This is a genomic window from Limosilactobacillus sp. (assembly GCF_041859915.1).
Taxonomy (GTDB): Bacteria; Bacillota; Bacilli; order Lactobacillales; family Lactobacillaceae; genus Limosilactobacillus.
Map to the genome: position 1 here is coordinate 1 of NZ_JBFLGB010000002.1, position 83,497 is coordinate 83,497.

Consider the following 83,497-nt stretch of genomic DNA (forward strand, 5'->3'; position numbering starts at 1 on the left):
ATGGTTCAACGTAGTTGAACCTATTCCCGACAAATAGGCTTTAACTGCATTTGCTTTAGTGTCAAAGTCAAAACTATACATAAAAAATGACCTCACTTTATTGAACAAATTTAATTGTCCAATAAAATGGGGTCACTACATTTCCAATATGGTCTAAAAAATCATATTTTTTCATTACCATTTATTACTCACTCTTTTATCTAGCACTTGGGATTCAACCCATTTACTTAAATTTTATCTTGCGTTAATTACTCAAATTAAAAAACTTATTCTTCTATTAATAATAGTAGTAATAATAACCATTAAATGTATGATTTGTTACATGATTCATGATGGCACCTAAAATATGGGCATGGACCTTCTTTAATTGCTTAATCTCTGACTGAACATGAAATTTAACAGCAACGTTTTGCGGAATTACGATCACGACGCCATCAACTTTCGAAGCTAGAATTGATGTGTCAGAAACTGAATTTACCGGTGGAGTATCAAAGATTACGATATCATACTTCTTCTTTAACATCTGAATTAACTTATTCATTTGATTACTAGCTAACAATTCAGATGGATCTGGTGGAATCGGCCCACTAGTGACAACATCTAAATTTTTGATGTGGGTCTTCTGAATTAACGATTGGTTTTGCTTTGATAAGAATGTTGATAAACCGTATTGATTATCAAGACTAAAAATTTTAGCAACGGATGGTTGCCGCATATCACAATCAACTAAACAAACGTGTTTCCCCTCTTGGGCACAAACGATTGCTAAATTAGAACTAACGGTTGATTTTCCCTCATTCTGTGAATCAGACGTAATCAAGATCGTATGTGCCGAAGAAAAGGCCAGATTAATTCGAACCGTGCGGAACTGTTCAGCAACAGTTGAATTAGGATAATCATGAGTCACCAAATATGTACCATATCGATTAGTACGATCATTCAATTGACGTTGATGATGTCCAAAAATATGGAATCGATTCCAACTCTTTTTTGTTCATCCTCTCTCTGATTGCCGTTATCTACGTGTCTTGAATGCTTCTTAATGATTTGAGCATTTCTCCGGATCTTTTTTAAGTTAATGTCGTTCACTTCACCTAAATTGGTTAATTCTAAATTATTGGTTACGTAATCCATACTGGTGATATATTTAGCACCGAATTCTTCAAATAGTGCTAGGGCAATTCCTAACATTACTCCAACGACAAGTCCTAACAATAATCCAATCGATCGTTTTGGAAAGACTGGTGCTGGATTGGGAGCAGCTTTTGCGATTACGCTAGCGGTATTAGCTCCCATAAAATGCTTTAAACGGCTTTTAAAAACTTTTGCCGTTTCGTTACTAACTTGGGCTGCTACAAACGGGTTAGACGATTTAACGCTAATGTTAAATACCTGTGAATTGGGTTGGGTATCTACACTAACTTGAGCACTCTTTACTAATTTACCATTTCCCAAACGTTTTTGAACCCGAGAACTAACGGTTGGACTCGTAATAATACTTTTATAAGTATTGACTAACTGAGAATCTGCCTGTTGCAAGGCCTGAATCTGATTTTCTCGAATACTTTTGCTTACTTTCTGATCAACAATCATTTGAGTAGATGCTTGGTATTGAGGTTTGATCACAAAAAAGAGTGCAATTGAAAATACAGCCACCGTTAAGATTGTCGTGAGAATAATCGTTTTGATATGATTTTTAAGGATTCCAAGAAATTTACGGACTTCCTGGAATACATCACTTAAGTCAAAATTATTATTCAAATAGGTTCACCATCGATTCAAAATTAAATTATCATTATTGTTAATTTACCGTGAATTATGCGAAATCACACTCTACTTATCGTAACCATTCGGGTGCTTTCGAGCCCAACGCCAGGCACTACCGATAATTTTATGAACGTCATCATATTTCGGTGACCATCCTAAGACCTTTCGAGCCTTAGTTGAGTCGGCAATCAATGTACTTGGATCACCAGGACGACGGGGTGCCATTTCTGCTGGAATCGGTTTACCAGTCACGTCACGGGCAGCTTTTAACATCTGGAGATTTGAAAAGCCGGTTGATGAACCTAAATTAAAGAAATCTGAATGACCACCGTTTAGTAATCGCTTCATAGCCAAGATATGGGCATCCGCTAAATCGAGAACGTGAACGTAATCTCGAACGTTAGTTCCGTCTTTCGTTGGGTAATCATCTCCAAAGATCTGGAGCTTCGATCGTTTACCCAAAGCAACTTGCAAGATAATTGGAATCAAATGGGTCTCTGGGCTATGGTCTTCACCAATACTACCATCGAGCTTGGCACCACCCACGTTAAAGTAACGGAGCGCGATGAAATGAATCCCGTAAGCCTGATCGGACCACTGCATAATCTTTTCCATCATTAACTTGGTTTCACCATACGGATTAGTAGGAATTTGCGGATCCGTTTCTTTAATCGGAATTCGTTTCGGTTCACCATAAGTCGCAGCTGATGATGAGAAGACAATCCGTTTAACATGATGCTTATGCATTACTTCCAATAAAGTAATGGTACCTTTGACATTATCATCAAAATACTTCAAGGGATTTTTCATTGATTCAGGAACGATCGACACGGAAGCAAAATGAATTACACCGGCAATTGATTCCCTATCAAAGACTTGATTTAAGAAATCCTGATCACGGATATCACCCTGATAAAAACGGGCTTTTGAATTAATAGCTTGACGATGCCCCGTCATTAAATTATCCACCACGACGACGTCAAAGCCATGATGAATTAAACGATCAACAGTATGGGAACCAATGTACCCGGCTCCTCCGGTAACTAAAATAGTTGTCATCAACATTTCTCCTAAATCCGTTTTAATTATTGACTTAAATCCTTAATAATAATTGTAATATATTTTACTAAAAATGTTTACCGTCCAGCTTATAACTATTAGTAATACTTAGTATTCAAAAGAAACAAAAAAGGCCACTTTACATATAAAAGCGACCTTAATAATCATAATTTAGGATGATTTACTAATTACTTGTAGCAATTGATTAATCTGCTTCGCTTGTTGATCAATTTCATGATTAGATAAGACTTGGTAATCCTGACCACTAATCTGTTTACTGTAACCTTGATAATGCGTCGAGATTTCATGATCACGAGTCCCACGATAACGCAGAGCTAAATTGGCTAAATCTTGTAAAGATAAATTCGTCTTTACATACTTAGTAAGTTTTTTAGCTAACGTTGGGTGAAAAATTAAATTGTGAACGGTAGTAACCTGATGGATTAACTGAAATAAGACTTGGCGTTGACGTAATTGACGACCATAATCGCCTTTTGGATCATCATAACGCATCTGGCAGTATTCCCTGACTTTACTACCTTTTATTCGAACTGGGTGATTCTTTTTCACGTGAAGTGATCCATACTTAAATGATAGCGGAGGATTCACACGAACCCCACCGACATCGGTCGTTAGATGTTCAAGGCCACCTAGATTAATCAACATGTAACCATTTATCGGCACATTCAACCATAAATGAATGTAATTCTGGGTAAACGGTGCGCCCTTAAATTCATATGCCGAATTAATCTTAGCATCATGGCCATCGAGCCAAACTAATGAATCACGAGGTACGCTAGTTACTCGCATCGTTCGTCTTTCAGGACTCAAGGTATTCATCATAATTTCATCCGTCCGACCATACCGTTCGGTTCGATGAATTGCTCCAGTATCAGTTCCCATAATGAGAATATTAACAGGTTGTGAAAAACGAAGCCGGGTTGCCGTATTTCTGGTTACTCCCTGACTGGAATAGCTATTATGTTGAAAGGAATAACCGTTAATTAAAGCAATCGCAACATAAAAAAGAATCACTAAACCAATCACGCTAAAGATCAATTTAGTAAATATATGGCGGTGTCGACGATGACGAATCCTTTTCTTATGAATTCCCATAACGTGTTGAGAATTACGATGCTTTGACATAGTGCTGATTTCTCCTTAAATATCTTATTTTTAATCTCGATAGTTAGTTTAAATATAAATAAATTTCCTCTCAATATTAGTAGTTTATCACACTTGAAAGCATTTCAAGGATTATTGTTATCGCAGAATCATAATCAGCAACGGAATCACCGACAAAAAGTTATTCAAGGCGTGCATCAGCATCGATGCTCGGATATTGTTACTACGTTTATAAACATATCCTAGGAACATCCCTAACGAAACGTACACGGCAAAGCTAATCCAGGTCGACGTCAAATGACCACTGGCAAAGACCAACCCACTAACGATCATCGGCCACCACAATCGTTTTGGACCGAAGAACGCATCCATGATGTAACCACGGAAAACGAATTCCTCTAGGATTGGTGACAGGCAGACCATACTGATGGTCATAATAATCAGAACGGTTCGATTACGTTCCAATAACTGCATAATCACATCGTTATTTTTACTTGAAAGTTGACCGTTCAACTTGTAATTAAGGTAATTTAAAATAAATTCAACTACTAGGGCTAAAGCATAGACTTTAATGATTAGCCACAAATCCTGCTTAGTGACTTTACGGATCGGGTGATGGGTGTGATCTAAATAGACTTTCCGAGCAATTAAGATGGCAACGATGAATGAGACAAAGTAAATGATGACGTAGACGGTGTTGTGTAAAACGCTGGCGTTATCATTTATAAAACGAATCGGTAACTGGACAAAACCGACCATTAGATATAGTAGTAGTAAAACGATAATTTTAGGTACGTAATTATGAATCCACTCTAAAACATTGGTTGATACGTGCTTCATGTATAGACCCTCTCAAATTATATAAAATAAAAGCGCTGAAATAACTTCAACGCTTTTAATTCTAACTTATTTTTATTTTCAGCACCAAACGCGAATTTATTTTAATGCGTTAACGATGGCTGGATTAAACTTATCTAAGTCAGCAGGTGTTCGGCTAGTGTATAAATTATGCTTCTTATCAACCACTAATGCCTGATCCTTAACACGAGCACCAGCATAGAATAAGTCAGTTCGAATCGTGGTATAAGCAGTCAGAGTTAACTGATTAGCTAAACCTGTCTGCATAAAGAACTGTGGACCATGGCAGATAGCAAAGACTGGTTTGTTAGACATTAAGAATGCCTTAACGAAGTTAACGAAACGATCGTCGACCCTTAATTGATCAGGTGAAAAGCCACCTGGTAAGAGTAAGGCATCATAATCGCTTGGTTTAACATCATCGATGGACTTATCGACCTTGGCTTTAGTACCGTGTTCACCAACGATGGTGGCACCAGCTTTCTTTTCGATAACGTCAACACTGTTACCGGCATCTTCCAATGCCTTGCGTGGTGACGTTAATTCTGAATCTTCAAACTGATTAGTTACGAGTGCAGCAACTTTACTCATATCAATCACTCCTTAATAATGTCTACTTTCATTCTACAGGAGACCATGATTTTTACGCAACCAAAAAGGCTTACTTTTAATAAGCCCGTTCACATCTCGATTCGACTGTTAAAGATAACAAAATCATATATAATAATGGTAAAAGACGATTGGGAAGGCTAAAAATTCGACATGAAAAAACTAATCATTAACCACTGGTACGACCTAAACGCATTAATTGCCGTTCTAATGGTTATCCTTATTATTACCCAGAAAGGTAGTTTTGATTTTCAGCAACGGGTAATCCTCTTTGAGTTTGCCTTTATGAACGCACATCTATTTGAAGAATACGGTCATTCAGGAACGATGCCTGGAACCTTAAACGTTGCGTTGTATCATAACCGGCAAGCACCGTTGGTATACCCATTCAATCAATTATCGGCGATCATCTGTAACTACCTATTTATGATTATTCTATGGTTGTTACCAGCATTCGAACCTGAATGGAACTGGGCAATCTTGGGTGCGATCTTTTGGGGCTTCATCGAATTTCTGCTCCATTTGGTTTACTACCCACACAAGACTCACTCTACAATGAGTGGTGGCATCCTAACCGCTTTAATGGGCTTCCTACCGTGTGGCATAATCTACATGGCGTTTGCTATTAACGCTGGTAAGATCAGCATTATTAGTGCAACAGTTGGCTTAATCTACCCGATTATCTTATACATGATTATCTTTAGGTGGCTCGGTGCCAAGGTTTTAGCTACACCTGCACCTAAGTATCCATTTACCGTTAACCAAATTGCACGTTACGTTAAAAACATTAAAGAACACCCAACTACTCATCATAAGGTTGGGACGTTATAACTGTTAAAACTGTTAGGACTGATTAACATTAACAAAGAAAAATTAGGCTTTTGGAGCATTGTATTACTAGGAATTAATGCCATCATTGGTTCTGGGATCTTCCTGTTACCAAATTTCGGCATGAAGTCGTTTGGTCCGGCCAGCATTCTAGTCTTGTTTGTCGATGCATTTCTGGCTTGCACGATTGGAATGTGCTTTGCTGAATGTTCCGGATTATTTAGTGAAACTGGTGGCGCTTATATTTACGCTCGCCAGGCATTCGGTAACTTTTTCGGTTACGAAGTTGGGATCGCAGCTTGGGTAATCAGGATTATCGCTGAAGCTACTATGTATATGGCTTTTGCCACGGCACTAGGCGGTTTCTTTCCTGCTTTAAATTCGCCGTTTGCGCATGACGTCATCGTTACAATTATGGGTGTCTTCTTGATGGCCATTAATATTGCTGGAATCAGGGTTTCGTCCGTCCTTAATAACGTCGTTACGGTTGGTAAGCTGGTACCCATCCTGTTAGTAATTGTGGTTGGTCTAGCTTTCTTGCATCCCGCTAACTTCCACCCGTTCTTCATCACCAAATTAACGACCATGCATAACTTCTCCAACACGGCCATTACGCTCTTCTACATCTTTACCGGTGTTGAAGGACTAGTCGTATCAGCTGGTGAAATGAACAACGTTAAGAAAAACTTACCTCGTGCAATCTTGATCGTTCTAGGTGTCGTTACGTTAATTTACGTCCTAGTGATGGTTGCCTGTGTTGGTGTTATGGGCACTAAGTTAGCTAACACTTCCGTCCCGTTACAATCCACCATGGACACCGCAATTGGTCACTGGGGCGGTGCCATCATCGCCATTGGATCGATTCTATCAATTGGTGGAATCGGGGTCGCAGCCACGTTTATTACACCCCGTTCAATGATTGCGTTATCTGATCACGGCATTATGCCGAAGTCGTTCGCCAAACGAAACCGTTGGAACGCACCATACGTTTCAATCATTGTTTGCACGGTTCTAACGTTACTGTTAGCTTACTCCGGGACTTTTACCAAGTTAGCTCAGATTAGTGCTGTTTCAAGATTTGCTCAATACATCCCAACCTGTATCGCTGTGATGGTCTTCCGGAAAACGATGCCAAAAGCAAAACGAGCCTTTAAGTTACCACTGGGCTACACAATTCCAATCATTGCGTTAGCCGTGTCCGCATGGTTATTGGTTGAAACCAACGTTGAAGAACTACTGTGGGGCCTTGGTGCATTAGTAATTGCTGTTCCGTTCTACTTCATTACCCGCGAATATCGTCATAAAATATAGTTAATTAATCTTAATTAGTTTGGTCTCGTGATTTGTAAATCACGAGGCCTTTCTTTTTACAATCTTTTCACTTGGCGATACGTTAAAGCTGGATAACATCTTGAAGGTGAGAATAATGAAGACAATTTCTGTAAAACAAGCTCAGCAGGCTGATTTAAAGACTCAAAAAGAAGTCGGCATCCCCGGTTTAGTATTAATGGAACGTGCCGCTTTGAAAGCTGCCGATAATTTATGGCACACGAACTGGAACTTGAATCACGTCTTAGTTGTCGCCGGTTCTGGCAACAATGGTGGTGATGGTTTAGCCGTTGCTCGATTGTTAGCTGTTAAGGGCGTTCACGTTGATATCCTATTATTAGGTAATCCTAAGCATTACTCTGATGAACACCAGACTCAGTTACATACTTGTAAGTACTACCATGTTCCAGTCGTCGACCCAAAGAACGTTGACTGGAAGAAGTACACCGTAATTATTGACGCTATTTTCGGAACGGGACTTTCTCGTCCGGTTGCCGGTAATTACGTTGACTTCATCAAGAAGGTCAACCAGGCTCCAGCCAGAGTTCAAGCGATTGACATCCCATCTGGCTTAAACGGTAGTACCGGTAAAGTCATGGGTGTTAGTGTTAAAGCTGACTTAACATCTACCTTTGCCTACGCTAAGAATGGCATGGTGAAGCCCGAAGCTAAGCCATACATTGGTAAATTAATCGTTAATGATATTGGTATCTACTGTTAATGAGTAGTCATCCCAAAATAAAAAGAGTCCCGATATTAATTATTCAATATCGGGACTCTTTTTAATTTATTATAATTAATTATTCTTTTTTCAAAGTCAGTTCACCCCAGTGAAGAATATCGAACTTGCTGGTGGTGTGGGATCGTTTAACCTGAATCCCATCTAAGGTATCAAGATAGTTGTAGATTCGGTTAACGTTCTTCTGGTTACTTACCAGAACGAAACTACCGTATTGTTTAAGAACTCGAATAATTTCGTGATAGATTTGATGAACATCTTCGGTATCACGGTCGTCCATAAAGCTGTCCTTGGTGTCCATCGCGGTAATTAAATTGAACGAATCGTTTGGAAACGGTAAATGTCGAACGTCCCCGTGAATGACGTTGATTCGATTATTAACGTGTTCCTTCTTGGCGTTCTTACGAGCCTTGTTAATTACGTACTGATTCTTGCTTTCGATCCCAGTCACAAAAGCAACCGGTCCAGCAGCCTTAGTAACATGCGTTAGGAAGAAATCTTTACCAGTACCGACATCTAAGATTTTCGAAGCCGTCCGTAGATCCAAGTGACGAATAATGTTTTGAACCCAGGTGTACTTACGGATCGTATAGGCCATGATGATAACAGCTAACAGTAACAGTAAGATCCCTAACAGCCAGGAAAAATCATAATCAAATAAAATCAAAATAATTCCTAAGATAACGGATGTCCAGGTAATAACTGGAGCGTCGACACCGTACCGCAACAATTTTTTCATATTTCAATTACCTTCCAAATCTTCAATAATTACAATTTAATTATAAGTCAGAAGCAACCCCGGTGCCATTGCGATTTAACAGGAACCAAAATGACCTCGTTCAGCCGGAGTGTTTCTCGCCGAACGAGGTCATTTAAGATTAGGTTTAACTCTTAAATCAACGATTAATACTTAACTAATCGTTTAGACTTACCCGTTTTAATTAAGGTCTTGTTGGAATCCATTGAGAAACCAACCATGTTCTTAACGGCATTGCGGGTGTAGAAGGCAATATGTGGAGTGACAACTACATTATCACGTTTCATTAAGTTCTTTAAACGCTTATCTGGAATGGCGTTAAAGCTACCGAAGTCTTTATTAAAGACGCCGACTTCATTTTCATAGACATCCAACGCGGCTCCCTGAACCTTACCGCTGTCCAAAGCTCTGATTAACGCATCGGTATCCAGTAATGAACCACGGGCTTCATTAATAAAGTAAACGCCCTTTTTCATTTCTGAGAACTGCTTATCACCAATCATGTGGTAGTTAGATTTCATAGCTGGAGCATGAATCGTGATCGCATCAGCTTGTTTGCAAAGGTCATCAAGGGACTTAACATAAAGGCCTTCCTTTTGTAACTGTGGGTTAGGATATGGATCATACGCAATGACGTGGGCATGAAAGCCATCACGTAAGATTCGCACGACGATGCGGCCGATGTGGCCGGTACCGATGACACCAACCGTCATCTTATCTAATTCATCAGCGATGTTTGGAGCCCAGTGTAAGTTACCATGGGCTTCTTGACGTTCAAAGATCTTAATGTGACGAATTAAACGCAGAAGATCAGTCATGGCTAATTCAGCGATGGCTTGCGGTGAGTATGCCGGAACGTTAGTTAACTTAATCCCGTTCTTCTTAAGAGCCTTGAAATCAACGTTGTCGACACCAACGTTTCGAATCGACAATGACTTAATCCCATAGCTGCCCAACTTATCTAAAATTGAAGTCGTGTATGGTTTCTGCTGATAAGCATCGACACCATCGAAGCCTTTGGCCATTTTTACGGTTTCATCGGTCAAAAGCTTAGGCGTCAACTTAACCTGAACATCTGGGTTATTGTTAACCCATTTTTTGAAATAGGGCATTTCATCCTGACGGACGGCATACGCGATAATCTTTGTCATAATAAAGCCTCCAGTACTTCTGATGGAGTGTTAATGGCGCTATTAACATTTATTATCTACTATTCTCCGACATGTCACTTTATATCATATCCATGTTGGACACGATATTTCTATCCATAAATCGTATCTGATATGTCGATATTCTGTGGGTGGCTAAAATCCTTATAATTATACGAAAAGAGACCTACTAGTAATTAGCAGGCCTCGAAAATGTTATGAATTTTCAGCTTAATCATTTCGGTTTATTTGTAGAATATCGTATTAGACAAATTTAGTCAATAATATTATCTTTTATTTTTATAATTGTTAGCTCTTGCCCAATAATTAGTAAATTTCTTTCGCAACCTGATAACGCCTATTAAATCAACAAGTATTTACTAAATGTCACTAATAATTACCGTAAATAAACGTTCCATTCCACAAATAGTTGCTTGAATTGTAGCTATAAGTGAGTGATATTGAGAATTGTAAAAATTAATTCATGAGGAGAAAATACAATGATTGAATTTCCAAAACAATTAAAATCATATCGACAACAACGTGGTTTATCCCAGGAAGGCTTGGCACAACAAGTCCACGTCACTAGACAAGCTGTATCTAAATGGGAAGCCGGAGAAGCCTCTCCTGATATCAAAAGCTTAGTAAGATTAGCTAGTATCTTTAACATTACCTTAGACAACCTTGTTTTAGGTCAATCGATGTCTACTAACACGAAGATCGACAGCTCCAAATTCATTTATGATCCAATTAAAAATCGATACGTGAGAAACGCTAAGAACATGAATATTTATGAGTTCTTAATTCATTACTGGTGGATTGCAGTTATTCTATTAATCGTCTTCGGTAGTGTTATTCATAGCTTTTTCTAATTAGAATCGGTGATTAATAGTGTTAGATAAACTACTAACGTGGTGCGAAATTCATTGGATCGCACTCATTTCTTTAGCTTTAGCTGTAATTAATAACGTGGCTAGTCATACTAGCCATATATCACTCGACATAAATAAAACCCATTTAACCCTCAAATCATTCGGGCCTACGGCTTATTACAGTGATAGAATTGCCGTTATTTTAGTGTCCTGGCTATTTTTCTGGGCTCTATTTCACGGAATTAAAGCAATTGCGAAACATACTAATTAAGGAGATTAATTCCATATGTTAATCCTGATTGTATTAGTTATTTGTGGATTTATGATGTCATTATAAAACTAGGCTTTACATATTAATTAGGACTTTGCTACCATAATACCTAAATTGGAAATTAAGGAAGTAGTTTTATGAATTTAAAGAAAGTTAATCCAACTGGACAGGGCTGGTGTTCAATGACCCACGCCTTTAAATTATTCTGGACCCACTATGCTGATTTTACACATAGTAGTACTCGTTCAGAATACTGGTGGTGGCAATTGTGGAATTTGATTATTAACTTGTGTTTTCTGATATTAACTATCGCTCTTACTGGCAGTACTTTCTTGAAAGTTATTGAACATGCCGACACAGTATCAAGCCCTAAATTATTCATTCGTTTTGGAATTGCCGGTGGCTTATGGTTAATTTGGCGCTTAGCTTCATTATTGCCCCGATGGAGTTTAGAAGTTCGTCGCTTTAACGATTTAGGCTTACCAATCTGGGTCAGTATTGTACTATTAGCTGCCAGCATTGTCATTTGGTTCAGTAATAGTTCTTTCTTAGAAAGTGTTGCGTTTATTGTTGATATTGTCGCTTTCATATTTGAATTATTACCGTCAAATGCATTAGCAAAATTTACTCATAAGTAATTCAACAATTTTATATTTTTGTATGGTGTATTAGAATAACATATGTTGACGTATCGGTTGTATAATCAATCATACAACGATGTTTCTTACGCTTTAATGCTTCAATCAAATCACGAAGAGCCTTTAATAAGGCAGTTACGGCACTCCTGAATGCTGTAACTGTAAATAGCGTTTCAAATACTAGTAACAAATATTTATGAGGTGTCGCGGGACGATAACCTGAGACAAAAAGATGGACGCTTCAAAATTTTGAAGCGCCTTTATTTTTGTATCCTCGATAGTATTACGACTGATAGAACCCCTTGCGCATGTTAAACTTAAAACGCTGTAGATCTTAGCCACCCTACTCAGGAGGACACGCGTATTTTTCAATTACTTAAATGGTTCATCGGCTTCATTATTGGATTAGTGATACTAACTTACATTTGGGATTTTTTAGCAGCTATTCAATGGTATGTATTCGGAATCCTTGTGATTGTTGCGATTGTGTTGGGGTATCGAGTATACAAACAAAATAAATGATGTTGATGTGATAATATGTATTTAGGGATAATATCAGAAGTATTGCTTCGTCAATAAAGGCGCTGAAGTAAGCGCCTTTATTTTTTCTTAAATTTATTACTGATGTTGGTATATCCATGATATTATGTAGGTACAAACGCGAGTAGCAAATATTTATGAGGTGTTGCGGGACGATAACCCGAAACGTAAAAGATGGACGCTTCAAAAATTGAAGCGTCTTTCTTTTTATTATTTTCTTAATAAAAAGCCGTAGATAATTAAGTCTACGGCTAATGCGATCATAAGGGATTATTCTAAAAACGTAACTAAATTATGTTTATATGATGTGAATAATCAATAACAACACACAAATAGCAAGTAATAAACAGGTTATGTCGATTATCATGTTGCGTCACCACCTTTAATAGTGGATTTAACCGCACCATTAGTAATAATATCACTTGACTAATTTACTTAATAGTTATACTTTAAAGATGCAAGTAATAGACAGGTTGCTATATCATGTTGCATCTAACGTGACTAAGTTACCTAAAAAGAATGGCGCTACTTGAAATAGCGTCTTTCTTTTTACCCAAATTCGCGTTATTTTAGTAACCAGTAATCAAATCAGAAAGCGAGATTAATTATGGAAAAATCAGAACAAAAAAACTATTTAAACGAAATGAACGACGCCATGGACGATTTAAACTTCTACTTAGCTAACCAGAAGTTCTTATCCGACTTAGACCAAAAAGAAGTTGCCAAGTTAGGCAAACGATTTGTTAAGACTGGTAAGCTAATTCAGGCTGTCGCCAAGAAACAGGCCAAATAATTTAAATCTTTAAACCAAATTAAAAACCAGTTCGATTATTCAATCGAACTGGTTTTTTTTGTTAAATGTTAACTGTTAATTATTTAGCAGAATTCTTGCATAATTGATCGATACGGTCGTAGAAGCCTTTAGCGTCAACATCGGTAATTAAGGTAACCGGACGGCCGTTCTTAGTTTCGTAAGTACGTCCAGCAGCAGCACCCGTCGTGATGACGTCAGCTTTGATCTGCTTGGACTTCGCAATTTCTGGGAAATAACTGATGATCATCGTTAAGACATCCCATAGGTAGTAACCCGTGCCAAACGGATGCATCATGGCATAGCCTAGACCAATCAAGTTTTCGGCTGGATACTTACACAAGCTAGCCCAGTGATCACGGACCTTCTGTGATAACGGAACCTGTTTAGTACTGTTAAGACCAACCTGGACTAACGGTAACTTAGAATCATAAACGACCTTAACAGCTTCCGGATCCCAGTATGCGTTCCATTCCTGAGTGCCGTCAGCTTCGGGTTCAACGACGTTACCTTTGTTATCCATGGTACCGCCCATCCAGTAGACTTTTTCAATCTTATCCTGAATTGATGGTTCAACCTTTAAAGCTCGAGCTAAATCGGATAACGGACCGGTCATAACTAAGGTAACTTTCTTATCGGAAGCCTTAACTTTATCAATGATATCTAAATGAGCCGGCTTCTTAGCCAAAGGTGCTTTAGGCGTGTGACCATGTTCATTTAAGACTGGAAAGTCATTAAAAGTATAGGCGTTCATACGCCATAACTTTGGAAATTCGTGAGCCGGACGGGAGTTCGACTGAGCAACTGAGATCTTACGACCCTTACCTAAATAGTCAACTAACTTTCGGGAAGCAGCAACGGCCGGTGTTACGAACGAGTCGGCACCAATTGCACTGATCCCTAAGATGTTAATGTTAGGCATTTCTAGAAACAGGATTAATGAATCTAGATCGTCGACATTACCATCATGATTAAAATATACATTCCGCATTATGAAACCCTCTTTTGCAAATTATATGTTCAGTATATCAATTTTTAGCTTTTAGCACTACCGATTTACTTATTATATGGTGTTCCTGAATTAATCATAAAAGCTCGGTAAATCTGTTCCGCCAGGACTGTCCGCATCAATTCGTGCGGATAGGTAAATTTACCAAACGAGATTTGGGCATCAGAACGTTTCAACACTTTTGAAGCTAAACCTAACGAACCACCGATCACAAAAGTTATATCTGGGTGACCATAGGTAGCTAAACGTTGAATTTCATGAGCAAATTGCACTGATGTTAGTTGCTTACCCTTGATGGCTAAGGCAAACACGTACTCTTTCGGTTTGATCTTCTTAAGGATTCGGGTGCCTTCTTTATCCATGATCTGTTCAGCTTGACCCTTACTTAACGGTTCAGGTTCCGGCTCTGACTTAACGATCACGGTCTTGAAGTTACAGAAACGTGAACAACGTTTTTTGTATTCGGCAACACCCTGTTTAAACCACTTGAATTTAAGCTTGCCGACGGAAATCATTTTAATGTTCATTCTGTTAGTTATCCCCTAACAACTGTGAGTTATCCACAGGCCCTGTGGATAACTACAACATTTTGTGGTTAAGTGTTACGTCCTACCTACTAATGGGGCGTGTTACTCAACACTTTCAACAACTGACTGTTACGGTTATCCACAATTTAACAAAATAAAGAGGCTCTACAGATTGTTACCTGTAAAGTCTAACACATGACATATTTTAACGATGATCCGCAGAGATTGAAGTCTTACGGGTCTGTTTGAATTCCTTTAAATTATTCTCCATTTCAGCGATGGCTTCATCCGAAGCGGCTTTACCTAATGGCATATGTAAAGGTAAAGTATCCCAATGATTTGTAACCTGATCATAAATGATCTTAGCGGCACGCATTGGGTCACCAGGAGTATTATCTGAACCGTGTTCTTTCATATAATTAATGGCCTGTTCAACTGGTTTATAATCAGCGAATTTCGTAACCGTCTTTTCGGATGAACGGCCACCCCAATCGGTTCTGAAGCCACTTGGTTCGATTAATAAACATTTAATACCCAGATGTTTAACTTCTTTAGCAAGCGTCTTGGTAATGCCTTCTACAGCGTGTTTGGCACCGTCATAGTAAGCACATGACAAGAAGCCGGTCAACCCACAGATTGACGAAAAGTTAACGATGGTCCCATGCTTTTGGGCACGCATCATTGGTAAGACGTTCCGGGTCATATCACATAAGCCCCATACGTCAACGTCAAAGATATAGTGAGCTTCTTTCCAGTTACTTTCTTCGAAGGTTCCGAAGTAACCTAAACCAGCGTTGTTGACTAAGACATCAACGCCACCAAAAGCTTGTTTAACCAACTTAACGGTGCTGACAACTTGATCATGCTTAGTAACGTCTAATTTAGCTTTCTTAATTTGGCCATGATCGTATTGATCTAAAAAGTTTAATTGACTTTCCGGTTTACGAGCGGTCGCAACTAAATTAACGTCTTTATGTTGAGCCAGAAAAATGGCTAGATTTTTACCAAAGCCGGTGTGACAACCGGTAACTAACCACGTTTGCTTTTTCATAGAATCATCCCTTTATTATCTTATGATTCTATGGTAGCAAACTTACGCAGTAAATCGGTATCAGTAGTTTATCATGTTTATTTTTATGATAATTAATACTATTTCAACACATAGGTAGGTGAAAAGATAGCCTGATCAGGACCGGGCCTGATTAGGCTTGTAAAAGATCAAAACTGGTATAGCTCATACTTTTAACAACTATAGAGTAGCAAAATTGTCAACCCGTAAGATTGTCATAGTACAGGTAATGTGTGTTGATTTTTAAGATGAGCTGGATAAAAAGAAATCTTACTTTAAGTATTAATTAATATTATGCAACACTAATAGGTCTTAAAGAAAAAGTAACAATTCCATCTATGATGAGCTTTAGGCCGAAATGTATATGGATAATGATATTTATATTCAGTCTGATAAAGCTTACGAAACGAACTCTTATACGAATGATGGTGTCTCAATTCATAATAAGCATGACGATATAAACGAACAATTTGAGTACGATGTGATGCATGTTGATTCCGGTGAGCTGATACATCTACAGATATACCCATTAAAATTAAGATACTTATGACTACTACTAAGAATTTTTTCATCTCAATCATTACATTACTTTATATTATTTACTTATCTGCTTTAATCAATCTAATTTTACGTGTTAATACCTTAATCCGATGTTGATTATATAGAGCTTCGCAAGAAATCCCAACACCATAAATAATGAGCATAACAATAATCGAATTATCATAACTTAAAAAGTTATTTAGAATCGGACTAACTATAAACAACCCGATAAAGAATAAGAAAGTAATTATAAACTCCGGCAAATTCATTTTATGTTTCATATAATTATGAATTAGAAGATAAAAAAGAGCAACAACACATACAACACTTACAACAATTCTAAACGACATAGGCATATAGCCTCATCTCCACTTTCTAAATATTTAGTGATTTATACGTTCAATCCGTTCATCGGAATTTATCTTATTTTTTAAAACTTTGACTTGATGGATATGATAAATATCATCACCAATAAAGACGGCCATTACAACGAGATAATCAATAATAATACTAATCTTCTGATCCAAAAGATTATCAATCATAGGTGTCATGAATAGTAATAATATAATCAATCCATATCTAATGATGATTTCTCGATAACTCATTTTCTGTTTAATTCGGGCACTAATTCCAGCCCAGATTAAACAACTAATTCCAAAGATTAACAAAAAGGTTCTAAATGAAATTGGCATATCTCCATCTCCTCAAAATAAGTAATTTTAGAATACCTAAAGACGCTGTCTCTGCCAAGCTCTAATTCTGGGACATGACCTACAACGCTTAATTAATGGGGCTTAGTCTGATAATATATTCATTGAGAAGGCATAATAATCAATGAAATTATCCAAGACGTTATATAAATATCGAAAGGCTCATCACCTTACTCAGCAACAGTTAGCCCAAAAGCTCCACGTTTCTAGAAAGACGATCTCAAACTGGGAAAACGGTCGTAGTGAACCTAGTTTTGAGATTCTAAAAACGTTAAGTCACTTATATAACGTATCAACAGACGAGTTACTAGAAGTGTCAAATGTTAAGGTTAAAAGTGATAATGATAACATTACGTGTAAACAAGCCTGGATTAAGTTCTTCAAAAATATATTCAGACTAAAAGGCAAAGCTTCTCGTAAAGAATATATGTATATCATGGTACCGATGACCATCATTAGTTTCTTAGTTGTATTTATTTTAGACCCGTTCTTATTAGCTAAAGATTTTAAATTACAAGCTGAAAATACTGTTAATTATGACGAACTAATAATGACGTTGGTTGGATTCGCGATTGTATTTGTTATTATGACGTTGATCGAAATTGTTCTCTATTGTCTAGTTGCTCGACGTAATCACGATATTGGCCTAAGTAGTTGGGTCGCATTATTGTTATTTGTTCCGCAGTTAGGAACATTTTATCAGCTAATCATCATGTTTGTGCCAACAAATTACTTTAAATCAAAAAAGTAACTAAAATTATACGTGAAGGTCACTAAATTAAAGAAGGTTTCATAATGGCACAACTAAAAATCATCAAAGGCGACATCACCAAAGTTCACGTTGACGCAATCGTTAATGCGGCTAATGAACGACTTGCCGGCGGTGGCGGTGTCGATGGTGCAATTCATCGGGCTGCCGGAATGCAGCAGTTAAATGCTGCATGTAAGAAACTTCACGGTTGTCCAACGGGTAAAGCTAAGGTAACGTCTGGTTTCAACCTACCAGCGAAGTACATTATCCATACTGTTGGACCCATCTGGCACGGTGGTAATCATCGCGAACCCAAACTGTTAAGTAACTGTTACCGTAACAGTTTACAACAAGCCGTTAACTATCACTGTAAGACCATAGCTTTTCCATCCATAAGTACTGGAGTCTATGGCTATCCACTAGGTAAAGCTGCTAAAATTACTGTTAATGTTATCAAACAGTTCCCTATACAGTTAACGGTAACAATGGTCTGCTTTGATGACAATACCTACCGAGCATACGTTCATGCTGCCCAGCAACATTAATCCTTTACATCATATCTTGGCTTCGTTATACTCTAATCATTGTAAAAGCTTGATTTTAACGGGTGATTACTATGATGAAACTATTTAAATCATCTAAAGCAATGGAAGTTATGATGATCATTGAGATCATCGTCGGGATCTTCGGCATTTTCGCAATGGAGATTACCGTTCATCGTTAAATTAAATTGAATTTAGACAGCAAAAAGGCCTTACTTGAAAAAGTAAGGCCTTTTAATTTTATCCAATTATTGTATTTATGGAACTAATTTCACGGTTGTCTGGTGAACGTGACCACCTTGGTAATAGGTGATTGAGATTCGCTGGCCAATCTTATGAGCATACAGGATATCTCGCAACTGTGCTAAACCGTGGATCTGCTGACCAGCCATCTTAGTGATCACATCGTACTTCTTAAGGCCAGCTTTTTGAGCCGCTGAGCCAGGTTTAACATCCATGATCACTGATCCCTGATTAACGTTTTTCGGCAACTTAAGAACACTTTGCCGCTGTTTAGCAGAAATATTTGCAAGATCAGTGTACAGGATTCCAAGTCTGGGTCTGATTACTCGACCGTGCTTAACGATCTGATTAATAACTCTAGTAACTTCGTTACTTGGAATGGCAAAGCCCATCCCTTCAATCGAAGAACCCTGGTTATCAGAAGACAGTTTCATCGAGTTAATTCCAATGACCTGACCAGCCATATTAATCAATGGGCCACCGGAGTTACCAGAGTTGATTGCCGCATCGGTCTGGATAACCGACGTCAATGTTCCATCAGTCCCGGCTTTCAGAGTTCGGTTTTTAGCAGAAACAATTCCTTTAGTAACGGTATTCGCGTATTCACTGCCCATCGGTGAACCGATAGCCAGGACATCTTGACCGGCAGTAATTGAATTGGAGTTACCAAATCCAGCTACCGTAGTAACATTCGCCGAATTAATTTTCAACACAGCCAAATCAGTGGCAGCATCAGTACCGACCAATTGAGCATCGACCTTGCGACCATTACTCATGATTACTTGAAGAGCACTGGACCCTTTTACCACGTGGTTATTGGTAACAATGTAGGCCGCATTTCCACTCTTCTTGTAAATCACTCCGGAACCTTCACTGGCTGTTTCAAGTTTACCATTAGAACTCGAAGAAGAACTATTATCACCCTGGGTAGGGCCAAACATTCCCAGAATACCATTATCTTGCTGAACATTCTGTTTGTTGATTACGCTAACCACGGCTCCCTGAACAGAATTATAGGCTCTCGTGGCCTCACCATTTAGGTCTGCCTTGTTCTTGTTCACCTTAGTGCCACCAGCCCGGTTAGAACCACTTGGTACCCGGGTACTAACAACAGCCTCATGATGTTGAATAGCACCACCAATTCCAATGGCAATTCCCCCACCGATTAAACCTGCGATGAGTCCCACGCCAGCAACTTTAACCCAGAAACGGTTAGTTCGTCGTGGCGTTCCTTGATTCTCATTCCTCATTCCAATTCCCCCAGTTCTTTTTTCTTCACCATACGAGCTAATTATGAAGAAATATTGAATTTAAATTATCTTTATTTTTATTTTTATAGGGTGAGCAATTTGCTAGGCGTTGCTGGTTCTGCATCATCAAGCCGGAAATCATGACCGACACCAAAATCGTGTTGTTCCATCAGGCTTGCCACGGTTAAATGAGCTAACGATCGCATATTATTATGCTGACTTCGGTGACCAAGAAAGATCTCTTTGGTTCGTGGGCCAACCACATTCATTAAGGCATCGGCCCCTTCCTCATTGGACAGGTGCCCTTCGTCACTTAAAATCCGCTGCTTAAGAGGCCAAGAATAAGGGCCCATTCGTAACATTTCAGTATCATGGTTGCATTCCATCAGGTAGGCATCAGCATTCTTAATAGTCCCTGCTACCCGATCTGAGACATAACCGGTATCAGTCAGAATACAAAAAGTCTTGTTATCATGGTGGACTTGGTAAAATTGCGGTTCAGCGGCGTCATGGGAAACCGCAAAGCTTTCTACTTCCATGTCACCAAGGTCAGCAACGTGTCCTGGCGCCAGAAGATGTTTTTGCGCTACGGGAATCTTACCAACCCGCTTGGCCATGGCCTTCCAGGTACCAGCATTCGCATAGACATCCATCCCATAACGACGAGCTAAGACGCCCACTCCATGACTATGGTCACTATGTTCATGGGTAACGAAGACTGCCTCAACATCTTTCAGAGTTCGCCCAATCTTATTCATTAATTTTTCAATCCGCTTACCACTTAAACCTGCATCGATTAGGATGCGATGATGGGCAGTTTCTAAATAGGTAACATTTCCCGTGCTTCCACTAGCCAAAATACTATAACGTAAAAAATCATCTTTACTCACGTTAAACTACCTCTTATTTTTCGATTGAACTTATATTGACATTGTCTGGACTGCTCTTCATCAACGTACTATTAAAGGCATTTACCCGCAGACGTTGAACCGTGTCGGCGTTTTTAGCCTTTACCTCAACGACCCAGGTTGGAATATAGACGGCCTGGTCATGACTATTAGTGACTAATAATTTTGTGTAAGTCAGCTTTGCCCAACGAACTTGGGAGTTATTAGGAATTAGATTATGCTTATAAAGCCAAGTTACCGCGTGTTGCTGGCTAATAATTGGAGCTTGTGGTCGCAATATTCGTCGATTTTCCAAGTAAGTCTGCGTATAACCAGTTACTGCACCATTGTTATTAAGGTGAAATCGTAACTGACCATCCACTGATTCGAGTGGTCGATGAGCCAACTGTTGAGTGTAAACTATCGTCTCATGATCAGATAACTGAGCATCATAATGATATCTATTTCCTAAAGCAATCAGGTGGGAGTTATTAACCAAACGTGCTAGGCGCTTGGTTGGATGATGACGATCAACCTTTATCGGATCATCAAAGCTACTAACTAACTCATCAGAGTTAAAATGATAACTTTGGTCGCGTAACTTGGCAGCTTGTGAGTCTAGCTCTCCATTATCTCCAGAACGACTACCTGCAAAATAATATCCCAAATGTTGATGATTAGATAGAGGTTTGCAGCTAATAGCATCAGTCTTCATTTCCTTAATAACCATCGTTGTTTGGTGAGAACTACTGTTAGCAATCGTAAAACGGTTTTGAAAGAAGAGTGATCCCGCTACAATCAAGTCAAAAATCAAGAAAGCAAATAAAAAGATCCATTGAATACGTTTAAAGTTCATTATTTGCCTCCTCCCTACTTTAAGAGTGCGGTGTAATTAACCCACTTACCATGATACTTAGCAAAGTATGTTGGCTCCATCTTAACCGTTTGGTGGTTTGTCGGTTCGGTTTTCCATTCATAGCCAACCCGTAAATCAGTAATGTCTCTAAAATGACTACTATTATGCAATTGATTAAGGACACTGTTGGTTGATGGTAATCTAACGGTCGAACCGTCCAAAGGTAATGGTACTTGAACAGTGTAAAGACTCATTAAGTAACGTTCTACCCCATTAGCATCAGCTTGAAGCTTGGCTCCACCATAGTTATCATCATTAATAATCGGGAAGCCTTCCACATAACTACGATAGGTAATTGTCCGACCATGATTCGTAACCTCGTCAAACCGAACATTATTCAAAGGCATCCCTGTCTTTGTCAAAGCATGATAAAAATGTGAATACAGTTGATTAATATTATTTTCGTTAGACCGGCCAACTTCATTCTCATAGTTTACGGTTCCGCGAGCAGAGTCATAAACCAAATGACGGTTAGTACCGTCCGTGTAGACAACATGGTTACCATCCTGGTGAGTAGTGAAGTTAGCATGTTGGGTAGTACTCATCAGGTTAGCACTGAGACTACTAATTTTCTGGTCACTAATTTGGTATGCCAGCCTCGGCAAGGCAAAAGAATGAAGATAAACCATCACTGCATGGCCATTAACAATGCGGTGGTCAACATTGATCGGCGTCAGGCCATGCATATTCGTTACTATTTTTTGGGGATCACCTTTAGCAATCCGAACTCGATAAACACCATAGTGATAGTCACTGAGTAAATAAAGCTCCCGCGACCCATCTAGGGGAATCACAATATGGTTAATTCGTTTAACCCGGCTGATGTCAACCGATTGCTTAAAAGTTTCATTAAAAACCGTCCCCGGAATGTTATCTGGATAGCTTAACATTAATGAATCATGGTGACGCAGGTAGCTAAGATAAACATCGCTGTTGTTGGTCTTAACGGTGCTGGTCCGCCCCAGTTGCCAACTAGCTAATTTTTCTTTGGCTTGATAAATTAGATCCTTATGTTGGCTATAAAGAAGCTGTTGATCACCATCATTATTCGTCCTAACAATCATTGTTGGCAAATAAACATCACCAATCGACTGAGCAGCCAACTGCTGATTGTTTGTACCATTCTCCCGATGAAAATAATCGGATTGAAAGGGATTAGTCCAAACAATTCCCGACAAAAGGAGACTGACTAATACAACAATGGTCAGTGCAATTGATAACCAGTTAGCTCTTAGCTTCTTGATCATCATCCCAATCATCCTCCTCTTCATATGGCACGTATGGCAACGAGATATAGAAGGTTGAACCATGACCCTCAACACTGTCAACCCAAATTTGGCCACCGAGCATGTTAATAACTTCCTTAGAAATGGCAAGTCCTAATCCGGTACCGCCCTGCTTACGACTGCGTGCCTTATCTACTCGGAAGAACCGGTCAAAGATCCGTCCTAAGTCCTTACGAGGAATACCTAGGCCTTGGTCGGCAATACTCATAATGACATGATTATGAGTTTCTAATAGGCGAACGGTAATAATCCCGCCATCAGGTGAGTACTTGATTGCGTTATTCATAATATTATCAATTACCTGGGTAAACTTATCAGTATCAATTTCAACCCAAAGATCTTTCTTAGTAAAATGCCGTTCAATAGTGTACTTCTTCTTAGTCGTCTCACCATCGTCCTCTTCTTTTTTGATGATCATATCGAACCGGTTCAAAATATAATTCAGTAGCTCTTTAATGTTGACGTACTCAAGATTAAGCTTGGTCGTCCCGGCATCCATCCGTGATAGGCTAAGAAGGTCATTGATCATCCGGATCATCCGGTCGGTTTCTCCCTGAATAACTTTTAAGAACTTCGGTGCAACCTGCTTGTCTTTCCAGGCTCCGTCGCTCAGGGCTTCAACGTAAGAATGTACACTTGTTAGCGGTGTTCGCAACTCGTGCGAAACGTTAGAAACAAATTGCTTTCGTTCTCGCTCTTCCTTCTCTTGGCTGGTAACATCATGCAGAACACAGACCAAACCGGAAACAAAACCAGATTCACGCTGGATCGGTGAAAAGTAGGCCTTTAGGATCAAATTATTACCCTCATTGGACATATCAATGATCATTTCACGCTGCTCGGTATTAACCAATTGACGCACTGTATAGTCATGGCGAATATTGAGAACATCAATGATCGACTTGCCAATCAGGTCGTCCTCATGGTCCACTCCCAATAATTGAAGAGTCATATTATTGACGATTGTGACATTTCCCCGTCGATCGGTTGCTAAAACGCCATCAGACATATGGGAAAGGACACTGTCCAGCCGCCGTCGTTCAGAGTCGGTCGATTCTTGAGCTTCTTCCACCCGCACGGACAGATTGTTGACTGCCCCAGCAAGCTGGCCCAGCTCATCATTGCCTAAGACTCGCACTTGACCAGAAAAGTCACCACGGGCAATGCGTAAAGCCTGTTTACGCATTTCTTCAATTGGTCGGGTTATTTCCTGGGAAATAATAATTGCGAGGATTAACCCAATGACAATGGTAATCAAAGCCGCGGAGAGGTAAATCAACGTAATGCTATTGATGTTGGAATAGACCGTCTCTAGACTAGCCCGTAAGTATACCGCACCGATCACATTATTATTACTGTTGTCAACTAGTGGAACCACATTGATATAATAACGAGTATGGTTGGCACTGTCATAAATATTCTCTGAATGTGACCGGTTATTCATTAACGTCGCTTTGACGGCTTGATCAGTCGACTTTTGGCCAACCGTTCCTCGATTATTGGCATTGCTGGTTCCCCTGATCGTTCCCTTGTTGTCAATAACCCGAATCTCAGAAATATTATTGTTATTGACTTCCGAAAGGATTTGGCGAATCTGGTGGTTAGCTTTGCCGGTATTGGAACGAGTCAACTGAGTACTTAGTGAGTTGTCTACGTAGGATGGCAACTCAATTGATTGCTTAAAAGTATTTAAATTCTGATGTTCCAACTGACGTACAAAAGCCGCCCCAACACATTCCAGCGTTAACATCAACATTAACGCGAATACGAGGGCGATTTTAAAACGAATCGATTGATAAAATTTTAATTTGCTGTTCACAACTGCTCAGCCTCTAATTTTGATCTGGATTTGCTAAGTAGTAACCAACCCCACGCCGAGTAATTAACCATTGTGGGTGGCTCGGATTATCCTCAATTTTTTCTCGCAGTCGACGGACTGTAACATCAACAGTCCGCACATCACCAAAGTAATCATAACCCCAAACAGTTTGCAAAAGATGTTCACGATTGATGACTTGGCCAATATGCTGTGCCAAGTAATGAAGTAATTCGAATTCACGATGAGTTAGGTTAATGTTTTCGCCCCGTTTAGTAACTGTATAGGCTTCGGGGTGAATTGTTAAGTCACCGACTTGGATGTCAGTGTTTTTGTCTTTTTCGGCTGGTGCTTTAAGGGTTGCCTGCCGCCGTAAGTTAGCCTTAACCCGTGCTACTAATTCCCGATTAGAAAATGGCTTGGTAACATAATCATCGGCCCCGAGCTCTAAGCCAAGAACCTTATCTAATTCAGAGTCCTTGGCAGTTACCATAATAATTGGCATGGTGTGCTTAGCCCGGACCCGTTTGGCAACCTCTAATCCATCAATCTTCGGCAGCATCAGGTCCAAAATAATTAAGTCGGGATTATCGCTTTCAACCTTCTCGAGGGCTTCTTCACCATCATAGGCAGTTACAACCTCGTAGCCTTCTTTTTCGAGATTAAATTTAATAATATCCGAAATTGGTTTCTCGTCATCGACGACTAGTATTTTTTTTGCCATCTCAAAATCCCCTCCACTGGGTGATTGACTTAAACTTAAACTAAACTTAATAACCGTGTCCCTATTATAGCACAGCTAATTTCTTTTACATTTATCGTGATTTAGGGTTGACATCCATTGCCTTGAATGGTAAATTAATAAAGTACCTTGTTAAGAGGTTATATTAATGGGCAGTTAGCTCAGCTGGCAGAGCAACGGACTCTTAATCCGTGGGTCCAGGGTTCGAACCCCTGACTGCCCATCAGAGGTTTACAGAGATTGGGGTTTTCTCAATCTCTTTTTTTGTTACATTGACGAGGTAATTTAATGACAAAGACCGCACTTAGCGAAATCCAAGTTACCATGGACGTAATTGGTGGTAAGTGGAAGCCACTAATCCTTTGCTACTTGGAACACGCACCAAAAAGGCATTCACAAGTCGATGTCCCATTGACTAATCAGGAATGGTACGACCTTTACTTAGCGGCTGGTTATAAGCTACCATAAGTTTTTCTGGTCTTTTAATTCATAACTGGTAAGAAGGATAGCCTTTCTCACTAGTTTTTATTTTAAAAACTCTTGCCAAGCTAAACTAAATCTGTTATTATAATAATTGTTGTCAATGACATGGGCAGTTAGCTCAGCTGGCAGAGCAACGGACTCTTAATCCGTGGGTCCAGGGTTCGAACCCCTGACTGCCCATTATGTGCACCTGGATAGGTGCTTTTTTATTTTTAAATTTTAATAGGACCTGGTGAAAAGATGTCTCTTCATCAGGTCCTTCTTCATTTTAAAAACTAATATAACTTAATTTTCAGCTACTAATAAAGCTACTTTTTATTCTTATCTTCATCCAATAATTCCATGTGTGCCTTAGCCAGCTCACCTTCTTGATCTGGAGTCATCGTTGGATAAGCCAGTGGCAACTTTTCAATCCGCTTAGTAATGATATCTGATACGATTAGGCGTGAGTACCACTTATCATCAGCTGGAATCACGTACCAGGGGTTCTCTTTCGTAGCTGTCGCGTTGATTGCTCGGTTATAAGCCAGCTGGTATTTTTTCCAATACTGACGTTCTCGAATGTCGGCAGCAGAAAACTTCCAATTCTTTCGTAGTGTTTCAATCCGGGAAAGGAAACGGTTCTTTTGCTCATCCTTTGAAACATGAAGGAAGAACTTTAAAATCATATAACCATTACGACTTAAATATTTCTCATATTGGCGAATGTCCTCATAACGACCCTCCCAAAAGTCTTTGTTAACATCCAGAAGGGTAGTTATTCCAGGTAGGTTCGCATTTAGGATCAATTGGGGATGAACCTGAGAAACCAACACATCCTCATAATAAGAACGGTTAAAGACGCCGATTGAACCCCTCTCCGGAAGAGCGGCATTAATTCGCCACAGGTAGTCGTGCTGAAGCTCCCTGGTAGTCGGTTGCTTAAAGTTGGCCACTTTAAAGCCGACCGGGTTAACTCCAGAAAAAATATGACTAATCATACTATCTTTCCCGGCGGCATCCATCGCCTGAATCACCACGAGCACTCCATAGCGATGACGGGCATACATTTTCTTCTGAGCATTTTTAATTTTTTTAACATTAGAATTAATCGTCTGCTTGATCTTATCAAGTTGGTCGGAAGAATCTGCCACCCAAGTTGGCGCCTTCTTAATGTCAAAATTATCTTTTGTATAACGATACTGTTTGGTATCCATTCCCTTCACTTCCCTTTCAACTCCATTTTAGCATAGCATTTAATGATAACTTATTTTTTAGGAAATTAAGGAAAGGCTCAACTCATAAAAGTAATAAAATATCTAGACTATAATATTTTTTCTATAATTCATAATAGGCAAGCAACTGAGTTCATCCCCAGCTGCTTGCCTATTTTTAACAACTTTTTAAATCAATTGATTACTGGAAACCGAATGCTGACTACGCTTAAGTTTACTAATCTGACCTTCGTGACCATCATTGACAATAAATTGATCAACTGCACCACAATGTTCACAGGACACCATAATCTGATAACGTTGAGAATTGTCGTGGTTGGTTGCCATCCAATTACGTTCAGCAATGATTAAAGGAGAACGATGACATTTATAGCATGGCACCTTTAACAAACGATTTTCACGGAAGTCATCACCGGTCTTGCCAACCATTCCCCACCGATCTTCACTTCGGACACGATCAAAGTTATTATAAAACACTATATTACTTCCTTAGTATTTAATCGTATGAGCCCGCTGCATTCGTACAACCAATAAAACAACTACTTCCATGGCAAAGATAGAAAGAGCACAAATGATGAAAAGAACATGGTAAGAAGCAGCCCCGATGACTAGGCCTCCAAAGAGCGGGCCAAATGCCTTCCCTAATGAGGAAAAGGCATTAAGAATTCCTTGATACTTTCCCTTGACCTCGACTGGTGAAAGACTGTTGACAATCGCCGGCATCGTTGGAAACGCCGTTGCCTCGCCAATCGTCAAGATTATCATAGCAATCACAAACCAGAGATAGTTAGTCGCAAATAAGAGTAACACAAAGGATAGGCCAACGGTGAAAATTCCAATATAAACTTGCACATAGGGATTATTATAAAAGCGATTCAACCAGGTTAATAGCAACTGGATAATTACGATCAATACACCGTTTAATGTCCATAATAGGCTGTACTTAGTCATCGAAATTCCTTGCTCAGTCATGAAGACGGATAGGTTACTGGACCATTGCTCGTACATTGTCCAGACGATACATAAGGTGATGAAGAAGACCCAGCAGATCCATAGGTTAGCACGTGGAATTTTAGTAACTGCCGGTTCATCACTTTTAAAACGCGCCTCATCGACCGGCTGTGGATGTGGATCCTCGTGAAAGAAGAAAAATACTACTAAGGTAAAAAGAATGTACAGCACTGTCGTAATTAAGAAGAGCGGCCCAATATTTCCGTGAGCTCCCTGGTAGAGGGGACCCACAATCGTAGTTCCGATCACCATTCCCAGGTTATTAGCAAAATAGAGCATATTAAAGACGTAACGCCCATCCATCCGCAATTTCGTGCCGAAAGAATTGACCATCGTAATGATCCAGCCGTTAAAAAAACCGATTGCTGTCAAAAGAATGGCGTAAATGGGCCAGTCATTAAAGAAGATCATTGTGGCGATCACCAGGGTTGCAAGAACTGTGCCCCCCAGCATCAGGTATCGTGGATTTCGTTTATCGAATAACAAGCCACTAATGTAGCTACCAATCACATTTGCTCCCGAATAAAATAATAGGACAATTCCGGAAACGGTCAGTGACTCGTGCAGTTGATTATGCATATAAATAGTTGTTAATGGCCAGACAAAGCTGTTACCGATGCTACCAAAGAACATTCCTAATAACAGCCATTTTAATTCGATTCCCCTTGTTTGATGGCTCATTTTAGCGCCTCCTTAACTTATTTAATTGCAAGCGAACGAAAAGAGCCCTCCAGTTATAGCTGAAACGCTCCTTCTCATATTCCTTATTATATATTATTGGTGGTCTTCTGGCACGTAGGATACAGAAGCAAACTTGTTATAAGACTTAGCAAATAACAATTTAACCGTTCCCCGTGGACCACTCCGGTTCTTCTCAATAATGACCTCAACTTCACTAACGTTGGAATCATCATTGCCTTGACCCTCTTGCTGATTATCATTGTCATCATCGTCATGCTCATAGTAGTCATCACGGTAAAGGAAACTAACGATATCAGCATCCTGTTCGATTGACCCGGACTCACGAATATCAGATAAAACCGGTCGTTTGTCCTGACGTTGTTCAACACTCCGGGATAGCTGGGAGAGGGCGATTACCGGGACCTCCAACTCCTTGGCAAGACGTTTAAGTTGGCGGGAAATTTCCGAAACTTCTTGCTGACGATTATCAGGATTATTACCCTCAATCAACTGCAAGTAGTCGATTACGATCAAGCCCAAATTCTTATTTTCCTTTTTTAAGCGTCGACAACGAGCCCGAATTTCAGCAACCTTAATGCCAGCCGTATCATCAATATAAATCTGAGCATTTGATAGGGTTCCTGCCGCAAAAAAGAGACTTTCCCACTCATCAGTGGTTAGGTTCCCTGTTCGGAGGTGATTGGCATCAATATTCCCCTCCGCGCACAGCATTCGGTTAACCAGTGATTCGGCACCCATTTCCAAGCTGAAGATGGCTACGGCCGTGTTGGTCTTGGTTGCAACGTTTTGGGCAATATTAAGAGCAAAAGCCGTTTTCCCCACAGCCGGTCGGGCAGCAATAATAATCAGTTCATCCGGATGGAAGCCAGTCGTCATTTGGTCAAGCTGTGGATACCCTGTTTCCAAACCAGTAATTTCCGAGTCATTGCTCGACAACTTTTCAATATGGTTCATCGATTGGTTGAGAATGGTTTCAATATCTTGAAAGCCATTCTGGTCGTTGGTTTCCGAAACGTGAAGAATTGACTGCTCCGCCTGATCTAACAGTTCCGTAGTGTCATTATCGTCTGCATAGCCTTCATTAATAATCTTAGTGGCCGTGTCAATTAAATTGCGCCGGACCGCCTTATCATGAACAATCTTGGCATAGAAAGTGACGTTGGCCGCAGACGGTACTGCCGAAGCCAACTCGGCTAGATAAACCATCCCGCCAACATTTTCAGTCTGTTTATCCTTATCTAAGGCACTCTTAACCGTTACCACGTCAATGGGCTGGTCATCATCATTTAATTCCATCATCTTTTTAAAGATAATTTGATGGGCCCGCTTATAAAAATCGGCGGGTTGCAAATATTCCATTGCATCAGCCAACGCGTTCTTACTTAAAAAAGCAGCTCCAAGAACTGCCTTTTCAGCTTCAATATCGTGTGGTTCTTCTTGCACTGGTGCATTATCCATGACGATACCTCGCTTTTTGAAATTGAAATTTAATTATAACGGTAATCTTACTTTTCCGCAATGTGCACCCGAATCTCAGCCGTTACCTGTGGATGAAGCTTAATTGGTACATTCACATAACCGAGAGCCTTGATCGGTGCTGCCAGTTCAATCTTTCGCTTATCGATCTTAACCTGGTATTGCTTTTGTAGGGCCGTGGCAATCTGCTTAGTCGAAATTGAGCCAAACATCCGACCGTCAGTACCAGCCTTACCGCTTAATTCAACGACAGTCTTATCATCTTCCAAAATTTTCTTCAAGCGTTTTGCCTCAGCCAATTCTTCAGCAGCGTGCTTCTTTTCAGCCCGCTGTTGACCAGCCAGTTGGCTCATGGCCGCCTTCGTAGCTTGCTTGGCTAGGCCCCGTCTGATTAAGTAATTTTGAGCGTAACCATCTGGAACATCCTTTACCTGACCACGCTTACCGCGGCCACGAACATCTTGAACAAAAATAACTTTCATAGTCTTCACTCCTCTGTATCTTCCTGACTACTATTATCGACCGTCTGTTGCAGAAGTGCAATCAATTCTTGCTTAACCTGGTCAACGGTCTTACCACTAACCTGGGTGGCGGCATTAGCAAGGTGACCACCACCACCCATCTTTTCCATCAAGACTTGAACATTGACGTCACCTGCCGAACGGGCCGAAATCCCTACCTTACCATCCGCACGTAAAGTAATGACAAAGGAAGCGGCTACTCCTTCTACCTGAAGCAACATATCGGCCGCTTGTGCTGTTGTTACGGAGCCGTAAATTCGATCATTTTCACCAGCACAAATAGCATGGTGGCCTTGAATCGTAGCCCGAGAAATAAGGTGGTTACGATCCATAAAACTCTGCGGATCCTCCTTCATAAAGGATTGAATCATCATCCCATCGGCACCTGCAGACCGCAAGTAACTAGCAGCATCAAAGGTCCGTGTACCAGCACTCTTGGTAAATGATTTGGTATCAACCTGAATCCCCGTCAACATGGTCGTTGCCTCAATCTTGTTTAAGCCCTTGCCTTCTCGTGGTTGGTACTCAAACATTTCAGTGATCAATTCACAGGTCGAGGAAGCATAAGGTTCAATATAGACTAATAACGGATTCTCGGGGAACTCTTCGCCGCGCCGGTGGTGATCAATGATTACCAGCCGGTCCTTTAGTTTGTCATACAGTTCTGGTGAAATAGTGATACTACGCTTAGCATGATCAACCATCACCAAAAGGCTGCTGGCTGTGGCCTTATTAAGAGCTTGAGCGGGCGTAATGATATGATCCTTAATCGTCTGGTAATTATTGACCTCATTGATTAGGCGCTGAATATCAGCATGGGGACGCTGGTTACCAATAACAATCCAACACTCCTTACCATTCATTTCTGCAATTCGTCTAATCCCAAGACAGGCACCCAGCGAGTCCATATCAGGATTATTATGGCCCATGACGAAAAGTTGGTCGGCCTGGGCAATCAATTCCTGAAGAGCCTGGCTGATCATTCGTGCCCGTACCCGAGTCCGTTTCTCCATTGGGTTAGTCTTACCACCGTAAAAACGAGCAGGCTGATTCTTAGAGCGAACTACCACCTGATCACCACCACGACCAAGCGCCAAATCGAGGTTATCTTGCGCTGTATCGGCTAATTTAATTAAGTCGTCTTCCCCGTAAGCAATCCCAACGCTTAACGTCACTGGTGAATTTTGCTGAGAGGTACTCTGCCGAATGGTATCCAAAATCTTAAATTTCTTTTTCTCCATTTCCGTTAATGAGGACTGATGACCAATAATTAAGTAATTGTCATCGTCAAGGATCTTCATCAACAGGTGATTAGCAGTCGCCCACTTATTGATCTCGGAAGTAACGTAGTTGTGCAGGTTTGAAACGGCAGAATCGCTCATTCCCTGAATCAATTCATCATAATTATCTAGATAAATATTTCCCAGGAAAATTTGCGCTTGGTGATAACGTTGTTCTACCTGTTCATACTTCGTGATATCAAGTAAGTAGGCTACCCGGTACTGAGGCTGAAAGAGAAACTCGAACTGCCGATTTTGCCATTTAACTATATGGGTTCCCTGGCGTTCACGACCCTGATCAAGCAAATCGGCTAACTGAGCATCAACATCCCGTACCCGTTTGCCAACTATGTGCTCTAGTTTGAAATAACGAGCCATATAGGGATTAATCCATTCAATCTCATTATGAGTGTTTAACATAATCATCCCTACCGGCATCTCCAACAGGGCCTCCTGTTGACCATGTTGAACTTGGTAGGTCAATTTTTTCAAATACTCTTGGGTATCATCAACTAATTGTCGCAAGCGACGTAGACTAATTGTCATTCCTACTATTGCTAGAATTAGAACGACCAGTCCAATAGTCCAGTTAAACATGAAGGCGAGAACCAGACTAATAACCGTGACAACCAATAAGTAACAGACATTCCAGCGGACTGCTGGGTGTTTAAAGTAAAACAACCAGTTTGCACTACTGAAAAATTTACGCATAACAATCCTCCCAATAGACACCGCTCGTGCCCATTTTTAATTGGATAGTTCTATCATATCACACCAGCTTACTAAACCCCATCAACTTGGACAAGAGAAAATAAGACGGCTAGCCCGTTCGTTGGAGGTCAGCCGTCTAATAACTATTTAAAAAGCAAAAAGCTTGCTCCACTTGAAACAAGCTTTTTATTCTATTAGTCTTCAGCAACAAATGGCAGAAGACCCATAATCCGGGCACGCTTGATAGCGACCGTTAACTTTCGTTGGTTCTTAGCACTGGTACCAGTGACCCGCCGTGGTAAAATCTTACCACGTTCAGAAATAAACCGACGTAATAAATCAGTGTCTTTATAATCGATGTATTCGATATGATTTGCGGCGATGAAGTCGACCTTACGACGACGACGACCGCCCCGACGTTGTTGTGCCATGAAATTACCCTCCTATCTGGTAAAAATTTTTAGAATGGTAAATCGTCATCAGAAATGGAAGTATCCCCATTGTCATCACTTGAACCAGAAAATGGGTTACCTGCATTACTGTTCTGGCTATTGTCAAAACCACTGTTGGCATTAGCCGACGAATTAGGTTGAGGAGCATTGCTAGTTGTTTGCGGTTGTGGTTGATTGTTATTACCACGATTATTGTTAAACGGCTGCTGCTGACCCTGACCACCAAATGGGGCTTGGTTATTAAATGGCTGCTGGTTACCATTATTAAATGGTCGCTGGTTGCCACCCTGGTTCATGCCACCATTTTGTTGACGAGGTTCAAGCAAGGCAAAGTTATCAACAACAACTTCAGTAACGTAAACCCGGTTTCCCTGTTGATTTTCGTAGTTCCGCGTTTGAATGCGGCCATCGATTCCCACTAGGGAACCCTTATGAGTGAAATTACTGAAGTTTTCGGCTGATCGACGCCAGATAACACAGTTGATAAAGTCAGCATCCCGGTCACCATTCTGGTTCCGAAACTGCCGATCAACCGCTAGCGTAAACGACACCACCGCTGTTCCACTGGTGGTATAGCGCAATTCGGGATCTCGCGTTAAGCGTCCAGTTAAGACTGCACGATTAATCATTCGATCGGTCTCCTCTCTTTACATTGACGATCTTAATTAAGCATCAAGCTTAACGATCATGTGACGTAGGATATCGTCACTGAACTTAGCTAAACGATCAAATTCGTTTAAAGCCGTGTCAGAATCAGTCGTCAAAGTGATTACGTGGTAGGTACCTTCCGTGTACTTATCGATCGGGTAAGCAAACCGCCGCGTTGACCAATCCTTTGATTCAGCAACGTTTGCACCATTGTCCGTCAATACCTTATCAAAACGGGCTACTAAGTCGCTCTTAGCAGATTCTTCGATATCAGGACGAATGATGTAAGTAATTTCATATTTGCGTGTTTCCATGAATGTTACACCTCCTTATGGACTCTGGCTCTTCTAAAATCTAGAAGAACAAGGAGAGTAGACGTCTGTACGTATACTCACAGCTATAAAATATAGCATAGACTGGGATTTAAAACAAGAAACAAATAACAGAAATCCTGAGAATTGCGCTCTAATTATATAATACGCAACTTCTCAGGATTTTTGTCTTTCTTGCTCAATTACTTTTGATTGTCGGTAGCAGTTACTTCCTGTGAAGATTGTTTATCTTCTTGGTCGGCATCGTTATCACCATCACCGTTATCCTTGGCAACCTTTGCCATCGTGGCAACCCTGGTTCCTTTATCCATCTTAATCAAATGGACACCGACAGCTGAACGACCGGTCTGAGAAACCGTCTCAATACCAAAGCGAATAATAACTCCGTGGTCAGTAACCAACATGATATCTTCATCGCCTTGAACAGTCGTCAGGCCAACTAATGGACCGTTTTTAGCGGTGACATTAACGGTCTTGACTCCTAGGCCACCACGACCCTTAATTGGGTACTCACTAGCCGGTGTTTGCTTACCAAAGCCATTTTCACTGATAACTAAAACATTATCATCCGGATTCAATGGTGCTGCGCCAATGACATAATCATCGTCACGAAGACGAATTCCGCGGACTCCGGCAGCAGCCCGACCCATTGAACGAACGAGGTTGGACTTAAAGGTCAAGGCATAACCATGGTGAGTCCCGATAATCATCGGTTGACCATCCGAAATGATGTTAACGTTGATTAATTCGTCCCCATCATGAAGGTTGATTGCCTTCAAACCATTGCTACGAATATTCTTAAATTCTGATACTGGCGTCCGCTTAACGATTCCCCGCTTAGTAGTAAAGAAGAGGTACTTATCATCATCCTTAGAAGCATGGGAAACATTAATAACTGCGTTGATCTTTTCTTTGCTATTAATACCTAAGAGGTTAATGATTGGAATTCCTTGGGCAGCTCGACCATATTCGGGAATTTTATAGCCCTTCATCGAAAAGACTTTCCCGGAATTGGTGAAGAAGAGCAAGAGATCATGGGTTGAACTAGAAATTAATTGTTCGATGAAGTCATCCTTATGGACACCCATTCCCTTGACACCACGGCCACCACGGTGTTGAGACTTGAATTCATCTACCGGTAGACGCTTGATGTAGCCATTATGAGTCAAGGTTACGATGATATCCTGTTCCTCAATTAAGTCTTCATCCTCAATATTGGTAATATTGCCGACCTGTAATTCTGTCCGCCGCTTGTCACCAAATTTCCGTTGGATTTCCATCAATTCATCATAAATGATTTGGTGAATACGGTCATCATGGGCCAAGATATCCTTATAGTCGGCAATGGACTTCATCAACTTCTGGTACTCTGCCTCAATTTTTTCCTGTTCCAAGCCAGTCAGACGAACTAACCGCATATCCAGAATTGCCTGCGACTGCCGATCAGAAAGACCATAATTATCCATTAATTCATTCTTAGCAATCTCACTAGTTTGAGAATTTTGGATAATCTTGATGATCTCATCGATATGGTCAAGGGCAATCCGCAAACCAGCAACGATATGAGCCCGCTTTTGAGCCTTCTTCAATTCAAATTGGGTCCGCCGCCGTACAACGTTTTCCTGGTGCTCTAAGTAATATTGAAGGATTTCCTTAAGACTTAAGATCTTCGGCGATCCGTTGACGATTGCCAGCATATTAAAGTTAAAGGTTGTTTGCATTAAGGTCATCTTGTAAAGGTTGTTCAAAATGACCTCAGCACTGGCATCACGCCGAACATCAATTACAATTCGCATTCCGTCCCGGTCGGTTTCATCATTGATGTCGGTGATTCCCTCGATTTCTTTGTTCCGCGCTAACTCAGCGATTCGTTCAATCAGCTTGGCTTTATTGACCATGTACGGAATTTCGTGCACGATGATCTGCTGCTTGCCATTCTTCTTTTCTTCAATGTCAACCTTTGCCCGAACGATAATCGTACCCCGGCCGGTTTCATAAGCCTTTCGGATACCGGACTTACCGATGACGACCCCACCGGTTGGAAAGTCTGGACCAGGCAAAACTTTCATCAGGTCCTCGGTGGTCGCATCCGGGTTATCCATCAACATATGAATAGCAGAAATTACCTCACCCAAGTTGTGGGTTGGAATGTTAGTAGCCATCCCGACGGCAATCCCGGAAGCACCATTAACTAACAGGTTCGGAAAACGGGCTGGCAAAACGTCAGGTTCCTTTTCCGTCCCATCATAGTTTGGATGAAAATCAACGGTATCCTTGTTGATATCACGCAGCATTTCTACCGCAATCTTACTCATCCGGGCCTCGGTATAACGCATCGCGGCGGGACTGTCCCCATCGATTGAACCAAAGTTACCGTGGCCATCAACCAACATGTAACGGTACGAAAAATCTTGGGCCATCCGTACCAGACCTTCGTAAATTGAAGAGTCACCATGAGGGTGGAATTTCCCCATAACATCCCCCACAATCCGGGCCGACTTCTTATACGGCTTATCCGGAGTTACTCCTAATTCATTCATCCCGTACAGGATCCGTCGCTGAACCGGCTTTAAGCCATCACGCACATCGGGTAGGGCCCGGGCAACGATGACACTCATGGCGTAATCTAGAAACGAGTTCTTCATCTGGCTCGTCAATTTAACGTCCGTAATTCGGTTCGACATATTTTCTTCAGCCAATGTCGCTCCTCCTTTTTAATAAATTTTTACGTTAGCTAATTACAGGTCTAGGTTCTCAACAAATTTGGCGTTCTTTTCAATAAAGTCTCGCCGTGGGCCCACCTTAGTACCCATCAGCATTGGAAAGATCTTATCAGCCTGGGCGGCATCATCCAGCTGAACACGCAACAGGTGCCGGTGCGCCGGATCCATTGTTGTCTCCCAAAGCTGCTCAGCATCCATTTCACCAAGCCCCTTGTACCGTTGAATAACCGGCTTAGGACTCGGTTGCAAGGAGTTGACAACCCGTTCCAATTCCTCATCAGATTCGATGTATTTAACAAACTTACCTTGCCGAACCTGATAAAGCGGTGGCTGGGCAATATAAACATAGCCATGAGTAATCATTGGCTTCATGAACCGGTAAAACAGGGTCAGTAGTAAGGTCCGAATATGAGCCCCATCGACATCGGCATCGGTCATGATAATCAATTTGTGGTAATTAGCCTTTGTGATATCAAAATCATCCCCAAAACCGGTTCCTAGCGCTGTAAAGAGGGAACGAATTTCGTCATTAGCTAAAACCCGATCGAGGGATGCCTTTTCAACGTTCAAGATTTTCCCCCGAATTGGCAAAATCGCCTGGGTTAAACGAGAACGACCCTGCTTAGCAGAACCACCGGCAGAATCACCTTCGACGATAAATAGCTCGGAAATATTCGGGTCCTTACTAGTGTTATCAGCCAGCTTACCAGGTAAGTTAGAGATCTCCAGTCCACTCTTCTTCCGGGTAACTTCCCGGGCCCGCTTGGCAGCTACTCGGGCCTTGGAAGCTAGTTGCCCCTTCTCGACAATCTTCTTGGCCTCATCAGGGTGTTCAAGCAAGAAACGATTGAAAGTGGCTGCGAAGACATGGTCAGTTGCCGTCCGGGCATCAGAGTTTCCAAGCTTAGTCTTAGTCTGACCTTCAAACTGTGGATCAGGGTGTTTGATGGAAACCACTGCCACAAGGCCTTCACGAACATCATCCCCGGAAAGTGTCTCATTGTCCTTGAGGGCGCCAGATTTATGGCCATAATCATTGATCACCCGAGTCAAAGCCATCTTAAAGCCAGTCTCGTGAGTACCACCCTCATAGGTATGAATATTGTTGGTAAAGGTCAACAAGTCGCTGCGGTAGCCGTTGATGTACTGCAATGAAACTTCTACCGTAATACCGTTTTCCTTACCTTCCACATAAATCGGTGGGTCAAAGAGAACATCCCGACCCCGGTTAAGGTATTCAACATAATGACGAATCCCCCCTTCATAGAGGAATTCTTGACGCTGTGGCTTTTCGTCACGCTTATCTTCAATCGTGATCTTGAGGCCCTTGTTTAAGAAGGCGAGTTCTCGTAAACGGTTAGTTAGTGTTTTGATGTTATAAGTAGTAGTTTCACGAAAGATCTCCGGATCCGGTTTGAAATGAACGGTCGTTCCATGAACATCCTCAGGTAAACCAGTAGTAATAACCTTCATCTTGGTCTTAACATGACCCCGATCAAAGTCCATATAGTAGCGCTTACCTTGCCGGGCTACCTTAACATCCAATTCTTCGGACAATGCATTGACAACTGAAGCCCCGACACCATGGAGACCACCGGAAACCTTATAACCGCCACCGCCAAACTTACCACCAGCGTGTAGGACGGTATAAACCGTTTCGAGAGCCGGCTTACCAGTGTCCTTTTGAATGTCGACAGGGATCCCCCGTCCGTTATCACGAACGGTAACACTATTATCGGGTTCAACCTCAACGTTAATTTCTGTACAGAAACCAGCTAGGGCTTCATCGATTCCGTTATCAACAATTTCCCAAACCAGGTGGTGTAATCCTTGGGAAGATGTCGATCCGATATACATTCCTGGACGCTTACGAACAGCATCGAGCCCCTTGAGAACTTGAATCTGACTGGCATTATATTCACTAGCTAACTCTGCCTTTGTTTCTTTTTGTTCGTCGCTCACTATGCTTCCTCCTTACTCAAAGTACCATGCTTAATTTCAAAAACTGTCGGTTGCTTAATTAGTTGTCTAGCCACATCACTTAAACTGGTCGTCGTCAAAAAAGTTTGGACCTTATCTTGAATTGCTTGCAGTAAGTGAGTCTGGCGGACCGTATCTAGCTCTGATAAAACGTCGTCAAGTAAGAGCAGTGGATACTCACCCGTTTGTTCTTTCATTAAGTCAATCTCCGCCAGCTTTACCGACAAAGCGGTTGTCCGTTGCTGGCCCTGGGAGCCAAAGGCCTGCACGTTTTTTCCATTAACCATAAAATGAATGTCATCACGCTGCGGGCCATACATGGTCGTTCCCTGCTCAATTTCACGTGCTTGGTGATCTTGATAGATCTTTAATAATTCCTGGTAAGCTTGCTCAACCGTAGTGGAATCACTAATTTTTAACTGAGTGGCATAAGCCAAGTGCAGTTTTTCCTGATTAAGAGAAATTTGGTAATGCAAGTTAGCGGCCCACTTCTCTAAATGCCGGAGAAAATGATAACGTGCCACGATTACCTCAGCTCCATAAGCTGCCAGTTGGTCAGACAAAACCGCTAACAGCACCTGGTCATGCTGCTGACCAAACTTTAACTGCTTTAAGTATTTATTTCGTTGCCGCAATAATGTTCGGAATTGACTGGCATTGTATAAGTACTTACTACTCATCTGACTAAATTCTCTATCCATGAACCGTCGCCTGATTGCGGGAGCTCCCTTGACCAGAGATAAGTCTTCCGGCGCAAATAAGATCGTATTTAACTGACCAACGTATTGGCCGAGGCGGGCTTGCTCCAGGTGGTTAACCTTTGCTCGTTTACCGTTCTTCGTAAATTGCAATTCCAGCGGCACACGACCACTAGCTTTTTGGACAACTCCGCTGATAGTGGCGGACTGGGCCTGCCAATTAATTAACTCACGATCATTACTAGTTCGATGACTGCGAGTTAATGATAAAGCATAGATAGCCTCCAACAAATTGGTCTTACCTTGAGCATTACGACCAATTAGGACGTTAATTCCAGGGGCAAAATGAACCGTCACGTCCTGGTAATTTCTAAAATGATGTAGCCGCAGTTCCGTCAAAATCATTTTGCGCCTACTTAGATTTAATTACTATAACTGGATGTGCGGGAACTTGAACCTGGTCGTCAACATAAAGCTTACGACCCCGACGTGTATCAGGTGTACCGTTTACCAAGACTTGATTTTCCTTTAAATACCACTTAGCCGCACCACCGGTAGGAATAATTCCCTCTTCCTTCAGCAATTGGCCAAGAGTAATATACGGTCGATCAATTACAACTTCCTTATTTTTCACACTATTTCACCTACTTTACTATATTTATTATACCACAATTAAAGTCGTCAAATGTCTTATAAGGCCTTCTCAGCCATTTAAAGTTAAGCTAGTATCTTTTATCAAAATTAAGTTTGAAATAGTCTCTGCCCCTCAGAGGCCACTTTCTGTCACTTTTACTTTTTATTTTTCTCTATGGTGAGGATGATTTCACTTTATTTAATACCCAAAACAGCAAAAAAGCACCAGAACACTCTCAATCCAGTGTTTTGGTGCGATAATTTTCTTTAAATTTTTAATTAAAACGTCCGAACCGGCGTAATCAGGTGAACAAAGTTTTCTTGATTTTCAGTTGGTACAAGAGTAAATGGCCGTAGTGGCGAGGTAAATGAAATTTTAATCGTCGATTGGCCAAATGACCGTAGTGCATCCTTCATGTAATTAGGGTTGAAGGAAATCTCCAAGTCAGCTCCATCTAATGCTGTTGTGGCCACCTCTTCTTCAACCGTCCCAATATCAGGCGAATCACTACTAATTTGGACTCGGTTTTCGCTCGGTTTCAAGGTTAGTTTAACAACATCGTTTCGACTTTCGTGTGATAACAGTGAAGCCCGTTCAATCGAAGCCAAAAAGGTTCCAGCGTCCAACTCAACCGTTGTATCTGCTGTAGTTGGAATTAATTGACTTGTCTCAGGATAATTACCCTCCAGTAACCGGGAATAGAAATGAGTATTGCCAAAAATGAAGAGAATTTGGTTTTCAGTTACCTGGACTTTAACGTCGTCATCATTATCACTAATCATTCCGGAAAGCTCATTCATACTCTTACCAGGGATAATAACGTCAAAATCAATTCCGTTATCAACATCGGATAATTGAACCTTACGCTGAGCTAGGCGGTGACTATCAGTAGCAACCGCCGTTAACAGGCCATTGTGAAGCGTAATATGAATCCCAGCCAGAATTGGTCGACTTTCTTGTTTTGAAACTGCAATTACCGTTTGACGGATAACCTCTTTTAAGATGTCATTGGGTAATGACACTGTTTTATCAGTTTCAACTTCTGGCAAGTGAGGGAAGTTTTCAGCATCTTGACCATTAATTTGAAATTTAGCAGTCCCAGAAGTAATGTCAGCTCGGAAACCATCTGTAACTTCAATGGTTACTTGCTTATCAGGTAGCTTTTTGATTATTTCGCTGAAGAATCGTGCAGGTAACACAATGGCACCTGGCTCATTAATAGTTAAGCCATAGCTCGCATCGGACGCTTTAATTACACTTTCAATTGTAATGTCGGAATTACTACCGGTTAGTATAATTTGCTCCTTATCAATAACCATTTTTAATCCGGTTAAAATTGGGATAGTGGTTTTAGATGAAATTGCACGTAGAACATTATTTAATTGGCTAATAAAAGCTGAACGATTAATTGTGAATTTCATGGTAATGGCTCCTTTATATAAATATATTTTATAGTTTAAAAATAGTAGTCGTAGTAGTTTCTGTTGATATTGTGGATAACTGATGAAAAACCGCATTACTATAGTTTTTAAGCTGTTGATAACCTGTGGATAAAGCTGAGAAAAACTTCAACAGTTATGCACAGCCTAAGCGTGTAAGTGTTCTTTAAGCTTGCCAATATCTTTTTGAAGATCGGTATCCTTTTTTAAAGCTGCTTCAATTTTGTCGATGGCATGAAGTACAGTTGTATGATCTTTACCACCAAACTCATTACCAATTTTTGGTAGTGAATAATCCGTTAATTCACGGGAGAGGTACATGGCGATTTGTCGTGGGACGACGATTTGTTTTACCCGTTTCTTACCAAGAATGTCGCCTTGGGTGATGTTATAGAAACTGGCAACTTGCTTTTGAATTTCAGCAATCGAAATGGTCGTTTTTTGTTGCTGGCGAATCCCTTTTAATGCCTGAGAGGCGAGGTGTGGCGTAATTGGCTCACCGCTAAGATTAGCAAAAGCTTGGACTTGGTTTAATGCTCCTTCTAGTTCCCGAATGTTGGTATCAATTTGGCCAGCAATGTAGTTAAGGGTATCATTGCCGACATTAATATGATCCTCATTGACTTTGCTACGGAGAATCGCAATCCGGGTTTCTAGGTCTGGTGGGGTAATTTCAACTGGTAGGCCCCAACGAAATCGTGAAACTAGGCGATCTTGAAGTTCCGGAATTTCATTAGGCATCCGATCGGAAGTCATCACGATTTGTTTTTTACGGTCATGGAGAGCATTAAAGGTATAGAAAAATTCTAGTTGAGTACCCTCTTTAGTGGCCAGGAATTGAATATCGTCAATTAAAAGAAGGTCGAGATTACGGTATTCTTTACGGAATGCATCCATCGATTTGTTTTGAATGGAGTTAATGAAGTCGTTAGTGAATTCTTCACTGGTAATATATTTAACCTTTGCTTGAGGGTTGGTTTGTAACATATGGTTGCCAATGGCTTCCATTAGGTGAGTTTTTCCTAGACCAACGCCTCCATAAATGAAAAGTGGGTTGTAAAGACTACCGGGGCTTTCGGCTACTGCATAAGCTGCGGCATGGGCCATTTTGTTGCCTTCACCAACTACGAAGGTATTGAAATTGTAATGTGGGTTAAGGGGCGTATCCATTTCCTCAAAGTTAGGGTTGTTTGAGGATGATTGTTGGACGGAATGTGGTTGAATTTCACTCTCTAAAACATAACGTGGTTCGATTTCGTAACCTAATTCAGCTTGGGCGTATCCTCTTAATTTAGCATCAAGGTTTTGACGCCAAAAATCCTGGTGAACCTTAGTCGGCATCAGGATAGTAAGCTGATTCTGAGAGAGAGAAATTGCTTTTGCCGGAGCAATCAAAGTGTCAAAAGTAACCTGAGTGGTGTTTTGACGGAATGAATTTTGGATCGCTTCCCATAGAGAATCGAGCTCAGTCAAAATAATTCCTCCTAGGATATTGATAAATTCTACACGGTATTTTATCATCACATTAAAAAGTTTTCCACAGGGTGGATAAAGCTGAAAATATTTACACAACTCTGTGTGGTATTTGAGCGGTGGATTGTGAATTTTGTTCGTTAAAATCTTGAAAAAGAAGAAATTAACAGTACCTGTGGATAATTAAAGCCTGTCATAGCAATGATTAAAGCAGTTATTAACAGCTAAACAGCTACCTGTGGATAACTCTAATAACAGGGTGTGAATTGTGGACAACTACAAGATATTGTGGTGGATAGTTTTCCACAGCCATAAATATTGCACAGCTTCTGTGGATAGTTTTTATCATTCTGTGGATAAATGAAAAATTAAAATAAAATTTAGCCGTTTATTAATTGATAAAAGTATGGTACACTTCTAAAGTATGTTTGAAGAAAACGTCTTTTAAGACTGAAAAGCAAACCCATTCAATTGAATAGGAGGTGCAATTGTTATGAAGCGCACGTTTCAACCAAAGAAGCGTCACCGTGCACGTGTCCATGGCTTCCGTAAGCGTATGAGCACCAGTAACGGCCGTAAGGTATTAGCACGTCGGCGTCAAAAGGGCAGAAAAGTATTATCTGCATAACCACACGGCCACTGTTCCAGTGGCTTTTTTTATTGTGATCGGGCAGGGCAAACCGCGGATTCAATTCGGTAGTTGATTGCCCTGCCCCTTTTTCATATTTTAAGGTAAGGCAAGGATTATAACTATGAGAAAATCATACCGAGTAAAAAAGGAAAGCGAGTTTCAGCGTGTTTTTGAAACTCATAATTCTGTCGCCAACCGTAAGTTTATTATTTATCAAATGGCCAAACCGGGTCAGAAGCATTTTCGGGTTGGAATTTCGGTCGGTAAGAAAATTGGTAATGCAGTTCACCGGAATTGGGTAAAGCGACGGATTCGACAGACTCTGTTGGAATTGAAGCCTGACTTGAAGCCGGATGTTGACTTCTTGGTGATTGCTCGACCGGCTGCTGACGGCATGGAGATGGCTGAAACCAAAAAGAACTTAGTGCATGTTTTGAAAAAAGCACATTTATTAAACGAAAAGTGAGGAACACGGTTTGACAAAAAGAAGAAAAAAGGTCCTGAGTTTGTCGGCAGTGCTGAGCTTAACGGTCCTATTGGCCGCTTGCTCTAATGCCCCAGTAACTAAGAACAGTACCGGCCTTTGGGATCACTACATTGTATATAATTTCTCTCAGTTCATTATCTGGCTGTCTAACCACATTGGCGGTTACGGAATGGGGATCATCGTTTTCACCATTATTATCCGGGTATTGTTGTTACCGCTAATGTCCTATCAGACCAAGTCGATGCTTAAGACTCAGGAATTAACACCTAAATTAAAAGCTCTCCAAAAAAAGTATTCTTCACGGGATCGAGAATCCATGATGAAGATGCAAGAAGAAACCCGAAAGCTTTATAAGGAAGCTGGGGTTAATCCGATGGCTTCCATGTTGCCACTTTTAATCCAGCTGCCAATCATGTGGGCCCTTTACCAGGCTATTTGGCGAACTCCAGCACTGAAGCAAGGGACTTTTCTGTGGATGCAACTAGGACATCCGGATCCCTACTACGTTATGCCGATTTTAGCTGCTCTATTTACTTTTGTTAGTTCATGGTTGTCAATGGCTTCCATGCCCGAAAAAAATGGCATGACGACTGCGATGACCTGGTTTATGCCAATTATGGTCTTCTTCATGGCTCTTGGCTTTTCATCAGCTATTACCCTTTATTGGGTGATCTCTAACGCTTTCCAGGTTATTCAGACATTGCTTTTGCAGAATCCATTTAAGATTCGTCGTGAACGGGAAGCTAAGGAAAAAGCTGAGAAACGGCGAAAGCGTAAGTTGGCTAAGGCTAAGCGTCGTGCTTACCAAAGCCGGCGTAAGTAAGATAATTTATTATTTAAAAACGGCTGAGTTAATTCTTGGCCGTTTTTTGAATTGAGCAAGGAAACACGTCCTTTTGAGGACATGAAGAATTCTTGATGTTAGAATGACAAATGATTAAGTAAATAAAAAGTAAGGGGCGAGTAATGGTGGTTTATACCGGAAAAACAATCAAAGAAGCAGTTGAAAAAGCCAGTGCTGACTTGGGAGTTGCGAAGGCCCAGTTAAAAGTAACGGTGATTCAACGGCCACGGCACGGCTTTTTGGGTATTGGTCGACGAGACGCTAAGGTCACGGTTTCGGTTCCGGTAAAGCCAGCTAGTTCACCAAAGCAACCCAAGCCTAAACAATCATCAAATGTTAAAGCTCAATTGCATCGTCAGAATCATCAATCAACTAGGACAGGGAGTTCAGCTCAACCTAAGGTGCATTCTAAACGCGGTACTGAAGTTGATCCGGCTGTGATTAGGGCACGTCATGCAGCCAACCTAAAACGGGTGCGAACGGCTGGAAATCAGCTGGTTGATTATCTCCAGAATGTTTTTAAAGCACTCGGTATAAAAACAACACCGACGATTAAGCGAGTGGCAGCTCATGAAATTACCATTGATATTAAGACGGCTGCTTCTGGTCGGGTCATTGGTCACCATGGTCGGCGGATCAATGCATTAGAACAGCTTGCCAACGTCTTTATGAACTATCACGGTGCACCCAAGACAGTTGTTTTACTGGATACTTCTAATTACCGGGCGCGGCGTCAAAAAGCTCTCCATGAGCTAGCAGAACGCTCTGTAACTGAAGTTGTTGCTAGTGGTCAGGCAGTCTTCTTGGACCCAATGCCGGCCCGGGAACGTAAACAGTTACACCGAGAATTAGAAGACAACAAACATGTTCGGACCTATTCTCATGGTCGAGAACCCTACCGGAGTGTTGTGATTGCTCCACGTAATTAAGTACTCTTGGTTGACATTCTTTGAGGATGATCTTAGAATATTGACGGTTATAAAATTAAATTAGTTAAAGTAGTGAAAGTGCTTTGACCATGGTGACGACAGTGATGTCTTCAGACGTGGAATGGGCACTTTTTTTATTAGAAAGGAGCGAATATCGTGGCAAACAGCGAAGCAGATACAATTGCTGCTATCTCAACCCCCGTGGGTGAAGGGGGAATTTCAATTGTCCGGATTAGTGGGGATGATGCAATTAAGGTTGCCCAAAAGATTTACCGTGGCAAAGATTTGAGTAAAGTTGCTAGTCACACCATTAATTATGGGCATATCATTGATCCGGCGACGAAGGAAGAAGTCGACGAAGTGATGGTTTCCGTGATGCGGGCACCGCACACCTATACACGGGAAGATGTGATTGAAATTAACTGTCACGGTGGCTTGCTAGCAACCAATCGAATTCTTCAACTGGTTTTAAGCTATGGAGCACGGATGGCTGAACCGGGTGAGTTTACCAAGCGGGCCTTCTTGAATGGCCGGATCGACCTTTCACAATCCGAAGCGGTCATGGATCTGATTCGGGCGAAGACGGATAAGTCGATGAAGGTGGCTTTGAACCAACTAGATGGAAACTTATCACGCTTGATTAAGCACTTGCGTAAGGATATTTTGGATGTTTTGGCGCAGGTTGAGGTTAACATCGACTACCCTGAATATGACGACGTCGAAGAAATGACGACCAAGATGCTAAAGGAGAAGGCAATCGAGATCCAACAACGGATTCAAGCCCTGCTTAAAACCGCTAAACAGGGGAAAGTCCTACGGGATGGCCTGGCAACGGCAATCATTGGTCGGCCAAATGTTGGAAAGTCTAGCCTGTTGAATGCCCTGCTCCACGAAGACAAGGCAATCGTTACTGACGTTGCCGGAACTACCCGGGATGTCATTGAGGAATACGTCAACGTCAATGGAGTTCCGTTAAAGCTAATTGATACCGCCGGAATTCGTGATACTAAGAATAAGGTCGAAAAGATTGGGGTGGAACGCAGTCGGCAGGCTCTTGATGCTGCTGATTTGGTTTTGCTATTGATTGATAATTCAGCCCCACTGACGGATGAAGATCGAAAACTCTTGGCTACTACTAAGGGAAAACAGCGGATCATCATCTTAAACAAGACTGATCTGCCGAGCAAGCTTGACCTGGCTGAATTGAAAAAGTTAGTTGGCCAAGATCCATTGATTGAAACTTCAATTGTTAAGCATCAGGGGATGGACCAATTAGGTAAACAAATCAGTCACATGTTCTTTGACCAAGGAATTGAGAGTAGTCAAAACGATGTCATGGTAACCAATGCTCGTCATATCGGCCTGCTTCACCGGGCCAATGATGCCCTTAACGATGTCTTGAAGGGCATCAATGAAGGAATGCCGGTCGATCTGGTTCAGATTGATATGACGCGGTGCTGGGACCTTCTCGGTGAGATTACCGGGGATAGTTATCAGGACGAATTACTTGATCAGCTGTTTAGTCAATTCTGTTTAGGAAAGTAGGAGGAAAATCGTGAAGTCTGCAGAATCATTGAAAACTTCTGACGCCGTTCAGTACGAAGCTGGCAGTTACGATGTGATTGTCGTCGGTGCCGGACATGCCGGTAGTGAAGCGGCCCTAGCTGCTGCCCGGATGGGGAATAAAACCTTGCTAATTACCATCAGTTTGGAAATGGTGGCCTTTATGCCATGTAATCCTTCTGTTGGTGGACCGGCCAAGGGAATCGTTGTCCGAGAGATTGATGCCCTCGGTGGTGAAATGGGCCATAACATTGATAAGACCTATATCCAAATGCGGATGCTTAACACTGGGAAGGGTCCAGCGGTCCGTGCGTTACGGGCTCAGGCCGATAAGCACGCCTACCACCGCCAAATGAAATTGACGATTGAACGGCAAAAAAACCTAACCCTGCGGCAGGCGACGGTTGACCAGTTAATTGTTGAAGACGGTGTCTGCAAGGGTGTCATCACTAATACCGGTGCTCGTTACCATGCCAAGACAGTGGTTCTGACTGTTGGAACCGCCGCCCGGGGCAAGATCATCATTGGTGAATTGCAGTATCAATCTGGCCCTAATAATTCCAAGTCAGCGGTTAAATTATCAGAAAATTTGGAAGATCTGGGCTTTGACCTGGAACGGTTTAAGACTGGAACGCCACCACGGGTTAACGGAAACACGATCAATTTTGATGAAACTGCCGAACAGCCTGGGGACAAGGAACCCCACCACTTTAGTTTCGATACTCCCGATAGTGCCTATATTTCCGTTACCGACCAATTAGCCTGTTGGTTGACTTACACCAACCCAACGACCCACGGAATTATTCGTGCCAATTTGGATCGGGCACCGATGTTCTCCGGGATTATCAAGGGAGTTGGCCCCCGTTATTGCCCGTCAATCGAAGATAAGATTGTTCGCTTTGCTGATAAGTCTCGTCACCAGGTTTTCTTGGAACCTGAAGGCCGTGACACTGATGAATATTATCTTGACGGGGTTTCTACTTCCATGCCAGAGGAAATCCAAAACAAGATCGTTCATTCCATTAAGGGATTGGAAAAGGCTGAATTAATGCGGCCAGGCTATGCCATTGAATACGATGTAGTTGCTCCATACCAACTTCATCCAACCTTGGAGACTAAACTGGTTAAAAACCTTTATACGGCTGGTCAGACTAATGGTTCTTCCGGTTACGAAGAGGCTGCTGGTCAAGGACTAATTGCAGGAATCAATGCTGGCTTGCGGGCCCAGGGTAAGAAACCATTTGTCTTGAAACGGTCCGATGCCTATATTGGGGTGATGATCGATGACCTGGTAACCAAGGGAACTAAGGAACCTTACCGTCTGTTGACGAGTCGAGCTGAATACCGCTTGTTGCTGCGACACGATAATGCTGACTTCCGGTTGATGGAAAAGGGTCATGCGGTTGGTTTGGTTAGTGACGAACGTCTAGCTAAGATGGAAGCTAAGAAGGCCGCCGTAGCTGCTGAAATCAAACGCCTCCGGTCGATTAAATTGAAACCGAATGATGAAGCAGTCAATGCCTTTATCGAACAACATGGTGATAACCATCTTAAGGATGGGGTAGCTGCTGCTGACTTACTGAAACGGCCGTACTTTGATTATCAGACCCTGCTGCAATTTATTCCGGCGCCGGCTGAAAAGTTAGATCGTCACGTGATCGAGCAGGTTGAAATTCAACTTAAGTATGCTGGTTATATTAAAAAAGAAGAAGTCAAGGTTGAACGGATGAAGCGAATGGAAGCTAAGCGGATTCCAGATGATATCGACTATGAAGACGTTGATGGCTTGGCTACAGAAGGTCGGCAAAAGTTGGAGAAAATTCGGCCAGAAACGTTGGCTCAGGCTTCTCGAATCTCCGGTGTTAACCCGGCCGACCTGGCGATCCTGAGCGTTTATATTCGGCAAGGAAAGTTCTCTAAGAAGAACGAAAAGAATTAATATTTCCCGGGTAATAAATGTGAGGCTGGGAGAATCCTTATTTTCTTCCAGCCTTTTTTCTGGTTTAAATGGGTTTAGTTTGATTTAGAAATTAATTGTAACTGTCTTCTTATTTTAGATATTAATAATTATTGGCGGTTGGTTGCTTTCTGAATAATGGGGTAATAAAGGATTAATTAAACTCGGGTGATAATTCCTGACAAATGATCCGAATATGTTATAATTTAGATTCGAGTTTAATTATGAATTAATAAGGAAATTAGTTATTAAAAATAAAAGGAAAGAAGAGGAACTTTATAATGTGTGGGATTGTTGCATTTGTTGATAATGAAAAACCACAAATTAAAGATAAGCTAATCAAAAAGATGAAGGAACGGATCATCCACCGGGGCCCCGATGCGGAGGGACAGTATGTTGATGATCATGTTGCTCTTGGCTTTCGTCGATTAAGTTTCATCGATGTGAAGTCCGGGAACCAACCTATCTTTAATGAAGATAATTCTAAGGCGATTGAATTCAACGGTGAAATTTACAACTTTGAAGAATTGCGAGCCGAACTGATCAAGGACGGTCACACCTTCAAGACCCACGCTGATACGGAAGTCATCTTGCATGGTTATGAACAGTGGGGTAAGGACGTAGTTAACAAGCTCCGCGGAATGTTTGCCTTTGTAATTTGGGACCTTAAAACGCATGAAATGTTTGGTGCCCGGGATCATTTTGGGATCAAACCGCTTTACTATGCTAAGATGAATGGCACTTTCTTCGTGGGTTCTGAAATTAAGGCTTTCTTGGATCATCCAAACTTTAAGATGGAACTGAACAAGCGAGCTTTAAAGTCTTATATGACTTTCCAGTACAATGTAACTCAGGAAACCTTCTTCAAGGGGGTTTATCGTCTGCCGGAAGCCCACTACTTCACCTATAAAGATGGCAAATTCGAAATGAAACAGTACTGGGACGAAGACTTTGATCCCAAGAATGAAACCTTTGACCAAGCTGTTGATAATATCGATGACGTGGTCAAGAACTCTGTTAAGGCTCATACCTTTGCTGATAAGGGAATCAAGGTTGGCTCCTTCCTGTCTGCAGGGGTAGACTCCAGCCTGGTGACGGCTTTAATGCGGCCTAATAACACTTTCTCAATTGGTTTTGATAGCGGTTATGACGAAACCAAACAAGCCCGGGAACTAGCGGCTAAGTTAAAGCTTAAGAACACCGATAAGTTACTAACCGATGAAGAAGCTTTCAAGACCTTCCCATTAATTCAGTACTACCTTGATGAACCGGATTCTAACCCGTCCGTAGTGCCGCTTTACTTCTTAAACAAGTTGGCTAAGGACAATGGCTATAAGGCTTTACTGTCTGGTGAAGGAGCCGATGAACTCTTCGCCGGTTATACGGCATACGGCTTTAACACCAAGATTAAGTTCCTCCGTTGGATTACAGATCAGCTGAAGAAGCTACCGAAGGAAAAGCGTTACAAGCTTGGTGAATGGCTTGAGGGCAAGCACTTCCATGGTTCTGAACACCTTTATCGGAACCTGGCCCCAGCACGCAAGACCTTCATCGGTCAGGCCTACATTTTTAGCCCGGCTGAAGCCAACGAATATCTGAAGCCGGAATACCAAGATGGTCCAACGATTACTGACTTACTGAAGCCGCTTTACGATAAGTGTGACGCCAAGAAACCGGCTATGAACGAGGTGGCTAAGAAACAGTATGTTGACTTACACCGCTTCATGCCTGGTGACATTTGCTTGAAGGCCGATAAGATGAGTATGGCCAATTCCGTAGAAATCCGGGTACCATTGTTGGATAAGGAAGTTATGAAGGTGGCTGAAACAACCCCAACCGATTACCTCTTTAACTACAGGGGAACTAAATGGGCATTTCGGATGGCTGCTAACCGACACTTGCCAGAAGAATGGGCAACCCGACCAAAGCTTGGCTTCCCAACGCCGGTTCGTGAATGGTTACGGGAAAAGAAGTATTATGAGATTGTCAAGAAAATGTTTAAGCAGGACTTCGTCAAGCAGTTCTTTGACCAAGATAAGCTATTACAATTAGCTGACGATAACTTCAATGGCAAGATTGATGGTCGACGGAAGATCTGGACGGTTTATACCTTCCTAGTTTGGTATAAGCTTTACTTCATCGATAAATTTAAACCGGATGAGTCTGGAATTGACCAGGCTAAAAAGACAGCTACTGCAAAAGCTTAATCTTAGAATAGAAAATCCGCCAGTAAAATGACGGATTTTCTTTTACTAATAGCTTGTAAGCGGTAACAAAATATGGTATATTATAAGTGTAGAAAAGGTAATGCCTAACGAGGTGATTACAATGGTAAAGATGATTCGAGCAGTAAGGTAAAGTTTCCGTTATTGATTTAGAAGAACGGAGTGATACCGATGGGCAGTTTCGTTTAGTTGTTATTTTGATTTCCACTTTACGAGATGAGTATCATGATGAAGATGATTCGGGCAGTAATTTGAAGCTATTGGATAAACGAACAAGGAAGGTTTGTGATACCAATGGGCTTTGAAATTAATGGTCACTAGCATTGAGTTAGGAAGTTAATACCTCGATCGAACATAATTAGTAATGAGAACATCAAAATTAAAACATTATTCAAGCTAGCTTCAATTTGGAGCTAGCTTTTAATTTTGCCAATAATTGACAAATTCATGATGATTCCTTCACTTATATTCACTTTTATCAAAAAAAATGAAATAATAGACATTTAAGAGAAAGTTTAAGAGGAGTCGTTTTAAAATGGAATTGCATGTTACGCCAGCATTAGCGTTATTACGTGAACATCACTTGTTGGATCACGTCAGCAATTTAACGGATTTTACCGCTACCGCCGTTTCATATGATTCACGGCAAGTCAAACCAGGAACCTTGTTTTTCTGTAAAGGCAATTTCTTACCTAAATATCTAGCGATGGCCAAAGAAAAAGGGGCCATTGCCTATGTTGCCGAGCAAGAATATCCGACGGGTCAAGGATTACCGGCAATTATTGTTAGGGATGAACAAAAAGCCATGGCCTTATTGGGGGCCGCCTTTTACGGATTCCCTCAGAATGATCTTTTTATTATTGCCATTACAGGAACTAAGGGGAAAACCACTACGGCTTACTTTGCTGACCATATCCTTGACCGGACTACTAAGCGGCGGGTTGCTCTTTTCTCAACTTTGGACCGGATCCTCGGCCATCGGCCAGAAGATAAATTCAAGTCTGATCTAACGACACCGGAATCACTAGACCTATTCCATGACATGCGAGCTGCTGTTAATAACGGGATGACTCACCTAGTGATGGAAGTATCTTCCCAAGCTTACAAGAAGCGCCGGGTCTACGGTTTGAAGTATGATGTTGGGATCTTCTTAAACATCACGCCAGACCACATTGGTCGGAATGAGCATCCGACCTTTGCAGATTACCTCCATTGTAAGGAACAATTGTTAGTTAATTCTAAGGTCTGTGTGATCAATGCGGAAACTCAACATTTTACGGATATCTACTATACGGCTAAGGCAACGACCCAACCAGAAAATATTTATCTTTTTGCCCGTCATGGGGCCCACGTAAAATTACCGGATAATCGCCAGCTCGATTTTGAATACCGGAATGACCTGGAAAATCTTCATGAGAGTGAATTTCAGTTAGCTGCCATTTCTGATCATGCCCGGCAGTTAAAGTTGACTGGTCGTTATACCACCAGCGTACCGGGTGATTATAATGAAGGCAATGCGGTCGCGGCAATTATTGCCAGTGGCCTCGCTGGAGCTAGTGCCAATGATGCTATGGCTACTCTTGACCATGTCCACATTAAGGGTCGGATGGAAATGATTTCTACCAAGGCTCATGGGACAATTTATGTTGATTATGCTCATAACTATGCCAGTACCAAACGGCTCTTAGCCTTTCTAGAGCGTCAGACCCATGCTGGCAAGGTGACGGTGGTTCTTGGGTCTGCTGGGGACAAAGGAATTTCTCGTCGTCCAGGACTGGGTAAGGCCTTGACAGAAGAACACCCCGATCGAATTATTCTAACAACTGATGATCCGGGCTTTGAAGATCCACGTAAGATTGCCGAAACGATTGATTCCTATATTGACCATGATCAGGTCGGCACGGTTGACTTCATCATGGATCGGGAAACGGCAATTAAAAATGCTATTGACCATAGCGTCAAAGATGATATTGTGGTCATAGCTGGTAAGGGTGAGGATCCTTACCAAAAGATTAAGGGAGTCAACGTGCCATACGCATCTGACAGCAAGATTGCGCGTGACTATGTTGCCCAAATCGAACAATAACAGAGTGAGGCAAAGCGCATGAAATCATTTCGACAAGTGATGAGCTGGGTGGTTCCGATTGTTATCGGATTACTGATCGCCCTGCTGATCAAACAATTTTTCTTTCAGATTGTCCGGGTCGATGGACCGTCAATGCAACCTAACTTACAAAACAATGAACGGGTTTTCTGCTTAAAGCGATCCCAAATTCGTCACGGGAGCGTCGTAATTTTTAATGCCGATGGAGTTGATCCCCAGGTAGCCATTAAGACGGACTATGTTAAGCGGGTCATTGGTTTACCTGGCGATACTGTTCGTTCTAAGAATGGTAATATTTACGTTAACAATAAGGAAATTAACCAAAACTACATTTCGATGAAGCAACGGGATGCCGGAACCGGTAACTGGGACCTCAAGAGTATTTCTGTTCAGAACAGTTGGCTGAAGCATAATGGTGCAACCAAGGTACCAGCTGGTGAATACTTCGTGCTGGGGGATCATCGCAGCGTTTCTAATGATGGCCGTTACTGGGGCTTCGTACCTAAGAGTAAGATTGACGGGGTCGTAAAGGTACCATCATGGACCGGAACGACAACAACGCGGCAAAATGTCAATAAAGAATGGCAACATTTCTACAGTAAATAAGAGCTAAAGAAAGATAAGGCTTTTTCAATTTATAATGATGAAAAGTAAAGGCTAGTTTAGTTAGAATAACTAAAATTGTCCTAAAGTTATCGTAAAACTGGTAATTTTAGGACAATTTTTTATATATTATTAAACATAGGAGTAAGTATTAATTGTAACAGTATGGTTATACAACTTCGTTAACAATGCAGGAAACAAGTTCACACAGTATAAATTAAAGAGACAATGATGCTTAAGGAGGTGGTCCCTTGATAAAACCAACACTTGTCATTCAGGATTTATCGGCAGTTAGCCAGATTTCACTGACGGTAGCAATTGCGATCTTTCAAGCCCTTGATCTTCCAATTGCTGTAGCACCCAGTACTCTCTTATCAACACAGACGGAAGGTTTTGGGAAACCGGTAAGCCTAGATACGACCGACTGGCTAGAAAAGTCTTTTCGGCATTGGCAAAAAAGTCAAATTACCTTTAATGGGATACTTGTTGGTTACCTTGGCACAGTAGGACGAATTAACCAGCTTAGTGCATGGATACGGGCAAATCAACTCAAACCAGTAATTATTGATCCAGTGATGGGGGATGCTGGTGCGCTCTATCCCGGACTTGATCCAGCCATTGTTTCGGCAATGCAAAAATTGTGCCAGCAGGCCGATATCATTACACCTAACCTGACCGAGCTTCATTTTCTGACCGGGGAAAATACACAAGATGTTACAAAATTGTTGAAAGTGGCTAGCAAAATGTTTGGCTGCAGGGTTATCCTGACTGGGGTCAAGAAAGGACAATACGTCAATAGTTACCTTCTTGGAGCAGGGAAAGACAATCTGACGGTTGCCAGTAGTTCATATTATCCAGGTCATTTTTTCGGAACTGGAGATGCCTTTAGTGCACTGCTGACTGGTTGGTACCTGAAGGGATTCTCTTTACCTATGGCGATGCAACGAGCGACTAAAGATCTCCAAATCGCGGTCAGGCAAACTGCTACTTTATCATCAAAGGAACGAAAGTTTGGCTTAAAAACTGCGGCCATGCTGCAACAAATTTTGGCTGAGGGCTGAAAAGAGGAGAAAAAATAAAGATCAATAAAGGACAAGCGGTGTTACTGATCTTTATTTCAATGATTTTGTCGGGTATTAGTTATATTCTCCTTAAACAAGCAATAAATACTAGTATGTACTACTCAATGTGATCACTTAATTACTAAAACGACACCGGCAACAAGCAAGTTATATTTAAACTAAGCAAAAATGAGATTAGTGAGGAAATCTTGTTTTCTCACCAATCTCATTTTTGTATTCTTATTAGTTGACTGGTACCTTGGTTCATAGTTTAAAATTAAAAATAGGTTTAAACGAAAAGAGGGGAGATAGATGGACCAGAACGATGTTATCCGGTATATTGACCAGCAATTTGGGGTTCAACCCAATTATCGTTTAGCACACCAGTGGAATGCCTGTGTGTTTGCGTCGCCGGTCAACGGGCGCTGGTTTGCCTTGATTGAACAACCACGGGATCAATCAGCGGCTTACCTGGATATTAAGTGCGGCGGACCGACCAGTGCACAATTAACCCAACCTCACCGCATGAATCCTCAGACCTGGCGAGGAGTGATCTTGGATGATCAAGTGTCACCGCAAATAGTTGAGGATGCATTAACTACGGCTTTCAAACAATCACTAGCGGAAACAACTCACCAATCAGTGGAACGTCTAATCTACGTCCCTCCCGTTCGTCAGACTAATCCATACCATGACCAACCCTTACCGCCAATGAGTGACCGAACTGTGCCTTTCGCTAAGCCCAATCCCCTCCCTGCACCATTACGAAAAATGCGGGCATTATATGATTATACTTTGCCACTGAGTTGGGGACGAGCAAAGAACTTCTATGTTCAGGGACAAAGCGTGGCCGACTATACTGATGATTACCAATACCAAGGTCATTTTCACCGTTATTTTCCGGTCTATCACGACATGTCGAATACCCAGTTGCGGGGATATTTTGCTTGGCGCACAAAAATTCGCCACCATGAATATGTTAAGGCGCCCACCTCTTTTGTCTACGTCTATTTATATGAGTTGATTAACCAAATTGGGGTGGATTCACCGATGGCTGGTTACCAACAATTGGTGGCTTTCCAGCAGGGTTATGGTAAAATGATGGACCACAAGATGACTAGATATCTTCATCAGTGGCTTCAGGATTACACGGTATACTACCAATTAAGTGACCAGGAGGTGCAGACACAGTTTCAACACCAGATTGAAATTGATGAAGCTTATTGGGTCCTGCTTAAACCGGTGAAGCAGAAGGCGAGTGCTGTCACTACAGCTCTAGAGGAATTTTCCTCGTACCAGCTCAATCATTGTCCGTTGCACAAACAAGATCCTGCACTGCTGGCAACAATTGTTAAGACGGTGTGGTGCCGACTATGTGACTTACCTACTGAGAATGTTCAACGCAATTACTTGGGGTGGCAGGGCATGGAGACAACCCGGCCCTTCGCCAATGCGGTTTTTTATGATCGGGCAAGTCAACAGCAATTTAGTCGTCAAATTGACCACCTTTGTTCTTATCATTACTATGATGGGCGGTGGGAACACCACTATTACATCCCGACTACCCGGCGGGCCCAAAAGATTGGTAGTCTCCTCCATGAGATTGATCGTTTGGTTCGGCAAACTTTCCATCAAGGGCGGGCACTTAAACCGCGTCCATTGGCTCCAAATATTCTCAATCAAATTAAACCGGCCATTCAAGATGCTCGGCACCAGGTTCAACTTGCCCGGCGCCCGAAGATTAAGATTAACCTAGGCGACTTAGATCAAATCCGTGCCGATGCCTCCGTTACTAGGGAGAGCTTACTGACGGATGAAGAACGGGCAGCTGAAGAAGAAGAGGAGCACCATGCACCAGTCCAAGCTACTCAACCAACTGTACCGGCTGAATCAGCTAACAGTTCGGAAAATACTAAGGAGGCGGCAACCTCTACTGCTGACCTTGGCTTATCGACGGCTGAATATTATTTGCTGACTCATCTTTTAAACGGTCAGGATTGGCAAACTTACCTTCGTCAACACCACCTAATGGTTAATATCTTAGTTGATAATATTAATGACAAGCTATTTGATGAGATCGGTGACACGGTTATCGAGTTCGATGACCATAACCAACCCCGAATAATTGAAGACTATCGGACTGATCTCCAAGAATTATTAAGTTAGGAGGATTATTGTGCCAAAAGTACGTAAACGGGTTCCCAAACGGATCGCTCAAACAATCTTAAATTCTCTTAAGGGGGGCGTGGTCCCCCGAATCGGTTTGCCCTACATTGCGGTTGGACGGAAAGATGAAATTGCGGCGCTACTCCATGACGTCGACATCATCAGTGAGGGCGGAGCCTCTTTTCGTTTCATTATGGGACGTTATGGTTCAGGAAAGAGCTTCCTGCTCCAAACGATTCGTAATTACGTAATGGACAAGGGCTTTATCGTGGTTGATGGCGACCTTTCACCAGAACGCCGGCTTCACGGCGGCAATGGTAAAGGCTTAGCTACCTATCGGGAGTTGATTCAGAACTTATCGACCAAGACTCGACCCGAGGGAGGAGCCTTGAACCTGGTTCTCGATCGTTGGATCAGTTCTGTTCAGGCCCGCGTGGTTAGTGACCAGGGAATTGATCCTGATGATCCTAAATTTGCTTCGGCGGTTGATAAGGAGATTTACAAAGTGATCGCCTCCTTAAATGAACTGGTTCACGGCTTTGATTTTGCTAAACTCTTGGAAATGTACTACCACGCTTATGTGGATGATGACCAAGAAACCAAAGCCAAGGTAACCAAGTGGTTTCGTGGTGAGTATGACCGGAAAACCGATGCCAAGAAGGAATTAGGGGTCAATATCATCATTACCGATGATGACTGGTATGAATACTTAAAGCTCTTTGCCACCTTCTTCCGCCAAGCTGGTTATCAAGGGATGATGATCATGATCGATGAACTGGTCAACATCTATAAAATTCCTAACAGTATTAGCCGTCAGTATAACTATGAAAAGATTCTGACAATGTATAACGATACGTTGCAAGGGAAGGCCAAATACCTGGGGATCATCATGTGTGGAACTCCTCAAGCAATCGAGGACCGGCGGCGGGGCGTTTATTCTTATGAAGCCTTGCGTTCCCGGCTAACTGCGGGTAAATTTTCCCAGGAAGGGGCCCGGGATATGTATGCGCCAGTCATTAAGTTGGAACCATTGACGGCCGAAGAAATGCTGGTATTGACGGAAAAGCTAGCTGACATGCATGCTGACCTTTATGGTTATCAACGCACGATTAGTGAGGATGATCTTGCCACTTTCATTAAGATTGAATACGGGCGAATTGGGGCCAGCTCCAACATCACGCCCCGAGAAGTCATTCGGGACTTCATTGAGTTATTGGATATTCTTTGGCAGAATCCTAAGACAAATGTCAAGACTCTCTTGAAATCTGATCAATTCAACTATAACCAGTCGAATGCCGTTTCGGATAAGAAGGATAATGGCTTTGCAGAGTTTACGATTTAATTTGTGAGGGGGATAACGATGGACGTTTTTTCACGTTATGCGCCTTTTATTCAGGATTATATTTACAGCCAAGGCTGGCGGAGCTTACGGGCAATCCAGCAAGCGGCTGGTGATGCCATTTTTAACACCGACCAAAACGTGCTTTTGTCCGCCCCGACAGCTTCAGGGAAAACGGAAGCGGCCTTTTTCCCGATCCTGACCTTGATGAATGAGCAGCCGCCATCCTCGGTTGGTTGTCTTTACATTGCACCCCTTAAAGCTTTGATCAATGACCAATACCAACGACTCACTGACCTTTGTCATGAACCAGGGATTCCGGTTTGGCGCTGGCACGGGGATGTTTCCCAGTCTCAAAAGCGGAAACTCTTGCGTCATCCATCTGGTGTCTTGCAGATCACGCCGGAATCGCTGGAGTCGTTGATGTTAAATAAGCATATGGATATTCCAAGCCTTTTTGGTGATCTTCGTTTTATCGTCATTGACGAGATTCACTCGATGCTTCGCGGTGATCGTGGCGGTCAGACCTTTTGCCTGATTGAACGTCTGAGCCGGTTAGCTGGTTGTCACCCGCGGCGGGTTGGCCTTTCCGCGACAATCGGTGATCCCCGGGCGGCTGGCCAGCTTTTGGCTGCTGGCAGTGGGAAAGGGACTGTTATTCCTAAGATCGCCGACACCCACGAAGTTTGGCGCCTGTCGATGGAACACTTTTACAAGGACCCGGTTCAGGCCGGTGATGATGCCAACGTTAAGGGAGCCCAACCAACCCTCGACCAGGCCACCGACAAGGCACCAACGATGGCTGATCCTGGATTGGCTTACATTTTTGACCATACCCGAGGAAAGAAATGCCTGGTCTTCACCAATAGTCGTGAGGAATGTGAAGCAGTCTGTCAAGCTTTACGGGCGTATTGTGCCGCTAATCATGAGCCGGATCGGTTTATGATTCACCATGGCAACCTTTCACCCTCTTTTCGTCAGACTGCCGAAGAAGCAATGCGTGACGAGGATTCGTTGATGACTACCTGTGCGACTGCTACCCTAGAATTAGGAATTGATATTGGTCGTCTTGAACGGGCCTTTCAAATCGATGCGCCCTTTACTGTTTCAGGATTCTTGCAGCGGATGGGACGAACCGGTCGTCGGGGTAACCCACCGGAAATGTGGTTTGTGATGCGTGAGGAACATCCAGAATCCCGGGCAATGTTGCCGGAACTGATTCCTTGGCCATTGATTCAGGGAATCGCCTTAGTTCAACTTTACCTAGAAGAGCGTTTTGTCGAACCACCCCGGACCGGTCGCCTGCCTTATAGCCTTTTATATCATCAAACGATGAGCACTTTAGCCGCTGGTGGAGAGATGACTCCGGCGGAATTAGCTTCCCGAATCTTGACCTTATCTTACTTTCACAATATCAGCCAGGATGACTATAAGGTTCTATTGCGTCATTTGCTGAAGATTGACCACCTTGAAAGAACTGCCAACGGAGGTTTGATTGTCGGATTAGCGGGTGAACGGGTCGTTAATAACTTTAAGTTCTATGCCGTCTTCCAAGAGAATGTAGAATTTAGTGTTCATGCTGGTTCCGAAGAGCTAGGAACGATTGTAAAACCGCCGCCGGTAGGAGACAAGATTGCTATCGCCGGTCGAGTCTGGGTAGTTGAAGACGTTGATCGCAAGCATCATCAGGTTTATTGTCACCAGGTTAAAGGTCGAGTTCCAGCCTATTTTGGTGATGTAGCCGGAGACATTCATCCGCGGATTCTAGAACGAATGCAACAAGTTCTCGCCGAGGATAAGACCTATCCTTACTTAATGAAGAATGCGACCGCTCGTTTGCGTGAAGCTCGTGAAACCGCTCGAGCAGCAGGGATGATTAACCAATCGTTAATTAACCTTGGCGGTAAGATGTGGTGCCTTTTTCCATGGACGGGAACCTATGCTTTCTTGGCCTTGGAACGGTTGCTACGGTTGAAATGTGCCCGACGGCTTGGCTTACGCGGCTTTAACTCCGTTCGGCCCTACTACATGGAATTTTCTATGGACGTGACAGTCGATGAGTTTTACCGAATCGTCGGTGAGGAAGCGGCCAAGGACCTTGATCCGCTTGACCTGGTTTTTGAGAATGAAGTGCCAACCTTTGATAAATATGATAAGTACGTTCCCGATGAACTGGTTAAAAAAGGTTTTGCCCGTGGTGTTCTCGATATTAAAGAAATGCGTCGTTGTGTTCGCCGGATGATCCGCAAGTACCGACGCAGTCAAACTAAAGAATAAGTTAAAGCTCGATAATCCAGTCCTGCTATTAGTAGCTGAATTACCGAGCTTTTTATTTGAAATCAAGGTTATTATTTTAAAACTATTCTAAGACAATCACTTTACCAAAACTATGGTTGCTTTCCAAGTACTCATGAGCCTTCTGAATTTCGTTAAGTTTGAAGATCCGGGCCGGCTTTAGGTTGACGTGGTACTGCTCAATGAATTTAATCATTTGATTGATCTTAAATTCATTGACGGTCGCTGAATTAAAGCTGGTCAAGTAACTGTTAGTCGGAAGGTCCTCAATGGGGTCAAAGTGCGGAATCGTCCATTGGTCACCCAATAAACCGGTTAGGCAAACAATGCCACCAGACTGCATGTGGGCAAAAGTATCCTTAATTGTCTTAGGACCTACCAGTTCTAGGCACTTATCGTAGTGATCATCAGTTTGTAAGTGGCCCGCTTGATCTTCAATGACGTCACTATAGCCTACTTGGAGTAGACGTGGCGCCTTCTTAAGATTCCGGGTTGAACCTACCAGGTGTAATGCTGGATAAGCGGCATGGACCAGTTTGGCGAAGGCCACGCCAACTCCAGAAGTAGCTGCCCGTACTAAGACCCGGTCATGTGGGGTTAGATGCAGGTTAAGCATTGAACCAAAGGCGGTAAAGTAGGTTTCTGACATTGTTGCTAATTGGGCCCAACTCAATTGGGTAGTGACCGGGTAAATTTGATTGTTGGGCAAAAGGACCTTTTCGGCGTAGGAACCATCGAAGGCTCGGCCCATCTCTCCCATGATGGAGATGACGTGTTGACCGACCGGTAGACGACCAGGATCGGTAGTCTTCTCGATTTCACCGACACATTCGATACCAAGGATACGGGGGAACTTTACTGAAGGTGAGTCTCCACGACGAGTGAAAATTTCTGAGTGGTTAATACCGAAACCCTTGATGTTGACTAAGGACCAACCGGGCTTAGTTGTTGGTGTAGGTACCGTCGTGTATTCAAGCACTTCGGGTCCACCAGCATGTCTAACAACAACTGCTTTCATGATCGTTGCCTCCTATCATTTTGTACGCTGATAATTTTGCTTTAAAAAGTCACCCATATTTTGGGGAGCATGGCCAGTGATATGACGGAAATCATTGGTAACCTTATCCATCAGCCCCATCGCGGCGGCCCGATACATAGAAGCCAATTCGTCGCCGTCTCCCTCGGCCCGGTAGATATCGGCAAACTTTTGAAGAGTTACTGGGGAATAGCCAATTTGCTTGCCGGTTGCCGCAGTCATCAAGCGGGCTAGTTCAACCATGTTGTAGTTTTGCTCCATAGTTAAGAGATAATTTTGTCCGTGATTCCGCAGGTAAGGTTTAACCGCTACGTTGGCGATTGCTTCGGCACTGTCAGCACGAGAGATGAAACTCATTGCTTGGTCACCGACCGGGTAGATCACGTTGTGCCGTTCAATTAATTCCGGTAGGTAAGGAATCAGCGGATCAGCGTAGAGTGAATTCTTGATGACTGCGTATTGGAAGCCAGAAGAAGCTAAGCGTGCTGGGAGGTAAGCGTAGTAGCCCGCCATTTGGAAAGGATTATTGGGCTGGTCGGCGATAAAACTAACGTCGACCAGGTTGCACACTCCAGCCTGTTTCATAGCCGTCAGTGAGTTTTCAAATTCATTGATTCGGTCTTGGACATTGTAGGTGATGCTGGGGATGTAGATCAGGACGTCGACACCTTGAAAGGCCTTAGTCATTGTGGCCACTTGACGATAATCAATCGCGGCGAGCTCGTAACCAGCGTTCTTAAGGTGAATAGCCTTTGCTGGAGTATGGACTCCAAGCCGAATGTTTTTGATCCCAGTTAGTTTGCGGAGCTGAGTGACTACCTTTTGGCCGAGGTGGCCGGTAGCCCCGGTAACCATGTATTTAGTCATTATTTGAGACTTCCTTTCGTTGAGTGGCTTCTTTACGTGCTTGGTGGACCAGGATGGTGTTGATGACATCCTGGAGGCTGGTTTGTGCCAGTTTAGCCTCAGCAGCTATTTCTGCTTCATGATAATAGGCAGTTAAGGTTTGCTGAATATTGCCCCCGACGATGCAATCCGGATTGGTTTTCTTGTCGATCGTGAAAAGGTGCTTTTCTCCTTCGGTAGCTAAGAAAACATCATATAGGGAAATTTGGTCGGCAGCTTTAGCGAGTCGTGGTTCGGCAGCCCCATGAACAGTATTAAGTAAGCCTGCCTTGCGGAGACGACTCATTAAACGGCGTACGACCACCGGCGAGGTTTCAATACTGGAGGCAATGTTATTACTAGTTAAGGGAATCTTACCCGCATAGATATTAATGAAAGCGAGAATATGGATGCTGTCACTGAATCGGGTTGAGATTTTCATAGTCATCAGTCCTTTACTATTATTGTAATTTTTATAGTTACAAATATCAAGAAGCAGACTTTAAAAATTAACAGTATATTTTGATTGACAAAAACATGTATAAAGAATATGATCATAGTCGATAAGTAAATTGTTGAAACATATTTAGTTACAATTGGAGGCTAATTAGATGAAATTTAAGAAAGCAATGGTTGCTGCAGCATTAGGCGCAGCTACCTTATTATTGGGAGCAATCGTTCCCGCTACGGCAAGTGCTGCTAGCAATAAACCAATTATTGTTGGTTCCAAGAATGTGGCTGAGAGTAAGACCGTCGGTGAGATTTATGCCCTTGCTTTAGAGCATGACGGCTACAAGGTAACCCGTAAACCAAATATTTCTAATAACGTGGTCTTTTCCGCTACTCAAAAAGGTCAGGTTGACGTTTACCCAGATTATACGGGAACGATTGTGGAGGCTTACTTGAAGAAGAACGGCCAAGGCAAATCTAGTGCCCAGATGGCTAAGATTGCCCGGAATGGGATCAAAAAAGATGGCCTGACGACTTTTAATTATGCACCAGGTGATGATCGCCAGGGTGTTGGGATGCCAACCAAGGTTGCTAAGAAGTATGGTATTAAGAACCTGAGTGATTTACAGAAACAAGCACCAAAGTTGCGCTTGGCTTCTCAGGGTGAATTCGAAAAGCGTCCTGATGCATTGCCAGCTATGAATAAAGCCTATGGTAAGTATCACTTTAAGTCATTAAAGGATTATGACACTACTTTACTTTATAAGATTATGAGCCAAGGCAAGGCTGACGTGGCTCCCGTTTCAACCACTGATGGTCAACTGGCGACTGGTAAATTTACCTTAATTAAGGATAATAAGGGCATTTGGCCACCATATAACTTAGTACCAGTTGTCAATGCCAAGGCGGCTAAGAATTATCCGAAGATGAAGGGAACCCTAAATAAAGTGGATGCTAAATTGACGACTAAACAATTGGTCAGTCTCAACAAGAAGGTTGGTGTTGATGGGCAAAACTACAAGACTGTTGCCCAAAACTGGTATAATAAGAACATCCAATAATGATCGTTAGCTGTGATGGTTAAAATCACAGCTTTTTTTTATCAGGAGGGATCACCCTTGCTCAATCAAATTATCCATTATTTTCAAACAAACAGTGGTCAGTATTGGCACTATGTTGGTCAACATATTGGGATTAGTATTCTAACCCTGGCAATTTCGTTGATCATTGCGTTACCATTGGGCTATTTAGGTTCACGGATTAAACCGGTAGCCAGTTTCTGTACAGCTTTTGCCCAAGTGTTACGGATTATCCCCAGCCTAGCGCTTCTGTTTTTGCTAATTCCTTTTATTGGGACTGGGATCGTGCCGGCGCTGATTGCCTTAGTGGTGTTAGCCTTACCACCGTTGTTGATTAATACGATTCTTGGCTTCAACGAGGTTAGTCCAACTTACAAGGAGGTTGGATTGGCTCTTGGAATGGACCGTAAACAATTGCGTCAGAAGATCGAAATCCCCTTGGCGCTCCCGTATATTTTAAATGGGATCAAATTAGCCTTGGTGGAAATTATTGCTAGTGCTACCTTGGCAACTTACATCGGTGCCGGGGGCTTAGGAACTTTGATTTTTACTGGCCTAGGGCTCTATGATATGTCCTATGTTGTCATTGGAGCAGTCAGTGTCGCTATCTTATCATTGTTAGCAATGCTTGGATTTGATTATCTGATTAGGAAGGTGCAAAAGAATGACCAAAGCAAGTATTCAATTTAAACACGTTAAAAAGAGCTTCGGAGGTAACATGGTTATTCCGGACCTTTCTTTTACGGTCAACCGGGGTGAATTTGTGACGATCCTTGGTTCTTCCGGTTGTGGGAAAACGACCACGCTGAAGATGATCAATGGCCTTTTAAAACCGGATAGTGGTCAAATTTTAATCGATGGTCAGCCATTGGCAGATCTCGATATTGTCAAATTACGTCGTCACATGGGTTACGTGGTGCAGCAGATTGGCCTTTTTCCTCATATGACAATTGCCCAGAATATCGGGGTGGTTCCCCAAATGCTGGGTTGGGACAAGGCCAAAATAGTTTCACGTGTAACACAATTATTAAAATTAGTTCGACTTGATCCTCAAAAATATGCGGGGCGGTATCCTAGCCAGCTTTCCGGTGGTCAACAACAGCGGATTGGCGTGGCGCGAGCCTTGGCGACTAACCCACCATACGTGCTGTTCGATGAACCATTTGGGGCCCTTGATGCCTTGACCCGTCTGGAATTACAAAAAGAAATTAAACGAATTCATGACACCCTTGCTGGGAAAACCTTCCTTTTTGTGACCCATGACATTAATGAAGCCCTTTTCCTTGGTGAGCGGGTAATGGTGATGAATAGGGGCCAAATCGAACAATTTGCCACTCCAAAAGAAGTTGTTGCTCACCCGGCCACGGAATTCGTTAAGAAACTGTTGGGCACCGTGCGGCAGAATCAGGAACTGTGGGGGCGGTCGAAATGATTGAATATTGGCAAGAAAATTCTACCGAGATGTTGCAGGAGGTCGTCCAGCATGCGCAGATGGTTTTGACTTCATTACTAATCGCCCTTGTGGTTGCCATGCTGATTGTTCTTTTCTTCCTTCGACGGCAACGCTGGCTTAACGGGTTAGTTTACTTCTTTTCCCTTTTGTACTCGATCCCTAGCTTTGCATTTTTTGCGTTGCTTCTACCACTATCAGGGCTCGGCATGGGATCGGCAGTGATCGTACTGACGGTCTACTGTGAATATATCTTGCTGCGGTCCTTCATTACCGGAATTCGGGGTGTTGATCCGAACCTGGTAGAAGTCGCCCATGGGATGGGGATGACCAGGTGGCAAACCTTTCGAAAGGTTCAGCTCCCGTTAGCCCTGCCGGCGATCTTTTCCGGAATCCAAGTTGCCCTGGCCTCAACGATGGCGATGGCCACGATTGCGGCAACGATTAATGCGGGTGGCCTTGGTCAATTGCTCTTCGATGGTTTGCAGACTCAACAGGTGGTACCCATTCTTTGGGGGACGCTCTTAACGATGGCTTTAACCTTAGTTTGTGCCGGAGTGATTTGGCTGATCGAATGGGCCTTAACCCACCGTTGGTTACGGATGGTAAATAGTTAATTCAGCAAGAAGATTTAGCTTTTGATGCTTGATCACGGTTAACATTGAATGGAACTTGTAATTTGTATTTCTATCCCGAGATCCCTATGATAATTGTAAGGAAAGGGATGGAGGACTAATGACTAAAATTAATTTAGCTTTTGTTAAGGGCTTGACTCTGGAGGAACGGGCTGCCTTAGTGTCAGGCCATGATTTCTGGTTTACTGCCCAGGTACCTGGAGTTGATCGGATGATGGTTTCCGATGGTCCCTCGGGCCTGCGTAAGTCCAAATTAAATGGGAACGCGGCCGGAATTAACAACGCAGTTAAGGCAGTTTGCTTTCCTGCTTCGGCTTTGACCGCCAGCTCTTTCGATGACCAAATGCTGTATCGGTTTGGCCAGCACCTTGGCATAGCGGCATCCGCTGAAAAGCTTGGTGTATTACTAGGCCCGGGCGTTAATATCAAACGGTCACCATTAGCCGGTCGAAACTTTGAATATTTTTCTGAGGATCCACTGGTAGCCGGTCGCCTTGGCACGGCCTACGTTAAAGGTGTTCAAAGCAAGGGCGTAGGGGTAAGTGTTAAACACTTTGCCGCCAATAACCGGGAAAATCAACGGTTTACTTCCTCGTCCAACATTGACGAACGAGCACTTCGCGAAATCTATCTGGCCCAATTTGAACGAATCGTTAAGGAAGCCCAACCAGCAACCTTGATGTGTTCTTATAATCGGCTTAATGGAACTTTGAATTCTCAGAACCAGCGTCTATTGACGGATATTTTACGCAATGAATGGGGCTTTGCTGGCTTGGTTATGTCTGATTGGGGTGCAGTGGCCGATCATGTAGCTGCCATCAAGGCCGGACTTGATTTAGAAATGCCAGGAAAGGGTCAGAAGTCAGTTGATGAGATTGTCAGGGCAGTCAAAGAGGGACGTTTACAGGAATCAACCCTTAATCGGTCTGTCCTGCGGGTCCTCCGCTTAGTTGAAAAGTATGGTAAAAAGGTAACTAAGGCTGATACTTATGACATGGATGAGCAGCATCGATTTGCTCGTCGCTTGGCTGATGATGGCATTGTTTTATTGAAGAATGCGCCCAATTACCACTTACTGATGAGAAGCAAACAATTGCTGTGATCGGTGAACTAGCAACTCATCCCCGCTTCGAGGGTGGGGGCAGTTCCCACGTTAATGCCAACCACGTCGTTACCCCAGTAGCAGCGATGCCTGAAAATGCGCATTATGCCCAAGGATATCGCTTAGCCGACGAACAGCCTGATGATCATTTAACGACAGAAGCAATTTCTCTGGCTAAGCGGGCTGACCGAGTTGTCTTCTTTGCCGGCTTCCCTGAAGCGATGGAAACAGAGGGCTTTGACAAGACTTCCATTGCCTTACCAGCAAACCAGAATGAACTATTAAAGCAGGTCCTGGCAGTCAACCCGAATATGACGGTGGTCCTTCAGAATGGTTCCGTAGTTGAAATGCCATGGGCTGACCAAGTACCAGCAATTGTTGAAACCTACCTGGCCGGCGAAGCGGTAGGTGAGGCCACTTGGGACATTCTTTTAGGCAAGGTGAACCCGTCTGGTAAATTGGCCGAGAGTTTTCCATTCCGTCTTCAGGACAATCCAACCTATGGTACTTTTGGTAAAGATAAGCAGAATGAGAATTATCGTGAAGGTATTTTTGTTGGTTACCGTTACTATGACACTCGTGAAATGGCGGTTCGTTTCCCGTTTGGTCACGGCTTAAGCTACACTACCTTTGCCTACCAGGGATTAAAGGTCACGGAAGGGCCTGAACAGGTTCAGGTTCGATTTACGATTACCAATACGGGAAAAGTTGCTGGTAAAGAAGTCGCCCAACTCTATGTCGCTAACCATGTTAGTCAGGTGGAAATGCCGGCTAAGGAATTACGTGATTACACTAAGGTTGAATTGGCGCCTGGTGAAACCAAGCAGGTAACGATGAACCTACCACGTCGTGCCTTTGCCTGGTATAACGCCCAAGCTCAACAGTGGGAGGCCGACAATGGTGACTATCAAATCCTGGTTGGTAGTTCTTCTCGTGATATTCGCTTGCGTGCTGATTTCAAACTGACAATTGGTGTGGACCCACTGGGGAAGGTTACCATGGATTCCTACATTGGTGATGTCTGGGAAAGTAAAGCACCACGAATCCAGCAGGCCCTGCATGATTCAGGCCTGTATGAACCGTTGAAAAAGCGATTAGCCGATCCCCACGGTGCGGCAATCTTTGCTAATATGCCATTACGGTCTTTAACCGCGATGGGGGTAGATGATAAGTATGCACACCGCTTCTTGCAATTAGCTAACCAATGAAGTTAACAATTATTAAAAAAAACTGCCGGTATGATTTGAAATAAATCAGGCCGGCAGTCTTTTTTAGTATCTTGTAAAGTTAAATTGGTTTTCCTTAAGGAAGGAACTGACTTTATTATTTATTTTTCTCCATTTTCATATGTTCCTGGCCCCATTGAAACAGGTCACCCATTGTGTAGACTAAGTCTTTACCAATGTTGGTAAGGTGGTAGGTAACTGACGGTGGAACCGTTCCCTTAGAAACACGCTTAAGTAACCCATCTTCTTCAAGTTCACGGAGGCTCTTTGTCAGCATGGTGTTGGTAATTGAACCAATACTACGCTTTAATTCGTTGTAGTGTTGACCGTCATTGAGCATTAAGTACCACATTACGGGAATCTTCCACTTAGAACCAATAATCTTCATTGAATAAAGGATGGGACATTGCTTAGGCATATTATCATGAAAATACTTGATTTTCTGGTCAAATTCAGTTTGCTTCATTTTAATCACTCCTCATAAATTTAAAGGAAGAAAAAAGTGCGTACTTGTTTTTCTCTATCCTTAACGATACAATTACATCTGTACTTAGTCAAGAAGCAAAGGAGTGAACGATATGCCATTTATTATGTCACGAGTAAATATAAAAGTTCCTAAGAGTAAGGAATTAATGCTAAAGAAGAGATTAGGGCTGGCAATAGCCAATGTTCCAGGTAAAAGCGAAGATGTGTTAATGGTTGGTTTTCAAGATAATTATTCGCTTTATTTACGAGGAAAAGGAGAAGAACCACTGGCCTATGTTGAAGTAAGTATTTTCGGAACGGAAAATCACGTTGGCTATGAGGGTTTAAATGCTGACATTACCAAAGCCTTTTATGATGTTTTAAAAATCCAACCTGACCACCTCTATATTAAATATGATGATATTAGTAGTTGGGGCGTTCAAGGTCAGTATATTGACCGTCGTGATTATTTATAGACTGATTTAATAAATTTTTTTGACCATTAAGGAAGAAAAATATACGTACAAGAATTAAAATTGCTAAAAATCGCCATAACAAGAAGGAGTATTAAATTATGAACAAAAAATATGAACCACTATTTCAACCATATACATTAAATAACGGCGTAAAAATTAAGAACCGTCTCGTTGTTGCTCCACTGACCGTTTATGACGCGGGGCCAGACGGTGAATTGACTCCGGCATCACGAAGATTTTGGCATGACCGCTTTAACGGTTTTGGCATGTGGATAATTCCATTTACTAATGTTCACCCGAGCGGGATTGGCTTTGAGTCACCAAACGCGTTCAGTGAAAAGCATCTGCCAAATTTAAAAGAATACGCTCAAATTTCACATGAACAAGGAGCAAAGGCCATTATTCAACTCGCCCATGCAGGCGTTCACGCTGATCCATCAATGACTCGCGGAAATGGTGTTTGGGGGCCAAGCAAGATGCCTTACTTTGGTGCACGAGCAATGACCGATGCGGAAGTGCGTGAAATTATCCATTCATTTGCCTATGCCACTGAACTAGCGATTCGTGCCGGTTTAGATGGGGTTGAAATTCACGGGGCAAATGGCTGGCTGATTCAACAATTTGTTTCTGCTAACTATAACCAGCGGACAGATCACTGGGGAGGAACGATGGAAAAGCGGTTTAACTTCCCACTAGCAATTATTGATGCGGTTGACGAGGTTCGGCGAAAGTATAATCGTCCTGATTTTATTGTTGGTTATCGCTTTTCACCGGAGGAACCTGGCAAAAACGGCTTGACTATGAAAGAAACTCTCGCCCTTGTTGATCGATTGGTTGAAAAGCCCTTGCAATATATTCATATTTCATTGTGGAACTTCTATAAAAAGATTCGCCGTGGCGGAGACCATCATATGACGCGAATGGAGGCCGTACACAAGCGCATTAATGGCCGTCTTCCTTTCATTGGTGTCGGTGATCTTTTCGCGGAAGAGAATGGATTAAAGGCTTTTGAGACTGGTTGGGCTGACTTCTTAGCCGTTGGTGGTTCGGTAGAATTGAACCCGCATCTTGTACAGATGATTAAAGATGGTAAGGAAGATGAAGTCCAAAGTGAATTTGATTGGAACAAGATGGATTCCTACCGCTTTACGCCAGCAATGCTTTACGGAACGCTGGCAGGAAATGCAATGTTTCCAAAAGTTAAGCAACGATAATGAGAGGTAAAAATGATGACAAAATTAACGATTACAACAGTTGCTGACCCGATGATGGGGATGCTATGGGAAACGTGGCCGACAATGCGAAAATTAGAAACGCACTATGGAAGCCAAATTGATTTTAAATTCATGATGGGTCAACTAGTAAAAAACGTTTACGACCTGGTTGATCATAATGTTTCCCGAAAGTATGGAAAACGGGTTGCACTTAACCAATACTGGACCCGACTAATGCAGGTTTACCTTCAGGAAGAACAAATTGCGGGCATGCCAATTTATATGGGTGGCGATAAGCCCTTGTTTGATGAGCATCATCTTTCATCAGTACCACTTGATTTGGGCTTACGAGCAATCGCCGGCAATGACGAACGGTTAGAAGATCAAGCCCTTTATGAAATGCAATATGATACTGTCGTGGCGGATCGCCAAACTAATGATCCTAAATATTTAATTGCATTGGCTAAAAAATTTGGTATAGGTCAATCGCAATTTAGTCAACGTTATAATTCCGCGGTTGTGAAAAATCAATTAGCACAGGAACAACAGATTATGCAACAAATGAAGATTAACCAATTGCCAGCTTATATTCTCACCTATCAAGGTAAAACTTTGCTTCTTAAGGGACTTCCCAAATATTGTGATTGGCAGAAGATAATTAAGCAAGCTACAAATGGTGAGGTCCAAGAACACCAGGTGGGATTCAGTGCGGAGGCAATTAAATCTTTTATTGACCGTCACCCGCATATTTCAAGTCTTGAACTAAAAGCCGCGTTTGATGTTGAAGAGCAGACGATTATTGAACAATTAAAGAATAGTCCATTAGCAAAGGAGAAGGTCAAATCAACTATCTTTTATCGTAAAAAATAAGGGAAAAAGGGAAAATAATGAAACGATTATCACTTCCAACCAAGCGGGGAAGTGTTTTAACAGGAGTCTTATTTGATGCGCCCCGGCAAGCTCATTCTTCAACAGTAGTGATTGCGATCACCGGAATTCATGGGAACTTTTATTCTAATCCCTTTTATGTCAATATTGGCCGAACATTGTCGACCGCCGGGATTGATTTTATCTATGCACAAACTGCTGATGCGTTTGGTGAAATGCCAACATTAAATGTTAAGACTGGCAAGCAGGAAATGATTGGGTCATGGAATGAAGATTTCCATAATACTGATGAAGACATCGAAGCTTACCTAGATTACGTTTATCAGCAGAAATACCAGAATGTTATTTTAGCTGGCCATTCACTAGGCGCGAATAAGGTTATTTACTACCTTGCACGTCACCATGATCCACGAATCAAGCATTTCATTTTCTTAAGTCCCGCTAATTTAGAATATCTGACTAGTGTGGTGACCGATAAAGAGAAGACCGCAATCCTGACACAGAAAAGGCGTGGCCAGGGGGACCAAAGAATGTCCTTTGACTTGCTTGGTTGGATTCCAGGAACTGCTAATACTGACTATCAATGGGTCTTCGATAATATTTTGAATAATGTGCACGTTGAACCGGAAAAGGATTTTTCGCAGGTGGCTGCGGTCACCCAGAATGGGGCGCTAGTGATTGGTGGTTACGACCGCTTCACGTACGGTGACCCTCAAAAGTTCCTTAAAAATATTAATAATCATATGCAGACTGCAAGCCAAAATAAATTAATTATTATTCCTCGGACAGGCCATACCTACCAACAAAAAGAACAACAATTGGCTGATGAATTATTAAAACTATTGCGTTTGTGGGGATACTAGCTAGGGAGAAAGGAGAGAATGATCCAATGAAGGAAAAATATAAAGTGCTTTTTAAACCCTATGTATTTAATAACGGTGTTGAGATTAAGAACCGCTTAGTGGTTGCACCACTGACAATTTATGATTCTGGTGATAATGGAGAATTAACACCAACAGCTCGTGAATTTTGGCGTGACCGTTTTCGGGGCTTTGGAATGTATATTATGCCATTTACTAACGTTGCACCTAATGGAATTGGCTTTGAATCACCGAACGCCTTTAGTGAGTCCAACCTTGCGACCCTGAAAGAATACGTCAAGATTGCTCACCAACAAGGGGCAAAGATTATTATGCAATTGGCGCACTCAGGATATAAAGCCAAGAAACGGATGACGAAAGGATACCCTGTCGTGGCGCCAACTGGTGATCGCCGCGGTCGTGCACGGACAATGACCGGTACAGAGGTTAAGCAGATGGTTGCTAACTTTGCAAATGCGGCAGAATTAGGACTTCGTGCAGGAATGGACGGCGTTGAAATTCAAGGCGCAAATGGGTGGCTGGTAGAACAGTTTTTTGCTGGCAATATCAATCACCGAAAAGATGAATGGGGCGGAAGCTTTGCTAACCGGCTCAAATTTCCGTTAGCGATTATCGATGCAATTGATGAAATGCGGACCAAGCATAATCGTCCTGATTTCATTATTGGCTATCGTTTCTCTCCAGAACGCCCCCGGCAAGGCTTTACTATGAAGGATACGTTAGCGTTGGTTGATGAATTAGTTAAGAAGCCATTGCAATACTTACATGTTTCCTTGTTAAACTTCTATTCTCATCCCCGGCGAGGTGCTGATAGAAAATTAACACGGATGCAAATTTATCATGAGCGAATTAATGGAAAATTGCCGCTGATTGGGGTTGGTTCACTAAAGACAGCTGACCAGATTCTCGATGCTTACAATACTGGTTGGGCTGATTTAATAGCGGTTGGACGAGCCGTGATGCTAAATCCAGATTTGATTGATTTGATTAAGAGTGGTAATGAAGATCAGATTGAGACTAAATTTAACTGGAAGCATGCTGCTCATTATCGCTATACACCTGCAATGTTGCAGGCGGAACGTGATCATATAGACATGGCAATTCATAATCCACGTCCAGTTAAGAAGACTAAGTGGAAGAAGGGGTGAATGATGTTAAGAGCGTTAGAAGTGACTACCCGCACGGGAACGGTATTAAAGGGGAATATCTTTAAATCGCCTGGCGCCCAAGCCGTGGTAATCTTAATTACTGGTGTTGAGGGAAACATTCGTAATAATCCCTTTTATACGGTTATTGGTAAAAAATTACAGCAGGAAAATGTTGATTTAATAGTTGGTCACACTCGAGATGCCTTCAATCGGGTTGTAACTTTTAACAAAAAGACAGGGAAAAAAGAAATATACGGAGCGTTTGATGAAGATTTTCAACGGAGTGATGATGATGTGGCAGCTTATCTTAATTACGCCCACAATGTCGGTTACCAGCACACTATATTAGGTGGACAGTCATTTGGCGCAAACAAGGTTATTCACTATCTTGCCTACCATCAGCCGTCAATTGACCACTTCCTATTAATGAGTCCAGTTAATGTTGAAGTATTGAGAAAAAGCATCACTAAACGTCAGCGACAAATGATTAATGAACGTTTGAGTAGTGGGAATAGTACTAAGATATTACCATTTCGGCTTTTTCGTTGGTTAACAAGTACCGCAGCTAATGCTAATCGTTGGTTGCATGACGATACGCTCAATAACGTTCATGTTAGTCAGAATGGTGGAGCTGACCAACTAGCTAAGATACCTTATTCAGGTGCTCTCCTTATTGGAATGTATGACCGCTTTGCTGGCGGTTCACCAGTACGTTATTTAGAAAACATTAATAATCATTTGCCAACTTCACGTGAAAATGAATTAGTATACATCCCTAATACCGGGCATATTTATCGACATCAGGAAGGAAAAGTGGCCCAAGCAATTAAAAATTTATTGCAGAAATGGGAAATCATTAAGAAATAGGTGATCGTGGATGTTTAATTATTGCCCTAGGTGTGGCGAACACTTGAAATGGCAAAAATGTGGTGGACGGCGACGACAAGTTTGCCCTAATTGCCATTACGTTTTGTGGAGCAAAGAAAGTATCAGTGTTGGTGGAATTGTTACTAAGGGTGATCAAATATTGTTGGTTCAACGTGCTCAAAATCCGGGAAAAGGAAGGTGGACAATTCCTGGTGGTTATGTTGAACAAGAAGAGACGATGAAAGTGGCAATTCAACGTGAAATCAAAGAAGAAACGGGCATCATTACCCAACCACAGCGAATAGTTTCAATTGCTGAATTACCAAGCGAGAAAAGTCATGATGTGTACGTAACTTTTTGCTTGAGATATGCTAGTGGGGAAATTGTAAGACAACCAAATGAGGTCGGCCAGATTTGTCTCACGAGAGCAAGCAAAAGAATTGCCATTAGCAGATTTGACTCGACGATTATTGAATATTAAGATAAGTGATTCTTTACAACCGTTAAGGATCAATCCGCGCGAAGCTAACGGCTTTTATTTATATGGCTAAGTAGGCGTGACGCTAGTAAAATCTTTTTAATAAGCATCGTTGCTTTTGGCGAAAGTTGATATACCTACCGATGATTTGACATTGTAGCAGCACTTGCCCATCATAAAACAACAAGTTAAAATAAGGACACTATGAAATATTCATATAAATTCAGTGATGCAATTCATATCCTAAGTTACCTTTACATTTTTAGGACTGGTGACTTATCGAGTAAGGCGATCGCTAATAGCATTGGGTCTAATCCGAGTGTCGTTCGCAAGCTGATGTCTGACCTGCGAGAAGCCGGCCTGATTGAGACTCAGCAAGGCGCTGCTAAACCTGTTTTGGCTAAGACTCCCCAGAAAATTAACCTGCTGGATATTTTTCAAGCTCTTAAGATGGATCACCATTTTTTGCATGTTGATCCCAAAACTAATCCGCAGAGTGTTGTTGGTAGTAATATTCAGGATACCCTTAGTCATTTGTACGGTGAAATTGAACAGGCTGCTTTTGAGCGAATGAGTAAGATTACTCTTCAAGAAGTGCTTAATGAGCTTTTACGCCGTCAGCGGTCAAATAATAACTAATTTGTGTTAGAATTAGGAAAACTGTGAAAGGAACGAAAAATAAATGAGTTTCTTGAAAAATCGTCGAGCAACTACCATTGTGGCCTTGATTAGCTTAATTTTATTAGTAATCAGTTATAGCCTACACGCCGCTAAGTGGCTCCAAGCAATTATCCTGATAATTTTTCTGGTTAGTGCCTTTGCCTTTACCTTTTCAACGGGCTGGCAGCATTATAAAGAAAGAAACTGAAGAAGATAATAAAAAATAACGGTGCAATTCTGTTAAAAATGCATCGTTATTTTTTATGTTAGCAAATTAGTGGTGAGTTACTGCGGCATTGAGGGGTTTGCGGTGGAACCAGTAGATTAATAGGATCAGTGGCGCGGTGATTAACCAAACGACATAAAAGTACTTGATTGGTAGGTAAGTGTCAACGAAACCGGCGATGATGGGACCAAAGGACATTCCAATGTCTAAGCCCAAGAAGAAAGTTGCGGAAGCTAATCCCCGTTCACTACTTGGGGCAACCATCATACAGGTGGACTGGCAAACGGAATATAGAATTCCATAACCAAAAGCCATCCCCGCAGCCGCCAGAGCCATTTCCCAGTTATTTTTCATTATAACTAGCATGGTTAGATAGAAGATAATAGCCACTACACCGACGTACAACCAGACACCAAAACGAACGGTATCGAACTGGTTGCGCAAGAAGATCCGACTCAGCATGAGAACTGCCGCGTAAATAAGAAAGTAGAAGCCGACCGCTAATGAAAGGTGACCTTGCTCGGTATAAGTAACAATATCCGCCTGGGTAACGAAGTAGGGCATCGCAATTAGGGTAACGATGGCCGCAATGGGAACACAATCTTTTTGAATCAGTTTTAGGTGTCCGGATTTAGCCGCCGCCACCTGCTTAGCGCTCGGTTGGGCACGATCGGAAACAAATTGAATCGTAACGATAACAAAAAGTGCGGCGACCGCCGAGATGATGATTGCTAGTCGGTAACCAACAACGTGATAGAGGTTGATTGAAACCGCTGGTGCAAAGGCCATTGCCAAGGCATTCATGATTCCGTAAAAACTCATTGCCTCACCAACATGGGCTAGCGGAACTAAATAGGTCAGCCAAGTGGTCATACAGACAGTGCAGAGGACGTAGCCGGTTCCGTTGATTAGACGAAAGACCAGCATTAGTCCACTATTGGGTGTCACGATATAACCAGCAACCCCGATGAAGGAAAGCAGTCCACCCCAAAAGGCAAGCCGATATTTGGAAAAACGATCGGTTAAGTTACCGACGATTGGTCGAAGAAACATCGCCACAATGCTCATTATGCCGACGATAAAGCCGGCAAAGGCACTGGAAGCTCCCAGCTCCTTCGCATAGCCATTGATTAGCGGGTTACAATACATATTAGAAAACATGAAGAAGAAGGATGCCATCATTACTAAGACGACATCCTTGGAAAAGACTGATTTTTTCTTTGCCATTTACTTTGCCCCCTTAGTTAGGACTTATTATAATGCTAATTTACCGCAAATTAAAAAGCACTCACCATGACTTGGGGAGGTAGTTAAACCTTTGGTGGAGAGAAAAACAAATTGACAATGACATAAGCCAATAATAAGCAAGTTAGCGTAAGTGTTTCATGTGGAACAAATTTTCTTTTTAATTCTTTTAAATTAAATTTGAATGAGATGTTGACAAATCAAAATGAGAATGTTTTAATAATAGCAACAAATCACGAAAGGAACGAAGCAGAATGAATCAACATGCATTTAACACAACCAAGTATTATAGCAACGATGCTTATTATACCGCGTAATTGTCTGTGCCTCTTAGGTGCGGACAGAGGCGTTCGCACCTAAGCAGCGTTGTGTTAATTGCATCCCTGCTAGGTGTTAACTACAACCTAGCAGGGTGGTCTCCTTAATAATTACTATTTTGTGAAAGATTGCCAACTGGATTGCCGAGCGTCTCGCTGATCCAGTTGGCTTTTTTTGATTGAAATTGAGGGGAAATGAGTAATAATGAGTTTATTTAAGAAATCTGCTAAACGACCGGAACCAGTCTTTAGCTTTGATGAAAGTTTAATTGTCTTAATTGTCATCCTGTGTATCCTAGGCTACCTGATTATCGTTCGACAGCAACAGCCGCAAGCACCGCTGTTTATCGCCTTTACCTTTTTAGCCATTTATGGTCGTTTGCGGGGATTCAAATGGAACACCGTCATGGAAGGGATGCGGAGTGGGCTCCGAGCTGGAGTTGATCCACTAATCATCTTCTTGTCAATTGGTGTTTTGATCGCTACCTGGATCTTTTCGGGAACGATCCCGACAATCATGTACTTTGGCTTTAAGATCATCTCGGTTAAGTTCTTCCTGCCGACGGTCTTTATCGTTTGTACTTTAGTTGGGGTTGCCTGCGGGAGTTCCTTTACCACCGTTTCAACGATGGGGATCGCCTTCATCGGGATCGGTGCCACGCTGAAGATCAATCCAGGCCTAACCGCTGGGGTAATTGTTTCCGGTGCCTTCTGTGGATCCAACATTTCACCATTGTCTGGGACCACTAACTTAGCGGCCAGCGTTGGTAAGATCAGCATTTACGAACACATCAAGGCCTTAATGATTACCGATATTCCTGCCTGGGCAATCTGTGTTATTCTCTACACTATTCTAGGCCTTAATTCTAAGAACGTTAGCCTGGCCGCTGTTCATCAAATGATGCGTGGCTTGGCGAATGGCTTCTGGATTTCTGGCTGGGCAATGCTACCAGTTGTTTTATTGATCATTCTTGCGATCCTGCAAGTCCCTGCTATCCCATCGCTAGGTCTGGGTTCTCTTTTTGCCGCACTTTTAGGTTGGATCCACGCTCCTGCTACTAGCATTAGCACGATTACTAAGACGATTATGATGGGCTTTGTTTCTCATACCGGTGACAAGACCATTGATACCTTACTTTCTAAGGGTGGAATTGCTAGTATGCTGACATCGCTGGCCCTGATTATCTTTGCCTTAGCGCTTGGGGGCCTGTTAATTAAGTTCAATATCATTGGGGCCATCATTGATCACCTCTCTAAGTCCATTATGACACCGGGACGGCTGACTACCGCCGTTGCCGTGACCTGTATCGGTGTTAACGTCTTAGTTGGGGAGCACTACCTAGCCATTATCTTGCCGGGTCAGTCTTTCTTGAAATCCTTTGACCGGTTAGGACTACAGCGGAAGTTCCTTACCCGGATTCTCAATGATGCCGGGGCGGCCGTTAACGCGATCATTCCTTGGTCAGTTTCCGGAGTCTTCATTTCCGGCGCCTTACAGATTGACCCATTAAAGTTTATTCCTTGGACGTTCTTCCCATTCTTGGTTACCATCTTGGCCATTATTACGGGTGCCTTCTTAAAGCCTCAAAAACCAGTAGCTGCAGCCCAAGTTGCATAAATTTTGTATTCTAAGTAAAAAGCAACCCCAAGTAACGCTTATCCAGTGTTATTTGGGGTTGTTCTTTTAGCTAACACTATTTGAGCTGGTAGGCTTGGACTGCAGGTTGGCATTCCTTTGTAGCAGCAACAGCTAGTTTAACTGGCTCATTGGCATAATAACGTTCGGTAAAGACTGCCACCCCGTCATTAGCAAAGATTTCTACGGAACTGGTATCAATGAAGATGTGCAGATCTTGGAGGCCTTTAACAGTGGCGTAGCGGTATGGATCCTTACCCTGGCGTGTCAGGGTTAATTGATTGTCTTGATAGGTAAGCTTGATAAGAATTTCTTGCCCAGCGTTTAATAGCCAGGTAAAATCATGCGGCGATTCTTGAAAGTTAAATATTAATTCGGTGTGTTGAGGATTGGTGACCGTTAAGTCCTGTTGGCCGTTAACGTTGATATTACCATTAATATCAGTATGGTTGCGTAAGGCAGTCAGTTCTTGTGCCGGACGAACATGAAGGATGTTATTAACCAGGGTTAACTCCCGGGGCAATGTCAGGCTACCGGCCCAACCGTCTGCTTGTTCTGGTATCTTTTCGTTGAAGGGACTCAGCCAACCAAATTGAATTCGGCGACCATCTGGCGTAAGCATGCTCTGAGTGGCATAAAAGTTATGCCCGTGGTCAAGTTCTTGTTGAGGAGTCCCGATAAAATGATGAGTCCGATAGTCTAAGTGACCAATTCGGTAGCAGACTTGAGACAGGTTCAAAAAGCGCTTGCCTTGGGGCTGGATTCCCATTGGAGAATAGACTAAAACATCTTGGCCATTGAGAGAGAAGAAATCAGGGCATTCCCACATCCAACCTTCAGTGCTTTTACCTTGCGATTGGATAATGGGACCGCATGGTTTCCAGTTAAGGAGATCACTAGATCGGTATAATAGAATCCGGCCGAGTTTATCACCTTGATGTTGACTACCAAGAACGAGGTAGTAAGCCCCATCGTGTTCCCAAACCTTTGGATCACGGAAGTGTTGGGTGTTGTCGGCCGGCGCTTCAATGATTGGATTATGTTGATACTTGGTGAAGTGAACGCCATCATCACTGTATGCTAGATTTTGATTCTCCCAGAAATGATCGGGATCCCCGTCACCGTAATAGTGATGACCAGTGTAGATTAGGTAGAGTCGATCACCTTTAATAATAGCCGAACCAGAAAAACAACCACCACTATCTTCGGGATCACCGGGAATCAGGGCAATGGGTAGTTGCTCCCAATGAACGAGGTCGTGACTACGGACATGGCCCCAGTGCATCGGTCCCCATTGTGAAGAGTATGGGTGAAATTGATAGAAAACATGGTAGTAACCCTTGAAATAACAGAGACCATTGGGGTCATTTAGCCAGCCGCCGGGAGTCATAATATGATAATGCTGTCGATAGCGCTGGTTGGTAACGTGGACAAATTTACTTGAGTCAGGTTTTTGCATAGTTTAGCCGCCTTTCTGAGATCGCTTACATTTTGCATGATACACTTGTTTGTGTAAATGTCAAACGCTTATCATTTTCATTAATACTAAATTATTTTATAGGAGTATTGCCGTTAACTGAAAATTTCCCGCGGAATATTTAGATCTCTTTGAGTATCAGATGGAATTTTATCTCATCCGGGTACTCAGAGTTTTTTTATTACCCACTTTTGCCCAAACCGTGGCATAAGTCACTCATGCTCCCAAACTGCCCATTTTTTTCGTATTATATTTTGGCATAATGATTGTTGAAGAGCGAGGTAAAAGCAAAAGAGGTGTCTTAATGGATGATTTAAAAACAAGGGAACAAGATTTAATTAAAAGAACAATTAGAAAAGAAAATCAAGCAATGCTTAACAATGACCAAGCGATTCTTAAAAAGGTGATTGCTCCTGATGCAGTGATGGAGCATATTACTGGTGCTAAGCAGACACGAGACGAATGGCTCCGTCAAATCAGTCTTGGACGCATGAAGTATTATTCAAGTCGGGAAGATGGTTTGACTGTGGTTATGAAAAATACAAATCACGCTACTGTTGATTTAAAAGCAGTACTTGATGCACGTGTTTATGGTTTTCGTAATAAGTGGCGGTTAGAGTCAATTAGCAAATTAATAAAGAAGGATAATCATTGGCAGATCATCGCTTCAAAAGCAAAAATGTATTGAAAGGAGATTTTTTACAATGACTGATAATGGACAAAATTATGTAACTTTGAATAATGGTGCGAAGATCCCACAGTTTGGATTGGGTGTTTATATGATCAACGGCGACAATGCAACTGAAGAAGCAGTTAGCGAAGCGTTAAAACTTGGCTATTGGCATATTGATACTGCTCATGCCTATCAAAATGAACGTGGAGTCGGCCGTGCAGTTAAGAAGAATGGCATTAATCGTCATAATATTTGGATTACTTCTAAATTATGGCCGAGTGATTATGGTGAGGATAAGACTCCCAAGGCAATTGATAAGATGCTTAATCGGCTTGATACTGACTACATCGATTTGCTTTTGCTTCACCAACAATTTGGTGATTATATTGGTGCCTGGAAGGCCATGGAGAAAGCCGTTAAAGAAGGAAAGGTTCGTAGCATTGGTATTTCTAACTTCTCTGGTAAACGTCTAGATAATTTATTAGCTAATGCCGAAGTTAAGCCGGCGGTCATGCAAGTTGAGCTTCATCCTTATTATCAAGAAAAAGAATTAAGACAAAGGATGGCTCAATATGATACTAAATTTGAAGCTTGGTATCCAATTGGTCATGGTGACCCTAAGTTGATTAATGAACCGGTCTTTACCAAATTAGCTAAAAAATACGGTAAGACGAATGTTCAGATTATTTTACGTTGGCATATTCAAAAGGGATTCATTGTCTTTCCAAAGTCAACTAATCCGGAACATTTAAAGCAAAATATTGATGTCTTTGATTTTAAATTAACCCCTGATGAAATGCAGGCAATTGATGCTTTGGATAAGCATCAGCGGTACTTCACGATGTCACTGGAAGCCCAGAAAAGTGCTTTTTCTAGCTTCAAGCCTGCTGATTAAACTACATGATTTCAGAAATGGAGGAAACAAATGACGAAGGTTTTAATCATCGGTGCATCCGGTTCGATTGGTTCGGTAGTGGCACCAGAATTATTGAAGAAAACTAAAGCTGATTTAGTGTTAGCTTCACGCCATCCCCAAGAAATTACCATTGATGATCTTGGGCGGGAAGAAGCTACCCAACTCGATGTTACTAATGATCAGGAATTAGCAGTGGCATTAAAAGGAGTTGACTTTGTCTTTGCTGCTCTTTCAGGTAGAATGAATGTTTTTGCTAAACACTTGGTTAAGGTAATGAATACAGTAGGAGTTAAGCGCTTAGCCTTCATCACCACGATGGGTATCTATCAAGAAATTCCTGCTTGGTTAGGTGAATCTCCTGATCCATATCATAATATGATTTTACGCCCATATAGAAAGGCAGCCGACATAATTGAAAATAGTGACCTTGACTATACCATTATTAGG

At 42.2% G+C, this 83,497-nt stretch carries 78 protein-coding genes, 2 tRNA genes and 1 pseudogene; 42 read left to right on the forward strand and 39 right to left on the reverse strand.

Features of this window, described 5'->3' with window-relative positions; translation table 11 throughout:
- Nucleotides 1–277: 277 nt before the first annotated feature.
- The 6 genes from ACEYV4_RS00530 to ACEYV4_RS00555 form a co-directional block, all read right to left on the reverse strand.
- Nucleotides 278–907, reverse strand: coding sequence for a CpsD/CapB family tyrosine-protein kinase (locus ACEYV4_RS00530; RefSeq protein ID WP_373841510.1), 630 nt, complete (start codon nucleotides 905–907; stop codon nucleotides 278–280).
- A 32-nt stretch (nucleotides 908–939) separates the two neighbouring features.
- Nucleotides 940–1,761, reverse strand: coding sequence for a YveK family protein (locus ACEYV4_RS00535; RefSeq protein WP_373841511.1), 822 nt, complete (start codon nucleotides 1,759–1,761; stop codon nucleotides 940–942).
- Between the two features lie 72 nt (nucleotides 1,762–1,833).
- Nucleotides 1,834–2,826 carry a UDP-glucose 4-epimerase GalE gene (gene galE, locus ACEYV4_RS00540; protein ID WP_133441181.1) on the reverse strand — a complete coding sequence of 331 codons (993 nt, stop codon included), beginning with the start codon at nucleotides 2,824–2,826 and terminating at the stop codon, nucleotides 1,834–1,836.
- A gap of 171 nt (nucleotides 2,827–2,997) precedes the next feature.
- Nucleotides 2,998–3,972, reverse strand: a complete 975-nt coding sequence (locus tag ACEYV4_RS00545; protein ID WP_133441180.1) for an LCP family protein — start codon at nucleotides 3,970–3,972, stop codon at nucleotides 2,998–3,000.
- Nucleotides 3,973–4,089: 117 nt separating this feature from the next.
- On the reverse strand, nucleotides 4,090–4,791 hold the full coding sequence (locus ACEYV4_RS00550) for a CPBP family intramembrane glutamic endopeptidase (RefSeq protein ID WP_133441179.1): 702 nt from the start codon (nucleotides 4,789–4,791) through the stop codon (nucleotides 4,090–4,092).
- A 96-nt stretch (nucleotides 4,792–4,887) separates the two neighbouring features.
- A complete protein-coding gene (locus ACEYV4_RS00555) occupies nucleotides 4,888–5,400 on the reverse strand; it encodes a type 1 glutamine amidotransferase domain-containing protein (protein ID WP_133441178.1) in 513 nt (170 codons plus the stop codon).
- 171 nt (nucleotides 5,401–5,571) lie between these two features.
- On the opposite strand from ACEYV4_RS00555, the gene ACEYV4_RS00560 reads away from it, so the two are divergent.
- The 3 genes from ACEYV4_RS00560 (at nucleotide 5,572) to ACEYV4_RS00570 (ending at nucleotide 8,296) form a co-directional block, all read left to right on the forward strand.
- Nucleotides 5,572–6,249 carry an HXXEE domain-containing protein gene (locus ACEYV4_RS00560; RefSeq protein ID WP_133441177.1) on the forward strand — a complete coding sequence of 226 codons (678 nt, stop codon included), beginning with the start codon at nucleotides 5,572–5,574 and terminating at the stop codon, nucleotides 6,247–6,249.
- An 18-nt stretch (nucleotides 6,250–6,267) separates the two neighbouring features.
- Nucleotides 6,268–7,557 carry an APC family permease gene (locus tag ACEYV4_RS00565; protein WP_373841569.1) on the forward strand — a complete coding sequence of 430 codons (1,290 nt, stop codon included), beginning with the start codon at nucleotides 6,268–6,270 and terminating at the stop codon, nucleotides 7,555–7,557.
- A 115-nt stretch (nucleotides 7,558–7,672) separates the two neighbouring features.
- Nucleotides 7,673–8,296, forward strand: coding sequence for an NAD(P)H-hydrate epimerase (locus tag ACEYV4_RS00570; protein WP_373841512.1), 624 nt, complete (start codon nucleotides 7,673–7,675; stop codon nucleotides 8,294–8,296).
- Between the two features lie 79 nt (nucleotides 8,297–8,375).
- On the opposite strand, the gene ACEYV4_RS00575 is transcribed toward ACEYV4_RS00570, so the two are convergent.
- Complete coding sequence (locus tag ACEYV4_RS00575; RefSeq protein WP_133441175.1) at nucleotides 8,376–9,053, reverse strand: class I SAM-dependent methyltransferase; 678 nt, start codon at nucleotides 9,051–9,053, stop codon at nucleotides 8,376–8,378.
- A gap of 164 nt (nucleotides 9,054–9,217) precedes the next feature.
- On the reverse strand, nucleotides 9,218–10,222 hold the full coding sequence (locus ACEYV4_RS00580) for a D-2-hydroxyacid dehydrogenase (protein ID WP_133441174.1): 1,005 nt from the start codon (nucleotides 10,220–10,222) through the stop codon (nucleotides 9,218–9,220).
- Nucleotides 10,223–10,719: 497 nt separating this feature from the next.
- On the opposite strand from ACEYV4_RS00580, the gene ACEYV4_RS00585 reads away from it, so the two are divergent.
- The 3 genes from ACEYV4_RS00585 (at nucleotide 10,720) to ACEYV4_RS00595 (ending at nucleotide 13,333) form a co-directional block, all read left to right on the forward strand.
- On the forward strand, nucleotides 10,720–11,091 hold the full coding sequence (locus ACEYV4_RS00585) for a helix-turn-helix domain-containing protein (protein WP_133441173.1): 372 nt from the start codon (nucleotides 10,720–10,722) through the stop codon (nucleotides 11,089–11,091).
- Between the two features lie 408 nt (nucleotides 11,092–11,499).
- The gene (locus ACEYV4_RS00590; RefSeq protein ID WP_133441172.1) at nucleotides 11,500–12,000 is read left to right on the forward strand and encodes a DUF805 domain-containing protein; all 501 of its coding nucleotides are present in this window, start codon (nucleotides 11,500–11,502) and stop codon (nucleotides 11,998–12,000) included.
- Nucleotides 12,001–13,147: 1,147 nt separating this feature from the next.
- On the forward strand, nucleotides 13,148–13,333 hold the full coding sequence (locus ACEYV4_RS00595; protein WP_133441171.1) for a hypothetical protein: 186 nt from the start codon (nucleotides 13,148–13,150) through the stop codon (nucleotides 13,331–13,333).
- Nucleotides 13,334–13,412: 79 nt separating this feature from the next.
- Here the strand turns inward: ACEYV4_RS00595 and ACEYV4_RS00600 are convergent, their stop codons facing one another.
- The 4 genes from ACEYV4_RS00600 to ACEYV4_RS00615 form a co-directional block, all read right to left on the reverse strand.
- A complete protein-coding gene (locus tag ACEYV4_RS00600; protein ID WP_133441170.1) occupies nucleotides 13,413–14,342 on the reverse strand; it encodes a nucleoside hydrolase in 930 nt (309 codons plus the stop codon).
- 65 nt (nucleotides 14,343–14,407) lie between these two features.
- Entirely contained in the window at nucleotides 14,408–14,887 is a 480-nt protein-coding gene (gene rlmH / locus ACEYV4_RS00605) for a 23S rRNA (pseudouridine(1915)-N(3))-methyltransferase RlmH (protein WP_133441169.1), read from the reverse strand.
- Nucleotides 14,888–15,092: 205 nt separating this feature from the next.
- Complete coding sequence (locus ACEYV4_RS00610; RefSeq protein ID WP_133441168.1) at nucleotides 15,093–15,938, reverse strand: SDR family NAD(P)-dependent oxidoreductase; 846 nt, start codon at nucleotides 15,936–15,938, stop codon at nucleotides 15,093–15,095.
- A 941-nt stretch (nucleotides 15,939–16,879) separates the two neighbouring features.
- Entirely contained in the window at nucleotides 16,880–17,188 is a 309-nt protein-coding gene (locus ACEYV4_RS00615) for a hypothetical protein (RefSeq protein WP_133441167.1), read from the reverse strand.
- A 142-nt stretch (nucleotides 17,189–17,330) separates the two neighbouring features.
- Between ACEYV4_RS00615 and ACEYV4_RS00620 the strand changes: the two genes are divergently transcribed.
- A complete protein-coding gene (locus ACEYV4_RS00620) occupies nucleotides 17,331–17,957 on the forward strand; it encodes a helix-turn-helix domain-containing protein (RefSeq protein WP_133441166.1) in 627 nt (208 codons plus the stop codon).
- A 44-nt stretch (nucleotides 17,958–18,001) separates the two neighbouring features.
- Nucleotides 18,002–18,502 carry an O-acetyl-ADP-ribose deacetylase gene (locus ACEYV4_RS00625; protein WP_133441165.1) on the forward strand — a complete coding sequence of 167 codons (501 nt, stop codon included), beginning with the start codon at nucleotides 18,002–18,004 and terminating at the stop codon, nucleotides 18,500–18,502.
- Between the two features lie 254 nt (nucleotides 18,503–18,756).
- On the opposite strand, the gene ACEYV4_RS00630 is transcribed toward ACEYV4_RS00625, so the two are convergent.
- The 6 genes from ACEYV4_RS00630 to yycF all read right to left on the reverse strand — a co-directional run bounded on the left by ACEYV4_RS00630 (nucleotide 18,757) and on the right by yycF (nucleotide 25,621).
- Entirely contained in the window at nucleotides 18,757–19,992 is a 1,236-nt protein-coding gene (locus ACEYV4_RS00630) for a S1C family serine protease (RefSeq protein ID WP_373841513.1), read from the reverse strand.
- 83 nt (nucleotides 19,993–20,075) lie between these two features.
- Complete coding sequence (locus tag ACEYV4_RS00635) at nucleotides 20,076–20,882, reverse strand: MBL fold metallo-hydrolase (protein ID WP_373841514.1); 807 nt, start codon at nucleotides 20,880–20,882, stop codon at nucleotides 20,076–20,078.
- A 13-nt stretch (nucleotides 20,883–20,895) separates the two neighbouring features.
- Nucleotides 20,896–21,735, reverse strand: a complete 840-nt coding sequence (locus tag ACEYV4_RS00640) for a two-component system regulatory protein YycI (protein WP_373841515.1) — start codon at nucleotides 21,733–21,735, stop codon at nucleotides 20,896–20,898.
- 14 nt (nucleotides 21,736–21,749) lie between these two features.
- Nucleotides 21,750–23,045, reverse strand: coding sequence for a YycH family regulatory protein (locus tag ACEYV4_RS00645; RefSeq protein WP_373841516.1), 1,296 nt, complete (start codon nucleotides 23,043–23,045; stop codon nucleotides 21,750–21,752).
- Nucleotides 23,020–24,900 (reverse strand): cell wall metabolism sensor histidine kinase WalK, encoded by a 1,881-nt coding sequence (gene walK, locus ACEYV4_RS00650; protein WP_373841517.1) that lies wholly within the window; start codon nucleotides 24,898–24,900, stop codon nucleotides 23,020–23,022. Before walK ends, ACEYV4_RS00645 begins: the two co-directional genes overlap by 26 nt.
- Nucleotides 24,901–24,913: 13 nt before the next feature.
- On the reverse strand, nucleotides 24,914–25,621 hold the full coding sequence (gene yycF / locus ACEYV4_RS00655) for a response regulator YycF (RefSeq protein WP_373841518.1): 708 nt from the start codon (nucleotides 25,619–25,621) through the stop codon (nucleotides 24,914–24,916).
- A gap of 168 nt (nucleotides 25,622–25,789) precedes the next feature.
- On the opposite strand from yycF, the gene ACEYV4_RS00660 reads away from it, so the two are divergent.
- The 3 genes from ACEYV4_RS00660 to ACEYV4_RS00670 all read left to right on the forward strand — a co-directional run bounded on the left by ACEYV4_RS00660 (nucleotide 25,790) and on the right by ACEYV4_RS00670 (nucleotide 26,302).
- Nucleotides 25,790–25,862: transfer RNA gene (locus ACEYV4_RS00660), tRNA-Lys, on the forward strand.
- Between the two features lie 65 nt (nucleotides 25,863–25,927).
- Entirely contained in the window at nucleotides 25,928–26,107 is a 180-nt protein-coding gene (locus ACEYV4_RS00665) for a hypothetical protein (protein ID WP_373841519.1), read from the forward strand.
- 122 nt (nucleotides 26,108–26,229) lie between these two features.
- A tRNA-Lys gene (locus ACEYV4_RS00670) sits at nucleotides 26,230–26,302 on the forward strand.
- Nucleotides 26,303–26,430: 128 nt separating this feature from the next.
- On the opposite strand, the gene ACEYV4_RS00675 is transcribed toward ACEYV4_RS00670, so the two are convergent.
- The 15 genes from ACEYV4_RS00675 to dnaA all read right to left on the reverse strand — a co-directional run bounded on the left by ACEYV4_RS00675 (nucleotide 26,431) and on the right by dnaA (nucleotide 43,416).
- On the reverse strand, nucleotides 26,431–27,318 hold the full coding sequence (locus ACEYV4_RS00675) for a PPK2 family polyphosphate kinase (protein WP_373841520.1): 888 nt from the start codon (nucleotides 27,316–27,318) through the stop codon (nucleotides 26,431–26,433).
- A gap of 186 nt (nucleotides 27,319–27,504) precedes the next feature.
- Nucleotides 27,505–27,813, reverse strand: a complete 309-nt coding sequence (locus tag ACEYV4_RS00680; protein ID WP_373841521.1) for a hypothetical protein — start codon at nucleotides 27,811–27,813, stop codon at nucleotides 27,505–27,507.
- A 12-nt stretch (nucleotides 27,814–27,825) separates the two neighbouring features.
- Nucleotides 27,826–29,028, reverse strand: coding sequence for an MDR family MFS transporter (locus ACEYV4_RS00685; RefSeq protein WP_373841522.1), 1,203 nt, complete (start codon nucleotides 29,026–29,028; stop codon nucleotides 27,826–27,828).
- 93 nt (nucleotides 29,029–29,121) lie between these two features.
- The gene (dnaB, locus tag ACEYV4_RS00690; RefSeq protein ID WP_373841523.1) at nucleotides 29,122–30,507 is read right to left on the reverse strand and encodes a replicative DNA helicase; all 1,386 of its coding nucleotides are present in this window, start codon (nucleotides 30,505–30,507) and stop codon (nucleotides 29,122–29,124) included.
- A gap of 47 nt (nucleotides 30,508–30,554) precedes the next feature.
- Nucleotides 30,555–31,007, reverse strand: a complete 453-nt coding sequence (gene rplI / locus ACEYV4_RS00695) for a 50S ribosomal protein L9 (protein ID WP_373841524.1) — start codon at nucleotides 31,005–31,007, stop codon at nucleotides 30,555–30,557.
- A 5-nt stretch (nucleotides 31,008–31,012) separates the two neighbouring features.
- Nucleotides 31,013–33,037: a DHH family phosphoesterase gene (locus ACEYV4_RS00700; protein WP_373841525.1), complete on the reverse strand. Its 2,025-nt coding sequence runs from the start codon at nucleotides 33,035–33,037 to the stop codon at nucleotides 31,013–31,015.
- A gap of 194 nt (nucleotides 33,038–33,231) precedes the next feature.
- A complete protein-coding gene (gene rpsR / locus ACEYV4_RS00705) occupies nucleotides 33,232–33,468 on the reverse strand; it encodes a 30S ribosomal protein S18 (RefSeq protein WP_025022578.1) in 237 nt (78 codons plus the stop codon).
- A gap of 29 nt (nucleotides 33,469–33,497) precedes the next feature.
- Nucleotides 33,498–34,118, reverse strand: coding sequence for a single-stranded DNA-binding protein (gene ssb, locus ACEYV4_RS00710; RefSeq protein ID WP_373841526.1), 621 nt, complete (start codon nucleotides 34,116–34,118; stop codon nucleotides 33,498–33,500).
- A gap of 36 nt (nucleotides 34,119–34,154) precedes the next feature.
- Entirely contained in the window at nucleotides 34,155–34,451 is a 297-nt protein-coding gene (gene rpsF / locus ACEYV4_RS00715; RefSeq protein ID WP_373841527.1) for a 30S ribosomal protein S6, read from the reverse strand.
- Between the two features lie 200 nt (nucleotides 34,452–34,651).
- Nucleotides 34,652–37,168 (reverse strand): DNA gyrase subunit A, encoded by a 2,517-nt coding sequence (gene gyrA, locus ACEYV4_RS00720; protein WP_373841528.1) that lies wholly within the window; start codon nucleotides 37,166–37,168, stop codon nucleotides 34,652–34,654.
- A gap of 39 nt (nucleotides 37,169–37,207) precedes the next feature.
- On the reverse strand, nucleotides 37,208–39,154 hold the full coding sequence (gene gyrB / locus ACEYV4_RS00725) for a DNA topoisomerase (ATP-hydrolyzing) subunit B (protein WP_373841529.1): 1,947 nt from the start codon (nucleotides 39,152–39,154) through the stop codon (nucleotides 37,208–37,210).
- Nucleotides 39,154–40,275 (reverse strand): DNA replication/repair protein RecF, encoded by a 1,122-nt coding sequence (gene recF, locus ACEYV4_RS00730; protein WP_373841530.1) that lies wholly within the window; start codon nucleotides 40,273–40,275, stop codon nucleotides 39,154–39,156. The genes gyrB and recF overlap by 1 nt, the downstream gene beginning before the upstream one ends.
- A 7-nt stretch (nucleotides 40,276–40,282) precedes the next feature.
- Entirely contained in the window at nucleotides 40,283–40,504 is a 222-nt protein-coding gene (gene yaaA / locus ACEYV4_RS00735) for a S4 domain-containing protein YaaA (RefSeq protein WP_373841531.1), read from the reverse strand.
- A gap of 278 nt (nucleotides 40,505–40,782) precedes the next feature.
- Nucleotides 40,783–41,925, reverse strand: coding sequence for a DNA polymerase III subunit beta (gene dnaN / locus ACEYV4_RS00740; protein ID WP_373841532.1), 1,143 nt, complete (start codon nucleotides 41,923–41,925; stop codon nucleotides 40,783–40,785).
- Between the two features lie 165 nt (nucleotides 41,926–42,090).
- The gene (gene dnaA, locus ACEYV4_RS00745; RefSeq protein WP_373841533.1) at nucleotides 42,091–43,416 is read right to left on the reverse strand and encodes a chromosomal replication initiator protein DnaA; all 1,326 of its coding nucleotides are present in this window, start codon (nucleotides 43,414–43,416) and stop codon (nucleotides 42,091–42,093) included.
- 487 nt (nucleotides 43,417–43,903) lie between these two features.
- On the opposite strand from dnaA, the gene rpmH reads away from it, so the two are divergent.
- The 13 genes from rpmH to ACEYV4_RS00810 all read left to right on the forward strand — a co-directional run bounded on the left by rpmH (nucleotide 43,904) and on the right by ACEYV4_RS00810 (nucleotide 61,602).
- On the forward strand, nucleotides 43,904–44,044 hold the full coding sequence (gene rpmH / locus ACEYV4_RS00750; protein WP_373841570.1) for a 50S ribosomal protein L34: 141 nt from the start codon (nucleotides 43,904–43,906) through the stop codon (nucleotides 44,042–44,044).
- Between the two features lie 124 nt (nucleotides 44,045–44,168).
- Nucleotides 44,169–44,513 (forward strand): ribonuclease P protein component, encoded by a 345-nt coding sequence (rnpA, locus tag ACEYV4_RS00755; protein ID WP_373841534.1) that lies wholly within the window; start codon nucleotides 44,169–44,171, stop codon nucleotides 44,511–44,513.
- A gap of 10 nt (nucleotides 44,514–44,523) precedes the next feature.
- Complete coding sequence (locus ACEYV4_RS00760; RefSeq protein ID WP_373841535.1) at nucleotides 44,524–45,357, forward strand: YidC/Oxa1 family membrane protein insertase; 834 nt, start codon at nucleotides 44,524–44,526, stop codon at nucleotides 45,355–45,357.
- Between the two features lie 143 nt (nucleotides 45,358–45,500).
- On the forward strand, nucleotides 45,501–46,307 hold the full coding sequence (gene jag / locus ACEYV4_RS00765; RefSeq protein ID WP_373841536.1) for an RNA-binding cell elongation regulator Jag/EloR: 807 nt from the start codon (nucleotides 45,501–45,503) through the stop codon (nucleotides 46,305–46,307).
- Between the two features lie 156 nt (nucleotides 46,308–46,463).
- A complete protein-coding gene (gene mnmE / locus ACEYV4_RS00770; RefSeq protein WP_373841537.1) occupies nucleotides 46,464–47,852 on the forward strand; it encodes a tRNA uridine-5-carboxymethylaminomethyl(34) synthesis GTPase MnmE in 1,389 nt (462 codons plus the stop codon).
- A gap of 10 nt (nucleotides 47,853–47,862) precedes the next feature.
- On the forward strand, nucleotides 47,863–49,809 hold the full coding sequence (gene mnmG / locus ACEYV4_RS00775; RefSeq protein WP_373841538.1) for a tRNA uridine-5-carboxymethylaminomethyl(34) synthesis enzyme MnmG: 1,947 nt from the start codon (nucleotides 47,863–47,865) through the stop codon (nucleotides 49,807–49,809).
- A 299-nt stretch (nucleotides 49,810–50,108) separates the two neighbouring features.
- Complete coding sequence (gene asnB, locus ACEYV4_RS00780; RefSeq protein ID WP_373841539.1) at nucleotides 50,109–52,034, forward strand: asparagine synthase (glutamine-hydrolyzing); 1,926 nt, start codon at nucleotides 50,109–50,111, stop codon at nucleotides 52,032–52,034.
- A 553-nt stretch (nucleotides 52,035–52,587) separates the two neighbouring features.
- Entirely contained in the window at nucleotides 52,588–54,138 is a 1,551-nt protein-coding gene (locus ACEYV4_RS00785; protein ID WP_373841540.1) for a UDP-N-acetylmuramoyl-L-alanyl-D-glutamate--2,6-diaminopimelate ligase, read from the forward strand.
- A gap of 18 nt (nucleotides 54,139–54,156) precedes the next feature.
- On the forward strand, nucleotides 54,157–54,762 hold the full coding sequence (gene lepB / locus ACEYV4_RS00790; protein ID WP_373841541.1) for a signal peptidase I: 606 nt from the start codon (nucleotides 54,157–54,159) through the stop codon (nucleotides 54,760–54,762).
- Nucleotides 54,763–55,010: 248 nt separating this feature from the next.
- Complete coding sequence (locus ACEYV4_RS00795) at nucleotides 55,011–55,820, forward strand: PfkB family carbohydrate kinase (protein WP_373841542.1); 810 nt, start codon at nucleotides 55,011–55,013, stop codon at nucleotides 55,818–55,820.
- 312 nt (nucleotides 55,821–56,132) lie between these two features.
- Nucleotides 56,133–57,986, forward strand: a complete 1,854-nt coding sequence (locus ACEYV4_RS00800) for a TerB N-terminal domain-containing protein (protein WP_373841543.1) — start codon at nucleotides 56,133–56,135, stop codon at nucleotides 57,984–57,986.
- 10 nt (nucleotides 57,987–57,996) lie between these two features.
- Entirely contained in the window at nucleotides 57,997–59,328 is a 1,332-nt protein-coding gene (locus ACEYV4_RS00805; protein ID WP_373841544.1) for an ATP-binding protein, read from the forward strand.
- Between the two features lie 18 nt (nucleotides 59,329–59,346).
- Nucleotides 59,347–61,602, forward strand: a complete 2,256-nt coding sequence (locus ACEYV4_RS00810) for a DEAD/DEAH box helicase (protein WP_373841545.1) — start codon at nucleotides 59,347–59,349, stop codon at nucleotides 61,600–61,602.
- Nucleotides 61,603–61,684: 82 nt separating this feature from the next.
- On the opposite strand, the gene ACEYV4_RS00815 is transcribed toward ACEYV4_RS00810, so the two are convergent.
- The 3 genes from ACEYV4_RS00815 to ACEYV4_RS00825 are packed head-to-tail and all read right to left on the reverse strand — an operon-like array spanning nucleotide 61,685 to nucleotide 63,983.
- The gene (locus ACEYV4_RS00815; protein ID WP_373841546.1) at nucleotides 61,685–62,638 is read right to left on the reverse strand and encodes a zinc-binding dehydrogenase; all 954 of its coding nucleotides are present in this window, start codon (nucleotides 62,636–62,638) and stop codon (nucleotides 61,685–61,687) included.
- A 15-nt stretch (nucleotides 62,639–62,653) separates the two neighbouring features.
- Entirely contained in the window at nucleotides 62,654–63,523 is an 870-nt protein-coding gene (locus ACEYV4_RS00820; RefSeq protein ID WP_373841547.1) for an NAD(P)H-binding protein, read from the reverse strand.
- Nucleotides 63,516–63,983, reverse strand: a complete 468-nt coding sequence (locus ACEYV4_RS00825; protein ID WP_373841548.1) for an Rrf2 family transcriptional regulator — start codon at nucleotides 63,981–63,983, stop codon at nucleotides 63,516–63,518. Before ACEYV4_RS00825 ends, ACEYV4_RS00820 begins: the two co-directional genes overlap by 8 nt.
- 169 nt (nucleotides 63,984–64,152) lie before the next feature.
- Between ACEYV4_RS00825 and ACEYV4_RS00830 the strand changes: the two genes are divergently transcribed.
- The 5 genes and pseudogenes from ACEYV4_RS00830 (at nucleotide 64,153) to ACEYV4_RS00850 (ending at nucleotide 69,465) form a co-directional block, all read left to right on the forward strand.
- A complete protein-coding gene (locus ACEYV4_RS00830) occupies nucleotides 64,153–65,052 on the forward strand; it encodes a glycine betaine ABC transporter substrate-binding protein (protein ID WP_373841549.1) in 900 nt (299 codons plus the stop codon).
- 15 nt (nucleotides 65,053–65,067) lie between these two features.
- Nucleotides 65,068–65,760 carry an ABC transporter permease gene (locus ACEYV4_RS00835; RefSeq protein WP_373841550.1) on the forward strand — a complete coding sequence of 231 codons (693 nt, stop codon included), beginning with the start codon at nucleotides 65,068–65,070 and terminating at the stop codon, nucleotides 65,758–65,760.
- Nucleotides 65,735–66,502: an ABC transporter ATP-binding protein gene (locus ACEYV4_RS00840; protein ID WP_373841551.1), complete on the forward strand. Its 768-nt coding sequence runs from the start codon at nucleotides 65,735–65,737 to the stop codon at nucleotides 66,500–66,502. Before ACEYV4_RS00835 ends, ACEYV4_RS00840 begins: the two co-directional genes overlap by 26 nt.
- Nucleotides 66,499–67,137, forward strand: coding sequence for an ABC transporter permease (locus tag ACEYV4_RS00845; RefSeq protein ID WP_373841552.1), 639 nt, complete (start codon nucleotides 66,499–66,501; stop codon nucleotides 67,135–67,137). The genes ACEYV4_RS00840 and ACEYV4_RS00845 overlap by 4 nt, the downstream gene beginning before the upstream one ends.
- A 118-nt stretch (nucleotides 67,138–67,255) precedes the next feature.
- Nucleotides 67,256–69,465, forward strand: a pseudogene (locus tag ACEYV4_RS00850) (glycoside hydrolase family 3 C-terminal domain-containing protein).
- Between the two features lie 115 nt (nucleotides 69,466–69,580).
- Here ACEYV4_RS00850 and ACEYV4_RS00855 read toward each other — a convergent pair.
- The gene (locus ACEYV4_RS00855) at nucleotides 69,581–69,949 is read right to left on the reverse strand and encodes a winged helix-turn-helix transcriptional regulator (protein ID WP_373841553.1); all 369 of its coding nucleotides are present in this window, start codon (nucleotides 69,947–69,949) and stop codon (nucleotides 69,581–69,583) included.
- Between the two features lie 112 nt (nucleotides 69,950–70,061).
- Between ACEYV4_RS00855 and ACEYV4_RS00860 the strand changes: the two genes are divergently transcribed.
- The 9 genes from ACEYV4_RS00860 to ACEYV4_RS00900 all read left to right on the forward strand — a co-directional run bounded on the left by ACEYV4_RS00860 (nucleotide 70,062) and on the right by ACEYV4_RS00900 (nucleotide 76,768).
- Complete coding sequence (locus tag ACEYV4_RS00860) at nucleotides 70,062–70,424, forward strand: phenylpyruvate tautomerase MIF-related protein (protein WP_373841554.1); 363 nt, start codon at nucleotides 70,062–70,064, stop codon at nucleotides 70,422–70,424.
- A gap of 98 nt (nucleotides 70,425–70,522) precedes the next feature.
- Nucleotides 70,523–71,638, forward strand: a complete 1,116-nt coding sequence (locus ACEYV4_RS00865; RefSeq protein WP_373841555.1) for an NADH-dependent flavin oxidoreductase — start codon at nucleotides 70,523–70,525, stop codon at nucleotides 71,636–71,638.
- 12 nt (nucleotides 71,639–71,650) lie between these two features.
- Entirely contained in the window at nucleotides 71,651–72,508 is an 858-nt protein-coding gene (locus tag ACEYV4_RS00870; RefSeq protein ID WP_373841556.1) for a DsbA family protein, read from the forward strand.
- Between the two features lie 17 nt (nucleotides 72,509–72,525).
- Nucleotides 72,526–73,389 (forward strand): DUF1749 domain-containing protein, encoded by an 864-nt coding sequence (locus ACEYV4_RS00875; RefSeq protein ID WP_373841557.1) that lies wholly within the window; start codon nucleotides 72,526–72,528, stop codon nucleotides 73,387–73,389.
- Between the two features lie 26 nt (nucleotides 73,390–73,415).
- Nucleotides 73,416–74,555 carry an NADH-dependent flavin oxidoreductase gene (locus ACEYV4_RS00880; RefSeq protein WP_373841558.1) on the forward strand — a complete coding sequence of 380 codons (1,140 nt, stop codon included), beginning with the start codon at nucleotides 73,416–73,418 and terminating at the stop codon, nucleotides 74,553–74,555.
- A 3-nt stretch (nucleotides 74,556–74,558) separates the two neighbouring features.
- Nucleotides 74,559–75,422 (forward strand): alpha/beta hydrolase, encoded by an 864-nt coding sequence (locus ACEYV4_RS00885; protein WP_373841559.1) that lies wholly within the window; start codon nucleotides 74,559–74,561, stop codon nucleotides 75,420–75,422.
- A 43-nt stretch (nucleotides 75,423–75,465) separates the two neighbouring features.
- Nucleotides 75,466–75,903: an NUDIX domain-containing protein gene (locus ACEYV4_RS00890; protein ID WP_373841560.1), complete on the forward strand. Its 438-nt coding sequence runs from the start codon at nucleotides 75,466–75,468 to the stop codon at nucleotides 75,901–75,903.
- Between the two features lie 201 nt (nucleotides 75,904–76,104).
- Nucleotides 76,105–76,539: an Rrf2 family transcriptional regulator gene (locus ACEYV4_RS00895; protein WP_373841561.1), complete on the forward strand. Its 435-nt coding sequence runs from the start codon at nucleotides 76,105–76,107 to the stop codon at nucleotides 76,537–76,539.
- A gap of 43 nt (nucleotides 76,540–76,582) precedes the next feature.
- Nucleotides 76,583–76,768, forward strand: a complete 186-nt coding sequence (locus ACEYV4_RS00900) for a hypothetical protein (protein ID WP_373841562.1) — start codon at nucleotides 76,583–76,585, stop codon at nucleotides 76,766–76,768.
- A gap of 66 nt (nucleotides 76,769–76,834) precedes the next feature.
- Here ACEYV4_RS00900 and ACEYV4_RS00905 read toward each other — a convergent pair whose 3' ends face one another.
- Complete coding sequence (locus ACEYV4_RS00905) at nucleotides 76,835–78,013, reverse strand: MFS transporter (protein WP_373841563.1); 1,179 nt, start codon at nucleotides 78,011–78,013, stop codon at nucleotides 76,835–76,837.
- A gap of 540 nt (nucleotides 78,014–78,553) precedes the next feature.
- On the opposite strand from ACEYV4_RS00905, the gene ACEYV4_RS00910 reads away from it, so the two are divergent.
- On the forward strand, nucleotides 78,554–79,966 hold the full coding sequence (locus tag ACEYV4_RS00910) for a Na+/H+ antiporter NhaC family protein (RefSeq protein WP_373841564.1): 1,413 nt from the start codon (nucleotides 78,554–78,556) through the stop codon (nucleotides 79,964–79,966).
- Between the two features lie 76 nt (nucleotides 79,967–80,042).
- On the opposite strand, the gene ACEYV4_RS00915 is transcribed toward ACEYV4_RS00910, so the two are convergent.
- On the reverse strand, nucleotides 80,043–81,443 hold the full coding sequence (locus ACEYV4_RS00915; RefSeq protein ID WP_373841565.1) for a glycoside hydrolase family 32 protein: 1,401 nt from the start codon (nucleotides 81,441–81,443) through the stop codon (nucleotides 80,043–80,045).
- 322 nt (nucleotides 81,444–81,765) lie between these two features.
- On the opposite strand from ACEYV4_RS00915, the gene ACEYV4_RS00920 reads away from it, so the two are divergent.
- From ACEYV4_RS00920 to ACEYV4_RS00930, 3 genes are all read left to right on the forward strand, one after another.
- A complete protein-coding gene (locus ACEYV4_RS00920) occupies nucleotides 81,766–82,149 on the forward strand; it encodes a nuclear transport factor 2 family protein (protein WP_373841566.1) in 384 nt (127 codons plus the stop codon).
- Between the two features lie 16 nt (nucleotides 82,150–82,165).
- Nucleotides 82,166–83,029 carry an aldo/keto reductase gene (locus tag ACEYV4_RS00925; protein WP_373841567.1) on the forward strand — a complete coding sequence of 288 codons (864 nt, stop codon included), beginning with the start codon at nucleotides 82,166–82,168 and terminating at the stop codon, nucleotides 83,027–83,029.
- Between the two features lie 30 nt (nucleotides 83,030–83,059).
- The coding region (locus ACEYV4_RS00930; RefSeq protein WP_373841568.1) for an NAD(P)H-binding protein at nucleotides 83,060–83,497 on the forward strand (438 nt) is incomplete at its 3' end.

Coding starts and splice junctions, on each gene's coding strand:
- galE (WP_133441181.1), bottom strand. CDS start 2,826: ATGACAACTATTTTAGTTACCGGAGGAGCCGGGTACATTGGTTCCCAT.
- ACEYV4_RS00545 (WP_133441180.1), bottom strand. CDS start 3,972: ATGTCAAAGCATCGTAATTCTCAACACGTTATGGGAATTCATAAGAAA.
- ACEYV4_RS00550 (WP_133441179.1), bottom strand. CDS start 4,791: ATGAAGCACGTATCAACCAATGTTTTAGAGTGGATTCATAATTACGTA.
- ACEYV4_RS00555 (WP_133441178.1), bottom strand. CDS start 5,400: ATGAGTAAAGTTGCTGCACTCGTAACTAATCAGTTTGAAGATTCAGAA.
- ACEYV4_RS00560 (WP_133441177.1), top strand. CDS start 5,572: ATGAAAAAACTAATCATTAACCACTGGTACGACCTAAACGCATTAATT.
- ACEYV4_RS00570 (WP_373841512.1), top strand. CDS start 7,673: ATGAAGACAATTTCTGTAAAACAAGCTCAGCAGGCTGATTTAAAGACT.
- ACEYV4_RS00575 (WP_133441175.1), bottom strand. CDS start 9,053: ATGAAAAAATTGTTGCGGTACGGTGTCGACGCTCCAGTTATTACCTGG.
- ACEYV4_RS00580 (WP_133441174.1), bottom strand. CDS start 10,222: ATGACAAAGATTATCGCGTATGCCGTCCGTCAGGATGAAATGCCCTAT.
- ACEYV4_RS00585 (WP_133441173.1), top strand. CDS start 10,720: ATGATTGAATTTCCAAAACAATTAAAATCATATCGACAACAACGTGGT.
- ACEYV4_RS00590 (WP_133441172.1), top strand. CDS start 11,500: ATGAATTTAAAGAAAGTTAATCCAACTGGACAGGGCTGGTGTTCAATG.
- ACEYV4_RS00595 (WP_133441171.1), top strand. CDS start 13,148: ATGGAAAAATCAGAACAAAAAAACTATTTAAACGAAATGAACGACGCC.
- ACEYV4_RS00600 (WP_133441170.1), bottom strand. CDS start 14,342: ATGCGGAATGTATATTTTAATCATGATGGTAATGTCGACGATCTAGAT.
- rlmH (WP_133441169.1), bottom strand. CDS start 14,887: ATGAACATTAAAATGATTTCCGTCGGCAAGCTTAAATTCAAGTGGTTT.
- ACEYV4_RS00610 (WP_133441168.1), bottom strand. CDS start 15,938: ATGAAAAAGCAAACGTGGTTAGTTACCGGTTGTCACACCGGCTTTGGT.
- ACEYV4_RS00615 (WP_133441167.1), bottom strand. CDS start 17,188: ATGCCAATTTCATTTAGAACCTTTTTGTTAATCTTTGGAATTAGTTGT.
- ACEYV4_RS00620 (WP_133441166.1), top strand. CDS start 17,331: ATGAAATTATCCAAGACGTTATATAAATATCGAAAGGCTCATCACCTT.
- ACEYV4_RS00625 (WP_133441165.1), top strand. CDS start 18,002: ATGGCACAACTAAAAATCATCAAAGGCGACATCACCAAAGTTCACGTT.
- ACEYV4_RS00630 (WP_373841513.1), bottom strand. CDS start 19,992: ATGAGGAATGAGAATCAAGGAACGCCACGACGAACTAACCGTTTCTGG.
- ACEYV4_RS00640 (WP_373841515.1), bottom strand. CDS start 21,735: ATGAACTTTAAACGTATTCAATGGATCTTTTTATTTGCTTTCTTGATT.
- ACEYV4_RS00645 (WP_373841516.1), bottom strand. CDS start 23,045: ATGATGATCAAGAAGCTAAGAGCTAACTGGTTATCAATTGCACTGACC.
- yycF (WP_373841518.1), bottom strand. CDS start 25,621: ATGGCAAAAAAAATACTAGTCGTCGATGACGAGAAACCAATTTCGGAT.
- ACEYV4_RS00665 (WP_373841519.1), top strand. CDS start 25,928: ATGACAAAGACCGCACTTAGCGAAATCCAAGTTACCATGGACGTAATT.
- ACEYV4_RS00675 (WP_373841520.1), bottom strand. CDS start 27,318: ATGGATACCAAACAGTATCGTTATACAAAAGATAATTTTGACATTAAG.
- ACEYV4_RS00685 (WP_373841522.1), bottom strand. CDS start 29,028: ATGAGCCATCAAACAAGGGGAATCGAATTAAAATGGCTGTTATTAGGA.
- dnaB (WP_373841523.1), bottom strand. CDS start 30,507: ATGGATAATGCACCAGTGCAAGAAGAACCACACGATATTGAAGCTGAA.
- rplI (WP_373841524.1), bottom strand. CDS start 31,007: ATGAAAGTTATTTTTGTTCAAGATGTTCGTGGCCGCGGTAAGCGTGGT.
- ACEYV4_RS00700 (WP_373841525.1), bottom strand. CDS start 33,037: ATGCGTAAATTTTTCAGTAGTGCAAACTGGTTGTTTTACTTTAAACAC.
- rpsR (WP_025022578.1), bottom strand. CDS start 33,468: ATGGCACAACAACGTCGGGGCGGTCGTCGTCGTCGTAAGGTCGACTTC.
- ssb (WP_373841526.1), bottom strand. CDS start 34,118: ATGATTAATCGTGCAGTCTTAACTGGACGCTTAACGCGAGATCCCGAA.
- rpsF (WP_373841527.1), bottom strand. CDS start 34,451: ATGGAAACACGCAAATATGAAATTACTTACATCATTCGTCCTGATATC.
- recF (WP_373841530.1), bottom strand. CDS start 40,275: ATGATTTTGACGGAACTGCGGCTACATCATTTTAGAAATTACCAGGAC.
- dnaN (WP_373841532.1), bottom strand. CDS start 41,925: ATGAAATTCACAATTAATCGTTCAGCTTTTATTAGCCAATTAAATAAT.
- rnpA (WP_373841534.1), top strand. CDS start 44,169: ATGAGAAAATCATACCGAGTAAAAAAGGAAAGCGAGTTTCAGCGTGTT.
- jag (WP_373841536.1), top strand. CDS start 45,501: ATGGTGGTTTATACCGGAAAAACAATCAAAGAAGCAGTTGAAAAAGCC.
- asnB (WP_373841539.1), top strand. CDS start 50,109: ATGTGTGGGATTGTTGCATTTGTTGATAATGAAAAACCACAAATTAAA.
- ACEYV4_RS00785 (WP_373841540.1), top strand. CDS start 52,588: ATGGAATTGCATGTTACGCCAGCATTAGCGTTATTACGTGAACATCAC.
- lepB (WP_373841541.1), top strand. CDS start 54,157: ATGAAATCATTTCGACAAGTGATGAGCTGGGTGGTTCCGATTGTTATC.
- ACEYV4_RS00800 (WP_373841543.1), top strand. CDS start 56,133: ATGGACCAGAACGATGTTATCCGGTATATTGACCAGCAATTTGGGGTT.
- ACEYV4_RS00810 (WP_373841545.1), top strand. CDS start 59,347: ATGGACGTTTTTTCACGTTATGCGCCTTTTATTCAGGATTATATTTAC.
- ACEYV4_RS00815 (WP_373841546.1), bottom strand. CDS start 62,638: ATGAAAGCAGTTGTTGTTAGACATGCTGGTGGACCCGAAGTGCTTGAA.
- ACEYV4_RS00820 (WP_373841547.1), bottom strand. CDS start 63,523: ATGACTAAATACATGGTTACCGGGGCTACCGGCCACCTCGGCCAAAAG.
- ACEYV4_RS00825 (WP_373841548.1), bottom strand. CDS start 63,983: ATGAAAATCTCAACCCGATTCAGTGACAGCATCCATATTCTCGCTTTC.
- ACEYV4_RS00830 (WP_373841549.1), top strand. CDS start 64,153: ATGAAATTTAAGAAAGCAATGGTTGCTGCAGCATTAGGCGCAGCTACC.
- ACEYV4_RS00835 (WP_373841550.1), top strand. CDS start 65,068: ATGGTTAAAATCACAGCTTTTTTTTATCAGGAGGGATCACCCTTGCTC.
- ACEYV4_RS00840 (WP_373841551.1), top strand. CDS start 65,735: ATGACCAAAGCAAGTATTCAATTTAAACACGTTAAAAAGAGCTTCGGA.
- ACEYV4_RS00845 (WP_373841552.1), top strand. CDS start 66,499: ATGATTGAATATTGGCAAGAAAATTCTACCGAGATGTTGCAGGAGGTC.
- ACEYV4_RS00855 (WP_373841553.1), bottom strand. CDS start 69,949: ATGAAGCAAACTGAATTTGACCAGAAAATCAAGTATTTTCATGATAAT.
- ACEYV4_RS00860 (WP_373841554.1), top strand. CDS start 70,062: ATGCCATTTATTATGTCACGAGTAAATATAAAAGTTCCTAAGAGTAAG.
- ACEYV4_RS00865 (WP_373841555.1), top strand. CDS start 70,523: ATGAACAAAAAATATGAACCACTATTTCAACCATATACATTAAATAAC.
- ACEYV4_RS00870 (WP_373841556.1), top strand. CDS start 71,651: ATGATGACAAAATTAACGATTACAACAGTTGCTGACCCGATGATGGGG.
- ACEYV4_RS00875 (WP_373841557.1), top strand. CDS start 72,526: ATGAAACGATTATCACTTCCAACCAAGCGGGGAAGTGTTTTAACAGGA.
- ACEYV4_RS00880 (WP_373841558.1), top strand. CDS start 73,416: ATGAAGGAAAAATATAAAGTGCTTTTTAAACCCTATGTATTTAATAAC.
- ACEYV4_RS00885 (WP_373841559.1), top strand. CDS start 74,559: ATGTTAAGAGCGTTAGAAGTGACTACCCGCACGGGAACGGTATTAAAG.
- ACEYV4_RS00895 (WP_373841561.1), top strand. CDS start 76,105: ATGAAATATTCATATAAATTCAGTGATGCAATTCATATCCTAAGTTAC.
- ACEYV4_RS00900 (WP_373841562.1), top strand. CDS start 76,583: ATGAGTTTCTTGAAAAATCGTCGAGCAACTACCATTGTGGCCTTGATT.
- ACEYV4_RS00905 (WP_373841563.1), bottom strand. CDS start 78,013: ATGGCAAAGAAAAAATCAGTCTTTTCCAAGGATGTCGTCTTAGTAATG.
- ACEYV4_RS00910 (WP_373841564.1), top strand. CDS start 78,554: ATGAGTTTATTTAAGAAATCTGCTAAACGACCGGAACCAGTCTTTAGC.
- ACEYV4_RS00915 (WP_373841565.1), bottom strand. CDS start 81,443: ATGCAAAAACCTGACTCAAGTAAATTTGTCCACGTTACCAACCAGCGC.
- ACEYV4_RS00920 (WP_373841566.1), top strand. CDS start 81,766: ATGGATGATTTAAAAACAAGGGAACAAGATTTAATTAAAAGAACAATT.
- ACEYV4_RS00925 (WP_373841567.1), top strand. CDS start 82,166: ATGACTGATAATGGACAAAATTATGTAACTTTGAATAATGGTGCGAAG.